This is a genomic window from Paenibacillus sp. FSL H8-0034, from assembly GCF_038000305.1.
Taxonomy (GTDB): domain Bacteria; phylum Bacillota; class Bacilli; order Paenibacillales; family NBRC-103111; genus Paenibacillus_S.
Window position 1 is genome coordinate 8,095,343 of sequence record NZ_JBBOBS010000001.1, and the last position, 115,343, is coordinate 8,210,685.

The 115,343-nt window shown below is 47.5% G+C and carries 95 protein-coding genes and 1 pseudogene (2 of these 96 running past the window's edge); 22 read left to right on the forward strand and 74 right to left on the reverse strand.

Features of this window, described 5'->3' with window-relative positions; all coding sequences use genetic code 11:
• A protein-coding gene (locus NST47_RS36130; RefSeq protein ID WP_262686918.1) for an amino acid ABC transporter ATP-binding protein crosses the window boundary here: on the reverse strand, positions 1–469 show its 5' portion. The gene continues 263 nt to the left of window position 1, outside the view; the window shows 469 of its 732 coding nt (coding positions 1–469); its start codon is at positions 467–469; its stop codon lies off the left edge, out of view.
• 809 nt (positions 470–1,278) lie between these two features.
• Positions 1,279–1,896: a nitroreductase family protein gene (locus NST47_RS36135; protein ID WP_341159413.1), complete on the reverse strand. Its 618-nt coding sequence runs from the start codon at positions 1,894–1,896 to the stop codon at positions 1,279–1,281.
• Positions 1,897–2,119: 223 nt separating this feature from the next.
• Here NST47_RS36135 and NST47_RS36140 point away from each other — a divergent pair, with 223 nt between their 5' ends.
• Positions 2,120–2,458: a hypothetical protein gene (locus NST47_RS36140; protein WP_341159414.1), complete on the forward strand. Its 339-nt coding sequence runs from the start codon at positions 2,120–2,122 to the stop codon at positions 2,456–2,458.
• A 168-nt stretch (positions 2,459–2,626) separates the two neighbouring features.
• Here the strand turns inward: NST47_RS36140 and NST47_RS36145 are convergent, their stop codons facing one another.
• The 8 genes from NST47_RS36145 to NST47_RS36180 all read right to left on the reverse strand — a co-directional run bounded on the left by NST47_RS36145 (position 2,627) and on the right by NST47_RS36180 (position 16,017).
• Entirely contained in the window at positions 2,627–3,649 is a 1,023-nt protein-coding gene (locus NST47_RS36145) for an eCIS core domain-containing protein (RefSeq protein WP_341159415.1), read from the reverse strand.
• A 148-nt stretch (positions 3,650–3,797) separates the two neighbouring features.
• Positions 3,798–5,246: a GAF domain-containing SpoIIE family protein phosphatase gene (locus tag NST47_RS36150; protein WP_341159416.1), complete on the reverse strand. Its 1,449-nt coding sequence runs from the start codon at positions 5,244–5,246 to the stop codon at positions 3,798–3,800.
• Between the two features lie 35 nt (positions 5,247–5,281).
• The gene (locus NST47_RS36155; RefSeq protein WP_341159417.1) at positions 5,282–5,620 is read right to left on the reverse strand and encodes an STAS domain-containing protein; all 339 of its coding nucleotides are present in this window, start codon (positions 5,618–5,620) and stop codon (positions 5,282–5,284) included.
• Positions 5,621–5,701: 81 nt separating this feature from the next.
• A complete protein-coding gene (locus tag NST47_RS36160) occupies positions 5,702–6,130 on the reverse strand; it encodes an ATP-binding protein (protein ID WP_341159418.1) in 429 nt (142 codons plus the stop codon).
• A gap of 23 nt (positions 6,131–6,153) precedes the next feature.
• The gene (locus NST47_RS36165) at positions 6,154–9,210 is read right to left on the reverse strand and encodes a HEAT repeat domain-containing protein (RefSeq protein WP_341159419.1); all 3,057 of its coding nucleotides are present in this window, start codon (positions 9,208–9,210) and stop codon (positions 6,154–6,156) included.
• A 72-nt stretch (positions 9,211–9,282) separates the two neighbouring features.
• Positions 9,283–9,795 (reverse strand): GNAT family N-acetyltransferase, encoded by a 513-nt coding sequence (locus NST47_RS36170; RefSeq protein WP_341159420.1) that lies wholly within the window; start codon positions 9,793–9,795, stop codon positions 9,283–9,285.
• Positions 9,796–9,804: 9 nt separating this feature from the next.
• On the reverse strand, positions 9,805–12,573 hold the full coding sequence (locus tag NST47_RS36175) for an adenylate/guanylate cyclase domain-containing protein (protein ID WP_341159421.1): 2,769 nt from the start codon (positions 12,571–12,573) through the stop codon (positions 9,805–9,807).
• Between the two features lie 39 nt (positions 12,574–12,612).
• The gene (locus NST47_RS36180) at positions 12,613–16,017 is read right to left on the reverse strand and encodes a stalk domain-containing protein (RefSeq protein WP_341159422.1); all 3,405 of its coding nucleotides are present in this window, start codon (positions 16,015–16,017) and stop codon (positions 12,613–12,615) included.
• Between the two features lie 204 nt (positions 16,018–16,221).
• On the opposite strand from NST47_RS36180, the gene NST47_RS36185 reads away from it, so the two are divergent.
• The 4 genes from NST47_RS36185 to NST47_RS36200 all read left to right on the forward strand — a co-directional run bounded on the left by NST47_RS36185 (position 16,222) and on the right by NST47_RS36200 (position 20,407).
• Positions 16,222–16,608 carry a DUF4280 domain-containing protein gene (locus NST47_RS36185; RefSeq protein WP_076230390.1) on the forward strand — a complete coding sequence of 129 codons (387 nt, stop codon included), beginning with the start codon at positions 16,222–16,224 and terminating at the stop codon, positions 16,606–16,608.
• 78 nt (positions 16,609–16,686) lie between these two features.
• Positions 16,687–18,462, forward strand: a complete 1,776-nt coding sequence (locus tag NST47_RS36190) for an MORN repeat-containing protein (protein WP_341159423.1) — start codon at positions 16,687–16,689, stop codon at positions 18,460–18,462.
• A gap of 93 nt (positions 18,463–18,555) precedes the next feature.
• Positions 18,556–19,458, forward strand: a complete 903-nt coding sequence (locus tag NST47_RS36195) for a sugar phosphate isomerase/epimerase (RefSeq protein ID WP_341159424.1) — start codon at positions 18,556–18,558, stop codon at positions 19,456–19,458.
• A gap of 163 nt (positions 19,459–19,621) precedes the next feature.
• Entirely contained in the window at positions 19,622–20,407 is a 786-nt protein-coding gene (locus tag NST47_RS36200; RefSeq protein WP_341159425.1) for a DUF3891 family protein, read from the forward strand.
• Here NST47_RS36200 and NST47_RS36205 read toward each other — a convergent pair whose 3' ends face one another.
• Positions 20,408–22,426 carry a LuxR C-terminal-related transcriptional regulator gene (locus tag NST47_RS36205; protein ID WP_341159426.1) on the reverse strand — a complete coding sequence of 673 codons (2,019 nt, stop codon included), beginning with the start codon at positions 22,424–22,426 and terminating at the stop codon, positions 20,408–20,410. It abuts the gene before it with no gap.
• A gap of 307 nt (positions 22,427–22,733) precedes the next feature.
• Between NST47_RS36205 and NST47_RS36210 the strand changes: the two genes are divergently transcribed.
• The gene (locus tag NST47_RS36210) at positions 22,734–23,156 is read left to right on the forward strand and encodes a GNAT family N-acetyltransferase (RefSeq protein ID WP_341159427.1); all 423 of its coding nucleotides are present in this window, start codon (positions 22,734–22,736) and stop codon (positions 23,154–23,156) included.
• Between the two features lie 138 nt (positions 23,157–23,294).
• Here NST47_RS36210 and NST47_RS36215 read toward each other — a convergent pair whose 3' ends face one another.
• From NST47_RS36215 to NST47_RS36295, 17 genes are all read right to left on the reverse strand, one after another.
• The gene (locus NST47_RS36215) at positions 23,295–24,962 is read right to left on the reverse strand and encodes a hypothetical protein (protein ID WP_341159428.1); all 1,668 of its coding nucleotides are present in this window, start codon (positions 24,960–24,962) and stop codon (positions 23,295–23,297) included.
• A 53-nt stretch (positions 24,963–25,015) separates the two neighbouring features.
• A complete protein-coding gene (locus NST47_RS36220) occupies positions 25,016–27,124 on the reverse strand; it encodes a phage tail protein (protein ID WP_341159429.1) in 2,109 nt (702 codons plus the stop codon).
• A 78-nt stretch (positions 27,125–27,202) separates the two neighbouring features.
• The gene (locus NST47_RS36225; RefSeq protein ID WP_341159430.1) at positions 27,203–29,443 is read right to left on the reverse strand and encodes a putative baseplate assembly protein; all 2,241 of its coding nucleotides are present in this window, start codon (positions 29,441–29,443) and stop codon (positions 27,203–27,205) included.
• A gap of 66 nt (positions 29,444–29,509) precedes the next feature.
• A complete protein-coding gene (locus tag NST47_RS36230) occupies positions 29,510–32,587 on the reverse strand; it encodes a putative baseplate assembly protein (protein ID WP_341159431.1) in 3,078 nt (1,025 codons plus the stop codon).
• A gap of 60 nt (positions 32,588–32,647) precedes the next feature.
• Positions 32,648–33,049: a GPW/gp25 family protein gene (locus tag NST47_RS36235; RefSeq protein WP_076230398.1), complete on the reverse strand. Its 402-nt coding sequence runs from the start codon at positions 33,047–33,049 to the stop codon at positions 32,648–32,650.
• Between the two features lie 29 nt (positions 33,050–33,078).
• Positions 33,079–33,801 carry a phage baseplate assembly protein V gene (locus NST47_RS36240; RefSeq protein ID WP_341159827.1) on the reverse strand — a complete coding sequence of 241 codons (723 nt, stop codon included), beginning with the start codon at positions 33,799–33,801 and terminating at the stop codon, positions 33,079–33,081.
• On the reverse strand, positions 33,801–34,895 hold the full coding sequence (locus NST47_RS36245; protein ID WP_341159432.1) for a phage late control D family protein: 1,095 nt from the start codon (positions 34,893–34,895) through the stop codon (positions 33,801–33,803). The genes NST47_RS36240 and NST47_RS36245 overlap by 1 nt, the downstream gene beginning before the upstream one ends.
• 6 nt (positions 34,896–34,901) lie before the next feature.
• Positions 34,902–35,528: a CIS tube protein gene (locus NST47_RS36250; protein ID WP_341159433.1), complete on the reverse strand. Its 627-nt coding sequence runs from the start codon at positions 35,526–35,528 to the stop codon at positions 34,902–34,904.
• Between the two features lie 103 nt (positions 35,529–35,631).
• Positions 35,632–41,661, reverse strand: a complete 6,030-nt coding sequence (locus NST47_RS36255; RefSeq protein WP_341159434.1) for a hypothetical protein — start codon at positions 41,659–41,661, stop codon at positions 35,632–35,634.
• A gap of 18 nt (positions 41,662–41,679) precedes the next feature.
• The gene (locus NST47_RS36260) at positions 41,680–42,129 is read right to left on the reverse strand and encodes a phage tail protein (RefSeq protein WP_341159435.1); all 450 of its coding nucleotides are present in this window, start codon (positions 42,127–42,129) and stop codon (positions 41,680–41,682) included.
• Between the two features lie 7 nt (positions 42,130–42,136).
• Positions 42,137–42,334, reverse strand: a complete 198-nt coding sequence (locus NST47_RS36265) for a DUF6760 family protein (protein ID WP_076230403.1) — start codon at positions 42,332–42,334, stop codon at positions 42,137–42,139.
• Entirely contained in the window at positions 42,331–42,708 is a 378-nt protein-coding gene (locus NST47_RS36270) for a phage tail assembly protein (protein ID WP_240418012.1), read from the reverse strand. The genes NST47_RS36265 and NST47_RS36270 overlap by 4 nt, the downstream gene beginning before the upstream one ends.
• A gap of 161 nt (positions 42,709–42,869) precedes the next feature.
• The gene (locus tag NST47_RS36275; protein ID WP_076230405.1) at positions 42,870–43,304 is read right to left on the reverse strand and encodes a phage tail protein; all 435 of its coding nucleotides are present in this window, start codon (positions 43,302–43,304) and stop codon (positions 42,870–42,872) included.
• A 62-nt stretch (positions 43,305–43,366) separates the two neighbouring features.
• Positions 43,367–45,121 carry a phage tail sheath family protein gene (locus NST47_RS36280; protein ID WP_341159436.1) on the reverse strand — a complete coding sequence of 585 codons (1,755 nt, stop codon included), beginning with the start codon at positions 45,119–45,121 and terminating at the stop codon, positions 43,367–43,369.
• 133 nt (positions 45,122–45,254) lie between these two features.
• The gene (locus NST47_RS36285; protein ID WP_341159437.1) at positions 45,255–46,070 is read right to left on the reverse strand and encodes a hypothetical protein; all 816 of its coding nucleotides are present in this window, start codon (positions 46,068–46,070) and stop codon (positions 45,255–45,257) included.
• A gap of 30 nt (positions 46,071–46,100) precedes the next feature.
• Positions 46,101–46,655 carry a DUF4255 domain-containing protein gene (locus NST47_RS36290; protein WP_341159438.1) on the reverse strand — a complete coding sequence of 185 codons (555 nt, stop codon included), beginning with the start codon at positions 46,653–46,655 and terminating at the stop codon, positions 46,101–46,103.
• 338 nt (positions 46,656–46,993) lie between these two features.
• A complete protein-coding gene (locus NST47_RS36295; RefSeq protein ID WP_341159439.1) occupies positions 46,994–49,270 on the reverse strand; it encodes an ATP-binding protein in 2,277 nt (758 codons plus the stop codon).
• 340 nt (positions 49,271–49,610) lie between these two features.
• Between NST47_RS36295 and NST47_RS36300 the strand changes: the two genes are divergently transcribed.
• The 4 genes from NST47_RS36300 (at position 49,611) to NST47_RS36315 (ending at position 51,809) form a co-directional block, all read left to right on the forward strand.
• On the forward strand, positions 49,611–50,072 hold the full coding sequence (locus NST47_RS36300; protein WP_262683179.1) for a MarR family winged helix-turn-helix transcriptional regulator: 462 nt from the start codon (positions 49,611–49,613) through the stop codon (positions 50,070–50,072).
• A gap of 280 nt (positions 50,073–50,352) precedes the next feature.
• Positions 50,353–50,553, forward strand: a complete 201-nt coding sequence (locus NST47_RS36305; RefSeq protein ID WP_028549128.1) for a cold-shock protein — start codon at positions 50,353–50,355, stop codon at positions 50,551–50,553.
• 113 nt (positions 50,554–50,666) lie between these two features.
• On the forward strand, positions 50,667–50,867 hold the full coding sequence (locus NST47_RS36310) for a cold-shock protein (RefSeq protein ID WP_076230409.1): 201 nt from the start codon (positions 50,667–50,669) through the stop codon (positions 50,865–50,867).
• Positions 50,868–51,038: 171 nt separating this feature from the next.
• On the forward strand, positions 51,039–51,809 hold the full coding sequence (locus NST47_RS36315; RefSeq protein ID WP_341159440.1) for a YwmB family TATA-box binding protein: 771 nt from the start codon (positions 51,039–51,041) through the stop codon (positions 51,807–51,809).
• A gap of 45 nt (positions 51,810–51,854) precedes the next feature.
• Here the strand turns inward: NST47_RS36315 and NST47_RS36320 are convergent, their stop codons facing one another.
• Entirely contained in the window at positions 51,855–52,271 is a 417-nt protein-coding gene (locus NST47_RS36320; RefSeq protein ID WP_341159441.1) for an HIT family protein, read from the reverse strand.
• Positions 52,272–52,507: 236 nt separating this feature from the next.
• Between NST47_RS36320 and NST47_RS36325 the strand changes: the two genes are divergently transcribed.
• Complete coding sequence (locus NST47_RS36325) at positions 52,508–53,086, forward strand: guanylate kinase (RefSeq protein ID WP_341159442.1); 579 nt, start codon at positions 52,508–52,510, stop codon at positions 53,084–53,086.
• A gap of 78 nt (positions 53,087–53,164) precedes the next feature.
• On the opposite strand, the gene NST47_RS36330 is transcribed toward NST47_RS36325, so the two are convergent.
• Positions 53,165–53,368, reverse strand: coding sequence for a cold-shock protein (locus NST47_RS36330; RefSeq protein WP_076230413.1), 204 nt, complete (start codon positions 53,366–53,368; stop codon positions 53,165–53,167).
• Positions 53,369–53,728: 360 nt separating this feature from the next.
• Here NST47_RS36330 and NST47_RS36335 point away from each other — a divergent pair, with 360 nt between their 5' ends.
• A complete protein-coding gene (locus NST47_RS36335; RefSeq protein WP_341159443.1) occupies positions 53,729–55,186 on the forward strand; it encodes a glycosyl hydrolase in 1,458 nt (485 codons plus the stop codon).
• Positions 55,187–55,215: 29 nt separating this feature from the next.
• Here the strand turns inward: NST47_RS36335 and NST47_RS36340 are convergent, their stop codons facing one another.
• Complete coding sequence (locus tag NST47_RS36340; protein WP_341159444.1) at positions 55,216–56,388, reverse strand: ROK family transcriptional regulator; 1,173 nt, start codon at positions 56,386–56,388, stop codon at positions 55,216–55,218.
• Positions 56,389–56,623: 235 nt separating this feature from the next.
• Between NST47_RS36340 and xylA the strand changes: the two genes are divergently transcribed.
• Complete coding sequence (xylA, locus tag NST47_RS36345; protein WP_341159445.1) at positions 56,624–57,940, forward strand: xylose isomerase; 1,317 nt, start codon at positions 56,624–56,626, stop codon at positions 57,938–57,940.
• A 119-nt stretch (positions 57,941–58,059) separates the two neighbouring features.
• Here xylA and NST47_RS36350 read toward each other — a convergent pair whose 3' ends face one another.
• The 3 genes from NST47_RS36350 to corA all read right to left on the reverse strand — a co-directional run bounded on the left by NST47_RS36350 (position 58,060) and on the right by corA (position 61,291).
• Positions 58,060–58,866, reverse strand: a complete 807-nt coding sequence (locus NST47_RS36350; RefSeq protein ID WP_341159446.1) for an NAD-dependent epimerase/dehydratase family protein — start codon at positions 58,864–58,866, stop codon at positions 58,060–58,062.
• Positions 58,867–59,080: 214 nt separating this feature from the next.
• On the reverse strand, positions 59,081–60,304 hold the full coding sequence (locus NST47_RS36355) for a GIY-YIG nuclease family protein (RefSeq protein WP_341159447.1): 1,224 nt from the start codon (positions 60,302–60,304) through the stop codon (positions 59,081–59,083).
• A gap of 36 nt (positions 60,305–60,340) precedes the next feature.
• On the reverse strand, positions 60,341–61,291 hold the full coding sequence (corA, locus tag NST47_RS36360) for a magnesium/cobalt transporter CorA (RefSeq protein ID WP_341159448.1): 951 nt from the start codon (positions 61,289–61,291) through the stop codon (positions 60,341–60,343).
• A gap of 270 nt (positions 61,292–61,561) precedes the next feature.
• Between corA and NST47_RS36365 the strand changes: the two genes are divergently transcribed.
• A complete protein-coding gene (locus NST47_RS36365; protein ID WP_341159449.1) occupies positions 61,562–62,428 on the forward strand; it encodes an ABC transporter ATP-binding protein in 867 nt (288 codons plus the stop codon).
• A gap of 131 nt (positions 62,429–62,559) precedes the next feature.
• Here the strand turns inward: NST47_RS36365 and NST47_RS36370 are convergent, their stop codons facing one another.
• The 3 genes from NST47_RS36370 to NST47_RS36380 form a co-directional block, all read right to left on the reverse strand.
• On the reverse strand, positions 62,560–64,014 hold the full coding sequence (locus NST47_RS36370; RefSeq protein ID WP_341159450.1) for an HD-GYP domain-containing protein: 1,455 nt from the start codon (positions 64,012–64,014) through the stop codon (positions 62,560–62,562).
• A gap of 198 nt (positions 64,015–64,212) precedes the next feature.
• Positions 64,213–64,635, reverse strand: a complete 423-nt coding sequence (locus NST47_RS36375; RefSeq protein ID WP_341159451.1) for a YkvA family protein — start codon at positions 64,633–64,635, stop codon at positions 64,213–64,215.
• Positions 64,636–64,708: 73 nt separating this feature from the next.
• The gene (locus NST47_RS36380) at positions 64,709–65,554 is read right to left on the reverse strand and encodes an SDR family oxidoreductase (RefSeq protein ID WP_341159452.1); all 846 of its coding nucleotides are present in this window, start codon (positions 65,552–65,554) and stop codon (positions 64,709–64,711) included.
• Between the two features lie 201 nt (positions 65,555–65,755).
• Here NST47_RS36380 and NST47_RS36385 point away from each other — a divergent pair, with 201 nt between their 5' ends.
• From NST47_RS36385 to NST47_RS36395, 3 genes are read left to right on the forward strand one after another with little or no spacing between them, the layout of a single operon-like run.
• On the forward strand, positions 65,756–66,175 hold the full coding sequence (locus tag NST47_RS36385; protein WP_076230423.1) for a BlaI/MecI/CopY family transcriptional regulator: 420 nt from the start codon (positions 65,756–65,758) through the stop codon (positions 66,173–66,175).
• A gap of 2 nt (positions 66,176–66,177) precedes the next feature.
• A complete protein-coding gene (locus NST47_RS36390; protein WP_341159453.1) occupies positions 66,178–67,029 on the forward strand; it encodes a M56 family metallopeptidase in 852 nt (283 codons plus the stop codon).
• 55 nt (positions 67,030–67,084) lie between these two features.
• The gene (locus NST47_RS36395; RefSeq protein ID WP_076230425.1) at positions 67,085–67,492 is read left to right on the forward strand and encodes a DoxX family protein; all 408 of its coding nucleotides are present in this window, start codon (positions 67,085–67,087) and stop codon (positions 67,490–67,492) included.
• A 110-nt stretch (positions 67,493–67,602) separates the two neighbouring features.
• Here NST47_RS36395 and NST47_RS36400 read toward each other — a convergent pair whose 3' ends face one another.
• The 15 genes from NST47_RS36400 to NST47_RS36470 form a co-directional block, all read right to left on the reverse strand.
• A complete protein-coding gene (locus NST47_RS36400) occupies positions 67,603–68,457 on the reverse strand; it encodes a carbohydrate ABC transporter permease (protein WP_341159454.1) in 855 nt (284 codons plus the stop codon).
• 3 nt (positions 68,458–68,460) lie between these two features.
• On the reverse strand, positions 68,461–69,318 hold the full coding sequence (locus NST47_RS36405) for a carbohydrate ABC transporter permease (protein ID WP_341159455.1): 858 nt from the start codon (positions 69,316–69,318) through the stop codon (positions 68,461–68,463).
• Positions 69,319–69,502: 184 nt separating this feature from the next.
• Positions 69,503–70,852, reverse strand: a complete 1,350-nt coding sequence (locus NST47_RS36410) for an ABC transporter substrate-binding protein (protein WP_341159456.1) — start codon at positions 70,850–70,852, stop codon at positions 69,503–69,505.
• Between the two features lie 38 nt (positions 70,853–70,890).
• Positions 70,891–72,075 carry an acyl-CoA dehydrogenase family protein gene (locus tag NST47_RS36415; protein WP_341159457.1) on the reverse strand — a complete coding sequence of 395 codons (1,185 nt, stop codon included), beginning with the start codon at positions 72,073–72,075 and terminating at the stop codon, positions 70,891–70,893.
• A 169-nt stretch (positions 72,076–72,244) separates the two neighbouring features.
• On the reverse strand, positions 72,245–73,804 hold the full coding sequence (locus tag NST47_RS36420) for a response regulator (protein WP_341159458.1): 1,560 nt from the start codon (positions 73,802–73,804) through the stop codon (positions 72,245–72,247).
• A 19-nt stretch (positions 73,805–73,823) separates the two neighbouring features.
• Positions 73,824–75,551, reverse strand: a complete 1,728-nt coding sequence (locus NST47_RS36425; protein ID WP_341159459.1) for a sensor histidine kinase — start codon at positions 75,549–75,551, stop codon at positions 73,824–73,826.
• 13 nt (positions 75,552–75,564) lie between these two features.
• Positions 75,565–76,137, reverse strand: coding sequence for a xanthine phosphoribosyltransferase (locus tag NST47_RS36430; protein WP_341159460.1), 573 nt, complete (start codon positions 76,135–76,137; stop codon positions 75,565–75,567).
• Positions 76,138–76,484: 347 nt separating this feature from the next.
• Positions 76,485–77,573 (reverse strand): sialidase family protein, encoded by a 1,089-nt coding sequence (locus NST47_RS36435; protein ID WP_341159461.1) that lies wholly within the window; start codon positions 77,571–77,573, stop codon positions 76,485–76,487.
• A 72-nt stretch (positions 77,574–77,645) separates the two neighbouring features.
• Positions 77,646–79,286: an extracellular solute-binding protein gene (locus NST47_RS36440; RefSeq protein ID WP_341159462.1), complete on the reverse strand. Its 1,641-nt coding sequence runs from the start codon at positions 79,284–79,286 to the stop codon at positions 77,646–77,648.
• 52 nt (positions 79,287–79,338) lie between these two features.
• Positions 79,339–80,214 carry a carbohydrate ABC transporter permease gene (locus tag NST47_RS36445; protein WP_076230435.1) on the reverse strand — a complete coding sequence of 292 codons (876 nt, stop codon included), beginning with the start codon at positions 80,212–80,214 and terminating at the stop codon, positions 79,339–79,341.
• A 21-nt stretch (positions 80,215–80,235) separates the two neighbouring features.
• On the reverse strand, positions 80,236–81,183 hold the full coding sequence (locus NST47_RS36450; RefSeq protein ID WP_341159463.1) for an ABC transporter permease: 948 nt from the start codon (positions 81,181–81,183) through the stop codon (positions 80,236–80,238).
• A gap of 30 nt (positions 81,184–81,213) precedes the next feature.
• The gene (locus NST47_RS36455; RefSeq protein WP_341159464.1) at positions 81,214–82,011 is read right to left on the reverse strand and encodes a polysaccharide deacetylase family protein; all 798 of its coding nucleotides are present in this window, start codon (positions 82,009–82,011) and stop codon (positions 81,214–81,216) included.
• A gap of 249 nt (positions 82,012–82,260) precedes the next feature.
• Complete coding sequence (locus NST47_RS36460; RefSeq protein ID WP_341159465.1) at positions 82,261–84,549, reverse strand: helix-turn-helix domain-containing protein; 2,289 nt, start codon at positions 84,547–84,549, stop codon at positions 82,261–82,263.
• Between the two features lie 173 nt (positions 84,550–84,722).
• On the reverse strand, positions 84,723–85,211 hold the full coding sequence (locus NST47_RS36465; RefSeq protein ID WP_341159466.1) for a YhcH/YjgK/YiaL family protein: 489 nt from the start codon (positions 85,209–85,211) through the stop codon (positions 84,723–84,725).
• A 75-nt stretch (positions 85,212–85,286) separates the two neighbouring features.
• On the reverse strand, positions 85,287–86,033 hold the full coding sequence (locus NST47_RS36470; RefSeq protein ID WP_076230440.1) for an RraA family protein: 747 nt from the start codon (positions 86,031–86,033) through the stop codon (positions 85,287–85,289).
• A gap of 148 nt (positions 86,034–86,181) precedes the next feature.
• On the opposite strand from NST47_RS36470, the gene NST47_RS36475 reads away from it, so the two are divergent.
• Positions 86,182–87,075, forward strand: a complete 894-nt coding sequence (locus tag NST47_RS36475; protein WP_341159467.1) for a helix-turn-helix transcriptional regulator — start codon at positions 86,182–86,184, stop codon at positions 87,073–87,075.
• A gap of 235 nt (positions 87,076–87,310) precedes the next feature.
• Here NST47_RS36475 and NST47_RS36480 read toward each other — a convergent pair whose 3' ends face one another.
• Entirely contained in the window at positions 87,311–90,325 is a 3,015-nt protein-coding gene (locus tag NST47_RS36480; RefSeq protein ID WP_341159468.1) for a glycoside hydrolase family 2 TIM barrel-domain containing protein, read from the reverse strand.
• 306 nt (positions 90,326–90,631) lie between these two features.
• On the opposite strand from NST47_RS36480, the gene NST47_RS36485 reads away from it, so the two are divergent.
• Positions 90,632–91,294: a hypothetical protein gene (locus tag NST47_RS36485; protein WP_341159469.1), complete on the forward strand. Its 663-nt coding sequence runs from the start codon at positions 90,632–90,634 to the stop codon at positions 91,292–91,294.
• Between the two features lie 90 nt (positions 91,295–91,384).
• Here NST47_RS36485 and NST47_RS36490 read toward each other — a convergent pair whose 3' ends face one another.
• From NST47_RS36490 to NST47_RS37275, 10 genes and pseudogenes are all read right to left on the reverse strand, one after another.
• The gene (locus tag NST47_RS36490) at positions 91,385–94,984 is read right to left on the reverse strand and encodes an Npt1/Npt2 family nucleotide transporter (protein WP_341159470.1); all 3,600 of its coding nucleotides are present in this window, start codon (positions 94,982–94,984) and stop codon (positions 91,385–91,387) included.
• A 120-nt stretch (positions 94,985–95,104) separates the two neighbouring features.
• Positions 95,105–96,352 (reverse strand): sn-glycerol-1-phosphate dehydrogenase, encoded by a 1,248-nt coding sequence (locus tag NST47_RS36495; protein WP_341159471.1) that lies wholly within the window; start codon positions 96,350–96,352, stop codon positions 95,105–95,107.
• 246 nt (positions 96,353–96,598) lie between these two features.
• Positions 96,599–97,336 carry a GGDEF domain-containing protein gene (locus tag NST47_RS36500; RefSeq protein WP_341159472.1) on the reverse strand — a complete coding sequence of 246 codons (738 nt, stop codon included), beginning with the start codon at positions 97,334–97,336 and terminating at the stop codon, positions 96,599–96,601.
• A 112-nt stretch (positions 97,337–97,448) separates the two neighbouring features.
• Positions 97,449–98,309, reverse strand: coding sequence for a polysaccharide deacetylase family protein (locus NST47_RS36505; protein WP_341159473.1), 861 nt, complete (start codon positions 98,307–98,309; stop codon positions 97,449–97,451).
• A complete protein-coding gene (locus tag NST47_RS36510) occupies positions 98,302–98,967 on the reverse strand; it encodes a class I SAM-dependent methyltransferase (RefSeq protein ID WP_076230447.1) in 666 nt (221 codons plus the stop codon). Before NST47_RS36510 ends, NST47_RS36505 begins: the two co-directional genes overlap by 8 nt.
• A 92-nt stretch (positions 98,968–99,059) precedes the next feature.
• Positions 99,060–100,073 (reverse strand): GNAT family N-acetyltransferase, encoded by a 1,014-nt coding sequence (locus NST47_RS36515; RefSeq protein ID WP_341159474.1) that lies wholly within the window; start codon positions 100,071–100,073, stop codon positions 99,060–99,062.
• 36 nt (positions 100,074–100,109) lie between these two features.
• Positions 100,110–100,427 (reverse strand): hypothetical protein, encoded by a 318-nt coding sequence (locus NST47_RS36520; protein ID WP_076230449.1) that lies wholly within the window; start codon positions 100,425–100,427, stop codon positions 100,110–100,112.
• 20 nt (positions 100,428–100,447) lie between these two features.
• Complete coding sequence (locus tag NST47_RS36525; protein WP_341159475.1) at positions 100,448–100,825, reverse strand: DUF2304 domain-containing protein; 378 nt, start codon at positions 100,823–100,825, stop codon at positions 100,448–100,450.
• A 22-nt stretch (positions 100,826–100,847) separates the two neighbouring features.
• Entirely contained in the window at positions 100,848–101,555 is a 708-nt protein-coding gene (locus tag NST47_RS36530; protein WP_341159476.1) for a glycosyltransferase family 2 protein, read from the reverse strand.
• Between the two features lie 578 nt (positions 101,556–102,133).
• Positions 102,134–102,808, reverse strand: a pseudogene (locus NST47_RS37275) (glycosyltransferase family 39 protein); the annotation flags it as partial.
• Positions 102,809–103,115: 307 nt separating this feature from the next.
• Between NST47_RS37275 and NST47_RS36540 the strand changes: the two are divergent.
• Positions 103,116–103,397 (forward strand): hypothetical protein, encoded by a 282-nt coding sequence (locus NST47_RS36540; RefSeq protein ID WP_341159478.1) that lies wholly within the window; start codon positions 103,116–103,118, stop codon positions 103,395–103,397.
• 55 nt (positions 103,398–103,452) lie between these two features.
• Here NST47_RS36540 and NST47_RS36545 read toward each other — a convergent pair whose 3' ends face one another.
• From NST47_RS36545 to NST47_RS36560, 4 genes are all read right to left on the reverse strand, one after another.
• Entirely contained in the window at positions 103,453–104,193 is a 741-nt protein-coding gene (locus NST47_RS36545) for a hypothetical protein (RefSeq protein WP_341159479.1), read from the reverse strand.
• Positions 104,194–104,220: 27 nt separating this feature from the next.
• Positions 104,221–104,898, reverse strand: coding sequence for a polymer-forming cytoskeletal protein (locus tag NST47_RS36550; protein ID WP_341159480.1), 678 nt, complete (start codon positions 104,896–104,898; stop codon positions 104,221–104,223).
• A 15-nt stretch (positions 104,899–104,913) separates the two neighbouring features.
• Positions 104,914–105,543, reverse strand: a complete 630-nt coding sequence (locus NST47_RS36555) for a YhbD family protein (RefSeq protein WP_341159481.1) — start codon at positions 105,541–105,543, stop codon at positions 104,914–104,916.
• Between the two features lie 278 nt (positions 105,544–105,821).
• A complete protein-coding gene (locus NST47_RS36560) occupies positions 105,822–106,271 on the reverse strand; it encodes an SRPBCC domain-containing protein (protein ID WP_341159482.1) in 450 nt (149 codons plus the stop codon).
• A 213-nt stretch (positions 106,272–106,484) separates the two neighbouring features.
• On the opposite strand from NST47_RS36560, the gene NST47_RS36565 reads away from it, so the two are divergent.
• Positions 106,485–107,282, forward strand: coding sequence for a helix-turn-helix domain-containing protein (locus tag NST47_RS36565; protein WP_341159483.1), 798 nt, complete (start codon positions 106,485–106,487; stop codon positions 107,280–107,282).
• Between the two features lie 13 nt (positions 107,283–107,295).
• Here NST47_RS36565 and msrA read toward each other — a convergent pair whose 3' ends face one another.
• The 4 genes from msrA to NST47_RS36585 all read right to left on the reverse strand — a co-directional run bounded on the left by msrA (position 107,296) and on the right by NST47_RS36585 (position 111,045).
• A complete protein-coding gene (gene msrA / locus NST47_RS36570) occupies positions 107,296–107,976 on the reverse strand; it encodes a peptide-methionine (S)-S-oxide reductase MsrA (protein WP_341159484.1) in 681 nt (226 codons plus the stop codon).
• 147 nt (positions 107,977–108,123) lie between these two features.
• Entirely contained in the window at positions 108,124–109,599 is a 1,476-nt protein-coding gene (locus NST47_RS36575) for a glycoside hydrolase family 88 protein (protein WP_341159485.1), read from the reverse strand.
• A 17-nt stretch (positions 109,600–109,616) separates the two neighbouring features.
• A complete protein-coding gene (locus NST47_RS36580; RefSeq protein ID WP_341159486.1) occupies positions 109,617–109,967 on the reverse strand; it encodes a Rieske (2Fe-2S) protein in 351 nt (116 codons plus the stop codon).
• Positions 109,968–109,986: 19 nt separating this feature from the next.
• Positions 109,987–111,045, reverse strand: coding sequence for an amidohydrolase family protein (locus NST47_RS36585; protein WP_341159487.1), 1,059 nt, complete (start codon positions 111,043–111,045; stop codon positions 109,987–109,989).
• Positions 111,046–111,191: 146 nt separating this feature from the next.
• Between NST47_RS36585 and NST47_RS36590 the strand changes: the two genes are divergently transcribed.
• Entirely contained in the window at positions 111,192–111,974 is a 783-nt protein-coding gene (locus NST47_RS36590; protein ID WP_341159488.1) for an AraC family transcriptional regulator, read from the forward strand.
• A 192-nt stretch (positions 111,975–112,166) separates the two neighbouring features.
• Here the strand turns inward: NST47_RS36590 and NST47_RS36595 are convergent, their stop codons facing one another.
• From NST47_RS36595 to NST47_RS36605, 3 genes are all read right to left on the reverse strand, one after another.
• Positions 112,167–113,192, reverse strand: coding sequence for a phage baseplate protein (locus NST47_RS36595; RefSeq protein WP_341159489.1), 1,026 nt, complete (start codon positions 113,190–113,192; stop codon positions 112,167–112,169).
• Between the two features lie 71 nt (positions 113,193–113,263).
• On the reverse strand, positions 113,264–114,610 hold the full coding sequence (locus NST47_RS36600; RefSeq protein ID WP_341159490.1) for an ABC transporter substrate-binding protein: 1,347 nt from the start codon (positions 114,608–114,610) through the stop codon (positions 113,264–113,266).
• 325 nt (positions 114,611–114,935) lie between these two features.
• A protein-coding gene (locus NST47_RS36605; RefSeq protein WP_341159491.1) for a sugar phosphate isomerase/epimerase family protein crosses the window boundary here: on the reverse strand, positions 114,936–115,343 show its 3' portion. The gene runs 372 nt beyond the window's last position; the window shows 408 of its 780 coding nt (coding positions 373–780); its start codon lies beyond the right edge, outside the window; its stop codon occupies positions 114,936–114,938.

Below are 115,343 nucleotides of genomic sequence, written 5' to 3' on the forward strand. Positions count from 1 at the left end.
TTTGCGGCTTCATCGCAAGTCCTCTGGCTATCGCTACTCGCTGCTGCTGCCCACCGGACAGCTGGGATGGAAAAGAATTAGCCTTCTCGGGAATCCCCACTTTGTCCAAGTAATGCATAGCCGTTTGAAGCGCTTCTTGCTTGCTGACTCCTGCCACCTTGATCGGTGCCAAAGTAATATTATCAATAACTGTCATATGAGGGTACAAATTAAAATGCTGAAATACCATGCCGATATGACGACGCAGCTTATTAACATCTGCATGTTTGTCATGGAGTTGGGTGCCATTTACGATTAATTGTCCGTCAGTGATCGTTTCCAGACGATTGATACAGCGAAGCAGCGTGCTTTTACCTGAACCTGACGGTCCGATAACCACGACTACTTCACCCGCTTCAATCGTTAAATCAATCTGCGTCAAAACCTGAAACTTCCCATAATGCTTGTTGACCCCACGAAATTCAATCATTTTACACCCCCCAACCTTTTCTTTATGGAGCAGCTGTGTAAATCGCTTCGATACGTCCTACCTGCTTGTGATATCCACGTTGTTTTTACTATAGCTAACAACTTATTACCACTCCATGCAATTTATGACTCACTATCCAGTTAAATTGATGCTTTCGACATCATAAACTTCCTATATTTCAGCCTAATTCATTGATGTGATTTCATTATCGCCTTGAGCATTCAAATTTGCAATAACTTTATGTCACTTTTCATAACTTTAATTGTTATATTAATTAACTTTAATATGCCGCTATATTTTGGACACTATTTCCCTGTTGATCGTCCACGCCTCTCCTCTATGATTTACATAATTTATAGAGAGAGGAGTGATAGCCATGAATTACACAACAAGACGTGCTGGAACATCCAGAAGTAGAAGATGCGATAACTTCTGTGCGAATGTATGCAACCAATTTAGCAGCGGCCGCAGCCGCTGTGTAAGAGATTGTCTGGCTTGTCGGCGACGCGCAGTGAAAAAACGTCATCCCCGTGTTTCACCTATCAGACAAGTTCCATGCGGCTGTAGATAACTAGAAACCAGCCCGCAGCCTTTGGTAAGAATAGCAGCAGATTATTTGAACTAAATATAGTAATAAGAAAACCTCTGTCGAGGCCTCTCAAAGATGAGCGACCGCAGTTCAGAGGTAGGTTTTCTTGAAGCATAAGAATCCTTCAGCTCCACTGAAAACTGATAAATTCTTATGTTATAAGCAAAGGAGCCTATCCGTAATTCGGATAAGCTCCTTTTATTCATGAATATATCTTAACTTAGAAACTTTCTTGAATGACTTGATGTTCAATCGGCAGACGACCGCTAGTACGTCCAGGAGATGCGGCTTTTCCAATGGATATAATCATTACCGGAATGTAGCGCTCAGGAATGTTGAATTCTTTAATTAACGCTTGCGGATTATAGCCGCCCATCGGGACACTGTCATACCCTTTGGCTTTGGCGGCCAGCATCAGCTGCATAGCGGCAAGGGAAGCATTGCGGATCGCCTCGTCTTTACCAAGGGATGGATTGTTAGCATAGGCACCATTGATTTGTCCCAACATCATCTCACGAATTTCCGGAGTTGCCTTTTCAAACACGGCAGGTGCAACCAGATTAGCCTCCAAATCACCTAATACAACCACGTTTACTGACGCATCTGATACTTGCTGCTGGTTATAAGCGATGGGCAGCAAACGATCCTTATTAGCTTGCTCCTGAATCGTCAAAAAACGCCAATGCTGCAAATTCCATGACGATGGAGCATTGAGAGCCAGCTCTAGAATTTCATTCCATTCTGCTTCTGGAATAATAACGTCACGTTGATATTTACGCACTGAATGGCGCGAACGAATAACTTCTTCTGTAGATAATTGTTGATCTGTTGTAGTCATGTTGAAATCACTCCTATATTTAATTATTTGAGTATAGCACTTCAGCTTACATAATGTAAGTATGTTTTTAAAAGTTAACTACTCCATATTTATGCATATGAACAATCTTAGGATGCTCAGGTTGTATAAAGTACATCCTTTTATCACAACCTATTAGAGCAAATTGGAAAAAGAAGCAAAATCAGGCTTACAAACAATAACCATTACAGGGAGGTTGCCATTCATGGCTCCAATGAATCCATCTTATCAGCAATTTCTGCAAGATCAGCAAATGCAGCAGATGCAGCAGGCGCAGCAAGCCCAGCAAGCGTTAACCTCATCAGGTCTGAGTAACTTTACTCAACAAATCAGACAAACCCAACAGCAGCTGATGCAAGTTCAGGACGATCTGCAAAAAGCTCAATCCCAAATCGATATCCAGCTTGATGCCCAAAAAAGACGCCTGTTTGAAACCCAGCAGCGAATTGAACAAACGATTCAGCAAATGAATGGATTAATTCAAGCTTCGCAAACGAATACACAAGTACAATCGTCGTCGATGAATTCGTTTCCACAGCAATAGAGATAACCCTTAAAGAGGTTGTTCAAAAAGTCACCTTTTGATCACGCACTTAAAGCAACGTTAAACCGCAAATCAAAAGGCGCTTTGGAGCTAAAGGCTGTCGTTAACTCCAAAGCGCCTTTTATATAGCAATCAATCTGGTTAATTTTCAATCTTCACGCTCGTTCATTACGATCTGGAGCCACCTGTTTGCTGAACGACATGAGTCAGCTCGTGGGCTAACAATTCCTGTCCGCCTTGACTGCCGGGATCGTACTTTCCGTTGCCAAAAAATACGTCCTTACCCTGTGTAAAAGCTTGAGCACCAATCGATCTGCTAATGTCTCCCGCTTCTGAGTCATGATGGATCGAAACATCTCCAAAGTCAGCCCCGAAAGCCTGCTCCATCCCTGATAAGGTATTCCCATCCATCTTGGAGCCACTGCCACTTTTCGATTGAATTCGCTGCTCAATGGAAGGTGTCACATCAAAGCCTTCGCCTGCCGACTTCATCTGCAGCTCTTCCCCTTCCAGCTCGCCGCCTTCCGATTCGCGCTGGATCGCTCCGATCTCCGGCTTCATCTGCAGCTCTTCCTCTTCCAGCTCGCCGCCTTCCGATTCGCGCTGGATCGCTCCAATCTCCGGTTTCATCTGCAGCTCCTCCTCTTCCAGCTCGCCGCCTTCCGATTCGCGCTGAATCGCTCCGATCTCCGGCTTCATCTGCAGCTCTTCCTCTTCCAGCTCGCCGCCTTCCGATTCGCGCTGGATCGCTCCGATCTCCGGCTTCATCTGCAGCTCTTCCTCTTCCAGCTCCCCGCCTTCCGATTCGCGCTGGATCGCTCCGATCTCAGGTTTCATCTGCAGCTCTTCCTCTTCCAGCTCGCCGCCTTCCGATTCGCGCTGGATCGCTCCAGCAGCAGACCGCATTTGAAGTTGTTGTACAACTTGTCCAGCAACCTGATCCGCTTCCTGCTCATACTTATCACCAACAGGGCCTACGGTCATTTTCGCCTGAATCGGCATTTTACCAGCAGAACCACCGACCAGCATTCTTTGCACATTACGATTTCCAATTACTTCTTGCAAGCTCATCGCCTCGGAAGAACCTGCTGTGGCTGAATGACTTACTTGATCCTTAGCCGCTGCTGTCTTTTTTTGTAATGTGGCTTCCGTGCTGGATTTACTATGATGACGTGGTTGATGGGTATGCATGCTTTACCTCCTTAGAGTTTGCGAAGCAAACTAACTTCGTAAGCACAATCTATCTTATGATGAACACGCTGCTGGTTGAATACGTTAACTCAACTATACCATATTCTTGAGATGGGAGCGTATATTTCTGACTCTATTCAATCATGATTCACTTGCCCACACACTTAATCAGCAGCATCGCAATATCGTCAGATTGCTTTGCACCTGCTGTAAACGAATCAACATCCTGCAATATCCGCAGCATCAATGCATCCATTGCCAGATGGTGCTCCGAACCCACAAGCTCCCGCAAGCGCGTCATCCCGTATTGCTGTAACTGTACATCCTCAGCCTCACTGATTCCATCTGTATACAAAAGAATGCGTTCTCCATGTCGCAGGCAGGCTGTATTGTCGCTATATTCCATATCTTCAAGCACACCCAATGGAAGCCCTTTGACTCCAATCAACGGCTCCAAACCTCCACCCTCACGAATCGTATAGGGGGTGCAATGACCGCCATCGCTGTAGATTAATTCTCCGGTCACCATGTCCAGCACACCGCAAAATATCGTTGCAAACATCGCCGATTCATCCTTGTACAGCTCCCGATTCACTTCCGTTAGCAGCTGTCCGGGTGTCATATTCGCCTTCATCTTACCTTTAATAAGCGTCATGGTGACCGCCATAAACAAAGCGGCAGGAATCCCTTTATCCGATACATCCCCGAGTGTAAAAAACAGCTTCGAATCTCCAACCATAAAATAATCGTAAAAGTCGCCGCCAACTTCTCTCGCCGGACGAATCATCGAACGTACACAATCCGCTACCAGCAGTTCGGAAGCCGTTGGCGCATCCTCGCTATCATCGACCAGGCCAGCATTCGATAGCGCAGGAATTGATCTCAACGATGTCACACGCTGTGGCAGGAAGCCCAATTGAATATCACTCGCAATCCGCAGCTCGCTCTCCATCCGCTCTTTGGCTGCAACCGTATCTTTTAATGCTTGAATCGATTTCTCCAACGCCTCATACAGCATCGCGTTTTCCAAGGATATTGCGGTCGGTGATGCAATCGACTGCAGCAGCTTCAAATCTTTATCACTAAAATGCTTCCCATTACGTTTATTCAACACCTGAAGCACTCCGATAATTTCACCTTTATTCGTCATGGGCACACACATCAGGTTACGTGTCGGATAATCCACCCGATTGGCTACCTTCGAGGACCACCGCGAATCGCTGGCAGCATCATCGATTTTCACGGACTCACCCGACTGGGCCACCCAGCCTGCGATACCTTCACCCATCGCCAGGCGGATTTCGCGAATCTGGCCACCTTTTTCCCCAAGCGCCAGCTCGAAGAACAGCTCCCCTTTTTCTGTGTCGACCAGAATTACCGACGACGCCTCTGCATCCGTAACGCTGGATGTCGTATCCATAATTTTTTGCAATAGATCCTGCTTATAGATCGTTGAATTCATCTCCTGGCTGACTTCAAAAAGCTGCAAAGTGCGCGACAGCTCTCTTTCAGCCGTACGCCGCCTCCATTCAACAGCCCCCAAAGCAAGCAGCAAAACCAGGAACGCTAGCATCCAGCCATATGGTAAATCACCCATGCTTGTGTCACCTGCCTCTAGGCATCCCTCTCTGCTTACTCAGATAAAGCCTGAGTCGCTTCAGCCTCAGTCGCATAAATCGAGAAAATCGCACTAAAACCCGACATATCAAATACTTCACGAACATTGTCAGTCATTTCAATCAGTGCCAGACTGCCTTTAAGCGCCTTCATTTTCTTAGCAGCCACAAGTAATATACGCAGACCTGCGCTGCTCACATAGTCAAGCTTGGAGAGATTGAATATGAATTTCGTCCGTCCCTGATCAACCAGCTGCACAAACGTGACTTCCAGCACCCCCGATGTGTTGGCATCCAATCTTCCTTCAATAGCAACAATCGCAATATCGCCCACCGTTCGTTCCGTTACATTCATGCCCCTATTTCCCTCCTAAAAGTTTTCGTAGAAAACTCGTTTTGTAAGCATTGGCTTTAAGTTTTCATAGAAAATTTGTAACTATCGGGTTTTCCACCCTATTCTCTTCAAGTGCAGTATGTTCAAATTGTCGACTCGTTCATAAGTAGCTTCATCCATGGATTCCCGGACAAAATGAATCCCCAGCCCGCCAATCCTGCGCTCCTCCACAGATGCCCGAACATCCGGGGAAGGCAGCGACAGCGGATCAAATGCCATCCCATCATCCATAATCGTCAGCTCGATATTATTCACACTTACCCATATCGAAATCCTGATCGTATGTGCGACACCTGATTGACAGCCATATAGGATCGTATTCGTAACCAATTCATCACAGACAAGGTTAAGCTGAAACAGCGTCTTTGAATCAACAGACATCTGTTCTGCCCACGAGGCTAGCCAAGCTTCCAGTCGCGCAAGCTCTTCAAGATTATTTGTCAGCTCAATTTGTTGACACTCGCCGCTCACAACATCCCCTGCTTTCCATTGGGTTATGCCATCTTCATCAGCATCGATTCAAGTAGACGGACACGCGCACTTGATGCATGCAGTAAGCCAATGCCTATCTCCGGATACAACCGGATCAGTCTCGCCAAGCCTTCGCCTCCCAGTGTCAGCACGCGAACCTCATCAAATATCGCCTGTGCGGTAACCCCTGATACGGATTGATCCAATGCCGTACTTTCGCCAAATACTTCTTTGGCACCCAAGACACCGATGGTGCCCTCTCCGCCATTGCTCGTTACCAGGCTAAGCTCCACATGACCATCTACAATGAGGTATACGTTAGAATTCGCTTCCCCTTGACGCAGCAGCAGTGCCTGATCAGGAAATACCTGCTCTTGTGTAATGCCGGCAATGAGACCAAGCTCATCGACGGATACATTGGAAAATAAGGAAACCTGCTTCAAAAATAGCACCTTGTCTAGCATCGTTAACAGCTTCTTCTCATTCGGCATAACGACTTGCTCCTCCTCACTTAACGCATGTTGTGCGATATCCCGCAGCCAGTCATCCGATCCCAGACCAGCCTGTTCAATCACAGCTCTCGGATCAGCGATTTCTCCGTGGTCTAACACGTCCATTGAGGTCTTCAGCATATCGAGCAGAGCATAGGCGAGCTTGCGATCCCCGAGTCCTTCGGCCAACACCTCAAGGCCGTTCTCGCGAATTTCTTCGTCCTTATCCTGGACACTTTCCCGGACAACCTGAACAACTCTTTCATCGGCCAGCTTCGCCAGAACAACCCACGCCGCATCACATATAACATCGCGAATTTCATTTAATCGCTGCTCGGCCAGCTCCGCCAAACCTTCCATCTTAAGCTTTGCTATGGCAGCTGACAGCACCCTGTCCTGATTGGAGCCTTGCAGACGCTGAATGCATGAGTCAACCAAGGTTTCACGGATTCGGGCCTCGTCAAGCAGATGGGCGAGTGCGGCGACACAAGCGTCCCATATAAAAGGATTCGGATACTGCAGCCCTTCCATTAGCGCGGCAATACCTTTGTCCCCCATATCGATAAGTGCCTGGATAATCGCTTTACGCATCTCTTGGTCAGCCATCGGGTACATCGGAAGCAATGAGCCGATCGCTTCATCATATTGCAGTCTGCCCAGGCACTGCGCAGCAGCTACCCGAACTGCCGGCCGTTGATCCTCCAATAGCGACATGACCCAATCGCTGTAGCTCGACAAGCCTAAATCAGCAACCGTACGGCAGCCATACACGGCCCAATCCCCACCGTTATCCAGCAGCTTAATAATGGCTTCATCACACGCGGAGAAGCTTTCTTCACTGCCAAGTGCATACAGCGCCTTGACCGCTTCTGCGACGACCCGGGGATGCGTATCCAACAGCTTCAGCCGGATAAAATAATGCGCCTGACTTTGCATGTGCCCGGCTCTGGCTATCAATCGCACACATTCAACCCTCACATCGACTTCTTCATCCTCCAGCAGGGAAGCCACCTGCACCAGCTCCTGGATCGTTGCCCTTTGCAAGCTCATCGCACGCAGAGCAGCCACACGAATACGCGGATTATGGTCGTCAACGAGCTTGACCAGTCTTGGCAGGTAAGAGGAATCTTTCGCTTTGCCGATTAATTCAAGCGCAACCTCGCGCACATAATCATTTGGATTATGGAGATGCTCCAACACCCCCTGCAGCATTTTCGTGCTGCGCATACCTCCCAGAAAGGCAACAGCCATTTCCGAAAAATCGGCTTGAAAGGACTGCACGCTTTTGATTAATTCCTTAATATACAAGCTGCGTCCGAACCAGGCAATTACAATCAATAATAAGGCGACAACCACACCGATTATCGCAACGGAATCCAGACTTAAAATCCCTTTGGAATGCAGGAGCGATAGCAATGCACCCAGCAATATACCGCCGGATGCCGCAATCGCTTGTGATACATACCGAATGCCATCCCTCTGATTAATCGGAAGCATTTTGAAAAACAATTGGTAGCAGGGCTCAGCCGTATAATAAAGTAAAATATAAAACAGTGCATAGGTCGCTGACACGACAGCCAGTGCGTAACCCGTACCCAGAAATAAGGCCGATAGGCCGAAGCCGAACATAAACACAATCGATATAGCCAACAACATGTTGCTGGCGCCCAGCCAATTCATTAACCGTCCCGAGAACGTCTGGAGCAGCAGCGAGGCCGAGAATTGGATCGTAATGATCAATCCATAATAAGCTGTCAAATCACGTTCGATCGGGAACGCCTTTTCAGTGGTCGTGAAATATTGGTACTCCATTAAAAAATAGAGAGCCGGCATTAAGGTCATCAAACCTACAGCACATAGCAGAAACGGACTTTTTATCAACTGTTTATAGTAATGGCCGGATAAAGCCGATGCTTCTCCCTGGACAGCCGGTTCCTGCTTATGCAGCTGCTTGTCATCTTTAAGGGTTAAGGGGACCAGATACCTGGCTATCGCCTTACGGAAATTAAACAAACCAATCAACAGGAACAAGGGTGCCAGCATATAGACAACCTCTGTCCCCGACCATCTTCCGACCTGCTGGGCAATAAAACCGGCGGTTATCCCGCCTACAGTAGCCGCTCCGACGAATATCGGCATTAACCGCTTGGCCTGTTGAGTCGGGCAGAGGTCAAATGCTGTACTCCACAGCAGCAGCGTCAGCTGGCGAACGACAAAGTTCGACGAAATAAACAGGATCGGATAATACCATTGGTAATCCCAGCCTCCTGCTTTAAAGCCAATCAGGATCAGCCCATTGACCAGCAGGACCCCTGTCATCAGGAGGTACATCGTTCGCATCAGCTTGGCCTTCGGCAGCTTTTCCGCCAGCTTGGCCAGCAGCCAGCCCTCAAGCGGCATAATAATCGCTTCTGCAATGTACACAAATGGTAGAAATTGCACACCAAACCTTTGATTAAAAAGTGCCATAAAAGCCGTATAGCTTAATAACTCTGCAATACCGGCAAAATAAAAGACCGGCAGCATAACCCAAAGCTTACGCGAGTCCTCTGTACGCAGCCCAAGTAATCGGAATAAAGTACCAGCCACATCATCAAGTCCAATCCTATATAATCTGTCTTGCCTGCCGTGTGTGATCTGCAGAGTGGTTTCGGTGTATGGCTAAAGCTTTTTCCAATAAGCAAGCCTGGCTTCACCCTCATAATAATAGTTGGGATAATTGCCAATCAATTGAAATCCGAGCTTAGCGAACATGTTTTGCACGGAGGCGTATTGGGGCAGATCACATGTATAAGTCAAGATGTAACGCCCGCTCTGCTGCTCTATAAATTCAAGCATGGTTTCATACAACTGCTTGGCAATCCCAAGGTTGCGGTATTCCCTATGTACAACCAGATAGTCCCACAAATAACCGCCCGTTCTGTGTTCGTTTTCCCGTGTACTGATGACAGCGATAATTTGCTCGTTTTCATTCTCCACATACCAATGCCGATGGTTCGGAATTTGCAAACTTTCTCGCGGCCATTTGCTAAAATGCACAAGCTCCCCTGGCGTATGGTTCTGATCATCAAAAGCATCCTTGGAGAGAAAAAATTGGCTGACTCGCTCCGCGTCCCTCTCATTTTGCATGGCATGCACCTGAAATATGACCTTACTCATGATCGATTGCTCCATTCTAATAGACTAAGAGACGGACAAGGTTCCATTCCAATCCTCGGTTGTACCATTCTGGAAGTATTCATCACATAAATAGAAGTACAGCTTGGCAGCTTTATCTTGGCGATTTGCTTTGATCACCTGGAGGAACGCCTCTCTTGCGTCATAAAAACGTCCGACCTGATACAAGGATATCGCCTGCTCAAACTTTGTCTTTGTTTTTTCCTTCAACGCTCTCAGCGTATCCGGCTCACCTTGATAAACATCATACAGCTGCAGCGGCTCATCCTTCCCCTCAATCCGGATCAGCCCAAGGTTGCGGTATTGAAAGCTGCTTTTGGCCTGAAGCGAGTCGATAATGTAGCTGGAAACGAGAATGCTCGCACCTAACGGCTCGGTGATTTTTTCCAATACGCTGGCCAGATAAACATCATCGGATATGACATTGCCCTCCAGCCGCTGCTCCTCTCCGATAATACCGAGTCGAAGCGGACCCTTGTGCAGCCCTATTCCCATGTCAATCGGTGCGTAATTGCAGCTGGCCCGGTGTGCATTATAAATCTCCAGCTCCTTGATGATTCCAATGCCCGCCAGCAGCGCCTCATCTGATCTCTTGGGGAACAGAGCCATAAAGCCGGCGCCCTGATATTTGTTGATCATCCCATCATTATTGCGGATAAATGGACCAAAACGATTTAAATACGAGTTCACAAAGTTAAAATTTTCCTCGGGTGTCAACCTCTTGGATAACAGATAGAATGAGCGAATATTAACGGTCAAAATGCCCATTTCCTGCTCAACCTGATCGCCCAACTCGACATCCAGAATACTGTCCTTATCCAGAAACCTCAAAAATTGCTGGGGTACGAACCGATAATACGCTTCACTTACCCGAGTGACCTTGGCAATGTAGCTGCGAATATGCGCAGCCATCACATTAAAGCTGTCCCCGAGGTCGGCAACTTCATCCCGTGTGCGAATATCAACGACTGTCTCCCAATTTCCTTTGGAAATGGCGACTGCCGAATTACGCAGCTTGCGAATGGAGGAAAGAATATAATAAGAGGTTAGCAGCACAATCGCCAGCAGCACCACAGTAATAACGGCAATCGTTTGGATAATATTGCGTAAAATCTTTTGGCGATGCTGCAAAATACCCTCCATGTTTTTACTTGTTTCAAACACACCGACAACTTTGCCAGAGCTGTTAAATATAGGACCAATTGCATACATCCAAAATCCGGTATCATCCTGCCATTGATCCGTCTCCACGGTACCGAGCTCCACGACCCTCGTGTTCTTCGGCGTTTTGGGGAACGGATTGAACATATTTACATCGTCCGCATCTTCAATCATCCGGTATATCGTACCGTTCTCGTATTTATACAGCGCTTTATAGAATCCCCCGTCATCATTGTCTCCGGTATCCTCAAAGATCGAATCCATTTTTTGGCGGAACACCTTATAATCGGCGGTTTTGTAATCCAGCGGGGAATTCATCCGTTCCAGCTTGTCGCCATCGATCAGATTACGACCGTTTCGCGCCAGCAAGGACAGCTCGCTCAATGTTTCGTTCTCCATTTTTTCCGTAAAATCGGTGTAAATAAAATAGGATAACAAAATCATCGAACCGACAATGATCGGAATGAACACCATCATCTGCTTCAGCATCAAAGAAATACGACGAAGCATGATATGTATGTAAAACAGTCTGATCGCGAAGCCGAGCAGCAGCACTCCGACCAGCGCAATCGCCCAAATCAACCATTTATAAAATATTTGTGAAGAAGCATAACTTCCTTCCACTATCGGCGGTTGGATCGTTCCATCCGGATTTTGGCGAATAATTTGCTTTTCGTGCATGGTGATCAATCCGTTGTCCGCACCTACACTGATGCTGGTCATATCCTCGAAGGATAAATCGATCCCCTGCTGATTCGCTTTTTCCACTGTTAACAACGCTTCGATCACATAAGGCTGTGCCGGGTCCAGTCTGCTTACCGCTTGAGCATTGTAGTCGATATACACCAGACGCCCTGATTTATCGAGCTGCAGCTGCTCAGGGAAGTTCCTCCGGGTTCGATCGACGCCTGCTAAAGGATAAATCTGCTCGGCCTGCCCCCCATCGTTAATGCGGTATATTTCACCACTGCGTGCTGTGATATAGACCAGATTGGCGCTATTGCCAACAACACCAGCCACAAACTTACCAGCGGGCAGCTGCCAGGAACCGGCAGGTTGAGGTGTAGCTCCCAATTCCCCTCCTGTTGGCATCCGATACATGGTTACCTTGTCACCATTCTCGACAAAGAAGGTCAATACATCATTTTGCACATCCAACGATTTCAAGCTGCCATACCTGAATCGCTTCGCCTCTGCAGGATTGGAATAACTCAGAGGAAAGAAACTGTCCTCCTCCTGACCCGTTGGAGAGAATCGAACGATCCGCTCCGACTTGACGGCAAGCCCATAAGGGTCCAGCGTCATTTTACTCGTATACAGGTTGCCTTCGTTGTCTACTGCAAGTCCGTTGAAGCTGTGAATGTCGCTAAGCGTATCATTCGTCTTGATGGTATAGAGGACAGTCCCTTGCGGGTCCAGCTTAACAATGCTTTTCTTCGAGTTATGAATCACATAGAGGTTGTTCTGCTTATCCGTTATCGCTTTGGAAATACTGCCCAAAGGCACATTACGCTGCCAGGGTGAGCTTGTCATAACGTCGCTTTTTTGGTATACAACATAACCTGAAGCCACAATCAGCACTGTGAGCAGCAGAGCTACTACCCATTTCTTCATCGTTCTTCATCGCCTCGATTTCGCAAGCCTTCGCTTGTCCTAATCGGCAGAAATCCGAATGGTTTTCGTACCGTCATCCCAATCTACCTGCATGCCCAACAGCTCCGCTACAAAGCGCAGCGGCACATAGGTTCTCCCCGCTATCATAACGGGCATGGTCTCCAGAGCAACAGCCTCTCCATCAACATAACCGACCGGATTATCTATGCTGCAAACTATCGTTGTGTTATCCAGACTGATCGTTACGGAATGCTGTTCAGCATCCCACATCACCATAGCTCCGAATGCTTCGGAAACAGGTCTTACTGGTAAAAATACCTTTTCATTCATTATAACAGGAGGAGCGGAAAAAGAGACTACTAAATTGGGCGAAATGACACTTTCTATCGGGAAAATCCGTGCATGTGCTCCCCAGGACTGTTCAATTTCCGCAGTGGCTGACGTAAGCTCCTGCATCTGTTCGGGCGTATATTTGGCAAGCTCAATTTGGCCAATCTGTGCAATCGTCTGTTTGCTTTCTGCTGCCAGCTGCTCCAGCAGAGCTGCCGGCAGCTGCGCCGTTGCCGACAAGTTCCCTTGCGCATCCTTCAGCAGCTCCGCAGATAGCCCGTTAATCGTATCCAGCTTGGCAAAGAGAGCTTCCTTCTGTACGGTCAGAAGCATCAGGTTTAAAGAGTGAATTGAGCCTTCAAGCTGCTCGACTTTGCCTGTGTCCTTCTGTCCTTGAGCCGCTTGCTGCGCTTCCTGCAGCTTGATAAGCGCATCCTGCAGTGCCTGCATAGTATCTGCGCTTCCGCTTTCCAATATGGCCAGCTTGCCAGCTGTATCCATGAGCGAAGTCAGCTGTGCGGCTGCAGCCCGGGCGTCACCCGAGGTTATGGCCTGCTTCACCAGTAGCTCCAGCTCTTCCTGACGGTGCGTTAGTGCAGCCTGCTGAGCCACGCTACCTGCACCCGCAGCAGTGCCTGCTCCTGCTCCGTTTCCGGTACCACCGGGTGCTGCTCCGCTGCTACCACCGGAAGAGCCTCCAGTTGCCCCACTGCCTGCCTCACTTCCCGAATTTCCAGTTGTACCTGCGGTTCCACCAGTGTTTGTACCCCCTGTGGTCCCTGTTCCTCCACTACCGCCATTCTGCAGGGTACCAGCGGCTGCAACGTCAGCTTCCAGCTGCTTGGCTAGCGCCTCCGGATTATTCAACAGCGCAACCTGCTTGAGCGCTTCCAGCTGATTTCCGCTTAACAAAGCCTGTATGAAGGCAGATTTTGCCTCGGATTCCTTCAGCTTTATAGAGAGCTCCAAGGTATCGGCAGCCTTATTCGCTGCAAGCGCCTTTTCCTTGTCCACCTTGAGCTGCTCCTGCTCCTTTTTCAAAGTTTCCAGCTCGACGTTCATCTGTGCTGCTGGAAGCAGTGGGGCCAGCTGTCCGTTAGGACTTACCTCAACCGTCAGCTTAAATGAAGCCAGCTTCTCCGACCCTATGACGGCGTCGCCCTTCGGATTTTCCAAGGCCTGCAAATTAATCATTTGATCGGCTGAAACCCATACGCCGCCTGTCAGCTCTGACTTTATCAATATCCCTTGTCCCGATTCGGCCATCGTCCCCTTGGCAGCCGTGTACAGCTCAGGCGTCAGCGCATCGAGGGCTATCCGAAACGTTCCGATCATCAGCGTAGTGCCCGCATCAGCAGGTGGTTCACCCTTCTTCGGTGCTGCGACAGCTCCGGTAACGGCAGGATTTGCTGCAAACTCACCAGGAGGGTCCAGCTTCAGTGTGCCCGCAGCTCCATAACCGGCGGGAATACTTTCAGCCACAATCTCCTTGTCCCTATATAAGATGACCCTTAAGCCCTCGGGCTCACCGAACAGCAGGCTGAGCTCGCTTACTGGCTTTTGAATCGGTTCTTTTTTGCCAATCTGTTTGCCACCCGCTGTAAATAACGCATAATCCGTCACATCCAGCTTCTTGTCGACTTTAATAGAGAACTCGCTAATCAATGTGCCAATCTTCGGCTGGAGGTTCCAGCTTCCTTCCTGAGCCTTCGATTCAGGGGCAGCGGGATTGATCTTCGCAAGTCCATCATCAATCTCACGGTATGGCAAAATCCCTTCCTTATATGTAGGCTCAACTGCACCACCTGTATCGACATTCAGCTTGCCCAGCGCCTGCTTGTAGCTGATCCAGCTATTCAGCACCGTCAGCTCAGCCTGATCCTTGGCATCCACCACCAATTGCAGCTCCTCTGCCTTCATAAAGCCCAGCTTGAACTTCTGCCCTGCTGCAGCAACATCAGCTGCCGCTTTATCCCGCTCCCTCAGGGTCTGCGCATAAGCCTCCTCCGCACCTTTGGCATCAAGGTAAGATTGACGAATGGATAATATCACATTTTTCAGACTGTCTTTTTCCTTCAGAACCGCTTTATTCTGATCCATCATCGAAATGGGCAGCGATTGGCGAATATCGTCAAAATAACGAATGCCATCATACTCTCCCTGCAGCAGCACCTTCGGAATCGGGAAAATAGCAAGCCACATAAAGCCCTCCCAATCCTGCTGAATACCCGCAAGCGTAGCATCATAGCCAGCCATGAACAGGTCATAATCAATGTCCTTGGCCTTGTACATGCTTTCAATCACCCGCATGCGGGCTTCGCCGAACTTGGAGGCATACAGCTTGCGAGACACATCCACCTTCATGTCCGCGAGTCTGCGGTCCTCACGATCCTGAAGCAAGGGCAGGTTCGTCTTTTGAGCATTGGCGCTGTATTTTTCCAGCATGGCTTGGTTCAGATCACCGTAATCCTGTATGTAGGACAGCTTGACGCCATCCTGCAGATCCATTCCCACCTTGTCCCCAAGTGCCAGCAGACTCGATTTGTACGAAAGCTGTGCCAGCTTCAAGCCTGATGCCGCTTGCTCCAAGCTCTTCTCGGCTTGATCACGGGCCGCCTGATCGGCTAATCCGAATTTCTGCTTGTTTCTCACGCCCTCCAGCTGGCTCTTGGCCGTATCCAGCTTTTTACGTGCCGCATTTTCTGCCAGCAGTCCCTGAAGAGCGTTCCCATACAGCTTTTCCATCTCATATTGCACAGACAAAGTCTTGCTTCGCAGTGCCTCATTAGCAATCAACTGCTGCTTACGTGCTTCTGGAACTTTTAAACGAATTTGCAGGTCCTTGCTCAAATTTCGCGGCTTGGCGAATAAACTCGAATCCTTGGCTTCCTCGCTTTGCACCGCATACTGTGCCTGTACCAGTTCTGCATTCTTTTTGGTTATGTCTGACTTGGCGTCCCGAATTTCCTGACTGTTCTTAATGCCCAGTTGGATGGCCTCTTGTAATGGCAAATCCTTGATCTGATCCCCAGGAGCAGCGAACACTGTTAACATGAGTCCTTGATTCAACAAAAGGAGCAGTACGAGACAAGCTCCAACACGTTGCACAGACACCAATTCAAACCCCTCCGACGTTAAATAACATTACATTCATAGTACATCAACTCCAGCAATCTCGCATCTTATTTATCGACAATTCTTGCTGCAGTTCTTAGCAGGAAAAGGAATTTATTGCTGCTTTCCGCTTTATTTAGTACTATGAAACTATAGATTCACAGCTCGTGTACGCGCTAATATGAGGATAAGGTGGTAGATTCGATGGGTATACTCGTCTGCGGAGGCGCAATGCTGCAATGCAGCTTTGGTGCTGCTCCAGGCACCTTGAACGTGCTCCCTGCCAATCTGGTAATGACCTCCATGCCCATTGCCAATATTATGGATAACAAGCCGATGCTGAACATCATGCCTTTTGGTATGTGCAACTCTCCAGCTAACCCCACAGTCGCCGCTGCAACTGCAGCCGCTTTTGGCGTATTAACCCCTATGCCCTGCGTTCCTGTTACAGCGGCACCTTGGGCGCCAGGCGCTCCAACCGTACTGGTGGCCAACATGCCCGCCCTCAACAACAGCTCCAAATGCATGTGCAATTGGGGTGGCGTCATTCAAGTAGTCAATCCCGGACAAGCAACCATTCAAGTGCCATAAGCAAGCGTCAGACAGGAAAAGATACGGTTTACAGCCTTCGTGATGGCATGTGGGCGATCCTGCAATAGGAGTGAGAACGTGAATGCATTCGTGAAAACCATGGATACGATCTTCAGGCCGGTTGTATCCCCTATATTTACCAAGATGTTGAAGCCCATGTTTAAATTTAGAGCATTCACCATGGCTCTTATCAAAAAATTCCAGGCTTTCCTGAAGACCATGCTGGGAACCAAGGAATCCTCTCTCAGCAACTATGTGCCAATCGGGTACTACTATGTGTCCAAGCGTCTGCTGCTGATCTGTTTTCTCATCATTTTGCTGCTTTCCTACTTTATATTTATTCGTCCCCCCGTTTTTGTAAATAAGTGGTTTAATCGACCGACCGTTTTGCAGGAAAATACGCCTAAAACCTCTGCGTTCTCGGGAAAAGCCAAGGTTGTCGATGAACAGCAGGGTGCTCGATACGAAGGCGAGCTTGTTGACGGGCTGTATGCAGGGACCGGTAAACTCTACGGCAAACAAGGTGTGCTGCTCTACGAGGGAGCTTTTGACAAAGGACAAAGAAGTGGCGCAGGCACCTTGAACGATGATCAGGGCAGACTGCTTTACAAAGGGCTATTTGTCGCTGACGCTTACAATGGACTTGGCACTCTCTATACCCCGGATCAAAAGGTGCGCTACATCGGTGAATTCCAAAATGGTCAATACGGCGGTGCGGGCAAGCTGTTCTATCCAAACGGCGGCATCCAATATGATGGTGCGTTCCACGCAGGGAAATACAGTGGTGCAGGCAAGCTGTTCGATGCAACCGGGATTTTGCTGTACGAGGGAGATTTTGCTGGAAACGAGTTCAACGGCGCAGGGAAGCTATTCAACAGCAAAGGCATTATGCTCTATGATGGAGCCTTCCAAAACGGCAAGTTTTCGGGAGAAGGCAGTGAATTCCATGAAAACGGGATGCTTAAATACAAAGGCGCCTTTACGGCGGGCTCTTATAACGGAGAAGGTGTCGCCACAAGCGATAAAGGCCTCGTTACGTATAAAGGCGGCTTTATCAATAACGTATACCATGGTGTAGGCGAAGTGATGGATGAGGCAGGCAGAACCCTGTACAAGGGTGATTTCAAAAACGGTATGTACGATGGTATCGGGACCTTATTCGATGCGGACGGATCCCCTGTGCTGAAATCATTCTTCGTAAGCGGTAACGTGAACCTGCAGGGCTATATCGGCCTTTCGAGTAAAAAGCTTGAGGATATACTCGGTAAGCCAGCTGAGGTCACCCTGCTCGGTATGCCTGATCCGCTGGCCGCCTTAAACGATGCCAATGCAGGAGCCGCTGGAGGTACTGCAGGGGCAGGTGGAACAGCAGTAACTGGCGGGGCTAACCAAGGTGCAACTGGGGCGGCTGGTAATACCGCAAGAACAACCTTGCCTGGTATAGGCACAGATGGCACAGCGGGTGTGAACGGAATTACTGCCGACAATGCGACTAACGGCGGTACTGCCGCCGCAGCGAGCGATACTATCGAGCTGAAGCTGGGCTATCCGAATTATCAGATGACCTTTATTGTCAGTGCATCTCCTGCCAACCCCAAGGAGGCTACTGTTACCTCGTTCACCTTATGGGGAAGCAAGCCGCTGGCTCTTATCGTTCCTGCTGTAGAAACCTTTACCGACCCCAAGCAGCCGAATGCGCTGGGCTACCGGATTCTGGAGCTCAAGCGGGCTGACCAACCGGGAAGCTATACCAATAGCTATTATAAGGATGATTATCTGCTTACTTTCACTCACCGCGCAACTGGCAATACCGCTACCCAGCTTGAAATTATACCGACAAAGCCGGCGAATTAACTCGTATCCAGCAGCTAGAGGATGTCCCCTAAGGTCAACAAGACCTTACGTGACATCCCTTTTTTTCTTAAATTGCCAAGAAGGAGCTCTCCGATGAACACATTTATGATAGGCCAATATGGCGGCTTTGATTTCACCAAATTTCATCGCGACTTTCGCAATAATTTTTACGGCATTGAGGCTTGCCTGTTTGAGCAGGAGCAGGATATGTTAAATCTGATTCACGAGTCCAGACGAGGAGGCTTCCAGGTTGGTATTCATTTCCCGCTGCGCGCCGGTGCGTATCCGTTAAGGGATGCTTTATTTTTATCGCAGGATGATGCCGCCCGCCAACAAGCCTTTGCATCGGTAGAAGAAGAATTGGAGTATGCAACTGCTGTCCACCCAGACTATATCTTGTTTCATTATCCCAAGCCTGTAATTTTGGACGATCGTGTAGATTGGACGCTTTGGTATTTTGAGGATAGACGGGAATATGTGTATGAGAGTGAGTTGTCATTCGAAGAATTTCAGGAAAAGAGTGACTATTTATTTGAATGGCTGTCTGCAAAAGGCAAAGCTTATGCGTTCATTCCTGTACTGGAATTGGACGCTTTGAATCCCTATATTTACGAAACGGATTTTCTGGAATCCTTATTGCGGCGTTACCCGAACATTCGATTATGCCTGGATACGAGCAGGCTGTATCTGCAGGAGTGCATTGATCCAAACTTCAACTCAAGAGCCATTATTCGCAGGTATGCCCCATACGCACATCTCCTGCATTTATCCAATATTAAAGTAACGGATCGTATCGAGCACAAGAAATTCCCGGTATTGCCTGATCTAAGCCCGGATGACGGCTGGGCACCGATCGAGGACTATTTACTTATCATCAAAGAAAAGAACCCGACCATCAAAATCATGTTCGAGCATCGCTCCCAACTCATTAGTGATGAACAATTGGAAGCTTGCTATCAATGGGTAGCTCAGATTTTAACAACCGATTCCTTATAGACTCCCAGTATGGTCAGATCCAAAGTCATTCAATAGGCGACATTAGGGTTCATCTATGCCAGCATCTGCAGCCATAATCATATACGTTCGTATACTACAGCCACTCTACCCTGCGTGCTATAGTTTGAATAACGTAAGGCATAAAGAAGAGAGGATGTACAGGATGATTGTATACAGTACAGAACATCATTTTGTCATGGTGAAGCAGTACGACCATAGCAGACTGGCCGGGGAGCTTGCAAAGCTTCTTCATATGAATGTGATTGGCAGCCGTACAAGGCTTGAGGATTTTCAGCTTGCAGTCATGGAGCATGATCGTGGATGGATCGATCTTGATGAAGTGCCATTATGGAATGATATTCGCCACAAGCCATACGGAGTCGAGGATTTGCCGTTGCTGCTGCGGCTTCCCTTTTATCACCGTGGTCTACAGGAGATTGGGGAATTGAGTGAATATGCAGCTTTGCTCGTCGGCTTACATTACACGAGCTTTCAATCCGGGGCTCTTGCCTATATGGTAGGCGGTTTTCATGAACGGGCGATGCCGCACATGGAACGTCTTAAGCAAGAGCAGCTGCAAATGACAAAAAAGCTCGGGCTACTCAACCATGATGGCGCCCAGCTTCTGGAGCATCACTTGAATCTGCTCCAGCTATGCGACGAGCTTTCACTATATTTATGCGCGCAGGACCCTGGAACCTCCAAGAACAAGGAATTGCTGCCGTACAAAGAAGGCTTTCATCTTAAATCATCTTTTCTGGATGGCTCTGCTCTTGTTCCCGAATGGATCAGCCCAGATCAACTGCAGCTTACACCCTTTCCACTCCAGAAGCAGCAGACCTTGTCTTATCCCGCAAAGATCATCGCAAAAACCCGGATACACGAAATCGGCCTGGTCCCTGCTTATACGGAAACAGCAGCTACGGTTAGAACGTTCACGATCTGCTGATCAAAATGCGGCTTGTTCCATCAACAGCTTGATGAGCTGTCCCCGTCTATTCACCCCAACCTTCTCATAAATGTGGGAGACGTGCTTCTTGACCGTAATTTCACTGACATATAAGCGTTGGGAGATTTCTTTGTTCGTAAGCCCTTCAATAATGTAACGGGCGATCTCCCGCTCCCGGTCAGTTAATACAAATTCCGATGCAGCTATTGAAATGCCTGCCATTTTGGCCATTCCGAGCAAATACGATTGAAAATGCTCCTCACGCAGGTCAAGCATATAGGTGAGAGCAGGCGTATCCTCGCCATAATCATAATGAACAGCAGCTTCAACTTCACGAAATCCGAGTCCCAGCAGCAGCTTCTGATAAAAAGGCAGGGAAGTGGACGTCAACAGCAAATTACCGTACTGCAGGTAGCCAAGGAAATGGTCCATCAGCTCTGAACGCGCAGCACTGTCGTCAGCCTGCTCCACATCCAGCACACGAAGAAACCAGCCTGCCTGTGTATGGCCCGGAACGGCCAGCGCCATTTTCTCAGACTCGGATAGTGCATTGAAATAGGAACGAGAGACAGGCTGCTCTGCCATATAGGTTAGCGTCAATCGGTTGATCGGTATCGCTGCAGCCAAACCGATCATCGAGCCGGAACGATTTTTCAACAGCTTGATAGAATCCAGCCCCATTGCCAGCCAATCCTCCGGTCGTACAAGCTCAGCACGCTTTTCGTCCTGTTGAGCTGGCAAGTGCAGGCTGTAGGTGTGCTCATTCTGAACATCTGGGTAGTGTGCCTGCTTCATCTTCGCGTTCAGCCTCCGCTTTTCCACATAACGTTCAACCTCGGCAAAATTATGTCTATCCATCGTTTCCAGCCGATTATCCGACCTCTCGTCGGTATAGGGCAGAACAGATCTGACCATTGAATTTGCTACACAGCCAATGAAGTCACGGGTAGCCGCTGCTGCTTGCAAGGGCCCTGCACCTTTTTGAAGTAGGTTTACCCAATAATTGGCGCACCTCGCTAAGCTGAGCCGATACTCATTGGGCTTGTTCCTTTTGAACTGGCAATGAATAGCCTCCCTCACTTGTGCCTGCATCGCCCAGCCCCGTACATTAGCTTTGACAAAAGAAATTCGGGTAATAGCAGCAAATTCGTCATCCGAAATCGTAGAACCTCGCAATACACCCAACAGCTCCTGATTAAAGCTTCTTGGAATCGATCCGTACTCTAACAAACTGCGAATTTCGGCTCCGACCGTCTCTTTGAACCAACGATCCACCAATTCAGAGATCAGATTAGCGACAGGCCATTGAAACGGAGTCTGGCTGTACAGCAGAGGAATCATTAATGATACATACAGTGGATGTCCATCCGTTGCCATCCAAACACGCTCGATGTCGGAGGTATCACCAATACCATGCTTCTCGAGATAGTTCAGGGCCTCAAGCTTATTAAAGTTGCGAAGCGGGATCTGTACCAAGCACTGTCTCCACGCTGGAGAAGACACCCAGGAGCCATCAAGTGGAGCACGACCAGCGATAACTACCTGGACATTACGATGCAAACCGCGAAAGAACGTATCACGCAGCCACGTATCCAGTCCATGAATACACTCGTACTCATCAAGGAACAGAATCATGCGCTGCTTTTCCGCAAGTTTGTTCACTACGCCAAAACAAGCCTGCAGGGATGGTATGGCAGCATGCATGTCCGCTGCAGCAGATGTATTCCCTACCTGCAGTTGGATTGCTTCCATAATGCTTGTCATAAAAGCTTCTGGTGTATGCTGAATCGCCTGCGTATCCAGCCAGCAGACCCTATGTCCGGCAGTTTGGGCACAGCGTCTCAGCTCACGCAGCAGGTAGCTTTTGCCGACGCCGCCAGTACCGTACACATTGAAAATAAACTTTGGGCGATCCTTTTCCTTCATGAACAAGTCAAAACGGTCTAGTTCCTCCATACGTCCAACAAAAAATTGCCGCTCAACCCGCTCCAGCGTATCGCCAACAGCATGCTTTTCCATGAAGCACCTCCTTAACATGAAGAAAACGACCCCCAGCATAGGTCGTCAACTAGCTCGGCTTCGTTATTCAAAGCCAAAACATACGCATTATTTTACATATAAGATGGATTTTTGTTAAAAGGAATTTCAAACGTTAGTATGGAATCAGTAATTATGGAATCTATGAGGAGATTCATACGTCTTCCTACTCAATAGATTACCATTTCAACCTTGCTCTTGGTAGTATACGAACGTATATACTTCCATGCCGCTTAGAAAACAGATTCATAGACTCACCATAACATTTATTTACGAGGAGTGTTGCAAATTGGAAGTAACCTTCAACACGTATACAATCAGCGATGACAAAACAAAGCTGGATATCGACATCATCGGTGGATTTTTGTCCAGAAGCTATTGGGCCAACGAACGTCCGATTGAGAAAACACAAAAAGCCATCGAACATTCGCTTTGTTATGGTGTCTATGATCAGAATCGGCAGATTGGCTTTGCAAGAGTCATTACGGACGGAGCTACAATGTATTATTTGTGTGATGTGTTCATTGATGAACAGTATCGCGGTCAAGGAATCGGTAAAAAATTGGTTGAGACGATTATTAACTCCGAAGCCTTGCAAGGAATCAATGGGTTGCTCGGAACCAAAGACGCCCACTCTTTGTATGAATCGTATGGGTTTAATCGTGTTGCTGACCGATTTATGAGACGTGCAGCGGTTGCCGAGCCAAGATAGAAAAGTCGGCCTTTCCCCTTACGGAAGGCCGACCTTTACCTACATAACTTGTCATCTGCTAGAAGTCCGGTGAATAAGTCTCGCTGCGCTCGTTCTTCACCGGACTTCTAGCGGTAAGCACTTTATAGATTTAATTTCTTAAGCTTGCTCTTCCCTTCCGCTAGCCGCTTCCAACGAAGAAATATCGACGGTATCGTCGCTGCCCGCTCCGCTTTCAGTCGCCTTTTTGAAGGCCCACCAACGGATATTGATTTGCGTCGCCTCCGTAGGCTGCTGCAGCCTCACACCGATGCGGAACGTACCCTTTTGCGGATATAACACGGTTCCGATCTTGACGTCTGGACCGCTCGTCTCATGCTCGCTGCCTTTGAATACATCTGTTGAGCCAGAGTACAAGCGTTCACTGCTGCTCAAAATGTCGGAAATATAGTCTTCATTGGTTTCCTCAATCCCTGTATAAATGAACAGGCTGCCTTGGCCAAGACCATGCTCGATCTCGGCGGATACATAGCTTTTGCCCCCACGGCCAAAGGGTGAAGCCGCGAATTTATTCAAGGAAGCTATCGGTATTTCAACGACACCTGTCCGTACCTGATCGCCGGATTGTACTTCAGGAAGCCCCAGATCAAAGTTAAGCTCACCTTTGTCCTTGTTGAAGGTAACGTTAAGCTCAGGCTCCTGGCTGCCCGCTATTTTTCTGAGACTCGATTTGGCTGTTATCGAACTGCTGATCGGCGTTGCCTGTACAGAGCTATCCTTGCCTTTCAGCTTATGCAGGGCAGAGGCGTTGTACACGTATTCGTTGAATGGAACCTGATCGACTTTTTCAATCATATAGGTCGGACCCATTTGCAGTAGACTAATTCGGGCCAGGTAAATGCAGGGGTCGGAAGGTGAGTCCAGGGAGTCCTCCAGCGAACGGTTCACAAAATCATCTACCCACTGCTTATCAACGGCCCCAGCCACTATCATCACTTCATTGGCTCTAGCTGAGGACAGGCTGACCTGCTTATCGCCTATTCGCAGAACTGCATGATCCTGTCTAATCCCGACAGTCGCCTTGCCTCGCGATGAGCTGTCTGCACGCAGCTTTACCGTTACCTCATATTCGGTTTCCTGCCGCTCCTGGGGTTCATTGAACACGACTTTAGCGTCATGCTCAGCCTGCAGCTGATGTCCAATCAATTCGAAATCAAAGGATATTTTGGCTGCCTGCAGCGTCTTTTCGATAACAAAGGTCACATCAAACAGCTGTCCCGGATTCACATAACGTGGTGTTCGCTGCAGTATACGAATGTGTCCATCCTGATACAGTACACGGGTCTGCTCCATGATGCTCTCGATAGGGAATACAGAAGGGTCGGGGGCTTCCTCGCGTATAAACAGCTTATAGCTTTCCAGCATACGATTATATTCGCTAATTTCATCGGATCGAACAGCTGCATTCGCTACCGAATGAACCGGTTCCTTGCCCTTCTCATCGTAGGCCAGACACAGATACACATTTTTGGCGTACTCGTTGTTCGAGAATCCCTGCATCATCGACAGCTTAAGTGTCACCGGAGAAGGAATGATAATTTCCCGGCCGAGCGCATCAATAGCGGCTCCCATTTCCACAGAGACTGATTTATCATCCACGGCGATGACCTGCAAGCCTGTAATCACGCCCGTACCGTGCAGCAGTCGATTCATCAAACGCCGCTTGTCATTAAAATATTTCTGCTCCGATTCAAAGTCACGAACGGTCAACAGCTTCCCATAAAAATAGCGATTGCGCTCAAACGGATAATAACGTGTCTTTTTCATCCCACAATCCCCTCGCCTTCCCCTATTTTGATTCATATTCACAGATGGTTTAATTATTCTAATTCGGAATCCAATCCGAGACGGGTATGAATGTCCATTCGCTTGTCACGTTCAAGATCAATCAGAACCGTATTGTAAGGCATCGATGATTTTTGATCCAGCGTCAGCAGCGTCGGTTCCGATAAAAAGGTGTTAATCCCCATATAGGAATGCATATCCATGTACATCCATGGCTGCAGCAGGGTGAGCTTGCCTTCGGTAAAAGCAGGCTTTTGATCATTGATGATCGATTCGATAATGAGCCGCTGTTTATCGGTTTGCACGCATTCCTGCGGCAGCATCACACAAAAGCAGTACGGATTATCGCCATATAGACGGGACAGCAGCTCACGCAGCTCCGATTTCTCCTGCATTTGCTGCATTTGAAAATATTCAATGATGTACGGCTCTGCCCCCGTGTAAATGTGCAGCATACGCAGCAGGCCCTGTCTGGTACCTCGCAGCTTGTAGAGCTCTGGTGCTTGCTTGATCAGCAGGCGCAGCTTCTCCTCGCCCCACGATTCATCCTCATGAACGGCCAGCCATGTACCCAGCCAGGTTAAATACTGCCCATGAACCGCGTTCGGATCGAAATATTTGGAGATGTGATCAATCTTCTCCTCCATATCCTGAAAGTACGATCCAAACAAGGCGAGAAACCGTTCCAAAAACCGGCTCTCATCCTGCTGCTCCTGATAAATCGAAGGCAAATAGGAAATCAGCGACTTACGTGGAAAATAGACGCGAAGTCTGGTTAAAACCGGCGTACGCCGCTCACTGCCAACGACTTCTAGCTTCAGCCACAAATAGCGCCCCGTGGCATTCATAAGCAACGCATCACGCGGATTTGTAATCGGCTCCGACCACAGATCCTTTGTTGCCTTCAGCTTATCTCTGAGCGGAATGACGGGGTCCTTCAAGTACGTACTGAGGTCGGTAAAATTACCATCCAACCATTCTTCATTGCGATCCGATGTGTAATAGTATAGCCGCACCTGTGTTTCATCGGGAATCAAGGCTTCCAGCTGTACACGGTGCCATTCCGTTTCCGTGGAACGTGTATCAAGTGCATGGGAGAAATAAATCCCTTCGGTTAAAGAGGTTTCCTCAAGCTCCATCGTTCTCGGCTGCAGCTCCAGTAGAGTGATTTCACCCGTGATCCCATCCAGCACATACATCCAGTCCCGTGGACCGAGCAGAAGCTTGTCCGTTCGACCACGAAATCCTGACACCTTGGCTTGAAATTCACCCTGCTGTCCATACTTCAGAATAAAACGCTCGTCCTCTTCATCCGGACTGACATAGCGGCTGTCGCCAATATATATATTATTATTCGTATCAATGGAAAGACCGGCAAATGTGCCCTTAGGAGCAATCGAGAATTGTGCAGACAGCGTCCCCTCCTCGTCAAAGGATACGACCAGCTTTCGCTCCGTATCGAACAAATACACAGCTCCTACAGCATTCACGGCGGTATAGTATCTTTTGAGTAAATCGGCGGCAGCCGTCGCCTGTTCAAGTCGGAGTGAATCGTGCTGATAGACACGAATAACGTCTCCCCCCGAGCTCCACTGCACAATACCCAGTCGCCCTCCCTCCGGCACTTCTTCATTTCCATTCATCCCAATAATCATATCCAGCGGGATCACGGTATACAGCCTTTTTTGTGAGTCGGACACAATAGCCAGCGGATACAATGGTTTACCCTGCCATTCCTGGGCAGCCCAGACCTGCTGGCTGTTCGAAACCGAATAAGCGGCAATACGTCGCTCGCTGTTCGGGTCCGCGACATAAAGCGTGTCTCTGCTTGCAGCCAACATAGCACTGGCCTTAAATAAATCATGCCCTTGGCGAAATAGCTGCTCCGTATATTGATTCTCCGCGTCGTACGACCATACCACTGCTCGCTCATCCATGACGAACAGCTTGCCATTCTGGCCCACAGCAAAATCAAGTGGATTCTGCGGACCATCCATTTCCTCAGGCTGGATCACCTTGTGGATGCCATATTTCTCGGTCTGGTGCAGCCCAAGCCCCCCGCTTACCATATGGAGATTGTAATAACGGCCTTTATCCCAATCCGATTGTTTATTCAATGAGAAAAATTGGTACGGGTCCTGCACGGCTTTCACCTCCTTCGTCAACAGCCTGCTGAATCCATAAAACGATAAGCATTGACATTTCATCAGTTAGACTCAAGGTTATACGTCAGCTTTACTGATCAGCTCTACCTGATGCTCACCAGAGGTTACCAACCCGTACGGAGGAATGAGGATGTCGCCGCTCGCATTTTTACGTGCCCCTGTCCCCTCAAAGTCGATCCACACGTCCTGTACATAAACTACACCCTTCAGACGGCTGATCGCTCCATAAATATCACCTTTATATACGGCCCTTCCAAACGTCCAGCCTGTTGATCCATCCGATCGGTCCAAGGGCTGCAGCAGCCCGTACAGCTCATGAAGAATCCGCCTCGGCTCCTCCTTCAATTGCGGTTCTACGACCACTACCGCATGCACCGTAATCTTAATATATTCGGCTGGTATCACATGCAGCTCAGTTGTCAGCAATCGATGCAATTCCAGATGTTTGCTTACTGTTCGCAGAAAACCAACGCCTGCCTTTGGCTGTGAGTTCTCGCTGTAAGGAACGACAACGACTGTCATTTGTGCTGCCGACTTGGATTGCTCCTGCTCCACCATGCCCGGCTTATAGAGGGGTATGGCTTTCACTCTTGCGACACGAAGCCCAGGTGTTGCCCGGGCAATAGCCTCATAATCCTCGGCTGTCACCGCACGGTACGGCGTATGCAGGTCTCTGCGCACGCGATGCTTGGCTTCCTCTACGGATTCGGCTTCAGTGCCACCCGAGGCGGGAGTGGGATTGGTTACTCTGATTCCCTGAAGCTCAGGATCATCCGTGACAAATTCGGAGATCAGTCCATCCTTGACGTTACCCCTTTCACCACCACCGGTTTGCAGTGATATGAGCCGTAGGTTGTCCTGCTCCGAATCGTGAGGAATCCAGCCTTCCTCATTGTTACCAAAGCGGAATACATAATTGGCTTCATCCCACACATAATGCCGGTCCTCTGAACCGGATTGGTCAAAGTCCTCAACACGTGTCCAATCCTCCCAGATAAAGCCGGATATCCCTGGCTCTCTCCGTCCGACCTGAAGCAGCAGGGAATCCTTCAAACACCGCTGCGCCCGTTTAACCTCAAATTCCTGCTGAGGAAGCCCGTTGCTGCCACCGATCCAACGGTCCAGCTCAAAATCGGGTACATAGGAGATGAGCCGAATCGTTTGTTTGCCCATGGGCGGAATGGCTCCGTGCTGGCCATCGCCAAAACGGATTTCGGTCGTTTTCAGCAGCGGATCACGGGAGAGCTCATAGCTGCAGTCATCGGGCCCACTGTTACGGATATCCGTAACAGCCTGCCAATCGCGCCAATCGCCTCCGGCTTCACGAACCTGTACGAGGTTCAATCCGTAATAGGGAAGATGGGCCACACGGCTGCATGTGATTCCGGCCTCACCTGAGCTATCGAATACTACCGCTTCGCTCCACGTAGTGCGCTGTACAGCTTCCACGGTATTAATATGAATCTGCTCGATCTTCGGCGCCAGCTCAAAGCCATCACTTTCCAGCGTGCAGCACAGCCAATACCGCCGCTTGTCATTAGCAGGATGCACAAGCATCGGTCTCATCGGCTTATCCAGATATAGCACAATCTGTCCTGTCTGTGACAAATGCATCGTAGTGTCGCGAAGCAGTTCAACCGGCAGCCATCCTTCGCCATCCTCAGAGCCTACATATTTCCACGAAACGCCTACCGAGGAAATCATCTCGGACATCCCATTGGCCGCTACCCCCACAGAGACAGGATAACCATCAAACAGCTTGAACGATATCGAAATCGGAATCCCTGTCGGGAGCTCACGGTCAAAACCAAGGTACAGCTTGCTTCCGCTTTTGGCATCCGGTCCGAAGGCATAATAAGAAATGCTTGCATGATCATTGGAAGAGGTATAATCGCTTGCCGCCACAGCCGTACGCACTATAATTTTATCCAGCGTCGAAGGGACCGCCTGCAGGGTTTCGACCGTTTCGAACAGTTGATCCATCGCGGCAAGCCTCGTACCCTTGGGCAGTACCTGACGCTCCTGCATCCCCGTAAAGGCCAGCTGTGCTCTTGCAGAAATCGATTCCTTGAGATGAATACCGAGCAGCTTGAGAAATTTACGCTCATTCTTCTCTGTAATCCGGTTCAAATAATACTGTTGGACCTCCGTCATCCAGGACATCAGCTCGATCAGGGTAATCCCCGGATCATGTGCATTTTCATCTGTCCATTGGGGAAATAGCTTGGGAATCGCCTTTCTGGCGTCCTGTACAATTTGATCGAAATAACGATCGTCCAAATTCGGTATGGGCAGCAATCGTTATACCTCCTTTCGTATCCAGTATTATCGATAAGTCCCTTGTGACTTGAACAACAAACCGTTTTAAAGCGCGGTTACAACTACCTTGTGCATACCGCTGATAATGATTCCATGCAAAAGAGAGGGCAGACTGTTAACGTCCAGTTCGGTACGAATATGATCTTCGATTTTGTATACCGACATATACAGCTTTTCGACATGGTTGATCGAATGAATCGATTTTAAAAGTGCATAAAACATCGAAAGATGGATATCCTGACCGATTTCCCAGCCTTTTCCATCATAGTTGCCCGCGAGCGGGTCCAGAAACTGCTGTAGCTTGGCTATCGCCGCAAGTTCTGTCGGTACAACGGCATCCATACCCTCAACAGCTACATATGCGGTTACGGATACCTCGATGAAGGCCGGCTGGATAACCTGAATGCGTTCAGGCAAAGCTACCATACTCGAAGCGCGCTGCAGCACATAACGTTCAACCTGGCGCTTGAGCTCAGGAAAGGCTGCAAGGCCCCCAACACCCTCTTGAGGCAGGATGACCAAAGTAATACAGCCGATTTCCTTCTCCACCCGCGCATTATAATTCGCCAGACAGGTAACCCGCGCAATGTTCGGATAAGCCTCCCGTGCCAGCCATTCGAAATCCTTGGCTGTTACCGCACGCCCCCGATGCTTGAGCTGCTGTGGTCCACGACGCATGGCTGATTCCTGCTTCTCCGCATCGCAGCCGCCAGCCGCTGCCTCCGGATTCATGGCTCCGCCTACAAAGGCAATCGAGTTTTGCAAGCTGGCAATCTGTCCCGCCCCAACATTGCCTTCTTTGCCGCGAGTCACCTTGTAAGTAACCTTTATTTGTTCCAGACCACCCTTGGGGGGTAATTTACCGTGAATCCCATCACCAAACCGGATTCGGCCAAAGGCCCGATCAATAGCGTAGTGGCGGTCCTCTCCACCAGAGTCACTCAGATGGGCTACTGGAAGCCATTTTACCCATAACCGGTAAATGTACCCGTCCGTATCGCGGATCACATCAAGCTCCAATGTGCCCTGCTCCAAATGCAGCCGCACCTCTTCCTCGGCCATCGAACCTGTCTCATCGACCCAGACCGTTTCCGCGACAACAGGAGTTCTGCTCAGTTGAAACTCGGATGCAAATTCACCTGCTCTTGGATCGGGGTATTCGTTATGTACGGTTTCCTGCTGAACGGCTGCTACCGTATTCACATACATCCCATTTACAACTGGTATCGCCACATTACCCGAGAAATCATCATATTTGTCGTCCCTGTTTACCGCACGAAGCCAATAGCCATCCTTACCAAACAAGGAGGTTCGTTGAAAATCGGCGGGACCTGCAAATTGCAAAGAACCCGTTCTTGTTAATCCGTTCGTATCATCAATCACCTTGAGCACTGACCATCCTGGGCCTTCCCCCGAATAACCAGCCCGCCAATACTCCCATTCGAGCAGTGGAATATCTTTTTCTGTCAGCTTTTGCGGCTGGACGGATACTAATATCGAGATGGGTCCTTTAACCGGAGGTACATCGAACGCAAGATGAAGGGCCGGGTGGTTGACCTCCATATGAAAAAAAGGCTGGAACGGCCCCGAATGTCCCTGGCTTTGCAAGGTTTGATCTATCATAACCGTGTGGTTAAGCGCAAGACAGCGGCGAAGCGGATACAATCGCTCCGGGTATGCGTAAGTTAGCTTAACCCCCTCCAACCACGGAGAAAGGTATATAGGAAGGGCCGAGTACAGATTTTCAATTTGCAAAATTCGCGCCCGAATCCAATGGTTCAGATGGGAATTAACAAAGGTTTCTTCCAGGTCCTGTGGACACCGGAACGATACCTGCTTGCGCTGCAGCTCTTCACCAGGTCGATAAAATAAGCTTTCAGCCTCTCGGCCAGCGTCCAGTCTGACCCAGGCACTCCCATTCCAATATTCCCAGATCACCTGAGCAATCGCAACGATTGGCGGGTTCGGTCTTTCAAAGCTGGATTTTTTCATGACAAGCTTCCAGTCCACAACCTGCTCCTGCTCCGTTTGAAACCGGTTAGGGATAACTTTAAGGGCAAACGTCATCGTAATCATGCCATCACGCTTGCTGAGCACTTCATCGCTGGATACGTAGAAGGTACCGTACGGAATGAACTGATCCCCAAACGGGTAAAAACCATCATCGGCATTCGCCTGAATATCATTATAGAACATCATATCCGGCGCAATCCCGCCCCGGGCCAGACTGTCCACATACTCCGTTTTCACGTGAATACGATCCAGCTCCAGCTGCTGATCGGCAAGCGAGGGTGTCTGACTGCTTCCCCGTTTCATCCGGCATTGAATATAACGTCCACTTCGGCCGGACAGTTCCTGCTGGGTCACTTCACCAAGCTGCATTTTATGTAAAATAACCCGATTTCCTTCTGATTCAACGCGGTCAAAGGATACCCAGCCGTTATCTGTAGGATACAACCATTCAGCTAACGAAGGGTCCGCCAGCCGCTGGCTTAGGCTCAGTTCCTCATGGGGTTTCGTTGAGTGAACGACCTCCAGCTCGATTCGGGCAGTTTCATGAAGTAGAAACATATCGCCATGCTCCAAATAAAGCACATGCTCCTGAAGATTGTTTGCATCCGGCAGCTGGAACAACGGACTTGGTGCCGCTAATCCGGCTTGCGCTGCAGCCACCCATGGCTCTGGTATTTGCAGGATGCTATCGTGCTTCTTGCTGGTCAGAAAAGCGGCGATGAGTACTGCAGGGGTGAGCAGCAGCAGCCGTTCCGTCTCAAATAAAATGTCACCTTCTGCACCAGAGGCTGCTACCTGCGTACCTGCTGGAATCAGCACGGGCTGCTGAACTCCCAAATTCAAGCGAAACGTCAGAAACGTGCTGGCTGGCCGTGCCGGAAGCAAAGACACATCAAACAGGTTCATGAAGGCAACGAGGTTTTTAAACGGCACCCGGTTCATTCGTTTAATATTTTCCTGAAACATATCGGCAAATATAAGAAATAGTGCACTACCCGGGTCCGGGTCCTCAGGCGAAAATCGCCATTCCGGTGTGTAATACGGAACCATTTCCTTCATCTGGGCTATCAGGTCCTGCTTATCACGCTGATCAATTTTGGGAGGCTGCATGCATCCACCCCCTCTCTGTCCGCTTTGTCATGATCGATGCTTCCACCTTTTCCCGCTTGTTTACTTCGAGCCTTCATGGATATAGAAAGGATACACCAGATTAAACAAATTATTAGTCGTACGCACTGTATATCGAATACCTATATTGACTCTACCTATGTCTCCATTATCCACAATAGCCTGAACCTCGATCTCATGCACACGGGGCTCCCAGTTCTGGATGCCTTCCCGAATACTGCTTTCGAGCAGTCGTAAGGTCGTAGCGTCCGTATTCCCAAATGCAAAGTTAATCACATCACAGCCAAAATCAGGTCGCATCGTGCGTTCTCCCAAAGAGGTTCCGAGGATAATCCGGATCGCTTCAGCGATATCCTGTTCATATTCCGACATCATGATACGACCAGTTGCCTTGTCCACCTGAATGGGAAATTTCCAGCCGCGTCCCAGAAATTGTTCGCTCATCGCTCTCACCCCTTTTTCCATCATCACTGCTAGTTGATTTTGACCAGACTGCCTTTAATATTAATGATTCCATCGGATTTGATATCCAGCGAAGCGCCTGCTTTCAAAGCCATCGTAGCGGATGCTTCTATGCTGACCTGCGTTGATTTGATATTAATCGCCTTGGTACTCTCGATTTTCACATCACCCTTCGCATTCAATGTAATGGTCGAGGTGCTGCTTTTAATCGTGATCTCGTTAGCCGAGCCGCCTTTGATCTGAATCGCATTATTGCCGCTTTGCTCCTTAATATCTATCGTGTCTGCCTTATCCGATAATTCGATGGTTTGACCTTTGTTCGTCTTGATCGTCACTTTACCGTCACTGTCATTATCATCAAAGGTCAGCACATGACCTGCACGTGATTTGAATTGACGAATATCGTTCTTATCATTGGCTTTGGGCGAAGGCTGCTTCGTACTCCACAGTACCCCGATCACGAATGGCTGGCGAATTTCGCCCAGATGGAAAGCGACCAATACCTCATCCCCCACTTCGGGAATAAACAGGCTTCCCCTGTCCTTACCTGCCATCAAAGTCGCTATACGAACCCAGTCGGTCTCCGTTTCCGTTTCCCGCAGCGGGAGCTGCAGCTTGACTCTGGCCAAGCCATCGGGATCTTTATTATCCGTCACAATTGCTACCATCACGCCATCAATCTTTGGAAAGACTGGCTCGGACATTCCACGGAAAGAAAAATCCGGGTAATTCATCACACCGCATTCCCCCCAACTTGAAATCGTGTTACATAGCCGGAATCATCAACAATATGCAGCGTTGAAATAATATAATAGGGCTGGCTCAGCTTGCTGCCGATTCCACTAAGCTTGATGTAGCGTCCTGCGCGTATTTCCGGAATACCGATGCATTCCCCGTGACCATTGATCAGCTTCATGGATCTTTTATTTAACAAGGCCTCGGCATGCGTCTTCGCTTCATCCTGGGAATCGATGTTGGTATACACATGCTCTTTATATGTACCCTGTGCTTTCAAAATGTCTTTGCCCGTCTTGGAATTGGAGCCAAGCTTCGTTACAGTTGTAGCTGTCGCTTCCACTACCTCCAGCTTTTTATTATCCCAGCCGCGCACCGTCACTTCCGTAATTTGATCGGCAAGATTCATATCAATCGACAGCGAACGCAGCATCGTGCCCCACTGCAATTCGACAACCGGTGTCATTTCGGTAAGCGGCTTGCGAAAGTACATCGTTTTCCCAACTACAAAAAAATCATAATGCACCAGATCGGCCAAATATTGAATGAAATGATAATCATCAATCTGATTCTGCGACACGGTACTATACATGGTCGTTGTATCGTCCACCTGTGTCTTAATGCCGTACGTACCGGCGATTTCCTTGGCAATATCACTATATTTTTTTTGGGTCCATGACTTCGATTTGGAGCCTTTCATCATCAGATACGACATATCCATACCGCGAACGAGCAGATTCGGTGTCGTGTCATCTGGAAAATCAGCCGTAACCGAGGTGATGTACCCTTGGAAAACCGTCGTGAGCTTATCCACGTATCCAAGCTTGATTTCTACTGCTTTGCCAAGCACAAATACATCGCTAAGCCATAAAAAATCACGTTGTTCCAAATCAAAAGCATTCGTAATCTGAAAAAAAAACGAATCTGCCGTCCCTTCCAGACTGCTTTCTACTTTTAGAATCGATATCGCAATCTCATCGGCTATTTTACTGCCATTTACCAAAATTTCGAAAGCCGGCGAAAAAAAATCGCGATATTTTTTTTCCAGCTGGTCCGTTGTGAACTCCCCATTATCCAGCTTAAGCTCTGCCATTGTTGATCACTCCAGCCTTGGAACAGTTATTCTGCGGCCCGGGTCCAGCTTCAGAGGGTTGTCAATGCCATTGGCCCGAGCAATTTCGCGCCATAGTCCCGGATCTTCATATTCGGAGGCGGCCATCAACCACAGCTGCTCCCCCTGCTTTAATAATTTCTGCTTGGTACGGTCTGCGGATTGACGGGGAATACCTTTGAGCTGTTCTTTTTTCGTCTGCCACGAATGAAAGGTCACTTTCAGCTTGGCACGCACCGGAATTCCCGTATCGAGGAACATTGTAAACTTCTGATTGACTGAGATGACGACTCCTTTAAAATCAATCGAGCCCCACACAAACCGGCATACCGGGGGCGCGTGCAAATCCTTGTCCACATTGAGCAGCTCGGAGATTTTACTGGTATAATTACGAACGTCAGTAGCCGCCTCCGAGGTATCAAAAAAGAATTCCATCGACAGGTTGCTTGTTTCTCCGGATACGAACTGACCGATTGGCATCGAAAGACCTGGAACCACTTGCCAAGAATACTTATTACTTAAATTGTGGTCGTATTCAGTTGGATTGAACATGACATCGATCTCTTCTTTACGTGTTCCTTTATCGACTAGAATCTTTGCTTTCGTAAGTGACAATGGTTTCCATCCCTTTCCTCGCATCCTGGTACCGTTCGCTTGGTTCGTGCAGAGCCTGCTTTATTCTAAACCCCGATGGGATACAGCCAGCATAACCTAGCGGTTACCTGCCACGCCGCTGACGTTCAAACCGCATCCGTTTCTCCAGCTCACGTGTTACCTTATCTACAATATGATTGACATCCAGCTGTGGAAGCTGCTTAATCAGCTCATTAATTTGTTCTTTTGTAAGTTCAAGCGGCTCTATGGACTGGATGGTTTCCGAGGATTCCTCGGATTCAGGCTGTCGTTGTCGTCTTAACAGCTCCAGTATAGGGGTATTCAGATCCTCAGACTGGCTCGATTCGGAAGTCGGCAGCTTATGCTCCAGTAGTGCACTCGGTTTGCCAAGCGCTGCCGATTGCTGCTGTGAATGTGTGAAAATATCCCCTGATGCTGCGCCCGTTCCAGGACTGCTTAATCTTGGCTGCCCTTGATGATCGGCCGTCTCCTCCCACTTATGTGGTCTTACCGAAGTAGGTGCTTGTGCCAAAGATCGCTGCTTGCCTTGGAATTGAATTGTCGCCCTCTGGTTATTGTCCGAAGCAATCCCTAGCTTGCTCTCTGAGCTTATAGGCTGCGAGGACTTGCTAAAGACGGCCTGCGGCCTGAATTGCGAAATGCGCTTCACAGATAGTTGAGGTCCGCTGTTCATATTCAGCATGGGTCTGTGAGCTTCTGTCCCCTGGTCAGGTTGATTTCTAATCCCGACCGTCCCTGACTTCCTTGGATTTGGGTCTGGTGCAGGAGGCGATACAGCTTTACGAAGCAGCCGTACTGCTGAAGGTTGTCCGGAGCCATCTGCGAAGGGGGTACTGCTACCACCTCGTTGTCTGACTAAGACAGGACGCCCCCTCCCCCCCTCGAAAACAGGCTTAACGCGATCCTGCTCTACTGCACCCGTCGGCCGGGCAGCTGCAGGATTGTGCATTCGCTGTTTGGCATGGTCTGCTATGCTTATGTCGCTGCGCACATCCTGCTGCCATTGAATCGTGCCTCTGGGGTTCATTGTGTCAGTTGTTGACACCTGTTCCCAATTGTCACTACGATTCGTGCTATCTGTAATGATCCGACTCTTATTCTGCAATCTACGCTGCACTGCGCTGGATAAACTGCTTGTGCGTTGAAACACTTGTGAGCCATGATCATCAGACTGTTCATTAGGTGCTCTGTGCAAAGCTGTTCTTTGAAAAATTGACCCCATAGAGCCTTTTAAATCAGGTCTAGTTAGGACTGAGCCTTGTAAGGAAGTTCCATGTAAGACAGGTCTGCTTAAGGCGGAACCTTGTATAACAGAGCCTTTTAATACAGGAGCTCCCTGACCTTGTAAGGTAGATCTGATGGGAGACATTTGCAAGCTTGATCCTTGATAGCCCGATGCAATAGCAATATGGTCTTTCTTACGAATACCCACTGGCTCGATCAATATCGGCGCTGCACCCATGCTTGAATGAATAGTGCTGAGGCTGCGAGTCTGGATATGCGTTATTCCCTTTAAAGGCAAAGCTTGCGAACGTCCGCTTATCGCAGATGTTACCCCTGAAACAGAATTGTTGTCTTGATGCGGTGCCATAGAACGTTTCCCTGCAAAATTGTCCAGCGATGGCTGCAAGGATTGCTGAGATGTATATATTGCTCTAGTGTGTTGTATAGGAACCGCGTTTGCTTTTGTTGATGCTGCTCTTAGTGCCAAGCTTGATGTTGTTCGTGCAGCATCTCGTGCTATATATGAACGTACAGCAGACTTATCCGATTTGTTTATATGAAAATCGCTTCTTGCCATACTCAATGCTTTCATGCTTCTGATTTCGTTGTTTGCTCTGCTTGCCAACCCCCGTTCACGTAATGGGGCTTGGTTAAAGGTTGAATTTCCTTTTGCAAACCGATTTCGCTGAATAGATGCTCCCGCTTTGCCGTTTACCAGCTTTGGCTTAATAACAGGAACAGGTAACATTCCCGATTCTGATGAAACAGGTGCTGGAATGGATTGCGTTGTTGGTTTTGTTATTGATTGAGCTAGAAATCGTGAAAGCGATCTTTGAATTAATGTTGATTGTGATGTTAATGTTGATTGTGATGTTAATGTTGATTGTGATGCTGCATGTAATACTTGTTGCAAGCTTGATCCTGATCGTGAACCCCCAGGAATCGCCATAAGCCCCGTCATCGTGCCCGGCATTACCCCAGCGTTCGGTTTAGAGGATCTACTGGCCGCATCTCCAGCTGCTGCAGTTTTTGTCTGCTTAATAATTGCAGGCCCTTCACCAGCAAAATGACCTGTATTTGATCGATCTGATCGATCTGATCGATCTGCAAGCCTCTGCATAAGCAAGCTATTTACTGATCTCTCTGTACGATGCAGTGATAAAGGTTCTTCTTTGGCTCGTGGACCTAGCCCTGATCTTAAAGCATACCCTATTCGCGATTCTAACTTAAACGGCTTAAACGGATCAGACTGGACCGGGCCTGATCCGGATGAAGGCTGCCAAGGCTCGATCCACTTTTTAGGAGCATTAATTCGGATTGCGGCGTCGTTACGCTTACCACGCACCTGATCGGTCTGATTGAACAATTCCGCCCTATCAGCCTTGTCGATTGAAGGGTTTACACTGTTCCTCTGAGCTAGCTTAGCAGTTTGTAAAGGCTCTCTAGACAGGTCATCCAGTTGCCTGAAATGCTGCAACGTAGCCGCAAGAATGAGCGGACTGGATGCCCTGACTTGAGCCGCTGTTCGATTGCGGGCTAATACCTGTGACGCAATATGTCGTTCTGTCACAGGCAGCTCACGCATGGTAGCGTGTCGATTCCCCAAAAGATAGGAAAAGCGTTCAGATAGATTCGGACTCCCGTTCTTCGCATTCCCACCACTTAGAGCATTTGAAGCACGATCTGTCAGTGCGTCCTCTTTATGATTGAATTCGCCCCATCTTGCAGCACTCGAAGCGGATTGAATCTCCGAAACCGAATTGAGCCTATGGTTTAATACTTGTCCTCTTTGACTTCGGTTGCCTGCCTTCATCTGCTCGGTCGTACTTCTGCTTTGTCTCTGTTGAATAAGCGGGTGGTCTACGCCGATCCACTGCCGCTCTCTTAAAGCAGTTATCACAGGAAGCTGTAGGGCTAATATGACATTGCTGGCGTTGAGGCTTGATATTTTACGTCTGGCTGTATCATTGAAGCCCGGCAGCGTATCCGGTCCACCTTCTCGATCTGCTGCTTGAGCCCTGGCCCTAAATGCAGTAGTCCTTGCCAAATTTTGAGAAGATGCAGCGTTATTTGTCAATGTTCCTGAATTCCGTTGTAGGCTGAGCCTATTATCCTGAACTGCGTTTGGTTGTCTCACATTTGTCTGCTTATAGCTTAGAGTATTCATTGGCTTTGCTGCAGTGTTATTTGCCAATGTTCCTGGAGTTCGGCGAATGCTGATTCCATTGTCCAGAGCTGTGTCTGGCTGTCTTACATTTGCTTGCGTATATCTTAAGGCATTTAACCGCTTGGTTACAGCATTATCTGCCAAAGCTCCTGAACTTCGTTGCAGGCTGATCCTGTTATCCTGGGCTGCGTATGGCTGTCTCACATTTGTCTGCTTATAGCTTAGAGCAGTCATTCGCTTTGCTGCAGCATTATCTGCCAATATATCTGAACTTCGTTGCAAGCTGAGCCTATTATCCTGGGCTGCATATGGCTGTCTCACTTTTGTCTGCGTATAGCTTAGAGCAGTCATTGGCTTATTTGTTAAGCGAGTCCTTACGCTCAGCTCAAGCCCATGAGTGTTGTCTAGAACAGTCGGCTTCCACCCCTTAAGCAGCATCAAGGATAGTGGCGGCAAGGGTGAAGCCTGGTAATCGGACCCGCGATTCTCGTTATCGAATTTACGAAAAATCGGTTGACGTTGTCCTGCTGTCCTGTCGAACGCTGATTCTTCATATAGGGTACCTGTCCGGTTATGCAAACCCCGAGTTGTCCGCTCCTGCCTAACGTAATTAGGAGATTGCTGCATGACTCGATTGGCCAAGTTAACCCTACGATAAGCATCACTTTGTTGTTTATGTGCAGGTTCATGCTCCTGTGGAGCTAGTATTTCTTCAGGTGTCTCTTGTCGTCGTTGAATCGATAGTGCTCGGTATGTTGCAATTGTGCCGACAGGAGGTCTGCTTGCACGACCGCCCCCTGCTTCTAACTGTGGAAGATTCCTTCCAGCAGCTTGGGAAGCAGCCAGCATGACCGGATACTGCCTATAGTGACCTGGAAGCCATGGATCTGACTGTTCAAATCGCAATCTACGATTTACGGATACAGGGTACAACGTGTTAGCTGTATGTGCAAGCTGGAAAGAAGATGTCTTCCTTTGGGTGAGTGGGCTGAGGGAATCCACACTTCCCTGATGACGTATGGATTCACCTCTCCATCTCTTCCCAGCATGATTATCATTTTTAATAAAGCTATTGTTACGACCATCACGGCTTAAGCTTTGGCTTTGGCTAGTACCTAAAACCTCCACCATGCGTCTTTGCTGGTTTACACGTGAAGATTGGCGCTGCATGTTCCCACTTTGCCTGGTCCGTGCTGGCAGCATTGCCTGTGGAATCATAGACAAGAGTGATTGTGAAGCATGCCTGCGACCAGGAGGAAGCAATCTTTTATGCTGCCGTTGAATCACGGCTGTTTGGATTTCTTTATCACTGCGTGCTTGATAGACTATCCGTCGACTCATGCTGGCAGAGCTCTGTTGATCAGGTGCTGCCTGCTGCCATTGCAGTTGCTTGTCTTTTGCTATATTGCTAGTCGTACCGTCCGTTTCACCCACATGGGTTCGCCAAACCATAGGATATGTGGCAGTGCTTGAAGAACGACGCTGCAAATAGCCTATTTGCTCATTCTGCGTAAGCATTCGAAGTGGTATTGAGCCTGAGTTCCATTCCTTATTGTGCACAAGCTGCCCAATACGCTGCGAAATTTGCATGCTTCGCTGCTTACTATTATCCGTCCCCCATCTTACAGCAGCCTGTTGTCTTGTGGTCAATTCCAAAGGATCGGCTGGAAGTGAAAGCTCTGAACCGTTCGCTGCTGACTCTTTAATAGGAACGATTGGAGTATGCTGCATCGCTTGCTGATTTTGAAGCTCAATTGTTTCGTTTGTTGCCGCATCAGGCTTTTGATTTACAGTCTGATTCTGTACGGCTTCTGTAATTTGCTGCTGATCCTGAGTAACATGCTCTTCCGGGACGCGTTCTTCCCGCTTATGCTCATACGCTAAAACCGACTTTTCATCCTGCAGTAGTTGCTGTTGTGCGGGTAATTGACCCAGTGATGCCAACTGCTTATTATCCTGAATTTGACCTGAAACCTTGTCCTGACTTGGCGGCAACGTTGGCGATTGTTCTGCAGCTTGAGTAGACTCCAGACGTTTGCCCTTCCTGTTGACCAATTCAGTATTGCTGTTCTTCGTTTGCTTCTCTGCCTGGCGACGAGTTCGAGCGTTCTGTTCAGCCTGTTGGGGCTGTTTTTTGCTGCTTTTTGTCGCTTTTGCATCCCTTGGCGTAAGTTTTTCACTCGTATCAGGCTTCAATCGAGCCGTTGGCATTTTGTCCGTCGCAGCAGTTGAGGTAGTGCTAGCCGCGGTTTGTTTTCTTTGTTCAGCCGGCTTGACACTGCTCTGCATGGCCTTCGGTGCTGCTCCAGAGGGTTTCATCTGGACCAAAGCCTGCTTGTTCCGATTTGTCCCCGCCATACCGCTGTAATAATGAATCAACCGCTCAAGCCGATGGACTGTTTCTGTACGAGTTACGATTTGCTTCGCTCCACTATGCTGGAGTGCCGCCAGTTGGGCCTTCAATTGTTCGACCATGTGCCGCCACTTCGCCGAACCGTCGTCCCTCTCTTCGTCGTCTGCCCCTGCCGTTTCGCGAAATACCAATGACAGACGTCCAAAATAATCCTGTCGCCAAAAACCGTATTTACCTATAATGTTGTCAGCAAAAAGTCGAGTAAGACGTGCCGAGCCGCTGCCGTCGTCCTGCTTACGCTGTGGAACGTTCAACCTGCCGAGCTTACCGGCTGTCGTATGGGGGATATGTGATTTTCGGGATTTCATGCCAGTCCCCCTACCCGATTATTTTTTGCTGAAAACCGTTTTTAAGCCGTTATGCACCAGTTCAATGGATTCAATAGCAACACTTGTACTCGTTGAGTTCATATCAGGACCGCTCCATTTCACAGGATAAGCCTCAAGAAAATTCCACCTGCAAATTTCGCTGCCTGAAATATGATTCAAAATAATCGAGCCGCTTTGGCGGACAATTTTACCTTTTAGAGCATCCGCGTACCAATCCCACAGATCGCTTGATTTCGTAATTCCCCGCTTGAGTACAATCCTCGGATTTTTTACGCCTTTGCGGAAATAATGGACATAATCATTCAAGCCGCCCTCTGAATAAGGAACCAGCTCGATCTCCGAATTGAGCCCTGTGACCTCCGTAAAACCGCCCACAAACAATCCATCCAGCTCGACCTCAAACCGCAGGGGTGCACTAATCTCATTTCTTCTAGAGGCCTCGCTCATCTGTTTTTCACCTCTTATTGAATACATCAAACGGATTATTATCCGGTTTATCATCATTCATATTGCGGTTGATTCTAGAAATTTCGTCACACCACTTCCTGCGCTCTCGATGCTCCATCAACATGATCTCATCGTGAGGCCAGTGGAAATAGTACGCGATGAAACCGGCCTCCTCGTAAATCTTGTCAATGGGGTAACCGACTATGCCTCCTCCATCCCGGCGATAAAAGACACATCCACATCAAATTCATGCTCACATTTCGGACAAATGGTATGAACCTTGGGCACTTCCATTTCATTGATTTCACGGTAAAAGTTTTGCAAAAAAGCCAAATCTGCAGTAAACATCTTCTCTACAACCCGAGTATCAATCGCTCTCAGATCGCCAAGCTTCGTAATAACGCGTGTCAATAAAATAATCGTGAGATAACCAGGGTTTTGTTGTACGCGTTGATCCCGCATCGGCAAAATTTCGTCAGCTGCCGTCGCAAGCCGCATAATTCCTCTTTTGTGCAGGGTACCGCTGTCATCCACATAACCTCGGGGTAGATCGAATTCGTATTCTGTCTTGAATGCCATTTGGGTTCCCTCCTAGGAGTTTTGCTTCGCAAAACTGTCTTCGTAAGCATAAGCTGAGCGTTCCTTTAGGAACGCTAACTTCGTAAGCATTAAGTTAAGAAAACAAGAGATGGGATCGGCGATACACGCCCTATCCCTCCTCTTGTTCCCTCATGTAATTGTTACGCCGTGCGTGTCATGCCTTCATGCGACAATTCCAAAAATTCAATTGCTACTTCAGAGCCTGTACCATTAAAGTTCGGAGCTGTGTACTTGGAAGGCCATGCCTCGATAACCTGCCAGGTTGCTACATCGCCGCCTTCTTCATCGATCGCAATAATCGTAACGGTTTTGCGTGCAACTTTACCTTCAATCGACTCCTGCATCCAATTATACATATCCATGGAGTCGGTAGTGCCCCACTTCAAGCTGATATTGCCGTATTTGGCCAATCCCGGAAGCTTGCGCGCCGTAATCGTTTCATTACCTTCACGATATTCCACTACAGCCAGAGACGCATCAAAACCTGATACTTCGCTAAATCCGGCTTGTTGAATACCTTCAACCTCTACTCTAAATCGAAAATTTCTATATGGATCTCTACGCTCGCCAGTCATAATTCACTTTTCCCCTTTCGTATGGTTCATGACAAGTTCCCTACTCAAAGTTTAGAGAAAAACTATTCTTCTCTTGTTTTCTGAGTTATCCGGAAGATGACGAATTCCGCCGGTTTTACAGGCGCAACTCCAATAATGCAAATCAGACGACCATTATCGATATCATCCTGCGTCATGGTTGAGCGACCAATGTTTACATAAAATGCTTCACTTGGACTGCCTCCCATAAGAGCTCCATCTCTCCATACGCGGGTAAGGAATGCTTCAATCGTACGCTGTACGCGAGCCCATAGCTGCTCATCATTCGGCTCGAACACAACCCAGTTTGTACCATTCTTAATCGACTCTTCGATAAAGATGAACAGCCTTCTTACGTTGACATATTTCCATAGGCCGTTTGACGTAGTTGTACGTGCACCCCATACACGAATACCTTGTCCCGGGAAAGCACGAATCAAGTTCACGCCCTGTGGATTCAAAATATCCTGTTCACCTTTATTATACTGGCAATCCAGACCTACGGCGCCACGCACAACTTCGTTAGCAGGTGCTTTTTGCACACCACGAGTTTGGTCGGAACGCGAGTAAATACCAGCCATCGATCCGGACGGCGGAATATAAATATTGCGTTTATCGAGCGGATCAAACACCTGCAGCCAAGGATTGTACATCGCTGCATAATTGCTGTCAAAAATATTGCGGTGCGTCATAACGTCCGCTACTTTGGTTTTTTCGCGTGGAACATCCAGAATCGCAAAACGGCTGCCGAGGTTTTCACAATGCGCTACAAGTGACAATTGGACATTAGGGTCCGTTACACCCGGGATTGACATAATGCTTACGACATCGTTATCGATGAAGGATTGGATTCCGGTTCTTTTGCCAGGTCCACGATCTTGACCCATGAAATCGGAAGCTGCCAGATTAGCCACAGAGCCATCACTGCCGCCTGCAAGCGAGATCAGGAACTTGCCTGTCTCCTCCAGCTCACCAGATAATGCTTCAAATGGAGCAGTCGCTCCAAGATCACCAAATTCTCTACTGATATCCTTAACGGAAATAATATTGGAGCGAACCAGGATTTTCTCAACATGGTTTGCAGCAGCTACATTCAATGACAACTTCTCGAATGATTCAGCCTCATCGCCATAAAATACATGAAGTGTGAACTCGCTTGTAGTCAGAACTTTCGCTGGCAGCAGGTTAACATCGATAACATCCGCTTCACCATCCAATACGCTTTCCAGTTCAATGATATTGTCGAGGGAGGAGACGACACGATTGTATTGCTTTTCACCTGCGTTCTCGAAAGCAACAACATCACCGACGTTAAAGCCGGCGTTATTCTTTACGCGATACTGCTTGGATTCCCCAGGCTCGCCAATAATGTCAAAGATTTGTGTCTTGGCCTTACTCGATGGTACCACGACAAGACGAATCTGGTTACCCCAAGCGCCCGGGTTTTTCGAGCTAATACTGAGTACCTTCGACTCTTTATTATCCCCGCCCTGATTGGTAGCAAGCTTCGCATCGGAAGGAGCTACCCGCATAACGTATGATCGTGATCCGCCATTGAGAAAAAAGTGCTCCACCGCGTAAGACAAGAAACGGTAGTCGCCAAAAGCATTTTCAGATAAATAACTTCCGAAATTACGGTGAAAATCGGCTACGCTGGTAATAAGCAGAGGGACGCCTTCGATCTCCCCTCTTTGTGCCAACCCAATGAAGCCTGCCGTGCTTGTACTTGCACCTTCCAGCGGCTGTGCGCCACTATCGAATTCTTCTACATAGACTCCCGGTGATAAATACTCAGCCATTATTCCCCGGTTTCATCGATCTGCACCGTCTCGCCCTTACAAGCCGAAATCGGTTCCTTTGCAGAATGAAACCAGTTCTCTCCTCTCTGCTTGTGGATTATAGAAGATGGATAAATCCGATCTGCTAACAATGTTAGGTAATGCCTTTTGAAGCTTTTGAAGGTGTTGCCGATGGATCCAAGCATAAGCTCCCAGCTAATGTCGTTCCGCCCTCCGCAAGGTTCACCTCCTTCAAAAGGGAGAGATCGCCATAGGTAATATTAAGTCTTAGATCGAATTGCTTGGCTCTACAGTTGGAAAAGGCAAGAACAGCCTCGCCTTGCTCGTCCGATCTGGATTTTACGACAGGCAGTAGCAGCGAGCCCCGACTGTAAGAGCCCTTTAATGGCTCGACCAAACGCACTTTACGCTGGTGCTCCAGCACAGCAGCAACGCAGCATAGCTCCTCATCAGCCTTCGCATTGCGTCCGCGAATAAGGAACCGATCGCCGATTCCGATTTTTCCGGTTACAGAACCCAGCATCAGCTCATTCTCTCCTCGTCCTGCATGGTCCTGGGCCAACCTAGCCCTCGACACCTCATCGGTCAGCGGGACAGCCAGCAGTGATGCACCCGAGCAAGGAGCTCCCCCGGCGTTCTTGACATTGACGCGAAGCAAGGTCGCTTTATCATGAAAGGGATAGGATGGACGAGGTGTGAGTGAGATATGAACCAACTGGTCCTTGGGACCTACCCTGATATCAACGTACTCTTCGAAATAATGCTGAACAAGCACCCGCAATCGGTATATACCTTCCTGCAGGTCGGTAAAAATGTAATAACCTTGTGCTTTAACAACAGGCTTAGCTAGCATCTCTTCCAAAGCGATCTTCGTATTGCTGCCAAGAGGGGGACCTAAGGTGAATGAGTCCAAGAGGCATACTGCTAATGAGACACGGGTTTTCATCATTGATATTCGAGTTGGCTCCATTCGGTCCTCCTACCCTTGAATCCGGAAGTCTCGCTCTGTAACCCGTTTCGTTGTTTTGATTCTTGTCGAATCGATATGTACTGGGCCAACTACGTACCCTATGGAAAGACGATAAGGAAGATCTGCAAAATTCCACATTCTCGTCAAAGCTTCACCTGTGAGCGTATCCATAACCACACGCACTTCCTCACCAGCCTCTGCCAAGGTACCTACAGCAGCAGGTCCGCGAAGCACAGAATTATCGTATAGCACCTGCATTGCCCTGCCCAAAATACGATGCTCATCCACGACTCTGGATTGAAGTTCCGCAGAAGAGTGGGCCGTGAGCAAATAATATAAATTGACAGTCATAGGAGGAAATTGGATAGAATCCGTCCCTCGTGCAACCATCCGGGTTTGGCGGTTATCACCGCTTTCAAGGATGTTGTACAAAAATAGTGAAAGGTAGAGATCACCCTTATCCGCAGGGGAAGCCAAGCCAATCAGCTCCGGCTGGGGAATAGGTTCTGGTGTCATATGTTCCCTGAGCAGCTTCAGTAAAGAGGCGCCAACATCGGCAATCACCGTATAATCGCCTATAGGAAATCACTCCTCACATTATATGTCAGCATTCGCCAGATCTCCTTGTAATAATAGAGAATTTCATGTCGGTTTAAGATCCTTTTTCTATTATAATTGTATTTCCATGGCTTGACTACCACTTCTCATGGTTCATTTGAACTATTTAATAACAATAATCCATCTATACCACTTTCAAATAATGGCAGAAATACTCGATAACCGTCATACATGCTTATCGTACCACGTAATGACGAAATTGAATTGTGAGAGATATCACAATTTTATCAAATCAAACAAGGCGCTTATCTCCAAGACCCTGAGATAAACGCCTCTATCGTTAATTAATACATATCAACATCATCTTTATTCCATATTTTTCCTGTCTTTTGCATTTCATATTTGACTGCCTGCAAAATATGTCTCATCCCAATAACAGTCCCCGCATCTGCGGCCATAAAGGCGGAGGATACGGCAATATTTTTAATATAACCGCCCGCTACCTGAAATTTGGAAGCCACATATTTGAAATCGACATCATCACCAATCGGCGCTTCCTTCGGAAACATTGATCGCCATATTTTCTCGCGGTGTTCCTCATCAGGAAAAGGAAACTTAATAATATAGCTGATCCTTCGAATAAAAGCTTCATCAATATTGTTCAACAGATTGGTGGCGAGTACCGTGATCCCTTCATATTCCTCCATCTTTTGCAGCAGATAGGCGGTCTCAATGTTAGCATACTTATCATGGGAATCCTTGACCTCGGAACGTTTGCCAAACAGCGCATCAGTCTCATCAAAGAACAGGATCGCGTTACTAAGACGGGCCTCTTCAAAAATTTCATGCAGATTTTTTTCCGTCTCACCGATATATTTGCTAATGACCTGAGATAAATCAATTTTATAGAGCTCCAGTTGAAGCTCATTGGCGACAACCTGGGCAGACATCGTCTTTCCCGTTCCCGGAGGGCCTGCGAACAGCATGCTTAGTCCCTTCCCATATGCAAGCTTACGCTCAAAGCCCCATCTGCTGTATACGATACTGCGGTATTTCATCTGATTGCAGGCTTGGCGAAGCTGCTCCTTTTGCTCAGTCGGTAAAATAATATCCTCCCACGCGTACTTGGGCTGAATCCGCACCGCTTTCTTGGCCAGGCGATGCTGCACCTGCATGAAGCATGCCTTGTATAATGCAGCCTCAACCACATCAATCCCAGAACGATTGTCCGAATGAGCTGTTTGTTCCGAACGTCCGCTGCCATTCCAGGCTGCAAAGCCTTGCGCCAGCATCAGCGCTCTGTTGATTTGTCCGGGTGTGAAACGGAATTTGCTGCCAAATACTGCCCAATCAACCTTATAATCGAGTCCGCAGTCCAAGGCGAAGCTTTCCCACAACTTATGCCGCTGTTCGTCGTCCGGTATCGGAATCTCGAGATCAATGACCAGCCGATCCTTCAGCGCGGAGGACAATCGTTGGTGCTTGTCTGCCAGTAGAAACAGCAGTCCATTATAGCTGTTCAAGCAGTGGTATACCGCCTCAAGACGCTGCCTTGACAGCAGGTCCGGTTCTTCGGGAAATAACACCTCCATATGGGTCAATCCGAGAATCGCCTGATGCAAGATCGCTTCCCTCAGCACCTCATCCAGCAGCAGATCAAAGGGCTTGTCCTGCAGCAGCATGGCGGACAGGTCCGCGAACAGCACAGGCTTGCCGAAGGACCGGCAGCAATGCTGTACCTGCAGCTTTTTCCCAGCGCCTGAGGGGCCCCATATATAAAAAGCAATCCGCTTGCGTTCCTTTTTGACCGGGGCATACATCTCCCTTACGAATAACTGCAGCTGATCCTGAAGCTCCAATCCGGTACGCAGCTGCGGCAATGGCATGTCCAGGGCATGACGCTGAGTAACACGGAACAGCTCCTCCTCAGAATGAAGCACCGTCTCGTCCAGCAAAAACCGGACCATCCGCCGATCCAGAAAGACGAGCTTCGAGAGCAAGGAACGGGTTGTCTGCTCCCCCGCTTCCTTATACAGCATATACTTGGCCAGTTTGCCGGATGGGGAAAGCGATAAACGGGCGGCACTCATTTCTTCCAGATCACGGCAAGCCAGCTGCAGCAGCAAGCTAATATTCGGGTGCTTGGCAGTCAGATCATCAATCAGGAAGCCAAAGATCCGTTCATACTTACGGTCCAATTCCACCGCTAACGCGATCATGATGCATTGACGCTCCCATGCCTGCATACCAAATATCCGTTCTATATAAGGAAGCGGCAGAAAGACGCCAGTTAATCCACTTTGCGCAAGTCTCCGATCCACCGCCTCTTCGGCCTCATGCAGCCGGTCCAGCAGCAGCTCAGCTTCCTGATCATACTCAGGCAGAGGGGCTGCAGCGTTAATCAAGCCCATAAATTCCTCTTCGGAAACAAACATGCCATTAAAAGGATCAGCCTGCCATTCCGTCATCCTTTTCTTCCTTCGTAAATACAACCACTGCAGCCTCAAATCCAATAATTGCAGCTCGTCAGCATAATGCTCCCAGCAGCTTGCATATCCTCTTTCGTCCCACAGCTTCTCTTGCTCAGTTGAGATAAGCTCCTCAAATCGTCCGTTGATCATAGCACTCCCCTAAATGTAACCATGTGGATTTCAAATCCTCATCTGTGATTGTCGCTTTATGATTTATCTTATCAAACATTGTCAGGGTTGACTACATGAAGACCCAGTCTCATCTAGTTGAAGCCGACGGCACGCCCAGCCCCTATCGTGCAATGATTAGACGCTCTTCGTACAGTTTGACGAAATTTCAATTTAACAGTAACTTGATTAACATATTAACAAAGCGCATGATATAGTAATCGTAAGCAGAGCAATAAACAAATGAACAAATCTTTGAGACGCTATAACAAGCCGCAGCGATAGCCGACATCATTAATAGTTCACGGAGGTGTTACCTACAATGGATTCCGGCCATGAAACCAAGACTAGTCAGACCGAGCGCTTTGAAACCGCCCTTTGGACGATCGTACGCAGGCTCGGACCTGAGCTCACTTCGCATACCAGTCTAAAGCTAACCGGACAGCAGTTCGTCATGCTGCATTTCATTTCCAAAACAGGCCCCTGTAAAGTGACCGATCTCGCCGGCAGAATGGAAGTTAAGCCAAGCGCCATTACCGTTATGATCGACCGATTGATCGCTCAGGGGGTCGTGCAGCGTCGTCATGACGATAAGGATCGCAGGGTCGTATTCATCGATATGACCGATCGTGGACATGAGGTTTTGGAGCAGCTTCAGCAGCTGCGCAGAGAAATTATCGGCAGCTATTTAAACGATCTGGATGCGGATAAGCTGACCGTATTTCTCGATATTTTCGAGCAAATTGCCGGCAAAATTCCGAAATCGGTTAACCCGTCACCCTAGCTAGCAGACGACTAAAAAAAGTGGAATGATTTGGACAAATCTGGATACAATAAAGTATGGACAGCTACCCCCCTGGCATGCTCCAAAACAAGTGAAATAAACAGTATTTGGTTGTGATGGTACTAAAATTATGGTATAATCAGAACATTCACAATATTGTATCTGTTAAATTCACATCTTATAAAGATTATTACAGTAAATTTTGGGGTAATCTTTATAATGTGTGAATTTTCTTATTCATGCAAATAAGAGTAAACATTTATTGGAGGTTTTTAAGAAGATGGAAACAGGAACAGTGAAATGGTTTAATGCTGAAAAAGGCTTCGGTTTTATCGAAGTTGAAGGCGGCAAAGATGTATTCGTACATTTTAGCGCTATTACAGGGGATGGCTATAAATCCCTTGATGAAGGACAACGCGTACAATTTAACGTTGTTCAAGGCAACCGTGGACCTCAAGCAGAAAACGTAGTGAAACTGTAAGGTTTCATGATGAGGGGGGAACTGCTCGGACGTGGGCAGTTCTTTTTCAGTTCACGACCATCCATAGTTCTCATGTTGGAATGCAGCGCACAAACTGAAGGAGGGGTTCTACATTGTATTTCTCCAAGAAAAACATGGAACCGGTTCAAGAAGAGCAGACATCCGTTTGGGTGTGCAGTAAAGAAGGATGCTCGTGCTGGATGCGAGAAAACTTTTCTTTGCAAAAAAGCCCGCTTTGCCCTATATGCAAATCAGAGATGGTCAAAAATTCGAAAATGCTCCCTTTACTCAACAATCACCACAAAGTAAACTAATACGGCGCGAATGAAGATTCGCTCATAACCGAAAGGCACCCCTCCAATGGAGGAGGTGCCTTTTTTGTATGCAACCCTATCTATCATGTATATTTTTGTTCACTATTGCCTATCCTTTTACTAGAATCCCTTTTTCATAGAGTGATAGATTGCAATCGAAAGGACAGAGCCATGAGAGCAACCATCAGTTGGACATTCATAGTATTAATTACCCTCGTACTGACACTTGAAGCAGCAGCTCAAGGCTGGACATTGCGCCCGCACTCGGATGGGGATATGGAGCGCTTGCTCCCAATAGCTGATTCGATTATTGTTTCTAATAAAAAAGCGACCTTGAAGCACACTACTGCCTATCTTCCCTATAAGGAAGAGCGTGATTTTGCCCAAACGGCCCAGAACATAAGCACCACATTTAAGCTTACGGCGCCATTGAACCCGATCCATAAGCAAGACATACTGCTCTATAGATTCACTCTGAAGGATACGGACACGATTCAGGCCAGTCTGCTGTGGATCGGCTTTCCTGATGGAAGCACACAACTGAGCCTGACTGCCGAAACGCTTCAAGCAGACGGAATTAACACCCTGTACGATCTGCAGCAGCAATGGAATACTCAGCTGCAAGACCTCGGAATTCAGTCCAACTGGAACGTGATGATTCAAGGAAATATAGATGCCGATACATACCCATATGCATGTTCCCATCAGCCCGAATTAAGCCCTTCTTTACAGCTGCACGTAACCGATAGCCTTCATGCTCAGGAGCTGGCCCGTTATCAGGATGCCAACAGCTTAAGCATTTCCTACCATTCCACAATGGTTGAGGAATCAGCGGCGGACACCCAACAAAAAATGAACCTCCAAGTGGCGGTTCATCGGGATTCCATTACCGGTCAACAGCGTATCACCATAGCAACTCCTGCCATTTCGATCGCCTATTAGAATGCTTATAGTGCGTGATCAAAAGATGACTTTTTGAACAACCCCTTATAGGGCAGCCTTCAGCTTATGGATAACTTCCTGATATTCATCGTCTGTCAAATACGTTTCCCCAGGGTTCATTTCAAACATTTTGCCCCATGCGGCTCCGTTCTCATATTTCGGTACAACGTGAAAATGCACGTGCGGCATCGTATCCCCGAATGCACCATAATTGATTTTACCCGGTGCAAAAGCCGACTCAATCGCCTTGGCCGCCTGGGCAACATCGCGCATATAAGCATCCTGTTTCTCTTGGGAAAGATGGAAAAACTCCTGCTGATGCTCATTAAGCGCCACGACACAGCGACCCTTATGAGTCTGCTCCTTGAACAAAAATAGCGTAGACACACGCATTTGCCCAATCTCGATCATTAGATTATCAATACGTTCATCGCGGTTACAATAAATACAATTTATGGACATTTGTCATCTCTCCAGCCTCGATTAAATTTTGGGAGCAGTTCATGTTGCAGACCCTATTCACCATACTACGTTTCGTCCCATCATTTGTCCATACCAAGTCTCATAAGCTATGAAAGCGCAAACTATTTATTTAATTTTCTGAATATTTGTACTATAATAGAAATAGAAGGAAGTAGCATCCTGGGCAACTGAAACAAGGCATCCTCTTCGAAAAATGATTTTTGGGAGGTCATTGTATGAGTATCGGAATCGAGCAGGGTACAATATTGGTTTTTGTAGGAACTAGCGGAGCCGGCAGGAAAACCATTGCACATCAATTAGGCAAGGAGCTTGGACTGCAGTACATTATTTCTCATACCACCCGTGAACCACGGCCTCACGAAAGTAATGGTCAGGCGTACTACTTCACCACCCGCAGGGAATTTATCGATGCCGATATTCGCGGTGAATTCATACAGACTGCCGAAATCGATAATCATTTTTATGGGATCAAAAAATCCGACGTGGAAGCTGCATTCGCCAATCATTCTGTCGCCTATGTAATCGTCAATCGGTCAGGAGCCAACAAATTCAAATATGAATTCAAAAATCGGGCCATTCGTCTATTCATTTATGCGAACAAACAATTGATCCTGGAAAGACTTGAGGCCCGTAATGTATCTGATGAGGTTATTAGTCACTATCTGAATCATTATATTGAGGAGGTTTCGTATCGCAAGGAATGTGAGCATGTTTTTGAAAATCTCGAGCTTGCCACCACTATGCAGCAGGTGAAGGACGCCATCTTATCGCATATGCCAGCAACCACAAGTTAAACAACCGACGTCGAAATCATAATAAAATGAGAACGAAAAAAATGCCCTCAACCGAAGTTGAGAGCATTTTTATTTGAATTACAGTTTAACAACGTTTTCCGCTTGTGGTCCACGGTTGCCTTGTACCACGTTGAACTCAACGCGTTGGCCTTCGTCTAAAGATTTGAAGCCGTCGCCAACGATTGCGCTGAAATGTACAAATACGTCGTTTCCGCCTTCAACTTCGATAAAACCGAAACCTTTTTCTGCGTTAAACCATTTTACTGTACCTGTTTGTGCCATGTGTATTACCTCCAAAAAATATTTAACATGATCTTTTTTTATTTCTTTAAAAAAATAAAAATTCACACATTGTGAAAAGTTCCATTATAGAAATGAAAACCCTTTACAATATCTGAATTAAGGTTCCATCTATTTCAATGTTTTTATAATATCATGGCCCGATTTAAAAAGCAAGCGCTTTATGAAATATATGTAATTTTTCAAACGTGATTGACGCCTGTCGAAAATCGCCGGATTTAATTGATTTACTGACTATTTCCAAGTAAACTAAGGGAAAATATGGACAAGCTCACTACACCCGATGTCTCTTCATCCCAAACCACTTCCATTAAGAGACTTTACGAACAGGAGAGACGGACCATGCACATCCTTACATTGACTTCGCTACGTAAGCTCGGGGGGATCACCCTTATTTTACTATGTATAGCCTGGAGTACAGCATACGCCGAGTCCGAAGATCCTGCCTCCTACATGGTATACGAAGCAGAGGATGCGTTACGGATTGGAACTATCGTTTCTCAGGAGCTACCTGACTATTCAGGCAGCGGCTACGTAACCGGCTTTGAAGCTGCAGGCGATTCTCTGCAATTTACCGTACATGTTGATCAAGAAGGCTTCTACCCTCTGGATATCCGATATGCAGCTCCAAGTGGTGATAAAACCAACAATATTGAAATCAATGGCAGCACTGCCGGTGAAAAAATGTTTCCCCAATCCGAGGTATTTACAGATATCGAGTTTGGTCAGATTTATCTCGATGAGGGTGACAATATCGTGGAACTCACTACGTATTGGGGCTACTTTGATGTCGATTATATCCGGATCGGTCCCTTGCAGGAACGCCCTGCCATTGCCCCTGTATCGAACAAACTGGTCAGCCCTCAGCCATCAATTGAAGCTCAAGCCTTAATGTCGTATTTGGCCTCTCAATATGGAAAAAGCATTCTTGCCGGGCAGCAGCGCAGCTCATCGATTGAAGCCAATTACATCTATAAGCAAACAGGCAAGCTGCCTGCGGTCGCAGGTTTTACAGCTACTGATTTTGGGGACAATGCGATAGAATGGGCCAAATACGGTGGCCTCGTATCCGTGGAGTGGCATTGGTCAGCCCCGATGAATGAACGAGAATTTATGACCTCCAACACAAGCTTTGATGCCGCCAAAGCCGTTCAGCCCGGCACTCCTGAGCATAATGCATTATTGAAGGACCTGGATCAAATGGCGCAAACCTTAAAACGCTTTAAAGATGCCAAAATCCCGATCCTGTGGCGTCCGCTGCATGAAGCTGAAGGCGGCTGGTTCTGGTGGGGCTCAAAAGGACCCGAAATAGCCAAACAGCTTTATGCTATCATGTTTGAACGGTTTACCACGTTTCATGGACTTAATAATCTCATCTGGGTCTGGACAACGTCTGACACCAAATATTCCAAGCAATGGTATCCGGGAAATCAATACGTGGATATTTTAGGAATCGATCGTTACATTAAAGCTGGGGATTACAGCACGCTGATGAGTGTGTATGATACCGTTGTCGCAATGGGAGATGGGAAAAAGCTCGTTGCTTATACGGAAAATGGACCGATTCCAGACCCTCGCCAGCTCAAAAGAAACAAGGTCGGATGGATGTACTTTAATACGTGGCACGAAAAGTTTTTGATGGATGGTAAAATCAATTCCGATTATCACCTTCGCATGGTGTACAATCATCCTTATGTCATTACCTTGGACAAGCTGCCTTCGGAAGCGATTTATGGCAAACGTCCTCTACCCTACCCTTTACCGCCTGCTGCTTTAACACTTCCAACCCCACTCAAATAAAGATGAGCTGGGGTTGAACGCTTATCCCGCTATTCCACCGATACTTTCGTCGACGCAAAAAACTTGCTAATCGCAAAGGAGCACGCCCCAAGCACCGCCGACCTGCTCCCAAGCTGGGAAAATTCGATCTGCAGCCGTTCACGCGGATAAGGCAGCGAACGCCCCTCCAGTGATTGCAGCATCGTTGGACGCAGCCACTGGCCCGCCTCCGCGAGGCGTCCCCCGATAATAATCAGCTCCGGATTAAATCCGTTAATTATGTTCACCACACCTACACCAAGAAAGTGACCCACCCGTTCAAACAGCTTGATGACGGAAGACTCACCCTTTTCCGCAAGCAACAGCAAAGTTTCCATATCGATTGATGGAGTATTCAATACATGTCTCGCTGCTTCATATAATGCATTTTCCGATGCATACATTTCCCAACAACCCGCGTTCCCGCAGCGGCATGGCTTGCCATCGTGCTGGATCGACATATGCCCGATCTCCCCGGAAAATCCGGAAGAGCCGCGAAACAGCTCACCTTTGATAATAATACCGGCGCCAATTCCTATACCAACGCTAATGTATACAAGATCGGCTGCATCACGGCCTGCTCCGAATTCCTTTTCTCCGACCGCTCCCGCATTAGCTTCGTTATCGATCACAACGGCGATGCCAAATTCCTCTTCGATGATACGCTGCAGGGGGACATCGGTCCAGCCCAGATTAGGCGCAAATAATACATCACCCTGCCCGTTACTGATTCCCGGAATTCCAATACCTATGCCGACGATTCCATAGACGCTCTGTGGAACACGCCGAAGCATCTCGCGGATGCATGCTTTCAGCTCAACCAAAGCCAGCTCCAACACTGTGTTATCGTGCTGCGCCTTATATTGCTCTACAATCGTGCCCTCCAAATCAGTTAGCACAGCACGTATATAATTCACGCCCAGGTCGATGCCGAGCGCATAACCGGCTGTACGATTAAAGAGCAGCATCATCGGTTTACGTCCGCCGCTCGATTCGCCCGTACCGATTTCATTGGCAAGGCTGCTTTCCAGCAGCTCGTTGACCAGACTGGAAACCGTCGCTTTCGTAAGTCCCGTTTGTTCTGCGATTCGTGCTCGCGATATAGGTGAATAGTTGCGTATATAGTGAAGTACGATAGACTTGTTAATCTTTTTGACCAGGTTCAAATCTCCGGTTTGTTTCATGATAGCCCCCATCTGGATGGTTTGGCATTATTTTAGCATGAAAGGTAACGATGTGCACACACTAAGTTTGTTTAATGGATTTACAAACTATGTGGAGAATGCTATGATGGTTTTGAAAGCGTTCTTGCACAGAGCCATACTCTTGACGGGTATCAGGTTGATATCCATCTATATTTGTCTGTGTATTTGTACGCTGCTGCCGTTCCTTATCAATTCATATCTGGAGGTAAAAACAATGGGCTATTTTGATCATGTAGGTACTGTGAAGTTTGAAGGGAAATCCTCGACAAATCCGCTTGCATTTAAATTTTACAACCCTGAAGAAGTTATTTTGGGTAAAACAATGCGTGAGCATCTGCGCTTTGGTGTGGCTTACTGGCACTCCTTTACAGGCAATGGCTCCGATCCTTTTGGTGCAGGTACTGCACTTCGCGGCTGGAACGAATTATCCGGTATGGAGCTGGCCAAAGCACGCGTTGAGGCTTGCTTCGAGCTGTTGAACATCCTTGATGTCGATTATTTCTGCTTCCATGACCGTGATATCGCACCGGAAGGCGACACGCTGCAGGAAACAAATCGCAATTTGGATGAAATCGTCGCTCTGATTAAACAACACATGCAATCCAGCGGCAAAAAGCTGCTGTGGAATACAGCCAACATGTTCACCAATCCACGCTTCGTGCACGGTGCTGCAACAACTTCCAACGCTGATGTATTTGCTTATGCTGCTGCACAAGTGAAAAAAGCCTTGGATCACGGTAAAGAGCTGGGCGCGGAAAACTACGTATTCTGGGGCGGCCGTGAGGGCTATGAGTCATTGTTGAATACGGACCTTAGCCTGGAGCTTGATAATCTGGCACGCTTCCTGCAATTGGCTGTTGATTACGCGAAGGAAATCGGCTTTGATGCTCAGTTCCTGATCGAACCAAAACCGAAAGAGCCATCCAAGCACCAGTATGATTTTGATGCGGCAACAACGCTGCAATTCCTGCAAAAATATGACCTGGCAAAGCATTTCAAGCTGAACCTGGAAGCTAACCATGCTACATTGGCAGGACACACCTTCGAGCACGAGCTGCGTGTTGCCCGTATTAATGGCGCTCTGGGCTCTATTGACGCTAACCAAGGCGATCTGCTGCTGGGCTGGGATACGGACGAATTCCCAACAGATTTGTACGCCTCGACGCTGGCCATGTATGAAATTTTGCAAAACGAAGGTGGTATCGGCCGCGGTGGTGTGAACTTCGACGCCAAGGTACGTCGTACCTCATTCGAGCCTATCGATGTCGTGTACGCGCACATCAACGGTATGGATGCATTCGCGCGCGGGCTGCAGGTAGCTGCCAAGCTGATTGAAGATCGCGCTTTCGAAAATGCCATTGAAGAGCGTTACGCTTCCTTCACAACTGGCATTGGCGCCGATATCGTATCCGGCAAAGCAAACTTCCATACGCTGGAAGCTTACGCCCTGCAAAACAACCCGATCACGAACAAATCCGGTCGTGTCGAGCTGCTTCGCTCCATTCTTAACCAATACATCATTAACGTATAGTTAATTTTGCTTTTAGCCATGCACAGTATATCTATGCTTAAAGGAACGTATCGAGCTGAGTACAGCCTGATACGTTCCTTTTTTGATGGCTATTTTGAGGTGAACTCAAACAGCTGCTCCTATGATTTAGCAGGCTGTTCCTTCTCCACAAAACCTCCACCTTGAAAAGCAGTTTCATCCTGTGAGATGGTCTCGTGGCTGTGGCGTGACTCAGCAAGCAGCTCGCTGGCATCATCCTGCGGCTTATAACCGATCAGCTTCTCCAAATACCCGATATCGTAATAATTATCGCTATTGTCAGAGGTTCCGTACAGACTGAGAAAATCGATCGAGCTGTCAGCTTCAATGCAGCAGGCGGCCAGCTGAACCATATCCCGGCTCGAAATCCAGATGTGCGCCGAGCGTGCCGAGTGCGGCCTGTCGTCACCCGGGAAATTGCCAATCCGTATATTAAATGAGGAAATACCGTATTTGTCCGCATAGAAGCGCCCCAGCAATTCAATATAGCATTTGCTTAGTCCATAAAAGCTGTCCGGTCGATAAGGCTCATCAGGCTCTACCGTTTCACCTACCTTGTAAAATCCGGTTGCATGGTTCGAGCTCGCAAAGATCACCCGCTTCACTCCATGGGTACGCGCCGCTTCATATACATGATAGGCACCCGTCACATTGATCGGCAGCACCTTGCCAAGAAAGTCTTCCTCATCCTGAGCCCAGGCAAAATGCAGCACGACATCCACACCCTGCATCAGCTCCTGAAGCCTGTTGGCATCGGTGACGTCAAGCTTCACGATCCCTTGATCAGGATCAGGCTGCAAATCCGCAGCCACGATGTCATATTTCCCTTGCTCCCTCAGGCCTTGCAGCAGACTCTCCCCCAGCTTGCCGTTGGCTCCGGTAATCAACAATTTCTTCATCGATATCATCCTCTCCTATTTGATCGATACGTCTTGACCTGTTTGTAGCCCCTAGCATAGTATTACCCAATTCCCGCCAGGTTTGCGTTATGATATCTGCAATTCAGAGATAGCCCCTTCATCCGATAGCAAAAAGGAGCTGCCCCCGGCAGCCCCTCAATTCGTATATAGTAGATGATTGCAGCAGAATGCACTTAACCTTACGAACCTTTATAATTCGATCTTAAGAATGATATTGATCCCGCTGCATCCGATATTCGTAATTGTCCTTACACAGCTTGAGCAGATCGTATTTCAACCCGCGCTTAGGCTGGGTGATGAGCAAGGGCTTGCGCCCTGCTGCCCGCAGCGACGCACGTACCTTGCGCGGATCGACAATCCGGTTCACGATAAGCTCGTCCGGCCGTTCGGCACGATAATGCGTGATCAGAAAGCTATCGCAAGCCGCACCCGTTTCCTGATCGCCCCTAGTCAGCTCCTGCATATAGAAATCGCGAAGCATCCCTTCCTGCACCTTGGCGATCAACACCTGGCCTTCTCCGAAGTAAAGCACATCCTGATTGACGATCACCTCGCGGTCGACAATTTGCTTGATAGGCAATCTTTCGAGAATACGAATATGGCGAAGCATGTTCTCTGCCTTTTCAAATTCAAGACGCTCGGCATAATCGCCCATTTTGCTGTACATCGCCGCTATCAGCGCCTCGCCGTTGTTAACAAGCAGCTCTGCTGCCTGAGATGCCGTATCGCGATAGGCTTGCTCGGAGATCCAGCCTTCGCAAACACCGCTGCATTTGCCAATATGGTACAGCAGACACGCTCGCTTTGGCAAAGTCCGGCAAGTACGAAGACGAAAATGGTCGGTGACAAATTCCAGCACCGCATTCCGAAAGCGGGAGCTCGGATAAGGACCAAAGCGCTGCTGATTCAGGGACACTGCTGGCGGACCTGCAGCCTGTTTCATTACTGTGGGTAGATGTGGCAGTTCACGTGCAGTTGATCCGGCGGATGGGGCGACCATACGCTTCTGCTGTTTCATTGAATGCAGTGGATAACGCTGAGGTGTATCCATATGATCCGGGGTTAACTTGCGGTTTCGGTAAAAGACGTCCAATCGCGGAACAGGCTCTGCTGTCAGCTGCAGGTACGCGTAGCCGCTGTTATCTTTTTTGAGTGCCCTGTTGTAGTAGGGTTTATGAATTTTGATTAAATTATTTTCCAGCAGCAGGCTTTCCGGCTCATTGTTGACCAGCACCACTTCAATCGCGGCAATTTCCTGAACGAGCTGCACAATCTTCTTGCGATGCTTGCGCTGTTGAAAGTAGGAACGCAGACGGCTGCGCAGATTTTTCGATTTGCCGACATAAATGATCCGGCCAGCGGCATTTTTCATCAAATAACACCCTGGAGCCTCCGGATATTCGCCGGCATGGAACACGAATGACATCGATAGAAGTCCTCCTGTTAGTGAACTGGATTAAAGCTATTTGAACCAGCCCTTGCGATAAAACCATAGAAACATGGCAAATCCGATTCCGAACATCACAAGCAGAATCATAAAATAACCCCAGTGCCACGTTAATTCAGGCATATTAGCAAAATTCATCCCGTATATGCCGGCGATAAAGGTCAAAGGCATAAAAATCGTCGTGATGACCGTTAAGGTTTTCATAATCGTGTTCATCCTGTTGGAATTCAGCGATACATAACTGTCCCGCATATCGGCGGTCATATCACGTGTCGCCTCAATAATTTCCGACAGCTTCAACAGATGATCATAAATATCGGTAAAATAAATCTGCTGCTCCTTCATCCCATCTATTTTATCCGAGCTGACCATCCGATACAGTAAGTCCCGCATCGGCACGATCGTTCGGCGCAGCTTCAACAGCTTCGTTCGAATTTCGAATATTTCGTTCATTAGCAGATGATTGGTGGCGCTTCTGACTTTGATCTCGATTTCATTAAGCTGGTCCTCAATTTGATATACGGAAGGAAAATATTCGTCGACCATATTGTCCATTACCAGATAGGCCGCATAAGCATGCCCCTTAAGACGTATGGCCTCCTGCTGCTCGATCCGGCTCCAAGCCTCGTCGATTTCCCAGGATGGCGACAGGTGGAACGTAACAATGAAGTTATCGCCCCAAAATATATCGACCTCTTCCGCAGCCAAGGTCACCGCGTTCACGGCATGAAGCACCAGAAAATTGACGGTCTCGTAATGATCCAGCTTTGGGCGCTGCAAGAGATGATAGCAGTCCTCGATTGCTAACGGGTGAAAATGAAAGTGGGTATCCAGCATGAGTGCCTCTTCATCTGTAGGGATGTCAAAATCCACCCAATACCAACCCACATTCGGACTCGACAGGTCTTTTAAGCCAGCCTGAGGAATCACTTGAAACTGATGATCAACAGCCATTATTCGTATCATAACTACTTGCTCCTCGTCTTTATTGCTGCAGCTGCCTATCTCTTCCACTATACTCCTTGCGTGTTCTGCTTAGCAACAGGCCAACTTAAGAGCCATTAGCTTTACGATATGCTTGCATCAAGCGGCATTCTGGTCGATTCGATGTCTGTACAGGGAAATATCGGGAATGAAATGAATAAATGATGAAATTGAGGGTTGTCATTTATACCCGGAATTAGATATAATCTTATTGATAATGAGAATCGGTATCATCATAAGGAGCGGATACAGATGGGACGCTTATACACGGAACAATTAGATATTGCTTACGGAGACATTAGCATAGTCGAGCATTTAAATATTAGCATTCCTTCGGGACAAATTACGGCGCTTGTCGGGGCGAACGGCTCAGGCAAATCAACAATTCTTAAAGCGATGGCCCGCATGCTGAAGCCAACGGGCGGGACCGTATATCTGGATGGCAAGTCGATTCATCGTCAAGCTACGAAGGAGGTCGCCAAGCAGTTGGCGATATTGCCGCAAAACCCGATTGCGCCAGACGGACTGACGGTATCCGAACTTGTCACCTATGGCCGTTTCCCTCACCAGAAGGGCTTCGGCTCCTTGACCAAGGAAGATAAGGAAGCCGTACGCTGGGCGATTGAAATGACAGGAATGAACGAATTTTATGATCGTCCTGTAGACCAGCTATCCGGTGGACAGCGGCAGCGTGCCTGGATCGCCATGGCATTGGCACAAGGAACCGACATTTTGTTTTTGGATGAGCCAACGACCTTTCTGGATATGGCCCACCAGCTTGAAGTGCTTAAGCTGCTGCAGAAGCTGAACGACGAAGAAGGTCGTACAATTGTAATGGTCGTTCATGATCTCAACCACGCGGCTCGCTACGCCCACCATATGGTCGCTATTCAAAAGGGACGTGTCATCAGCAACGGCACCCCGGCTGAAGTCATGAACCTCGATGTACTCCGTGAGGTGTTTGGCATCGAAGCGGATATTATCCCTGATCCACGTACAGGCGTTCCTCTTTGCCTACCATATGGATTGGCTCATGAGTCTCACCAGCAGCCTTCTAACCCAGCGGGAGCAGCCAGCAGCGCGTCAACCAGTAAAGAGCCCGCATCTGTGGGCAGATAGTCGAATTCTACCAGTAAAACCCCGAGCCGGACGGTTCGAGGTTTTTTTATTGCTTCATCATTCGTATGAATGGCATCATGACTTCGTATCGGATAGACATTACCGAGTAAGCCTGCTTTATGAGCCTTGTATCAGAACGCCCCTTTATGGCTAGAAGGCACACTTGTCGAGAACGGACTGGACAGGCTGGAGGGCAGTCGGTACACTTCAGGGTCTCTGTCGCTTACATTAACCCAGGCATGTACACATAACGGATCAAAATGACTGCCGCTGTGCTCCTTCAAAAAGGCTATGGCCTCCTCATGCGACCAAGCCTTCCGGTAGGACCGGGTTGAGGTCAACGCGTCATACACATCAGCGACTGCAACGATTCTCGCCAATAGCGGAATCTCTTCGCCCAATAGACGATCAGGATATCCGGTCCCGTCCCATTTTTCATGGTGAGATCGGATAATATCAAGCTCCTCTTTCATAAACCCCAGATTCCTGCACATTTCATAGCCCTTCACCGGATGCGTTTCAATAATGAAACGTTCCTCCGGCGTAAGCCGCCCGGGCTTGTTCAATATCGCGTCAGGAATCGTGTTCTTGCCGACATCATGAACAATCGCTCCTTGAGACAGTGCACGAAGCTGCTCCGGCTTTAATTGCATTTCTTCGGCAAGCCTTAAGGCATACATGGTTACCCTGAAATTATGGCCTGCTGTATACATGTCTTTAATCTCCGTAGCCAGCACCAGCTCTTTCACGCTTGGAGACAGGCAGCTCGTTATGCGTTCAACCGGATCATTAGTGAATAAGGAACGGATCACCAGGGTCATCGATTGATTAGCCGCATACTGCTTGAATAATCCGTACAGCATGACCAGCATGGACGCCAACAACAGAAAATGATACAGCCACCAGCTAAGAAGCCAGGTTTCACCTAACACCATAATCAACTGCGCATTAATCATCCAGCAGCAGCTGTAGACAATCGCAGCCTGAAGCGGAAAACGTGAATAGCGATACGATTGATGGTAACGATACATCGTCATTCCATTCAGGACCACGACCGCTCCTGTCGACAGCCACTTGGAGGCAAACCCGTCGAGCGGTATCCACTCTATCAGATGAGAAAAGGAAAGAGCAGCAGCTCCGAGCAAGCCTAAGCCAATGGTCCATACCGGCACTAACCATTGTCTCCATCTGGACAAGCGCACAATGAAACCATTATCAGATGAAACCGAAGACAGCCATAACCAGAAGGAGGCTAGCAGCACACTCCCCTGTGCGGCCACTCCCGGCAAATGAGACATATGAATAAGCATATTGGGTGTGGACAAGCCATGAACGGAAAAAATCTCCGCCAAGGAAATAAAGGCCATCGCCAAAAAGCTGATTTTGATATTGCGCACGCGACTTCCCGAGATGCCTACAGCAATCGCAATAATACTCGCAAGCAAGGCAACAGAGCTGACAATATAAAAATGACCGCGGGGTACCGCAAACTGGATATCAAGCAAAGGATTGAATTTTAACAAGTTGAATACAAGAAAAGGTAAGGTAAGCGCTACCAATGGGCCTGTCAATTCTCGAAATTTCATCCGTTGTTGTCCCCTTTACACTTGCTATCACGCTGTTATTGTACCATAAGACCTACTGTTAATTTAAGGTATTTGCTTCATCAAATTTTTTTTAAAAAAAGCTCATATTGTATTGCTGCCCGCATCGGTCCCTACACCAAAAATCCTGAAACTCAGGCTTTACACTGAATCCCAGGATCTTGGTTTGAAATTATGTCGCTATTCCTTGGAAAGGCTTACGCTAACCTCATCCTTCACCAGTTGAGCATCTACGTCAATAATGTCCTGATTACGAGCCGCATCCGCTCCAAAAAAATCAACCAGCTTGATCCTGGCTTTGTGCTTCACTTCTTTATCGATACTCATCGCCACCGCTCCTACCGCCAGCATGAGCGCACCCAAATCGTCCAAATACCCAACAACCGGAATCATGTCCGGTATAATATCAAATGGAAAAATCAAATAGCCGAGCGCCCCGTATATTTGTATTTTTGCTTTCATCGGTGTCTTCGGACTTTGCAGCGCATAATAAAGGAGTAATCCTGCATAAACCACTTTCAGTCCCGCGTCTTTGGCGGCCTTCTTCAGCTTCCCCCAAAAATCATCCTCCGAATAATGCTTCTCGTATTTGGAATTGTCCATCGGCGCATCTCCTTCAAGATTGGTAGAAAGATTGTCCCTCTACCCCTTATTAACGACAAATACGGGAAACGAATCATGAGCTAACCTGCTGCTCGCTCCATATCCATAATTTGCGGGCCAGCTCAACATCCTTTGCTTTTGCGGAAACTGGCGCTATTCTCTTCTTATAAAAGTACTCACCCGAGATTCCTTGTACATCTTCACTGGTTGCCAAATACAACGCGGTCTGCATCCCTTCCTCAGGTGTGAGAAAAAACAGACTCAACAATGCCAGCACGGATTTGCCAAAGCCTGTATTACGATCAACGCCAAGGCTCGTGCCCACGGCTCCGGGATGTACGCAATTAACGGTTACACGGGTTCCCGGCAACCGTCTGGCAAGCTCTTTGGTAAATAATATATTAGCGAGCTTCGATTGTGCGTAGCCTTTCCAGAAGCTGTAGCCCTTGGTGAAAAAGGGGTCCTCCCAATAGATGGAGCCCACCTTGTGGGCACCTGAGGACACCACCACGATCCGGCCCTGCCGGGCACGAATCAATGAAACCAGCAGCAGCTCTGTCAGCAGAAAGTGTCCCAGATGATTCACACCAAGCTGCATTTCGAAACCATCCTCCGTCATCTGCCGCTTTAAGGCAAATACGCCTGCATTATTGATCAGCGCGTCCAACTGTGTGTATTTTGCTTGAAAGGTCGCTGCAAACTTGTGAATACTCTCCAAGGAAGCCAAGTCACAGCGCATCAGCTCGATATCTTGGGAGCTACTCTGCTTGATTGCCTCCTGCAGTGCTTGTTCGCCGCGCTCTGGACTCCTGCATGCCATAATGACTCTGCAGCCCTGCTTGGCAAGTGCAATTGTAGTGGCCAAACCCATACCCGAGTTGGCACCAGTAACGATCATGATAGGTTGATAACTGGCCATGGGAGTTCTCCTTCACCTGCCGGATTGAAATTCAGATAACCGTGCTTCTAATTCCTTATATTCTCATACCCCAATCATACCCATGTTGAACCTTGTCACATACATGATCACACGTTGTGATGGCATTGTCGCAACAGCACATCAGAGAAGTTGACAGTTGGTTTTCAGGTAACTACAATAAGTAGTGTGAGGTGTTGTAAAGTGAAGATACAAAATTTTAAATATCATGAGAGGGGTTTAAATCGATTTTTTGGACCTTTGGAAGCGAAAATCATGAATATATTGTGGGATAGCTCCGAATTAGCCATTAAAGACGTTCAAGCCAAATTGGATCAGGACCAGACCAAGCCCCTTAATTTTAATACCGTCATGACCGTTATGAATCGTTTGGTCGATAAAGGCTTTCTGACCAAGCGAACAGAAGGCAGAACCGGCTTGTATCAGCCTATGGTAAGCAGAGATCATTTTCTGGAGAACCAATCCAAGGAATTAACCCATGAGCTGATCGAGGAGTTTGGGCCGCTTGTCGTCAATCATATGCTGGATGCACTGGAAGAAGTCGATGCAGATTTAATCGCCAAGCTGGAACAAAAAATTAAGGCGCTCAAAAAGGACAATTAACCATGTGGACAAACCGATCCCGACTTATCTTTGTTTCGTGTCTTCTCATTGCCGGTCTTATCCTTACGCAAATGGGCATGTACGCTCTGCATCTTCTGTTCGGACGAGAACTCAGCTTTAATATCCTTCAGCTATGCAACAGCTGGCTCAGATCATTGGGCTTTTTAAAGACGAGCTATTTTCTTGGTGGGCTGGTCCTCTATACGTTCGCGATGTGCTTATGGCTGCTCGGCAAGCAGTTGTACCTGTCTCAACAGATGTATCGCAAGCTGCTCCGTGATCAAACTAACCTGAGCTCCGTTCAATCGATGTATAAGCTTGACGTTCCAGGAGCTGCCGATATTCATCTGGTCTCCAGCACGAAGCCTATGGCGTTTACGATGGGCTATCTAAAGCCGCGAATTTTCATGACTACGGGTTTATTGCAGCTGCTGGACAAGAATGAGATTCAAGCTGTTATTTATCATGAAAGGCAGCACCAACAAAGCGCAGACCCGTTAAAAACATTGATCCTGTCTTTGTGTGCATCGGTATTCTGGTATATCCCTCTATTGAAATGGATGCTTCACCACTATAAGATTGCCAGAGAGATTGTGGCAGACCAATATGCGATTCAACAGCTGGGTTCTTCTGTAGAGCTGGGCAGTGCTTTGCTTAAATTGGTAAAAAGAGGTACGGTGTTCACAATGCCCTTTACCTATGCATCCTTTGCCGATACATCGGTAAACTATAGAATTAATCAAATTCTTGACCCACAAGCGAAAATTTCCTTTAAACCGCCGATCACCTCGACTCTAATCTCGCTGCAGATTATCGTGTTGATTACTATTTTGTTTGTTTTCAATTTATTTTAATTTTTTTTAACATGCAACACTACGCTATATAGTGCTAATAAGAGGAGGCGTTCATATGAATACCAAAGCAGAAGTAGGAATCCTGATTTCCAGAGTTACTGTCGGCATTATATTTCTTGTCCATGGTCTGATGAAGTATCAGGGAGGCATCGACAACACGATAGGATTTTTCGAGCAGCTTGGCATTCCTGGCTATTTGGCCTATCCTGTGGGAGCGTTCGAAATTATTGGCGGTGTTTGTGCGATTGTTGGTTTGGGAACCCGTATTTTTGCAGCGATTTTTAGCGTAATTATGATTACGGCTATTATCTCGGCCAAGTATGCGATGGGATTTGCCGGCGGCTTTGAATTTGAGCTTGCGTTGCTTGTGATGTCGATCCACTTGATGTTGGCTGGCAGCAGACTTCTGGCGTTGGACCGTATATTCACGAATCAGGCTGCATCTCACATACCTACCGCATAACGACTTCAACCAATTAACTATACCAACCGCATACGGCTTTATTGACCCGGCCTTGCCATATATGACAAAGAACTGCCATCCTCGTCCGGGAATGTGCAGTTCTTTGTTTTTTAGCCTTTTAATCCGGTTGTACTGATACCCTCGACAATATACTTTTGAAAGGCGATGAACACGGCCACAATCGGGAGCAGCGACAGCACAGACATCGCGAACATCGCCCCCCAATCGGTTTGTGCCGTCGGGTCGGACATATTTTTGATAGCGAGCGATACCGTAGCCAGCTTCGGTGAATTGAGATACAGCAGCGGGCTGAAGAAGTCGTCCCAGGTCCAGTAAAATTTGAATATGGATACAGTGATGATCGGCGGGACAAGCAGTGGGATCAGGATCTGCAGGAAGATTCGATACCTTCCGCAGCCATCGATCGTAGCCGATTCGTCCAGCTCCTTCGGAATACCGCGCAGGAATTGAATGATCAGGAATATAAAGAACGCCCCACCAAAAAAAGATGGCACAATAAGCGGTAGAAACGTATTAATCCAGTCGATTTTTTGAAAAAAGATATATTGGGGAATCGTCAATACCTCGGACGGCAGCATCATCGTCAGCATCATGCATGCAAACCAGAAGCGCGAGCCGCGAAACCGGATTCTGGCGAAGCCGTAGGCTACCATCGTTGAGGAAATGACGGTTCCGATCACGGAAAACAAGGTGATAATCAGCGAGTTTTTAAAAAATACGATAAATGAGGTGCCTGCAAAACCTTTGAAGCCATTGATATAGTTATTAAAATTAAAATGTGAGGGAAGCAGTTGATGCGCATTGATGAAGATTTCCGAATTATCCTTAAGCGAGCTGGACAGCATCCACGCCAGCGGATAGATCATGATCAAAGCGAAGCCGAATACGAAGAGGTGCAGGAGTACACTGCGCAGCCTTTGTAGTTGACGCTGTTGGCCCACCATCCTTTAGTCCCCCTTCGATTCGTAATAAACCCATTTTTTGGAGCTGGCAAACAGGATTGCCGTCAGAAAACCAATCGTCAGCAGCAGCACCCACGCCATCGCTGAGCCATAGCCCATTTCATAATAACGGAACGACTTTTCATACAAATACAGCGCATAAAATAACGTCGTATCCAGCGGTCCTCCGCCGGTCACAATCATTCCCTCAGTAAATACCTTGAAGCCGTTGATGACACCCATCACCAAATTGAAAAAAATAACCGGTGTTAAGAGCGGCAGTGTAATACGTTTGAATTTCTGCCAGCCTCCTGCACCGTCCACCGTAGCTGCTTCATACAGCTCCGCTGGAACCTGCTTGAGACCAGCCAGAAAGATAAGCATCGATGATCCGAATTGCCATACGGACAAGAGTACCAGGGTCAGCAGCGCCGTGGACGGCTGGGTGATCCAGGATATTTTGGCCACAATACCGAAACCTGCGGTCAGGAACGAATTGAAAGCTCCCGCAGCTCCGAACAGCTGCCGCCACATAACAGCAACAGCCACACTGCCCCCGATCAGGGTGGGCAAATAGTAGGCAGCTCTGAAAAATCCGAGCAGCTTCAGCTTCGTATTCAGCAGCATCGCGATCACCAAGGCAAAGCACAGGCGTAACGGTACTGCGACAAATACGAAAATCAGCGTTGCCTGAACTGATTTCCAATACCTCGGATCTGCGGTGAACATCTCAGTAAAATTATCGAAGCCCACCCACTCCGGTTCGGACAAAATATCATATTTCGTAAAGGCCAGATATAGCGAGGCCAGAATAGGCAGCAGTGAGAACACAAGAAATCCGAACAGCCACGGAGATATAAACACATACCCCGATATGTTGTCGGAACTCCACCATCGTTTTTTGGGTAGGACCTTCAACTTGTACACACCTCACTTTCCACTAGACATAAAGAGATAAGCTAACCGCGCTTATCTCTTCACATTGTCGTGCATTTGCTCACTTTACCTATTATGCTACGATTCCCATCGCAGGCTTGTGCTTATCTGCTTATTTCTTTTTCGCCAAAATCGCATTCGCTTCTTTTCTGAATTTCTCCGCACCTTGCTTGGGCGTCGTTTTCTCGAAGAAGATTTCATCACTGACGTTTTTAAACACTTTGCCTACTTCTACAGCAGCCGTTGGATCGGGAGGATCAATCAGGCTTGAATGCTTCTCAACGGTTGCGAGATATTCGGCAACTCTCTTCTGTGTATCCGAGAAGGAGCTCTTCATGCCTTCAAGCACAGCCGGGTGATACGGCATTCCAAAATATGCATTTAACGATTTGGCAGCATCGATATTATTCGTGAAAAATTCAATGAACAAGGCCGCCTCTTCAGGATGCTTGGAGCTTTTGGCAATGGAATGGAAGAACGAAGGCTTGATGTACATGCCTTTACCATCTCCAGAGCCCGGATACATCGCCATTCCTACTTTTTTCTTCAGCTGCGTTTCCATGATGTCGACGTGGTTGCTCCAATAGCTCAAGCTGCCGTAGGCCGCCTGTCCTTTAGGGAATGGACCATCCTCCAGGCCTCTCACTTCCAGCTCAACACCCAGTGGTGAGATCAGACCCTCCTTCTGCCAACGGAGCTGCTGCTCGAAGAAATCGACAAACACTTTATCGTCTTCATAGCCAAGTCCATCCTGGGCCGTGTTGTACATTTTCTTGCCTTGCTGTCTGAGCCATACGGCAAAATGGGTTTGGCTCATATGCGTATCGCCGTAAATGCCCAGCTTATCCTTGAACGTTCTCAAATCTTTCTCGTACTGCTCCCATGTGTAGTTAGGAGTAGGTGGTGTCACACCCGCTTTGGCAAAAACATCCGGATCATAAAACGATACCAGTGCATTGTTACCGATGTTAATCCCGTATACTTTATTGTTAAACTTGGCGCCGTCGATATGGATCGGATTAACACCTTCCATGTTGATCATTTTCTTCTGGATGTAATCGTCCAAGGGCAGCAGCAAATTTTTATTCACATAGTTCGTGATCTTGGAGTAATCCATCCGCACTACGTCCGGCATGCTGTTGGAAGCAGCCTGCACGTTCAGCTTATCCCAGTAGGCATCACCTGCGTAATATTCGGACTCGACCTTGATATGCGGATAGGCTTTCTGGAACAGCTCCACTACCGCATTGGTCTTATCAACCGTCAGCTGCGAGCCGGCCCAGTAGGTAATTCTCAAGGTTACAGGGTCTTTCTTGGCTGCTGCCGATGTACTGGCCGCTGCGGGTTCTGCGGCTTTACCGCCAGCCGCCGGTGTGCTGGTTGCTGCTGGCTGCGAGCAGCCCGCAAGAGCCGCCAGGATCAGCAAGGTGGAGGTGAATTTAAGTTTCATCGATTTACGCATACATACACATCCCTTTTTTTATTGGTACGTCTAGGACTCTAGCTTTCTTCGGTTAAGGCGCGCTGCGCCAGGTTGCGCAATACAACATCGTCCATAGGTGGATTGTGCAGACCAGCACGAACATCGCGGTACATTCGTTCCAAGGGCAGTCTGCGCGACAAGCTGGTACCCCCGACAATCCGCATGGCCTGATCGACAATTCGTAAAGCATGGTTCGTTGCGATGTACTTGGCTAATCCCAGATCCGGCTTCAAAGCAATTCGTCCTTCCGGATACCGGTCCCAACGGTCAGCTACCGTATACAGCAGCGTACGCGCCGTAATCAGGTCCGCTTCGATCTGCCCGATTTGCTGCTGAATATTCGGCAGCTCGGAGATCGGCCCCGGCAAGCTGTTCGGTCTGTAGCTGCGAGCAAACTGGATCGCAAAATCACGGGCTGCATGGGCGATGCCTATGTAGCAGGCGGGGATGTGCAGCAGCCAGCCGTTGCCATCGTCAATCCGTTTCTTGTCCGGTATTGAACCCGATCTGCTGATCAGCTTGTCGTCAGGGACGAACACATCCTGCAGAATCAGATCATGGCTGCCCGTTGCTCTCATGCCAAGCGTGTTCCATGTTTCCTCTATGTGGACCCCTGAAGTCTTGCGAACAAAAAACTCCCCGACCTCATCCGTGTCCGCAATACTGGCAGATACGGTGAAGTATTCCAGGATCGGGCTTAAGGTGCTGAACGTTTTCCGGCCAGTAATCAGCCAACCGTCTGGAGTCTTGACTGCAGTCGTTTCGGGCTTTCCGCCTCTGCTTGGGCTGCCAGTCGCACGCTCACTCGCAAAATGGTTGATCATGGTTCCGTTTTCTACGACCTCCCTGCAAAACCATTCATATAAGGCTTCTGGCCAAGGCCGGGTATTCCGGTGTTGAAGCATCGTACCCATATGCCAGCCAACAGCCAACGCGGTTGAACCGTCGCCGCGGGCTAACCGCTCCTGGGCCAGCACCAACTCATACAAGGAAATTTCATCTCCTCCATACTGCTTGGGCACGGCCAGCTTCAAATATCCAGCCTGGCGTAAGTCCGCAAAATTTTCAAATGGAAATGAGCCCTCTTCATCATGCTTGGGTGCTCTTTCGGCCAGCTTCACTGCCAGTTGGTCGGCTCGCTCGGCAATTTCTGCTTCCCGCTCATTGCGGATAAAGCTATCCGATACATTAGGTTTGGTCATCGTCAAATTTGCTCCTCGCTCCTAAATCTTATGGGGATAGTAGGAATTAAATTAAGTTTACTCCCTTTACGCACAAAAAAGTATGTAAAAAACGGATACTTTTTTGTGAAAAACAGTGTTTATACAGGTGAAGACGAATAAGAAGGATGAGAACATTTCTGTCTGCTGCTTAGCGATTAAGCGTTTTTTTGAATTCCAGAGGGGATTGTCCCGTATGTCTTTTGAACACATTGCCAAAATATTGCTGGTCGCTGCCAAATCCGGACTGCTCCGCGACCTCATACATTTTGATATCCGGTTTATCGGCAATTAAGGCTTTGGCCCGCTCGATTCTAAGCCTGGTGATATATGGGGAAAATTTGTCTTTCATTTCTTTGCGAAATAATTTGCCCAAATAATCGGCATTCATAAAAAAGAAGTTTTTGGCCAGCCATTGCAGCGACAACTGCTCGTTAGCCAAATGCTCCTGAATCAGCTGCGTCATCCGTGTCATCAGCATATGCTTTTTATCCGAGTAGGCCTCAAAATGCTCCTTGGCCGTGGCCAGAGAGAGCTTTTCAATATAATGGTGAATGTCATCAAGGGTAGACATGCTTAAGATCGGCACGATCTTTTTGAATGGCTCGTTTATCGGTGATAATAACGTTTCTCTGACAATGACGGTGATCAACTCGATGCATACGCTGATCGCCACATTGATTTCTACGCGAGCTTCATGCAAATGATCGAAGAAAGCCTGCAGCTCCTTGCGAACGTCGTCCGCTTCACCAATTTTTACAGCCAGCACGATAGAGTCGTAGGCATAGCTTACCGTTTCTATAGAAGACAGCGGCGCGTGCATATCGAATTCGCTCGTAATAATCCCGTTTTCTCCGAGATAAAACTTATACTTCACATATTTTTGAACCTCTTTATACAGCTTGGCAATGTCCTCAATACGTCCCGAATCACTGATCGCCAATGTGACATTCAATGGATACAGCTGCCGGAAAACCTGCTGGATACGGCTTGTCAGTGCAACCGCAGCCGACAGCTCCCCGTCCTCTATGAGCACCAGCAGTTGGTTGCCGACGATCGTACTCAGCACAATCTGGCCAACTGTTCCCTGCTCTTCGGAAATGGTCTTGAGCGTGTACAGCTCGATATATTCAAAGCTTCCTTCCAGCTCAAATAAAAGCAACCGAACCTGCTCATGCTCGAGCTGCAGCAGCTGTTTGTACTGCTCCATTTCCTGCTGAATATAGGTCCGGTTCAACAGACAATCCCGCAAAAACTGCTCCCGAACCTTGGGCATCGCTTCTGTTAACTGCCGCTGCATGGATGCAAGCAGATCGCCCTGCTTTTGCTGATCCTCCATTTCCCGAATCACCTCACGCAGTACGTGAATAATCTCCTGTTCATTGCACGGCTTCAGCAGGTAATGCTTAACACCGTACTGCATCGCTTGCGTTGCAAATTCAAATTCACCATACCCCGACAGTACGATAAAAAGAGTTTCCGGCAGCTGTGTCTTCACACGCTTAATAAGCTCGAGTCCGTTCAGCTTGGGCATCTTGATATCGGTAATGACCAGATTCGGCCGCAGGCGAACAATCTCCTCATAAGCTTGGATTCCATCTGGAGCGGATCCAATAAACTTGAGACCCAATTCTGGCCAAGGGATCAGCATCGCGATGCCTTCTCTGATCACCCGCTCATCATCTGCCAAATACACCGTGAATTCACTCATACGTCCACCTCATTAAGGATTAGATTGGGATATCGGTCAGATAAGGTATCGTTATAGAGATGATCGTCCCCTGCTCGGGTCCGGTCTCGATTTCAACACCACTGCCGTCGCCAAACAATATTTTGAGACGCTGGTCAATGCTGTGCAAGCCTATCCCTGTGCCTGCAGCAGTCGTTTCATTGTGCTTTAACTTTTCCAAATATTCCGTATCCATACCGGGTCCCGTATCCTGAATCGTCAGAACGAGACGCTCCGACAGCTCCCGCTTTTCGGCGTGAATCGTAATATCACAGCGGTCCGTCGCAGCCTCGATCCCATATTTGATGCAGTTCTCAACTATGGGCTGCAAAATCAAACTGGGTATATAAAGGGCGTACAGCTGCGGCGAAATTTCAATACGACAGGCTAATCGCTCCTCAAAGCGAAATTGCTGGATGTGGATGTAATTATTTAGATTTGCTATTTCTTCCTGCAGCGTCACAAATTCCTTCTTGCTCACCGCGGCCCGCATCATATCCCCAAGCGCTTTGACCATACCGGATATCTCCTGCTGTCCATTCATTTTGGCCAGCCAATTGATCGATTCCAGCGTGTTATACAAAAAATGCGGATTCACCTGAGCCTTCAAGGTTTCGTATTCCGCTTCCTTCAGCATAATTTGCTTGATATAGTTCTCGTTGATCAGCTTATCCAGCTTCTCGGTCATTTTATCGAAATTATGGTTTAGCAGGCCAACCTCATCTCGGTTTACCGGAAAATCTGCCTTATCAATGGCAAACTGCCCCTTTTCCACATTCACCATTTTCTGGGTCAAAGCTTCAAGCGGCTTCGTAATGCTTTTCGAAAATCGCAGACCGCTCCATAGCAGCAGCAGCAAGGTGACAGCATACAAGACGAGCAGCACCGTTTTCATGATCATGACATTTTTGAAAATCGAGCCGTACGGAATCAAGTGGATAAAGGTCCAGCCGGTATAACCAAGTGTAAACTGCGCGGCCAGATAAGGATGGTTGTCGATCGTGATGACGCTGTAATCTTTTGATTTATCTATCGGCAGGTCAGACAGCTTCAATTGGGTGTTGCCGGGATATATAATGTCGTTGCCCGATACGATCATCAGCGAGGAATCGTAGGTTGTACTTTTTTCCGCGGCTGAGCCATAGATGGCCTTGTCTGCCTGAATACGAATGAACAAGGTACCCAGTGACTGCAAATTCAATTCGGGGATTTCTCTAATATCACGCACCGAAAAAAAAGCATCCTCCTGCAGCTTGCCGCCAACCCATATACTGGCCCCTTCCTGTTCATAAGCCAGCTCCCGAATGTCATCCATATTCGCATAGTTCATACGATCCACGTTGACCCCGACACTGTGTGAATTGGAATTTCTGTCGATGATTACAATGGACGATACCGAATAATCGTACAAATGGAAGGTTAACAGCTTTTTCTTCAATTTGTTGGCCGCATCAAACGCTTCGTACGTATCCGGTTCGGTCTTGATCACCTTCAAATACCGCTGCACGTCGGAATCTGCCATCACAGACAGCGACAGCTTATCAATTTCCTTGAATTTCTCTTCAATCCGCTGCGAAAATAAATGGAACTTATCGACCGTTTCCCGATAAATGAGCTGCTCATACAACGTTTGCGACTGCTGAACAAACAGCCATCCGAGCAGACTTGTCAGGAGTGCCCCGAGCGATATGAATATAAACAGCTTGTGCTTGATTTTTAAATTTCTCATTTATCCACCACGTCTAAGGTAAAAACGTCACTTTCTGTTCACCGAGCGAAGCAATGCGGGCCAACGACTCAACGCGATATCCGGCTTCCTTCAGCCTTCGGGCACCGTCCTGAAAGGATTTCTCGATCACGATACCGACACCCGCAACCGTCGCTCCTGCCGACTCAATGATCCGTGCCATTCCAAAGGTTGCTTCGCCATAGGCCAAAAAATCATCGATGATTAATATGCGCTCGCCTGGCGCCAAAAATTTACGGGAAATCGTAATTTCATTATGCACCTGCTTGGTAAAGGAGTACACCGTCTCCACATAAAGATCGTCCTTAAGTGTTAATGATTTATGCTTGCGCGCGAATACCAAAGGTACCTGCAGCGTCAAGGCAGTCATGACTGCGGGCGCAATACCGGACGATTCCAGCGTAAGCACCTTATCGAACGTAATCCCTTCAAACCGCCGAACAAATTCCTGACCGACCTCCAGCATGAGCTGTGGATCGACCATATGGTTCAGGAATGAATCCACCTTTAATACTTGATCGCTTAGTACGATGCCATCCTGTCTAATCTTATCCTGCAAAGCTTTCATTCATCTGCTGCCTCCTCTTGTTCATGAATTTCGCTAAGCTGAATGCGTCTTGCTACCTCAATAGACAATTTGCTTTTGCAAAAGTCCCGCTTGATCTATTTTCAACATTTCACTCGAATATTCGACATTCATACATATATTCCTGCTACGATCCGCTAAGCTCTATACCGTGACCACTAGGCTTCATCTAAACGAAAAATAGTAAATAGGCGAATAAGAGGGATAGCCGTGTACACGCCATCTCTCTTATTCGCCTTGTCATGTATGCTTTCGCTTCAAGGAGTCCGCTCCGGCTTGGATCTTGTAGCAGCACATCGTATGTTCAGTTTCTATGTGTATCGGTAAGGTTAACTACGATAAAACCATTGCCAGTCGATAGCCGCCAGGCACAGGTCCATATCTGTCCGTTTGAAGGGGAGCGATCTATCCACCTCTAAGATTTGCGGGTCCTCCACTTTCGTGTAGGTTAAGAGTGCTGCACCCGACCTCGTAAACGTACAGTTCAAATTCATGAATTCGTAGGGTCCCGTTTCGATATTCCCCGCCTTGCGCCAGGTGGCTCCTCCGTCCTGCGAGCATGCCGCGGATAAAGGAGTCCGCAGCCCATAATGATGTCTTGTCGGGTCATAGTCGCTATCATTATAGAACAAGACCAAATCGCCAGTAGCAGGGATGACTCTCAGGCAGGTGCACGATTCGGGTGCTTTCAAGCCCGAGGTCTGGGGAAGCGACCAAGTCTCGCCCTGATCGTCCGAATACGATAAGAAGACGGCCCCCAGTTGGGTTCGCAGCGACATGACAAGCTTGCCGGAGCTGAGCTCTGCTACAGACGCCTCCATGGCGCCCCGCATGGGCAGATCCACCGTACCACTTGCCCGCCGCCACCGTTGTCCCCCATCATCACTCAAATAACAGCTAACCGTGTTATGCTGGCTGCCTTGATGTCCCGTGCCATAATGGTAAGGCAGCAGCAAACGACCGGATGCCAGCACATTCAGCTGATTAGCACCTCCCTGCAGCCACTGGCCCTCACTTCTCTCCCAAATACTCGTACCTTCGGTCCATGTCAGACCTTCATCTGCGGACCGGAACACACACAAGGTCGAGCTGATGCCTCCCTGATGTCCACGGAGGCAGTGCAGCAGCAGCTCACCGGAGGTGAGCCGGGATAAACCCGGTGCCTGCACGTTGTTGTCTTCTGGTAAAGTGGGTACAAGCAGAGCTTCATTCTCCCACGTCCTGCCACCATCCTTGGAGTATTTGGCATATATATGGCACAGTCCGAAGTCGCTGCCACCTTCAGGGCCCGCCTCGTATTTGTGCCAGACGGCAAGCAAGCGTCCGTCCGTTAGTTCCAGAATACTCCCTGTATCGTTGCGAGGATTACCGATTCCGGATTCAGCCACCCGACTGTACTCCATGTGTCTTCCCGACATTGCTTAACCTCCAATATTGAATGATTGATGACCCGTAGGGTTGATTATTGTTCTTGTATAATGGGTTGTTCATTAATTAAAACTCAGTACAAATTCATAATAGTCTTTGGTAAGGAACGCCTTTGTTTTATTGTCCTGGTACCATTTGGCGTACCATTCCTCGATTTTTTTGCCATTGTTGGTCTCCCATGCTTTTTTGGCATCGTCCAATGCCTTATCCAGGGAGGAGGAGTTTCCGGAGAGGATATACTTCGTCCAAATATCGCTTAATGTTTTGGTCAGGTTGTTATTCGATATTTGCAGCTCACCCGGTAAGGCTGGCATATGCTCGGGATGCGTAAGATCGGGCATTGGACGCTTAGGGTCCAAATATAGCTCGTATGCTTGTTTAATATGATTATAGCCGTCTTTTTCAATGGGATCATTGATGTTTAAATTGGACTGTACTTGGCCGCAGGAGCCTTCAAGAATCGGTGAAAAGAGCATTGTATAGGATGGCGTGTATTTAATCTTGGGCGCTGTCTTGTCCTTGTCGATAAAGGCCTGGCAGCCGTTGGCGCCTTCCTTCCAGTCCTCACCCTTTAGCCCGTACTTTATTGTCTGGCCGGTTTCCTTCATCGCCATAAAATCAACGTATTTCATGACCGCTTCTGCATTTTTGGATTCGGCGTTAATCATGCCAGTGATTTGTACAGGATTAGCCAATATGGGGCTAAACTGCCCAAATTCGCTTGCCGGCAGCGCAATAACGGTTACTTCCGCCTTGGAGTCAGCCTTCTTTAAAGCCTTATACGTATCAAAATCCGAAGTATTGCCGCTTGTGCTTCCCCACATCCCAATTTTACCGGCAATGATACCTTCTGCATCCAGACCCATATAGCCCGAGCCTTTTTTCGTTAAATAATCCTTGTCGATAAGTCCTTGATCGTACAATTGTTTTTTGAATGCGGCTGCTGCCTTGGCCCGGTCCCAATTGCGAACGAGCTGATCTTTCTCTAATGTCCAACCTACATTCCCGAACATACTGTCAAGGATCGCCTGAGAACGACCGCCCATATCATAAGCAATTGTATCCTTTTTGCCGTTCCCATCCAGGTCATTATCGCGAAATGCTGTTAATACGCGAAGCAGCTCATCAGTTGTTTGCGGCACAGGAAGATTCAGCTTATTTAACCAGTCTGTTCGGATCATGAGAACATTTTGCGGCCTGAGTCCATTGATTCGGCCAAATCCATACATCTTCCCGTCCGGCATCGTAGCCACTTTTTTCAGCGCAGGGTATTTCTGCAAAAGTGCCTTATACGTCGTACTGTACTTCTCAATGAGCTCATCAACAGGCATGATCAGCTTCTGATCATAGATTCGATTGCGAAAGTTCGCGTCGAATTCCTGAATGAGGTCAGGCGCAGAGCCAGAGGCAAACAACGTATTGAATTTCTGGACTGATTCCGTCCGCGGTATAGAGATCACTTTGATCTTGGCCGGACCGTTCTGGGACATCCAGTCGACCCAACGATTTTTCTCAATCGTTCCCTCATCGGGAGGCGTACTTCCATTCTCATATGCGGAAATCGTAATTTCTGGTTTGGCGGCTGCTCCGCCTGATGATGCCTTGTCCGATGGTGAATTCGAGCACCCTCCAATAGCCAGTGCCAAGACGCACCCGCCGACTCCTAGAAGCTTGATCATTTGCTTTCTTTGTATAAATAACATATTTAGACCTCCTGTTTGGTTGGTAGTTTAATGTGAAATCCACGTTCTGGGCTTAACCCTTCACAGCACCGATTAAAACTCCCTTAACAAAATATTTTTGCAGAAAAGGGTACGCAATGATCATAGGCATCAGCATCACCATCATACCTGCCGATTTGATCGACTCGGGAGTCAGCAGTACCATGTCCTGCTCCTGCAAATTTTGCAATTCATTCATCATGTTGGACTGGGCAACCATTTGCTGAATAAGCACAGAGAGATTGTACTTGCTCGAGTCCTGAATATAGATCAAAACATTCATGAAGGAATTCCAATGACTAACCCCATAAAATAAAGCCATGGTCGCCAGGACAGGTGTAGAAAGCGGAAGAATGATTTGGACCGCCAAGCGCCATTCTCCACAGCCATCCATGCGTGCCGCATCCACCAGCTCCTCAGGAATATTTTCAAAAAAAGACTTCATTATCAGCATATTGTAAGCACTAACTAATCCAGGAAGCCAAAGTGACCAATAAGAATTCAAGATGCCCAACGATTTAATTAATAAATAGGAGGGGATAAGACCGCCTGAGAAAAGCATCGTGAAAATAATAAGCAGCGTCATCGGACGGCGGCCGATAAAATTACTTCTCGACAGCGGATAAGCCGCCAGCACCGTGAAGATCATATTGAACGCAACCCCAACGAACGTAATAATCAGACTGTTCATAAAGGCTTCGGGAACACGTGTCCCCTTGAGCAGAGCCGCGTAGGAGCTTAACGTGAACTCTACAGGCAGGAAAGTTACCTTTCCTGCTAGTATCGCATGGTTGCTGCTTAAAGAAAGCGATAAAATATTAAACAATGGTAATAAAGCGCTTAGAGCCGCCAAGCCTAACAGAATCGCGTTGACCTGGTAAAATAATTTCTCGCCCCACGTAGGTTTCATAGCTGCCTCCCCAACCCCTGATCAAAATAATCCACGGTCAAATTTTCGCGCCAAAGCATTTGTAGACAACACCAGGATCAAGCCAATGACGGACTCGAACAAGCCCAGCGCTGCTGTTATACTGAATTGCCCGCCTTGCAGGCCAACCCGATAAATATAAGTTGAAAACACATCCGCCACATCGGAAACAGCAGCATTCGACAGCATATACACCTTGTCAAAACCCACATCGATCAGTTTGCCCATATGCAGGATTAACAGGATGATAATGGTTCCACGTATGCCAGGCAGCGTAATATGCCAAATTTGTTTCCATTTGCTGGCGCCGTCCATGGCAGCCGATTCATACAAATGGGGATCAATAGCCGATAATGCAGCCAAATAAATAATCGCGGAAAAACCGGCTTCCTGCCAAATTGCGGAACCAAAATAGATCATGAGCCAGGAATACACCTGATACAGGAACGGATAAGCTTCCGTTTGCCCAAATACCGTCTTCAATACTTCATTCACGATCCCGTTTGACGCAAAAACCGTAACAATAATACCGGTAACGATCACCATCGATATAAAATGCGGCAAATAGACGAGAGTTTGCACCAGCTTTTTGTACCAAAGCCGACGCAGCTCGTTTAAGAGAACAGCCAGCATAATGGGAAAAGGAAAACCGATTACAAATCCCAGAATACTGAGCAATAGCGTGTTGCGAAAGATTCGAAAAAATTCCGGGCTCCTCCACAGCATCTCAAAATACGTTAAGCCTGCCCATGGACTGTGCAGCATCCCTTGGCGTAAATTGTAGTTCTCAAAAGCGATGATAATGCCGCCCATCGGTGCATATTTAAAAATAATGAAGTAGAGCAGCACGGGTACAAACATGCACCAAAGCGGAATGTTGGATTTCCATAAACGTGTTTTTCTAAATCTGGCTAGTGATTGCAGCTTGGTTATACTGGATTCCGTTCTCACGGGTTTCCCTCCTTCTTACATGATTACACCTTACAGGTGTACCGTCTGACCGCCAGGAATCACGAAAGCCTCCCCTTCTACGCTGGCCCATACTGCAGTTGCTGACGGGTTATGAATGATACGCCCGGATACCGAGCATTGAAGCTGTTGAAGCGCATGCAGATAAGCAATAATTTCAATGTTCGTAGCATACCAGATATCCGCTCGCCCACCTGCGAGCTCCCCGAATTGTTCAACAAGCTCCCAATTATCGTCACGATCGTACTCATAGCTGTGGCCCCATATATAAAGAAGGCTCATTCGGGAATGCCTTGGTTCATACAGGATGAATTTCTCCCCATACTCCAGCATCTGCTTATGGTGGCAGGTCGGATTCCACAGCAGCGGGTTGGAAGGCAGACTGAATCCCCCATTGCCCCCGGTTGTCCGTGCGTAGTCCATGCCAAGGGCGGACAATAGCTGGACCACTTGCTCATTATAGCTGCCGAAGGGATAACTCATCCCTCTAACCGGGTGGCCCACCAGTTCCTCCAATGCAGAGCGGTCCTCCATAATCTCCATAATCAATCGCTCCTGCGGGATCAAATCAAGAAAAGGATGGCTTGCCGTATGGACAGATACCTCGTGTCCCTGATACAAAGATTGAATCTCTTCACTATGAATATAGCCCGGCCTTCCCAGCAAACCGGAGTTCAAATGAAAAGCACCTTTGAGACCATACCGGTTCATAAGCTCAACTAGTCGACGATCCTGTTCTCTTCCATCATCGTAGCTTAAGGTTAATGCCTTCGATTTCCCTCCATAAAATCGGTCGTATTTAATATTCATCCCTATTCCTCCTGGACATCATCCCGTTTGGTGTAATCACCATATAATGATCGGACCCATGAGACAATATCCATCTTTTTTCTCGATAACAGCGATACAAACAGGCTTTGTTCCTGTCTTCCGAAGGCATACATGCAGCCTACTTCCGATGAACAAAGCCTGATTAACATTCCTTTACTGGATAAACCGCATTGGATATATGGACAATGAGAGGCGTCAAGAGAATACTCACAGGATTAATTACACTTTTCAGGCTTCAGCCGATAGCCTTCTATATTCACCGGGGGTGAGCCCCGTTGTTTTTTTGAATACTCGAATAAAAGACATCGTGTATGTGTATCCAACCTGAACCGAAATGTCCTGTACAGCTTCTTGCGTATCCTTCAACAGCTGCTTCGCCTTTTCCATTCTGCTCACGACTATGTAATCGGTCACATTCATTCCGATCTCTTCTTTAAACGTCCGGCTTAAATAACTGGAATTGATTTGAAAAACTTCACTGAGCCTGGCAAGGGTCAAGTCTGGGTCTATATATTCCTTATCTATATGTTCCTTGATTCTATGCATTAAGGCTGTGTGTGACTTCTCATCCTTATGTTGTTTAATATCCTCGTAAGCTTCATTCAATTCACTGCAATAAAACTGCGATAGCTCTATTTCAGTTTCATGCGTATCCAACCCCTCGTTTAACCGCAATAATCGTTTTTTCCAAATGGCTCTAAGCTCTGAAGAGACCTCGCTCATCTCCCGATCCATCGAAAATAACAGGAGCTGCAAAATGTGCTGTACATTCTCTTTGGCAGCATGGGCTTCTGTCGTCTGGTTGACAAAATCGAGCAGCTTCCTGGGCCATTCAGTGTCCCCTTGGCGAAAGGACTGCGCAATCATTTTCAAAACCTTTGGCTGCACAATCAGTTCCTCTTCCGTTTCAGGAAGATCATGGAACCGGATTACCCGGTTTCTGCCGAATTTGAACTTCATTTTGATTGCTGCCAAAGCGCGCTCGTAGGAACCCGAAACCTCGCCCATGCTCTTGGCAGGCGAACCTATGCCAATGGTAACCGTAAAATCCAAATTGTCCTGAACCCATTGGGACAGCTTCCGAGATGTAGCCTCTACCTGCGAGGCCGACTCCCGCGATGGAAATAAAACGGCAAGTTGATGCCCCTCCACCCATTCTGCCCAGACTTGAATGCCATGCTCCTGAGAAACCTCATAACAGACATTTTCGACCACAAATCGTAATAAATACTGATCATGCTTATTATATAGCTCCACAAAATGCTCATAAGCATCAATTTCGACGACGATAACACAGGCTTGGCCCTGCTCCTCCAGCATATTTTTCACAATCTCATCGTTGCGGTCTACAAAACTCCCTTCAAGTAAATCCAGAAGCAGCTTTCGTTGACGCAGCTTCACATGTTCTTCTACGTGCCGTTGTTGATAGTCAAATCGATCAATGAGGTGGTCTAAAGCATGCTCAATATAATCAAACTCGCCCCGCTTGTCGCTGCCGAGCAGCTGCAGGCTTTTTTCGGATTTATATTTCTCCAAGCGGCCCATCAAAGCTTCAACAGGCTTATAATTTCTTCGGGTAATCAAATATATCCAGTAGGCCCCTGCTGCGATGGCAGCAATCCAGAACGCAAAGTAACCATAATAAATCGCAGAGCTAAAACCATAGACCTCGGAATTATTAATGGAGCTGTGCAGGCTCCATCCCGTATAGCTAGATCTGATGGTAAAGGAATGTGTTTGATTCGCCAGTCGATCCTCCTGGGGCAGAGCTGCATCACGAACCGACGCGATCGTAGTATTATTTTTATCTACAAAGTCCAACAAGCTGTAGCTGGAATTAGCCATTTGATCAATCATCGATTGAATAGCATAAGGGCGGACATTCACAACAATCAGTCCAAGCTCACCCGAGATCGTCGGCACCTTGCTGGTCAACGTCAACACCTTACGTGATATGGTTTCATTGGTCACTACATTGGTTTCCGTAACCTCTCGTAAATCCGACCACTTCGATTGCTGTTGGTTTTGCAGCAGCTTCGCCAAAAAATCCTTGTCCTGGAACTGCTCGATGGCTATTCTCTCATCTCTAGTCAGCACAATCTGATCGCGAAATCGATATAAATATAAGGAATCTATCAAGGGTGTGGCATGAATAATGTTACGGATTCGGTCACTCATTTCCAGGGAATCCAGATATTTATCCGTCTCCTTCGACAAGTCAAAAAATTTATCAAAAGCTACATTGTTGAGAATTTCCTTTAATATTAAATGATCGATAGACCGCAATGCATCATCTATGTTTTTCAGCATTTGGGTAGTTGCCACTTCGTTTACCCGCTTCGCTTCATTGCCAATAGTTAAACGAACACCCACAAAAGAAATAATGACGATGATCGAGGTAGCAATAAAAAACACTGGCAAATAGGAAAGAAGCAGCTGATAGTACCACTTCTTTCTAATCCTTTCTTCCTTTCCTTGCATGAACCTGTTCTTATTCGTTGTGCTTCGAATATTCACAATCCAATAACACTTCCTTTCGACGGCAAAAAGGAAGCCTCTTGTGGCTTCCCGCTCCCTATATCCCCATAATGGGGCTCCAAGCTGATGGGCGCTGCTTTATTATATCACGAACGAGACAGCGGTTATTCCTATCGAAAACGGCCCTATAGCACGATAGAATCGAAGCTTCTTCATCCTTGCTGCAAACCGAGTAGGGATTTATTAATTTTAATCACGACCTTTTTCAATTTAATCCCACCCAACCTTCCACAAACCGGACGGTGAAGATCATTCGGGAAATACACGACAAACATGCCAGGGGTCAAAGCAATCTCGTTCTCGCCAGCAACCTCGTCGTATAATTCGTAATCCTTGGATTCCAATTCATTTTCTACGGACCTATTGCCGCGCGATTGTCTGCCTACAACCTGCAGCTCTTCACCACCGCCAATTAAATATTGAACATCTATATATTTGGCGTGATGCTCTGATTTACGCTCCGCTCGTATAACCGTGACGGGTGCTTGCACCATGGCGTACATATCATCCCCCTGGATCGGATAAGTCCCAACCTCAGCATTGTCCAGATCCGTCTCAATTAAATACTGAATCGCCTTTTGTAAAGCTGGATGATATGCGTGCTTTTCTTCTTCCCAATGCTCAAGGTCACCCCAGATCATCTTCTTCACCTCTTTTCTAATTTAGGAGCCACCGAAATGATCTCAATCCTATAATCAGCTGCTCCTTATTTAAGATTACCATTCGCCCTTTCCACCGAACCTTGCTTTCATATTGACGCCAAACTCGCGACCCGCTTCATCGATTGCCAGCAAAAGCTCCTCTGTCGATTTACCAGCAGCATGACGAGCGGCAGGAATAACCGTGTTGCATTCATTACTGTCCATATATAAGGAGGCTTCAAGCAGCCTGGATTCATCCTCCTCAGGAATGGTGAGAAAACCATGTTTGTCCGCGTGAATCAATTGCCCCGGCTTTACCTTCGTACCGAATACCTCCACTTCGATTCCCCAACGTACCGGCGTACTGTAGGCATGGCTTACACACATTTGACGAGCGACGGCTTTAAAACCAGCATTGGCCATTTCATCCACATCCCTGATAGCTCCATCAGTAATCGTACCTATACAACCCAATGACCTGTGAATATTACTGTTCACTTCTCCCCAGAAAGCGCCAATGACATTAGGCTTATCCAGATCCTGCACCACTACGATCTTCGGACCGGGAATACCGGCCACATATTGACGATATTCACTCCATGCATTCGGATTCTGGATCGGATGATCCGGATTGCTTGGTTGAAATTGCACGGTAACGGCATAACCAACCATAGGCCCCATTTGTGGCATAAAATCTCTTGTCGCTTCCATATTGAATCCGCGAGTGATATCGTGTTTCGTAATAGCCTCCCAACCGTTATATATAGTCGGGGTATTCCAGCGCTTCAGCTTCAACAATTCGGAATGTGCTAATCGTACCATTGCTTACACCCTTTCAATCATTGTAAGTACATGTTCATCTTATCGCTTTCTTCAGAGTAAATTGATCATATTTCAAGCTAAAATGATCATTTCTAAAGAAATTCTTTTCATTTATAATAGAGGGTATCATGCAACAAGGGGGCTCTACATGTATCCTCAATACCTGATTGAATATCCCAACATGAACACCAGCTTCCCTTTTTACATCAAAAGAAAAAAGCACACACTTGTTCCGCCACATCGCCACGATTTTATTGAGTTAACCTTAATTATGGACGGAAAAGGAAAGGAACTCATCAATGGGTTAACGCATTCCATGACACCTGGCACGATGGTGCTGCTGCTGCCGTATCAAATTCATCAAATCGAGGCCGATCCTTTAAGTCCTTTGGATATGTACATTTGTAATTTTGACATGAAGCTGCTAACGGAGGGGGCTGAACCAGAGCAGGTATTATGGGACTTGATCTATGGAGGAGACAGCCAACAATCCAGCTTCGTTCAATTCGATTCTTCCATACTTGGGGATATTCAATCGATATTTGCGAAAATGCTGCAAGAATATCAGGTTGATGATTATGGTAAACATATGATCATCAAAGCAAAATTGCTTGAAGCGTTAACCTATTATGCAAGGAATATGAGATCCCACACACATAAATCAGCTCAATTAGTAGGCTCAGCACCTGTTCGAACCAAACCCATTTGGCAAATGATTAGATACCTGCACGAGCATTATCTGGAATCCGTTACGTTATCTGTATTAGCTGATGAATTTCATCTTCATCCGACCTATATTAGTGAGCTATTCTCTGACTATTATGGTATTCGTTTTCTGGAATTCCTTCAGGAACTGCGGATTCGTCATGCTTGCAGTTTGCTGCTCTCATCGGATATGCCGCTTTCCGAGGTAGCGATGGAGTCCGGGTTCGATGCCTATTCGACATTTAACCGAACATTTCGCAAGCTAAAAGGATGTTCTCCCCGGGCGTACAGGAGCAAACAAGCCGGTCATAGTCTCTGTCATTCCCAGATTCCATGAGAAACTAGCACATATTCAAACTTCGGTGCGTTGGTGCTGATTATGCTGCTTCTGGCGACTCCGTGTCAGACATCTTGATTCAAACGGTAGCAATGGACGGGAAAAGCAAACAGGCAGCTCAAGGGTTAAACCCCTGGGCTGCCTGTTTGCTTAAGGAATACAACTTTAATTCGTGTTTATCAGATCACTTATTCACATTTTATCCACAATTTATCCACACATATCCACAATTCGTTTATTCGTCCTCTTTAAACAAGGGCATAATCGTCAGACTAAATTCAAATTCCTTCTCATCCAAACGATACTGCTTCAGAAGCTCGGGTCCGCAGGAATTGGAGCCAACACCACTCATCTTGTAATCCAGATGGACAATCGTTTCTTTACGCTTCTTAAGCTCATGCGCATGTGTGGCAATCGCCAAATCCTCTGGTGTAAAGTGCGCTGCATTCAAGGAAAACTCACCGCCGCGGCTGGAGAATTTCAGACCCATACCCTGCTCATTGGATACAATGGCCCATTCGATTCCATAACGTGAGCCGTTTTCCTGGGGCATCACGTAATTCTGGTGCATCTCGTCGACTGTCAGCAGGTATTTACCCTTCTTCACGCTTTGCCGCTTGTCCGAATAGCTTTCATGCGGACCAAAACCGAAATATTCGACTTCCTCCGTTCCTTGCGGCATCGTCAGCTGCAGACCAAACCGTGGCAGGAAGGGCAAATTTTCTCTTACCTTTACTTTCGTCTGCAATGAGATGGCTCCAGTGCCATCTACAGTCCAATGCGCGGTACCGTGCAGCAGCGGCAGCTTGATATAACCTCCCAGCGAATACTGTACGGAGATCTCTACAGAATTACCCGTCTGCTTAACGACTTCGGAGCTGTATACGTGCATCTTGACCCGATCATAGCCTTCCTTCATCCACTCGTGTTTAATATTCCGGTCATTATCGATCGGAGCCCGCCAGATGTTAAAGGCGAACGGTGCCTGCAGCATCTCTACACCCTGTTTCGTTACACTTACAAAGGTACCATCATACAAATCAAAGCTGTGCCGGAAATCAAAACCGTCTATCACGAGGGTATGACCCTGCTGATCTACACGAATCGCAGGAATTTCCCGTTTGCTGCTCTCTTCAACGACTGCAGCTACCGGAAGCTCAAACTGTTCGAATGTAAGCTCATAGCCTGCTTCTGCCCAACGGTAATCCTGCTTTGACCTGACCGACAATGTCAGGAAATAGCGGCTGGACGAAGCCTTCGGCAGTGTATAAGGAACAACCGCAGTTTGCGTAGTATGAGGAGCCGCTTCGATACTTGCAAGCTCACCCTGCTGCACGGTGTGCCCGTCTTTCTCAACCTTCCAATAGATCGTAACCTGCGACAAGTCGATAAAATCATACAAATTGGTAATCGCGATCGTACCTTTGTGTAAATCCTGCGCCTCGATGCGGACAGGAGCAATAACCTTTTTCAATTCAAGCAGCCCGATGTGCGGCTTCCTGTCCGGACTTACCAGTCCGTCGATGCAGAAGTTCCCGTCATGGGGCTTCTCCCCAAAATCGCCTCCGTATGCATAGAAAGGAACACCGTCCGCCGTTTCGGTTTTGATCCCGTGATCATTCCATTCCCATACGCAGCCACCCATTAACAGCGGATATTTATAGATGACATCCCAGTAATTTTTCAAATCTCCAGGTCCATTACCCATAGCATGGCTGTACTCGCACAGGAACATCGGTTTTGTGCTGGCTGGGTCCAATGCATAAATTTCAATGTCTGTAGTGGACGTATACATCCGGCCTTCCAAATCGATATATTCCTTGTCCTTACTACCGTTGTATCGGGGATCTACACCTTCATAATGAACCGGTCTGGACGTATCCCTCTCCTTGGCCCACTTCCCCATCGCCATATGATTCTTATCGTAGCCAGCCTCGTTGCCCAATGACCAGATGACAACCGCAGGCTGGTTTTTATCCCGTTCGACCAACCGCTCGATCCGATCTACAAATGCTGCTTCCCACTCCGGGTTTTTCGTCAGCATATGGTAATCACCGGCATTATGCACACCGTGACATTCCAGATCCGCTTCATCCACGACATAAAACCCGTATTCGTTGCACAGCTCCAAAAACCGCGGATCGTTAGGATAATGCGAGGTTCGGACGGTATTCACGTTATGCCGTTTCATCAGGTCCAGATCCTTGATCATGTGATTCAGCGGAATCGTCTGGCCAAGCTCTGGATGAGAATCGTGGCGGTTAACGCCTTTAAGCTTAACGGCTGCTCCATTGATCTTGAACACACCGTCGATGATTTCCACCTTGCGGAATCCTACGGAAAACCGCAGCACCTCGTCCCCGCCATGAATATACAGCTGGTACAAATAAGGTGTTTCCGCATTCCACAGCTCTGGAGCGGTAATCTCAATCTCTACACTGCCCTTGCCATCTATAAGCGCTTTGCCTTCGCCTACAAGATATCCCTGGGCGTTCTTTAATTCGGCCTTAACTTCAAGCGGTCCTGTGCTTACCAGCTCACTTCGTAAAACGGCTTTGCCGAAGTCATCCGATAGCTCCTGCTTATTGAACACATCGCGGATATGTGCGCGGTCCCGTGCAAGCAAATACACATCACGGAAAATCCCCGAAAATCTCCACAAATCCTGATCCTCGATATACGTACCATCGCACCATTTTAGTACCATCACGGCGATCCGGTTTTTGCCGCTTGTCAGGTACGGAGCCAGATTAAATTCCGCAGGGATTCTGCTGCCTTGGCTGTAGCCGACAAACTTGCCGTTCACCCACAGGTAAAAACACGAGTTCACCCCTTCGAACACCACATACCCATCTTTATCGTTCCAGGATTCCGATACGTTGAAATCCCGTACATACAGTCCTGCCGGATTTTCATTAGGCACATGAGGTGGATCACAAGGGATTACGTAATTGACATTGCTGTATTGCAGCTGATCGTAACCGTTGGTTTGCCAGCAGGAAGGTACGAGCAGGTCATCCCAGCCGCTAACATCGGCCGAGGTCTCGTAGAATCCATCCTCCACATATTTAACGCTGGTATGATATTTAAATTTCCAGCCGCCATTTAAAGTTTGGTAAAAAGGGGAACGCCCTCTCTTTTGCGACAAAGCTGCTTGCTCATCCTGATATGGAATATAGTAGGCCCGCGAAGGTTCCCTGTTCACCTGCAGAACGTTCAGATCCTCCCAATACTTGTTCAAATGAATCATCACTATCGCTCCTTGTACATAGTAGTCGTATTATTTTCAGTTATAACTTATTCACAGATGGATTTCCATCAGAACATTTGAAGCCCGATATAACGATTTGAAGATACTAGTGATTACACTTCGTATCGAACAATCGCTGATCCTCAGCTGTCCGCAGCCCACCTCATGAAGTAAAACCGCATAAATAAAATGGCTCACGGTGGTGCTGCGCTTACACTACATTTTAAGTTGGCATTCAGACTCCATTAAGTCTCCATTCAGTTTATTGTTCTATAATTTGGTATTAAAGGAGATGGTGGTGTAGAGATGAAAACAACAAAAATGATAGCAGCATGTGCATTAACAGCCCTACTATTAAGCGGATGTGGTACGAATACGGCAGCACCAAGTGCCTCTAGTTCGGTAAGTGCAGCGCCAGCGGCAAGTACAACAAGTCCGGCAGCAGATCAAGCCAAGCCACAAAATGGCGCACCTGGATCAGCAGCCAATTCGAACCAGCGTACGATGATGATGACGTTCCAATCCCTCATTATGATGGATAAATCCACTGGTCTTGCCATTACGAAGGATCAGGCTGCCAAAATGCTGCCGGTTGTTCAGGAAGCCGTGACCAAAAGCGAGCTGAGCACAGATGCGCAAACCAATCTGTTGGCGCCACTAACTGCCGACCAGAAAAAGTTCATTGAAGAAGCTCAAGCCAAGAGCAAGCAAAGAGTTAATGGACAAGGCGGAGCAAATGGCGGACAAGCTGGTCAGCCTCCACAAGGTGATCAAGCCGGTGGACAAGCAGGAGCCGGTCAAGGGCAGGACGGGCAGCGTAAACAGGGGGGACAGCGTCCTCAGGGCGATGCAGCTAATAAAGAGGGAGCCAATCCCTCAGGCAATGCAAATGGGCAAGGCGGGCAGCGTCCTCAAGGCGGCAATATCGGACAACAGCTCGTGGAGCTGCTGCAAGCCAAAACCAAATAAAATGGAGTGGTAAGCAAAAGAACCTTCATGTCCACGGATTGATTGTGTGGAATGAAGGTTTTTTTATCGCATTTTGATCAAAGCTTTAAACTACACCATACCTTTAATTCGTTCTGCCAGCACACGCATCATGCTGCGCAGCACTTCGATATTTTGAAAGCAAAAGGCAAAAACCTGATCCTGCTGCAGCTCCAGCAGCACGGTAGCACCAGTTGATGTACAATCGGCCGAACGCGGACCGCTGTCAATAACCGCCATCTCTCCAAAGCAATCTCCTTGACCGAGCATCGCAAACGTTTCATTTCCATTATGGACGCGGACGTTTCCTTCAATAATCCCGTACATCGTGTCTCCAAATTCCCCGGTTTTGCAGATCACTTCACCGGGGCCATAGGTGACTTCTTCAACGATCTGGGCAAGCCGGATGAAGTCATCTTGATTGAGATGGGCGAATAAATTGATTTTCTGCAAAACCAGAATACGCCGCAATATGATCGCATCCTTGGACTGATCCGCAGTATCGGGAGATGATACTGTGCTCACCGCTGCAATCTCCTGAACAGTGTTCTGATCACTGGCTTCCTGCTCGCCCCGTTCCAGCTTGGTTCGCAGCCTGCGTGAAAGCAGCTTCATCATTTCAATCGCAATACTCGTACGATCGAACATCATTTCATACAATGCTGTAGAATCCAGCTCCCACAGCTCAATATCGGTTTCTGCCCGTATCGTTGCCGTCCGCAGCCCTTGAGTCAGAACAGCCATTTCTCCAAAGCAGTCGCCAGACTTCAAACCGCTTACCTGCTGGCCATTCACATATACACCTGCTTGACCACTGTGAATGATGAATAAAGAATCACCCGGGTCGCCCTCACGAATGATATCCATTCCTTGTACCCGACTAAGCTTCTGTAATCGAGGTGCTATCGCCGAGAGATCGCGAGCTACCAAACCGTGGAATAAGGTGACATTGTGTAAAAGTCGGACACGTTCGATCTGATCGGCAAGGCTTTCAGAGGATAGTTGTTGCTCTTCTGCGTTTGCATGCTCCTCGATAAAAGCATGTGCCCTGCTGGAATGGCTCTGCATGGTCATATAACGAATCCAGTGACGAAGCCACGGATCTCCTTGCTCATACAGCCAAATCAAAGAATCTTCATTTAACTTTTCAGGTGAAGCTGTACCTGTTAACGTACGTGGAGTCGACATCATTCTGGCCAGCTCAGTACGCAGGTTCCCTTGCAGCATCTGATCCATCACTTCGGTCGAATTCGCCTGCTGTCTGCTATCGCCCGACAACCAGCTGGCTAACACCGCTTGTACGGTCTTGGCATCAATGATCAAGGATAATAGTTGGAAAATACGCCTGCATACCGAAAGACGCGTCTGCTCAATGATCAGCGGCATTTCGGAGCGATCCTCTACTCCAAATATACGTGCCCCATGTACGGCAAATTTCCAGTAAAGCTGAATTTCCCCAAGAATAAGCTCTTCAACCTGCTTCTCATCGACCCGCCAATGGTCCTTGTTCATTCTCTGCAGGGCTTCCAGAATTTTGTCACGCAGTTCAAAGCGAGCGGATCCGTAAAGCGACATCAGCCTATCAAATGACTGCTGGGTACCGATTCGTTCGTACACCTGCGGCAAATACAGAGCGGCATGCTCATCCAGGTAAGGCTCAAGCAGCGGCAGTATTTGCTTTTCCTCATAAGCAGCTAATGCAGCAACCGCATAACGCCGGGTCTCACTGCTATCCAGTAGAGGAACAATATAAGGAACCAGCTCCAATACCTGAAGCGCAGCCGCAGACTGCAGAGCACCGATACGTACCTGTGGGGAGGCATCCTGAAGCAAGGCAAGCAGCGGCTTATAGAAGCTGGCAATCCCGATTTGGCCAAACAATGCCGCCATCGCCATCCGTTCTTCCTCATGGATACTTTCCAGCAGCTGCTTCAGTGTACCTACCGCGCGGAACATGCCTTCAACCCCATAATATTTGACAAGTCCTGCAATTGCTGCCGCTCTCATGCGGACTTCCGGTTTCTCCAGATAGCTTGTAATTTCATCGATATATTCATCCTTCGCATATGCAGCCAGCGCTATTAAAGCTCTCGCTCGTACCTGCTGGTCCCCTTCGACTAGCAGCTGCTGCAGCACAGGCTCCAGCCCATCCGGTGCCACTCGCTCTACATAGACCAATGCCTCGGAACAAACCTCGGCAGCAGGATGCTGCAGCAGTGCAGGGAGAAACGGCTTCATGTCAAACGAATCCAGCTCATTTAATAGACGGAGTGCATAAAGCACCTGCTGCTTATCGGGACTCGATAAAGCATTAACCAGCAGCAAGCGGCTTGACGGGTCCATCATATTGAGCTCTGCCTTCTCCAGATCATCATGGCCCGTTTGCAGGGTGGACAGCAGTGTCTTCAAATAAGCACCCTTTACCTTGATCGCAGCCGCGATGCAGATAGCCAGCAGCACCAGAATGATATAGCTAAGCTGCTGTGGGGCAAACAGCCGGGAGACGACAAGCAAACACAAAGCAGCCAGACCCTTCGCTCCATTACGCACAATACCGTCCAGAAAACCTTTTGCCTTCCCGCGCCATTCCGGTGAAATCGGGAACATAATCAGCTGACTGACGGATGAATAAATCGTATCCCCAATGACCTTATCACTACCCTTAACAGCTACAGCCATTGCCAGCACAGGCATCAGCAGCACACCAAAGCTGCCCATAAACAAGGCAATCGGAAACACCAGCAGCGCCGTCATCACACCAAAACGGGTTAACACCCTACCCGATACGAACAACTGAACGAATAAAGCCAACAGTCCCGAATATCCATAAAAGCTGCCCATAAATCCGGCCAAGGCTTCATTTTGCAGCGTCTCTTTCAAAATAACCTTGAATTGATAATCGATTAAGGTAAGCGACAGCACCAGCGCCGCCGACATGATCGCCACGTATTTCAAATGAGGCACGTTCTGAAACAGGCTTGATTTGGCTTCAACCTTTTTCCTTGCTGCTGGTGGCCGTTTCCTCGTAGAGGTGTCGTTTGAAAAGAGCTCTTTGGGCGCAGACAGCATTCGTAGAATTTGCACGACTGCTATCAGACAGAGCAGCTGCAGCCCGGCATAAAAATAAATTAAATTCGCTGTGCCGACAGCCGGTACCAGTGCCTTCAAGCCAAAACCGCTTAAAATTCCACCCATAATACCGCCGCTCCCGACCCAGCCAATCATCCGTTTAACCTTACGCTGATCGAGCACCGAGGTAGCGAACTGCCAGAAGCAGACGATCATCAAAAAGTTAAACACATCATACACGACATAAATAACAGGAAACACCCAACGCATTTCCGTACCTACACCAAGCCTCGAAACAAGCACGAGAAACGAAATCAACGGGATCAACCCGAGAATCAAACGATCCAGTCGAAACCTGCTGCTGTACCGCTGGAATATAAAACCCATCAGGATCATCGCCGCCGCCTGGGGCAAATACATTGTCGACAAGTAAGAAGCATCAAAGCGGCTGAGAAACAAGGTGTCTGCTGCAGTTCGACCCATGGTGGAGGCCGAAACTACGCAGAACAAATAACCGAACAGCCAGAACACCTTGACGTACTCCTCCCGATCTTCTGCAAATCGGTTAATCGTATTTTTAAGGGAAAGGCTCGAAATTTGCATGGCTTTGGGTTACATCTCCATTTCCAAGAATTGTCTTCCTGCGCAGAGTCAGACGCTTGTGAACTCATCAGCTTCAGCATAGCGGCTGACCCCTTTATTTCTTGGATGCCCTGCAACATTTTATTTAGAGATTACCGAATGGTCACGTAAAATTTCATTATACGCTCTGAGTAATGTAAACCGGTTCATTCTTATGTGGTGAGCCTCTTGCAGACTTCTCGCTAACAGCTCCGAGTCTACTCCAAGCTGTTCCGGCGTCGTCGGACCGCCCACCTTGCGAAGCATCTCACGCAGTGCTTGACCCTCCGGAATTCGGCCAATTTCCTCCTGAATTACCGGCCAATGGCTGATTATCGCTGATTGTCTAGCTGTGGTCGATTCATCAGCAGCTTCCTTTAGCTCCATGAATGCGATTTTCGGGGATACGTCACTCTCCGCCAGCTGATGATACAAAGTAGCGATTTGCACACAAGCTACACCTACCTTGGCCCCATGCAGCAGCTGCCGCTTGCCAAGTCGAATATACTCCATTTCCCAATAATGGGATAGATGATGTTCGGCTCCTGAAGCCGGGTGAGATTGACCTAAGATCATCATCGCAATGCCGGATTCAATCAATGCCTCGATTAAAGTTTGGATCCCATCTTCACCACGCTCGGCTATACTGTCCAGATGATCCACACATTTTTGGAGAGCGTTACGGGTGAGATTCGCTACAAGCTGTGAGTAGGGTTCTCCGGCTACAAGGCTGCCAAATTTCCAATCGAATAACGAGGTGTACTTACCGAGCATATCGCCAAATCCGGCAGCTACCATCGCCGCAGGAGCTTTTACCAAAATATCCAGATCGGCAAAAATCGCATCAGGACCGATAGCTGCAATCGTTTTCTTTTCTCCACGAATTATAATTGGCGCACCCTTGGAATTAAATCCGTCGACAGAAGGCGCTGTAGGCACGGATATAAAAGGAATACCTGCCGTGTAAGCGGAATAGCGAGAAATATCGTGTAGGGTCCCTGACCCTGCGGCCACCACGACCTGTGCCGAATACTGCTGCAAATCCATAATTAGTTGAATCAGGGAAACCTCATCAGCGATTACATCGCCTTGTTCATTAGGTTGGATTATTGTCAGCTTTGTGGAGATGCCTTTGTCCGCCAAGGACGCCTCCAATGCTTTCCCGGCGATTTCGTACGTATTGGCATCAGCGACTATTGAAACCCTCTGATAGGATTGTTCGGTTAAGAAGCCTGCTACCTGATTAAGAGCACCTGATTGTACAATAATCGGATATTGATCCTCAGGCTTAACTCCTTCTTCCCCCAATTGTGCTGCAACCTGGTTGACTCTTGTCCATATATCGGTCATATTCTTGTCATCCTCTCATTACCCTGCATGGTTATATTGTCGATCTCTTGATGTTACCTAAAAATATACTCTGCTTTGCTATCGTTTTCAAGACAACACTTCCGGTCACTTTCCACTAAATGGGCTTTATTAAACTTAAATGAGCTTATATGAGCTTAAATTTTTTTAAAAAAGAGCACCAATCGCAGCCGATTCGCGCTCTGTACATGATGAATTTTTTTTGAATAATACATACATCATTTATCGTTACAAATGCCTTTTATCGGAAAGCGGCGGAAACAGACTGACCTTGTTACGACCCAGCTCCTTCGACAAATACAAAGCGTCATCCGCACATACCAGTAAATCCTCGCTGCTCATACCAGGTGCATATTCTACCGCGCCAATGGATACCGTAATGCCTACCGACTCTCCAGCCAGCAGCCAGAAGCGGCTTTCCGCGACCTTTTCACGAATATTTTGTGCAACGCTCTCCGCCTGCAGCAGCCCGATATTATTCAATAAAATGGAAAATTCTTCACCGCCGCTGCGGCAAACAAAATCATCAGGTCCTGTCTGCTCAGTCAAAATGTTGGCAACGGACTTCAGTACCTCGTCCCCTGATAAATGGCCATAGGTATCATTAATGTTTTTAAAATAATCGATATCCAGCAGCAGCAGTACAAAAGGGAGCCCTTTGGACATCCATGCCGGTATGCATTCACCCAGCTTACGCACGTTGTACAGGCCCGTCAAATAATCCGTTTCGGACTGCTGCTTCAGCCTGTGATTTTGATTCGTCAGGCTTTGCCCTTGAATATCGCTAATCCGGGACAGCTTCAATGCCGTTCTGAGCAGCTTGTCATAGTGGTCAATTAACAGTGAGTATCTCTGCATCAAGGCCTCTTGGCTTGCTGGTGGTTCTATTAAATCGTTTCTAGCTTCCTGAAGGATCGTGAACTCACCAGAAAACAATCTCACGTACGAGTGTCGATTTGGCTGCATGTGCTTCTCTCCCTGCATATATCTTGAAGATTCCCATCTCCAAAAATTCGACGATTATCCGGGATATCCTGCACAGCAGAACCTTATCCTCCTACGCCGCCTTGACTCAAGCTTACACATCCAGCTTATAGTTGCTCTTGAGATGCTCGGAAATGGACGTAAAGTTAAAGCTTCTTAATATATCTTCCAGCTTATTCTGGGTCCGGCCTACACTGTAATAGTGGATAAAATTTTCCTTGAACGGCAGGTCCAGCTTCTGTTCATACGCATCAATTTCTCTCGGGTGCAAATATACAATCGAGCTGTGACCTCGACGATTCGCGGAGCGAATTGCATTTTTAATCAGAAGCCTTGGGAAAAATCGGAAATAAAACCCACCCGAGTACCCGATATTTTTACCGCCCAGCTTCATGACTGACATTGGAACCTCATACAAATCAATTTCCCTGCCGTTTACCCGCGGCTTATGAATCTCGGTAGGCGCTGTTGGAATCCCGTAAAGAAAGGTTTTTACAGGAAAAATACTGGCATCGTATTTCATGCCCATTTCTTCGAGCACTTCCAAATAATGCAGATTGTCTTCCACAATAGACCATGAAGGAGCCCGGTAGCCAAGAACCTTGGTACCCGTCAAATTTTCCAGGATATCTACCGACTTTTTCACGTCGTCCCTGAACTCATCAATCGTCTGTTTGTAGGCGAGCTCATGCGCATAACCATGCGAGGCCACATCATGTCCTTCACGCGCTATCGCTTTGACCACATCCGGGTAGTCCTCACCAATGCAGCCTAATACAAAAAAAGTCGCCTTACAGTCCGTTTCGCGGCATATTCGCAGCAGCGTATCCATGTGTGCCCTGAAATTCGAGCCTCTACTGCGGTCAGGCGCTGCAATACTATCGTAGTTGGCATGAAACCATTCCTCAATATCGAAGGTGAGCATATTGGTCGCATGTTGCTTGTCCTTAGTCACTTTTCTTTCTCCCTTTTATCGCAAACGAAGTGCAGAACGTACCTGACAAAGCCCCTTGTCCGCTGCTCTTGGTTACAAATTTGAAAGGATGGTAAATTTTCATAAATTCAATCTGCTCAAAGCCATGCTGCATAAATACGTTCTTCAGCTCGTCCATCGCATACATCCGGTCAAATTTATTGCTGCGTTCAAACAGCTTCAATAGCTTACGCTGTATCGAGCCGCGGTTTAAGGTTTCTATGAGAAGCGTTCCGCCTGGCTTGGTCACTCTGGCCAGCTCTTTAATGACGGACACATATTGTTCGATCAGTTGGATAACGCCAATGCATAAAACTACATCAAACTTGCCCTTTTCAAAAGGAAGTGCCGTCAAATCCTCCGACATCGTGATCAGACCTCTGCCTGCCGCGAATTCAAGACTTTTTACTGAAAAGTCAACACCATACACGGTATTGTTAGCGACCAGTGGCTCACTAAAAGCACCTACGCCGCAGCCCGCATCCAATACGGTCTTACCCTTTAATTCGCCAAGCCAGCGCAAGGTATTGTCTCTCTGCATGAAAAAGCTTTCTTCATTAAAATAGTCGGAAGATTTGACAGAAGCTCCATGTGTTTCGGCTTTCTTGTCAAAGTACTGCTTCCAATTGGAATTGCTCATTGTCTGATATCCTCCGATTAAATAAACAATTAGTATATATAATAGTTTTCCTGCTAAAACTCTAGAAGCCCAATGAATAAGTCACCGGACTTCTAAGGCAACAAATATTTAATCAATTTCCTGCCGACCGTGTCGGTAATAAAAGCAGGCGTTACCTTCCACATTTCTACGAAAAAGCTGAGGCTTTGCTTATCTGGAGGTCCTGCTGCTTTGCCGCCTCCGTCATAAAGCAAGTATTTCAGCTGCTCTGGCTGTGCTCCCCATTGCTGCTTGTACTTGTAGGTTCCCGAGCCTGTCTGGGATCTGCCCAAATCGAGCTGCTGCAGACCGTTCCTGATTCCGAAGCGTACGGCCTCCCAGTACATAAAATTATTGAGGTATTTGTTATTATATTCGGATAAGTTCGCTCCATATGGATAATACAGCTTGGCATTTCCCGGACTCGTTAACAGCAGCATGCCGCCTACAACCTTGCCGGATTCATTATCGAGTACGGTTAACAGATGGGCATGCTCAGGTAAATATTCGAAAAAATATTTGAAAAATCGAATATCCTGAGCCGGAGAACCGAGCTGCTTCATCCTTCTTACATACACCTTATGAAAATCCTCGATATGCTTTTGATCAAACGAAACCGAAAACCAATTATTTTTATACACTTTGCGTACATGGTTGCGATTGCTTGCATTGGAAAGTGAAAGTACCTTGTCCTCATCCTCACACAGCGGCAGCACGAAGGTATGGTTATGCAGATTCAAGCTCCAGCCTGGGCTGTTTATGCTTTGATCCTTTAAGCGCAGATCGACATAGTCAAGCTTGTACTTCGCTTTTAATTCTATAATCGCATTCACAGCATACTGAAATGCCTCTTCGCTATCACAGGCAATGTCGGTGTAATTGACAAAAGGCAGCGATACACCGGCTTTCTTCCAGCCAAGATTACGCCCGATGATCAAGGGGATGATGGCGCAAATCCGGTTGTTCTCATCCAGGATCGCGTGATAGCCGCAGGTATACCCAAAAGATTGGATCAAGACTTGTCTCAATGCAATGGTATGGAAAATCGTACCCTTAGCTAACGCAAATTGGTCCCATTCGTCCTTCATTGCTTCGGTATATGCAACACATCTGAACATCCAAGCTTATCCTTTCACCCAAAAAAATACACCAATCAAAATAAACCCGCAGCCTGTCCATTTCATCATGCTGATCTGTTCGTTGAACACCCATATCGCTACAGCAACAAACAGTATATATTGTACACTCGATACGAAGGTTACATAGCTCAAATCAAATTGATTCAGGCAATAGATCCACAGAAAAGCGCCTATTGCATACAAAGCAAAGCCAGCTACAATCAATGGTGTTGTCATATAACCGAACAAAATCGCCCACAGCGAGCCTTCAAAGTTAACGGATCTGCTGCCGATTTTGAGCAATGTACTGGCCGCTACCGTCATGCTTAAGCTTGCAAAAAGAATTAAATATTTGATTGTGATTCCCCGCCGTTCATTCTCTTCTCAAGCTCCTCGAGCCTGAGCTTGGTTAATCCTAATTCCTGTGTCAGCGTCTTGTTGTGCATCTTCATGCCCGAAATGCTGACACTCATATTCAATAGCAGCAAATAAGCTGAAGCGATCAGGATGGCAAAAAAGGCTGACGGCGCATAGTCTACACCAATCAGCGTAGAGAACCAATCCATCAAGTCTTTAAATACGGACATCACTAACGTAAACAACCCTATAAGAAACCAGACCAGTGAATACTTTTCTCTGATCATCCGAGCTCTTACCATCAAAAACACCGAAATAATCATAATCAGACTGAAAGCAACACCCATCAATTGAACGCTGTACAAATTCCCACCCCCCGTAGCCCTTTCACCACCTTGTCCTGATATAGGAGAAAAAGATCGACACAATGACCTTAGTCATATAATAAGGACTTTTGATCATAGATATGGAGGACACGCCATGCTCCCGCTCCTTCATTTCAACACCGACCTCAGCTATGCGAAGGCCATGCTTTTTGAGCAAAATAATCGCATCCGGCTCGGGATAATCATCAGGATAATATTTGGCCATAAGCGCGATACCATTCCGATTGTACATCCGAAATCCTGACGTACCATCCGTAATTTTGGCGTGTATTAACATTCTGAATATGAGGTAAAACACCTTGATACCCATTCTCCGAAGCCAGGTGGTCCGAAAGGATTGAATATCGAGAAATCGGGAGCCGATCACCATATCGCAGCTGTTCAACACCATGGTATCGAACAGCTTCACTACCTCAGACGGAAGATGCTGCCCATCCCCATCGATTTGCACCATATAATCATAACCATGGGTTAAGGCATACTTAAACCCGGTCTGAACAGCCCCGCCAATACCCAGGTTATAAGGAAGATCCACAACTTTGACACCCTCGGCTTTGCGAGCATTGATAGAGGTGCTATCGAGAGAGCAGTCATTCACGACCAGGATATCAGCAGAAGGAAGCGTCTTTCTGATATCCCAGATCACCCTCAAGATGTTGTTTTGTTCATTATAAGCTGGAACTACAATGAGTATTTTTGCTTGTTCCATAACAACTTCCCCGCATATTTTTTGGTAATCACAATGGCTCCCTTGATGATCCTGTCCCCACCATAAGCAGCCACAATCGCTACAAATGGCAGCCCAGGGGCTCTATATCTATACATGCCGTCAATGAAGAAAATAACACAAAATACGCACGAAGCCAGAATGGTGAGCCACACGATGGATGCCTTTCTGGACAAGCCATTTCGAATGGTGTAAACCAGTCCGGTCAAAAACATGAGGACAGGGAACGCATTCCAGGCAAATTTTACAATCCCCCTGAGATGAGTCAAGTCCACATAAAATACCCATCTGCCCAGCAAAGCCAGTGTTCTTTTTCCATACAAAATCATGATATTGTCCCAGTTGTGGTAAATAAAGCTGATAATGAGGCTATTCCAGATATCTATCGTGTAATTGGGCTTATATTTATGATCGAATGGCGAAGCTCTGTCAAAAAGCCATCCCGTCGCATATATATTGTATAAGACCTTTTTGGCGTTAAACTGCAGCGATGCCACGAGCGGATCCAGTTTATTACTGGCAAACACAATCATAGCTATGAGAATGCCTGCAAGCACAATACTTCCAAGAGTCAATCCGTATTTTCTGACAAAACCCATTATGGTTTGCTTATTCAGGTTGATGAGCACATAGATCATAATAAAGCTTACCGTGATGATCCCTGCCGGTCTGAATATAAGCATATATACGGCTGTCGCGATAAAAATAATTTTGTAAACGTTCTTATTTGATTCATAAAACTTTAATAAGGAATAGATTGAGAGAAGCATGAGGCTGATGAAAAAGCTGTCCGTCAATATATACACAGACCATAAGGTAATATCCCAAGAATATGCATAAAAAATTGAAGCAATGATCGCCGTTGTCCGATTGAATATCATCTGTGAGATCTTATAGACCAGAATGACACTTAATGCGGCAGTGACCACCTGTATGAATATGACGGCAACAGGGTCTCTACATATAGCGAGCATGACCGTTAGCAGGACATTGTATCCTAAATACAAAATGTCGTTCATATCCAGTCCAACTTTAAAATGCTCCATTAAGGAGTAAGCATAATCCAGGTACCATTGGGTGTCGTCCGATTGAGGAAAGCCTTTGCCAGAGGATAAGAGATAAAAGAAATACCGTAATCTTATCCATAAGGACAGGAGGGCGAGTGGGAGGATATAAATGAGATCAATCTGTTTGTACTTGTGATAAATATAGTGTAATTGGCCCACTGTGCACATTGCTCCCAAATATAGCGTATGAATATCATGTAATGGTTCAATTATGACATATTCGCCATATGAATCGCAAGATATAAATATGAAAAAATTGTGCGAGTTATCTACATATTTTAAGCGTCCCAGCCCCTGGTTTCAGCAGGAAGTTCGACAGCCGATGTACCGTTAATCAACTGCTTGTCATTCCAGCGAATGCTAATGTTTATCCAACATTGTCGAATCCGTATGTCTGTAACATTTGTCACTGCTCTCAGCACTTAATCGGTATACAATCTTACATATCACCGTACTAAGAAGGAGCGTGCCCTATATGAAACAAGAGCGTATTATTCATTTTAAAGTGATTCATCATGATGCAACCCGATTGGGCCGAGGCTTGCTATACCTGGATGGCAATCAGGAGCCTACGCTCGAGGATTACGAGCAATGTCTGAAGGCAAGCGGTCATGATGTACATATCGAAAATGCAGACCAGCTCCTGTTCGTTGCCCATAAGCCAGATGAGGACTATCGGATCGAAATCATCCCTAATTATGAACAAATGACCAGAGACATGCAAACGGAAAGTCTGGCCAAAAGCTTTTTGAAGTAATACAAGCTTCATGCCCTAATCCTGTTCGCTCATCGCCGGCCGATATTATCGATCATTATACTTTGCGGTTCTCCTGTACGATTGCACCCTTTTGCTGCTCAAAATGACTCTTGTATTCCACAAGCCCAATCTCGCAGCCCGATTCGATGATCACATGATTTCCACGAACCACCTTGGCTTTTGTATTCATCAAATGAACATGATCGCCTTCAATAACGTCAGCGGTGAGCAGAGCATGGGGTGATGGTTTAAAAAAGAAGCTGAAGGGATTAAATATGCGGGCTCGGGTAACCCGTATTCGCTCGCCACCGATTTCCCGGGCTTTGCAATCCCCGTGCAGCTTGATGTCCAGCGTGCCGGCATTCAGCAAGCCCCCTATATGAAACATCCCGTCGGCATTGAATACTTCGGCTTCGCAATCACCATCCGTTTTCATCTCACCTTTTAGCACCAGCTGTTCACTGAACAGATTTCCCGCTGCTTCAATAGTTCCTGAGCATCGCAGCTCTTTCAATCTAACCGCCCCGCCAATGGCTGCAGTTCCGGACACCTTCATGCTGTCCGCATCGAGGTTGCCCGATAAGGTGCAGGTTCCCACCACATTTACCGCTCGGGATTTCAAGCTGCCTTCGATGTCCATGGTGCCTACACATTTGAGCCGCGAACATTCCAGATCACCGTCAATCGTTCCTTCACCAACGATAGAGACCCTATCGTACAAGCCACCCGTTGTCGAAGAGCTGCCTGTAATCAAAAGATTTTTTTCATTTAACTTATCCTTTGTGGAAGTTGCCATGGGATTGCCTCCATTCTTTAGCATCAATTACAATTGCTCTAATCTTTCTACCTTGGACCCTTTATCCTGTTCAAATTTCCCTTTGTATTCAACCAAGCCAATCTCACAGCCCGGCCCGATAACTACATCCGTCCCTCTAACTGCCTTGGCTGTTGTATACTCGACATATACGGTATCGCCTTCGATAGTTTGAGCCGTCAATTGGCTGCCGATCGGAATCGGTATCCATTTCAGCCACTTACTATAATCGACACCAGGCTGTTTGCGGATCTTGATATGCTCTCCGCCAATTTCCGCGATGTGACTCTGGCCTTGCAGCGTAATTTGAATAGTCCCTGCATTGATCGCACCCACCTGCAGCCTTCCGTTGGCGTCAAATGTTTCCAATTCGCATCCACCGTTAACGGAAAGCATGCCGTTTACATGTAGACGATCACCTATCAGGTTCCCCTGCACAGTCAGCTTGCCTTGAATTCGAATCCTCTCTGAATAAAGGCTGCCCTCAACAAGCGCAGTTCCATTAATTTCAGCCTTGGATGACTGCACACTTCCATGGACATCTGCTTTTCCGTTGACAATAAACTCAGAGCAGTTCATATCCCCATTCACCTTGCCGATTCCATCAATTTTGGCTAAACGGACAGTCCCGCCATTGGAAGAACCTATGCCTGACAGAATCAGGTTACGTTTGCTTGATGTATCCATTGATCCCTGCCTCCTTTACATCATTCCAATTGTGAGCTTTAACTCCTCAATACGTTTGGCTATATTGTCCCGAAGGATGATTTTCACGCCGTTTTCAAAGTAAATATCACTTCCCGCAGCAGCTAGAAAACAAGCGGAAACTCCCATTTTGCGAATAAACATCAAGTCACAATTTTTACCTTCAAATTTTGTATAGTGTTCACCAAAAGTTTGCAGCAAAATCTTCCCCTCATCCAAATTCAGCTCTCCCGATTGCAAGTAACGATCCAGCAAAAAAAGCGACAGGATTTGTTCAAATCTATATACATCCGAGCGGCCCATATACGGTTCAGCATATTCAATTGCAATCAAGGAAACAATGTTTCGTTCTACCAAATCAGTTTTGCTTATAGAAAGATCTGTAGGTACCGTGGAAAACATATTAGCCAGCTCATCTAAAGATAAATCCTCCTTCATATTCAGGATTTTATCCATTCGATCCAACATCTTTTGCTTCGGGAAAAATGTTTCTTGCCCCGTAAACGCCGATTTTCGAATAAACCACTCCTCAGGAACAAGGTTTTTACGTTTCCATCGGTATAATTGACCATAGGATATCCCGGTTAGCTCTAATAGTTCTTTTTTGGATATCAATTCTTCTTCCATGGGAATCCCTCCATTCAAATACAATATAACATAACATTGTTACGTTGTAAATCCACTTCATTTACGATTAGTGAAATCGCCTGTGGATATCCCTATCTGTGGATATGTGCATACGAGTTAGCGAACTTATGTACAATAACTAGATGTTGGCTGTGAGCATTGTGGATAACTTTGTGGATGAATGGCAATACCACTTATGTTTCCGTTTCCGCTGCATGCAAAAAAGAACGTCCCTCAGGACGTTCCTTCTGAAATACATATACAATAACAGGAATTTTTTACCATCCAAAATTTAATGTTTTTCCGGTTTCCGCCAAAGTCTTGACGTTGCATAGGATCATCCACCAATGCTTTTCCGTGTCTGTGTAGGAGGGGTGATTGTCTGACCACTGGTCATTGATCAATGTCAGCTTTGTACAATTGCCTACCGTCTCTAGCGTAAAGGTCACACGCGTTTCAAGCTCTGCATGATTTGCTCTATAGGAAGGCCCCGGATGCTCGGTACAGCTCAGCTCTTTATAAAGCTCATGTTTCAGAATGCTGCCATACACATGAACGGTCTCATCACCATCGTTGCCTGGTCCCACATATTCATAACGATCACCCTCTTGAAAAGTGGATCTGATCACGCATCCATAAAAAATTTTGCGCGTTCCTTCCGGCGACAATAAAGTATTCCAGACTTTTTCAGGCTGTGCATCGATATAAAACTCGTACTTGAGTTCCATGGTTTCACTCCTTCATCAATTTGAATGTCGTTGGCTGGGTCTGCGGGTTCGTCTAACCATGCCTGTCTGTGCTACTATAATTATAATTCATCCCGGAAGCCAAGTATCGTAAAAACGCGACAAGAGAACAAACTCGTACAGCTTGAATGAGCAACTCCCACTCTGTCCGCCCAATTACATATGATGTCCCACGAATAGTTAGGAGTGATTGATATGAATACTAATATCCCTCAGCCCAGTATGGGCATCTTGAACAGAAATGAAAGCGAGGATAAATTTCGGCTTACCCGTTATGCCCCCTCCGAGGAGATTGGTTTATTCGTCAAGCATTATTGGATCGTAAGCTGGGATTTAACGGGGCAGGAGCCCTATTGGCAGGATGTCATTCCGAATCCTTGTGTGAATCTGGTCATTCAAAAAAACCATACAGGCATCTACGGAGCGGCCAAGTATAAATATTCCAAGCTGTTGGAAGGGAAAGGATCTGTGTTTGGTGTAAAGTTCAAGCCGGGGGGATTTTATCCATTCATTAAGAGGTCCGTTTCCGAACTAGCTAGCCAGCCCCTGGATATTTCCAGCGTTTTTGATGTAGAGACCCTTGCTGTAGAGGATGCCATTCTGTCTCAAGAGGGTGCTGGCAGCATGGTAGAACTGGCAGAAAGCTTTATTAAGCCCAAGCTGCCGGAAAAAGACGAAACGGTCGCCCTGATTAATCGGATTATAGACCGAATTGTGGAGGAAAAGGAAATTACGAAGGTAGACGATATTTGTGCAAGCTTCGCCATCAACAAAAGACAGCTTCAGCGTATTTTCGATCAATACGTCGGCATCAGCCCCAAATGGGTGATCAAGCTCTACCGACTGCAAAATGCTGCCGAAACCATCGATCACGATAGAAACTACGACCGATTGAAGCTATCTGCTGATCTCGGCTATCATGACCAATCGCATTTTATTAAAGATTTCAAAGCGATCATCGGCAAAACGCCCGACGCCTATGCCAAGCAGTAACAATGGCATAGGCTTACCAGCGAATTTGCGAGATCAGATCGATCATCAGCTTTTGGCTGCTCGGGCTTGTTGGCCACTGACGAATTTCATTCCTGATGTGTTCCATGTTGGTATATCCTTTAGCCAATCCGTTCAAGCGAGCTGTCAGAGTGGCATTGTTCAGCTCCTCCTGAGTGGTGTACTGAATGCTCAGCTTTTCAATCGCATTCGGAAATCTTTTCAGATAATATTTTTGATGCTTGTCCTCTGCAAGGTAAAATCGGGAATAAGGAGATATCTCTGTTGCCGGCTCCCCCTTTCCAAGCACCTTCCGTGTTCTGATGACGCGCTGTATCGCCTCTTCCTGCAGCTCGTCGGCATACAATAGCAGCGACCTATACTGGTCTCCTTTGTAATCGTTGATATTGAACGGATTGTGGTTGTTCCAGAACACATCAAGGATTTCCTCAAACGTGATCTTCTCCGAATCAAAATCGATTTGGATCGTTTCGGTATGATCACCCATCTGACGGTAAGTAGGAGCTTCAGCAGTACCTCCTGCATATCCCACACGTGTTCGAATAACTCCTGGCAAATGGCCGAACAAGGCTTCAGGACTCCAAAAGCAACCCATTCCGAGCGTAGTTGTCTGGATAGCACGCTCCGAAAAAGACGGCGCGAGAGCACTGCTCTGTAATTTCCCCAGCTTGTCCATAGCTGCCCTCCTTTACCTGAATATAAAACCATGCAGATGATTCTGCTAGCTTAATTATAACATGGTGGCTGTCCAGCCCCAATTCTCCCTAAGAGGAATGCAGCACGTACAAATCCCTTGGGCAAAATAAAAAAAGAACAGTGATAATCACTGTCCTCTTGATGCATCAGAATGAACTGCCGCATACAGCTGCGCCATCAAGCCCATCCCCATTTGCGATAATACGCGGTAGCCGCCGCGCTGCAGTTCCAGGCCTCCGGCGTTATGCTGGGCAACACCCGACAGGATGCCGTCCGGTGTCAAATAAGTTGCCAGTACCTTCAGGCTCTCCGCTGCCACGACCGCATACGACTGTGGCAGCAGATCGTGCTTGGCACAAAGTGCTATTGCTGCGGCAATGCCAGCAGAACCTGATGTCTCAATACCCGTTTCCGGTTCATCCAGAAAGCAGGTCCATAGCCCCTCCGGCTGCCGCCAGGAAATTGCCGCTTGGGCGACGCGTCGGAGCTCTTCTTCGATTTCGCTTACACCCGGCAGAGAGGCATAACGAGACGCCTTCAACTCAATCCATGTTTGGGTCATGCCCAGCATGTACCACGCAAATGCGCGCGACCAGCTGCGGAACGTATGGGTTTGTGATTGCTGAAAATATCTTAAGTAAATGTGATTGCCGTCAGCCAAGCAATCACGACGCAGCAGGAGCTGCTGGATAGCCTGCTCTGCAAGATCCTGTCGGTTCAGCCGTGAGGCAATAGCCGCCAGCGGATAGGCCACTGTATAGGCCCCTTCCGCAGTCACCGCATCACCGTCGATGACGAGCCCTCCGGAAGCTGTATCCGTACCTCTCGAGCTCCAGAATGCCAGCGCCCCTGTGACAATCGAATGATCCGGCCATACCTTAACAATAACGGCCAACGGCAATGTGGCCTCGATCGTTGTAAATGAGCCGTCTGCCTTCCTGCCGTGAAGATCCTCGTAACGCAGATTGCCTTCACTATCCAGATATTGTCCAAGATGAGTCTCAATCACTTGATCAACCCGCTGCACGCCCAGCACGTTGCGCATCGCATAAATGCCATCCAGCACACAGCCTTCAAGCCAGCCGAAGGGCTGTAGGGATGAGAGCGATGCTACACTATCCAAATAATGCCTCATGGGCTGTTGATCATCGCCAATCAACAGATGCGGAGCATACAATTTGCGCGAGATGTCGCCCTCCAGCGCATCAAAAATCCACAACGGCCATTCTCCCTCGTCCACCCTGATACCAATTCCCTGATGCAGTACGGCTTCTGTCTGTTCGGCAGTAAGCTTAAGCTCAAAGGGTTGAAATACATAGGCGTAACGAATATCAATATGGCCCAACACAGAGCCTGTTTCCGGCAAAAACACTTCTATAAGCCTGGCGTCTCTGTAATCCAGCGCAACCGTGATACGAAGCCGGGATGGTGCCGGGAGCCTACGTGCTACATAATCCCTGGTGTCCGGCCATTCCAACTGCAGCGGCTCGTTAACAACAGGGACGGCTGACCATCCGTGAGGCAGCCGTTTGCCTTCAGGCAATAATCTGTCCGGCGCGTTTATGATCCGCGCCGGATAATAATCTGGAGATTCCGAACTCAATGCAATCGCTCCCTGCTTTATATGATAATGCCTATTTTGCCTTCATCGACTTGGACTTTATAGCTTCTTGTGCGTACCTTTTCATCGAAAACGGATTTGCCTGTTTTGATGTCGAACTCCCAGCCGTGCCAAGGACAGCGTACCAGCTCTCCCTTGCGTCCAAATTCATATTCATACACATTCGAGGGCAGTGTAGTCCCACAGACGGGACCTTTACACAGTGGAGCCCCTTCATGCGGGCACCGATTGTGAAGAGCATAATATTCCTCACCAATGCGGTATATCCCAATCGATCGACCTTCGATATCTACAATCTTACTCTTTCCATCTTCAATATCATTTGCTTGAGCCACGTAATGAATCGCCATAAGAGTTGAATCCCTCCTGCTAGATTTTATATAACGTTTTGGCGTTGGAATAAAATATTTTTTCTCTTGCCTCAGGACTTAGTCGTTTCAATATTTCTGTTGGCATATCATTATCCCAATGCGGGTAGTCACTTGAGAACATTAAGATATTCTCGGCATCGATCATATCAAAAATAGAAATTAAATCCTGCGGATCTTTTGGCTCCTCAATCGGCTGGGTTGAAAACATACAGTGATCACGGATATATTCACTCGGCATCCGCTTCAGCCAAGGAACAGATGAACGCAGTCCTTTGTAATTTTTGTCCAAACGCCACATCAGATGCGGCAGCCAAGCAATTCCACCCTCCAGCATGACAAATTTCAAGTTCGGGAATTTCTCAAACACGCCTTCGCAAACCAGGCTGACCAAATGCGCCATGTAATTTTGCGACAAGCAAGTATGCCATTCCAGATAACGTGTAGGATAACCGGCCGGTGTCGGAGGCGGTGTTCCGCCCCCGCCTTCGCCACCTGGATGTATAGCGACTGGGAGTCCATGACGTGAAGCTGCCTCATAAATCGGATGGAACTGGCGCTGACCGAGGGGCGCACGCTGGGCACTGCCCATCAAAACCTGCACCATATCCGGATGTCCGGCAAGACGATCGATCTCCTGGGCAGCGAGGAGCGGATCCTGCGGCGCTATAGTAATCGAGCCTCGAAATTGGTTGCTCTTCGACAACCAGTCTGCAATGATATGATCGTTGTAGGCTGAAGCAATCGCTGCGGCATAATCAGGATCGTGCATCGTTGAAATATTCGTCATATTACCAGTTAAAACTACCTGCTCCATATTAAACTGCTGCATCAAATCTTTGATGAGATAATCGGGATCCGAAGCCGACGGTCCTCCTGAAGGCGGGATACAATCCTTGCGCACGACTCCAACTGGTGAAGTGTAGCCGTGACCCGGCATACCGATTCCCGTTGTTGCTACTCGAGTTCTCCATGGCTCAGGTAAATATTGAGCCAGCTCCTGCGGACTCTTCAGATCATTATGCACGTCGACATCAATAACTTTTAAACCCTTATCCATTTACTAAACACCTCTTCTGCAGTAATTGCCTCTTTCCTATAAGTACTATTGTAAAATCATTCATTTTGAATTACGATTGGTAATCATACATTTTTTTTAATGATTCAACGATTATTGTTAGGATCGCTGCAAAGGAGGATGATTTCGTGAAGATCGAGCATGTCTTTTTTGATCAATCTAACGGAACCAACTGGAAAGTAGGTTTAGCCCCAACCCGACACCATATCCTTTTCCTTGTTGTTAAAGGCAAAGTTCATTACCATATTGATGGCAGCACCATTACGCTGGGGAAAGGAGAGGGATTGTTTATGCCTCAAGGTACTCTGCGCTCAGCAGAGAGTGATGAAGCGGATCCGCAGCAAATGTATTCCATGCATTTTAGCGATTTACCTTCTGAGCAGCTCGCCTATTTCATGGATGAGCCGTACAAAATCATCCGCCCACTTGGTAATGATTACCTCAAGCAACGTATGTCTGTGCTTAACGAATGCTGGATTGGTAAAATGCCCTGCTATGAAATGATTTGCAAAGGCATCCTTTTGGAAATTTTGGGGATGGTTCAGCGTGAATTGGTCTCGGGAGAAATCCCTTCCTCCAAGCGTAATCTGGCGATTCGTGTTCAGCAGTATATTGTTCAAAACTACCGCAGCCAGCTCCGCCTGAAGGAACTCGCCGAGCACGTCGACCGGAGCCCTAATTATATTTCCAATGTATTTAAGGAGGTTACCGGATGGACACCGGTGGAGTATATGCATGAGGTACGAATCACAGCAGCCAGAGAGCTTCTACTTACCACAAATATGACGATTGGAGAAATCTCCGAATCACTCGGCTACTGCGATCAGACCTATTTCAACTATATGTACAAGAAGATCGTGGGGCATCCCCCTTCCCACTTATTAAAAGCAGGAATAAGAGATCAGTTCTAAATGGAAACAAACTCGATCCCCTTGACACTGACGATCTTCTGCCCGCTCTCAGGAATCTCATCCACCTGTGCTACTTAAGGAAAACAACAAAACATCTGCTTAGGAGGGCAGATGTTTTGTTGTTGCCTATTACAGCCTAAGAACAATAATCACATGCTCATAAGCAGACCCAATATCCCCATACCGCATTGCTTACTTTTCGGGAGCCTCCACTGGTACAAAACGATTAAAGGCATATATATTGGCGAGCCTGTAAGGGGAGAGGCTCGATGCAAATCCTATCCCTAGTTCGGCTTTATCGGGTTGGTTCACATCCGGAATTCGAATGCCCAACCCTTCTGGCTCTCTATAGACAAGTGTTTCCCCTACTGAAATAAGCTGTTTGTCCACGACTTCACCCGTTTTTAAATCAACAGCGGTGATATAGGTATTACCATTCGGTTTGACCGATCCGTTCGAACCATAAGCGTTACCTTCCAGTAAGTACAAGGTGTTTCCGTAGGAAGCGAAGCCTTGGAAAGTACCCATAGACGGCTGCGGTACATCCGATATTGGGGTATACTGTTTGCGCTTCACCTCTTCTAACGCGTATACACCGAAACGGAAAACACCGTTTTTGCGATAACGCATGGTCAGAAGGCCGTTGGCCGAATCGATATTTACGGTTGTATGTTCCACATTCTCGATAAGACGGTGTTTCTCTAGTTCTGGCGAACTTGTGGACAGAGTCTTATCATTCTCAAATTTAAATCTGGCGATTTGTGTCCCAAAAGTCGCTACGGAATCCGTTTCCGTCCATAGGTAAGCGGTATTGCCCACGGCCTCCACCCCAATCTGAACCCCGTGTCCGAAGCCCTTAAGAGACATATGGCCAAGCTTATTTCCTGAGAAATCCAGTTTCGTTAAAGTCAAGTCGCCGTTCAATGCACGGTCTGCGTTGCTTACAGGCTTCGTCTCGCCTGGCAGCTGATTTCCACCTGACATGACCTGCACAAAATAAATATGCTGATTCACGTTATCGAAGGCAAAGGATTGCAGGACCGTCCCGTCTTGCAGCGCTTTTTCATGAAGCAGCTCCGTCGCCTGCCCCGACAGCACAAATCTTTCTGATTTTGGTATAGACCTTTCTGTACTATTGCAGGATGATAACACAGCCAATAGACTACATAGAGCGATTCCCGTGATCGCTTGAAATAAAACTTTTACCCTGGTTGTCATGAAACAGCTGACACCTCCCTGGATCATTCACAGAAATCAACATTTGCAGCTATTATACTAGTGGTAACAGCTTATTTCTTTATAATTCTTTCCACTTCTTTCTTTAATATGGCCAGAGTGGACTCAATATCTTTGTTGTCATACATGATCGCCTCGATTGTCTTGAAATACTCCTGTATGATCTCCGGCCAAGCGGAATGCTTATTGGTGTCGACCGCATACTGAAGTTGTTCATAGGCCACCTTATTATTCGGTTGTTTCGCCCATAGATCCTTAATTTCCTTAGACTCGACCATTTTCTTGGTGAATGGAAGATAACCGGAATCCAGAACGTACTGCAAGCCGCCTTTTGGATCTGTCATCATCCAGTGCATAAACTCCCATGCCGCCTCTTTATTTTTTGAACCTGACATCAAGGAAATGTTCCCTCCACCGGTTGGAACCGCATAAGCTTGATCCTTTGGTAAGAAGGCAGTTACGTAATTAAATTTAACGTTATCCATAAGACCGCCGATGGAGCCAGTAGAATTGTACATCATACCTACCTTACCGCTGATAAACATATTATTCACAATATTTCCAGAATCTTTAGCTGGCGGGTAGTACAAAGCCCCGGTATTTTGTTGATCTTTGAGGTATTTAAACATTTTAACGCCTACTCCGTTGTCGAACCCGATAGAGGTGCCTTCATCGTTAAAAAACTTGCCTTTGGCCTGAGTAATGAAAGCCAACATATACCAGGTACTATAAGGCATCGTAAAACCGTAGCGTTTATATTCACCGTTTTCTTTAATGACTAGTGCTTTGGATACTTTTTCCAGTTCCTCCCATGTTTGCGGGATGGCAAGTCCTGCCTCATCCAGCATCGTCTTGTTGACATGTAAAATTGGAGTAGAACGGTTTAACGGCACGGCTATCAGTTGTTTATTATGGAACGAGTCCCCCATTAAGCCGGGTAGGAAGTCATCGACGCTCATTCCAGATTTCTTCATATACGGATTCAGGTCTTCCAAAACGTTGGATTCCGCGAACAATCCAACAAAACTGCGGTCCAACATAGAGATATCCGGTGCGGTTTTGGCGGCAACCCCTTGCTGCAGCTTGGTAACCGTTTCTTCATAACTGCCCTGGTAGGTTGCTTCAACCTTGACCTTCTCTTGGGATTCGTTGAAGCGTTTGACCATTCCATCAATGTAATCTTTATTTTTCCCGCCCATGGAGTGCCAAAACTTCACAGTAGGTTTCTCTCCGCCTCCTGTTGGAGTCGAAGGTGCGGCTGCGGACTGGGTGACCGCTTTGGGATCTGTGCTCTGTGGCTGATTGCCAGCATTTTGTTGTGGTTGACCACTAGAGCAGGCAGCGAGCAAACCAGACAGTATCGTTGTCGCGAGTACAATTCCTGTTGCCTTTTTCTTCATTGAAGCACCTCCATTTGGTATAAAATTACTAAAATGTTTTTGGTAGCGTATTCACAATTGAAGGAAAGTACGTATCTATTGCTGTAGCAATAGATACTACGAACACTAAGGCAGATACCCTTCACTTAGCCGATTTCTGTCAATGGTCCGTGCAGCGGTATACGGTTCATCAGGTTACTGTAACTGGCCAGAACCTATTTACAGAATGGGACTGGCCATGTTCCAGAATTAAAACGAAAGCTGATACGAAAATAGAGCGCAGTATAATCACCAAATCGATGAAACGTATCGATTCAGCTGCAAAAGGCCTTTATAGCACCTCTGACTACTTTAATTCTTGCTCGACCAGCTTAACGTGCTGCAGCAGCACATCCAGCGGGGTGTTGCGCCGATACTCAAGAGTTGCATGGAACGGGTGCTTCGCGCTTCGCAAGGCCTCCCATACTCCAGTCCACTCCATTGTGCCCTCACCGATGGGCAGGTGTAAATCGCCAACGGCATCATTATCGTGCAAATGTACGGCGCTGAGCCGCGAGCCCAGCTCACGTATCAGGGCTGGCGTATCCCAACCATTAATGTGTGCATGCCCTACATCGACAAGTGCCGAAATAGTCGGGATTTCTTCAAACAAGCGAACGAATTCCTCTTGGTCGAACAAGGCAGTCTTACGAAACCCGACATTTTCTACAGCCATATCAATCCCGAGCTTTTGCGCTTCTTCTCCGAGCCGTTT

Excerpts from the sequence above, each read along its gene's own strand:
- NST47_RS36135 (WP_341159413.1), bottom strand. The coding sequence starts at position 1,896 with ATGACTACAACAGATCAACAATTATCTACAGAAGAAGTTATTCGTTCG.
- NST47_RS36140 (WP_341159414.1), top strand. The coding sequence starts at position 2,120 with ATGGCTCCAATGAATCCATCTTATCAGCAATTTCTGCAAGATCAGCAA.
- NST47_RS36145 (WP_341159415.1), bottom strand. The coding sequence starts at position 3,649 with ATGCATACCCATCAACCACGTCATCATAGTAAATCCAGCACGGAAGCC.
- NST47_RS36150 (WP_341159416.1), bottom strand. The coding sequence starts at position 5,246 with ATGGGTGATTTACCATATGGCTGGATGCTAGCGTTCCTGGTTTTGCTG.
- NST47_RS36155 (WP_341159417.1), bottom strand. The coding sequence starts at position 5,620 with ATGAATGTAACGGAACGAACGGTGGGCGATATTGCGATTGTTGCTATT.
- NST47_RS36170 (WP_341159420.1), bottom strand. The coding sequence starts at position 9,795 with ATGGAGCAATCGATCATGAGTAAGGTCATATTTCAGGTGCATGCCATG.
- NST47_RS36175 (WP_341159421.1), bottom strand. The coding sequence starts at position 12,573 with ATGAAGAAATGGGTAGTAGCTCTGCTGCTCACAGTGCTGATTGTGGCT.
- NST47_RS36185 (WP_076230390.1), top strand. The coding sequence starts at position 16,222 with ATGGGTATACTCGTCTGCGGAGGCGCAATGCTGCAATGCAGCTTTGGT.
- NST47_RS36195 (WP_341159424.1), top strand. The coding sequence starts at position 18,556 with ATGAACACATTTATGATAGGCCAATATGGCGGCTTTGATTTCACCAAA.
- NST47_RS36200 (WP_341159425.1), top strand. The coding sequence starts at position 19,622 with ATGATTGTATACAGTACAGAACATCATTTTGTCATGGTGAAGCAGTAC.
- NST47_RS36205 (WP_341159426.1), bottom strand. The coding sequence starts at position 22,426 with ATGGAAAAGCATGCTGTTGGCGATACGCTGGAGCGGGTTGAGCGGCAA.
- NST47_RS36215 (WP_341159428.1), bottom strand. The coding sequence starts at position 24,962 with ATGAAAAAGACACGTTATTATCCGTTTGAGCGCAATCGCTATTTTTAT.
- NST47_RS36230 (WP_341159431.1), bottom strand. The coding sequence starts at position 32,587 with ATGCAGCCTCCCAAAATTGATCAGCGTGATAAGCAGGACCTGATAGCC.
- NST47_RS36235 (WP_076230398.1), bottom strand. The coding sequence starts at position 33,049 with ATGAGCGAACAATTTCTGGGACGCGGCTGGAAATTTCCCATTCAGGTG.
- NST47_RS36240 (WP_341159827.1), bottom strand. The coding sequence starts at position 33,801 with ATGAATTACCCGGATTTTTCTTTCCGTGGAATGTCCGAGCCAGTCTTT.
- NST47_RS36245 (WP_341159432.1), bottom strand. The coding sequence starts at position 34,895 with ATGGCAGAGCTTAAGCTGGATAATGGGGAGTTCACAACGGACCAGCTG.
- NST47_RS36255 (WP_341159434.1), bottom strand. The coding sequence starts at position 41,661 with ATGAAATCCCGAAAATCACATATCCCCCATACGACAGCCGGTAAGCTC.
- NST47_RS36260 (WP_341159435.1), bottom strand. The coding sequence starts at position 42,129 with ATGAGCGAGGCCTCTAGAAGAAATGAGATTAGTGCACCCCTGCGGTTT.
- NST47_RS36270 (WP_240418012.1), bottom strand. The coding sequence starts at position 42,708 with ATGGCATTCAAGACAGAATACGAATTCGATCTACCCCGAGGTTATGTG.
- NST47_RS36275 (WP_076230405.1), bottom strand. The coding sequence starts at position 43,304 with ATGACTGGCGAGCGTAGAGATCCATATAGAAATTTTCGATTTAGAGTA.
- NST47_RS36280 (WP_341159436.1), bottom strand. The coding sequence starts at position 45,121 with ATGGCTGAGTATTTATCACCGGGAGTCTATGTAGAAGAATTCGATAGT.
- NST47_RS36285 (WP_341159437.1), bottom strand. The coding sequence starts at position 46,070 with ATGATGAAAACCCGTGTCTCATTAGCAGTATGCCTCTTGGACTCATTC.
- NST47_RS36295 (WP_341159439.1), bottom strand. The coding sequence starts at position 49,270 with ATGATCAACGGACGATTTGAGGAGCTTATCTCAACTGAGCAAGAGAAG.
- NST47_RS36300 (WP_262683179.1), top strand. The coding sequence starts at position 49,611 with ATGGATTCCGGCCATGAAACCAAGACTAGTCAGACCGAGCGCTTTGAA.
- NST47_RS36305 (WP_028549128.1), top strand. The coding sequence starts at position 50,353 with ATGGAAACAGGAACAGTGAAATGGTTTAATGCTGAAAAAGGCTTCGGT.
- NST47_RS36315 (WP_341159440.1), top strand. The coding sequence starts at position 51,039 with ATGAGAGCAACCATCAGTTGGACATTCATAGTATTAATTACCCTCGTA.
- NST47_RS36320 (WP_341159441.1), bottom strand. The coding sequence starts at position 52,271 with ATGTCCATAAATTGTATTTATTGTAACCGCGATGAACGTATTGATAAT.
- NST47_RS36325 (WP_341159442.1), top strand. The coding sequence starts at position 52,508 with ATGAGTATCGGAATCGAGCAGGGTACAATATTGGTTTTTGTAGGAACT.
- NST47_RS36330 (WP_076230413.1), bottom strand. The coding sequence starts at position 53,368 with ATGGCACAAACAGGTACAGTAAAATGGTTTAACGCAGAAAAAGGTTTC.
- NST47_RS36335 (WP_341159443.1), top strand. The coding sequence starts at position 53,729 with ATGCACATCCTTACATTGACTTCGCTACGTAAGCTCGGGGGGATCACC.
- NST47_RS36340 (WP_341159444.1), bottom strand. The coding sequence starts at position 56,388 with ATGAAACAAACCGGAGATTTGAACCTGGTCAAAAAGATTAACAAGTCT.
- xylA (WP_341159445.1), top strand. The coding sequence starts at position 56,624 with ATGGGCTATTTTGATCATGTAGGTACTGTGAAGTTTGAAGGGAAATCC.
- NST47_RS36350 (WP_341159446.1), bottom strand. The coding sequence starts at position 58,866 with ATGATATCGATGAAGAAATTGTTGATTACCGGAGCCAACGGCAAGCTG.
- NST47_RS36355 (WP_341159447.1), bottom strand. The coding sequence starts at position 60,304 with ATGTCATTCGTGTTCCATGCCGGCGAATATCCGGAGGCTCCAGGGTGT.
- corA (WP_341159448.1), bottom strand. The coding sequence starts at position 61,291 with ATGATACGAATAATGGCTGTTGATCATCAGTTTCAAGTGATTCCTCAG.
- NST47_RS36365 (WP_341159449.1), top strand. The coding sequence starts at position 61,562 with ATGGGACGCTTATACACGGAACAATTAGATATTGCTTACGGAGACATT.
- NST47_RS36370 (WP_341159450.1), bottom strand. The coding sequence starts at position 64,014 with ATGAAATTTCGAGAATTGACAGGCCCATTGGTAGCGCTTACCTTACCT.
- NST47_RS36375 (WP_341159451.1), bottom strand. The coding sequence starts at position 64,635 with ATGGACAATTCCAAATACGAGAAGCATTATTCGGAGGATGATTTTTGG.
- NST47_RS36380 (WP_341159452.1), bottom strand. The coding sequence starts at position 65,554 with ATGGCCAGTTATCAACCTATCATGATCGTTACTGGTGCCAACTCGGGT.
- NST47_RS36390 (WP_341159453.1), top strand. The coding sequence starts at position 66,178 with ATGTGGACAAACCGATCCCGACTTATCTTTGTTTCGTGTCTTCTCATT.
- NST47_RS36395 (WP_076230425.1), top strand. The coding sequence starts at position 67,085 with ATGAATACCAAAGCAGAAGTAGGAATCCTGATTTCCAGAGTTACTGTC.
- NST47_RS36400 (WP_341159454.1), bottom strand. The coding sequence starts at position 68,457 with ATGGTGGGCCAACAGCGTCAACTACAAAGGCTGCGCAGTGTACTCCTG.
- NST47_RS36410 (WP_341159456.1), bottom strand. The coding sequence starts at position 70,852 with ATGCGTAAATCGATGAAACTTAAATTCACCTCCACCTTGCTGATCCTG.
- NST47_RS36415 (WP_341159457.1), bottom strand. The coding sequence starts at position 72,075 with ATGACCAAACCTAATGTATCGGATAGCTTTATCCGCAATGAGCGGGAA.
- NST47_RS36420 (WP_341159458.1), bottom strand. The coding sequence starts at position 73,804 with ATGAGTGAATTCACGGTGTATTTGGCAGATGATGAGCGGGTGATCAGA.
- NST47_RS36425 (WP_341159459.1), bottom strand. The coding sequence starts at position 75,551 with ATGAGAAATTTAAAAATCAAGCACAAGCTGTTTATATTCATATCGCTC.
- NST47_RS36430 (WP_341159460.1), bottom strand. The coding sequence starts at position 76,137 with ATGAAAGCTTTGCAGGATAAGATTAGACAGGATGGCATCGTACTAAGC.
- NST47_RS36435 (WP_341159461.1), bottom strand. The coding sequence starts at position 77,573 with ATGTCGGGAAGACACATGGAGTACAGTCGGGTGGCTGAATCCGGAATC.
- NST47_RS36440 (WP_341159462.1), bottom strand. The coding sequence starts at position 79,286 with ATGTTATTTATACAAAGAAAGCAAATGATCAAGCTTCTAGGAGTCGGC.
- NST47_RS36445 (WP_076230435.1), bottom strand. The coding sequence starts at position 80,214 with ATGAAACCTACGTGGGGCGAGAAATTATTTTACCAGGTCAACGCGATT.
- NST47_RS36455 (WP_341159464.1), bottom strand. The coding sequence starts at position 82,011 with ATGAATATTAAATACGACCGATTTTATGGAGGGAAATCGAAGGCATTA.
- NST47_RS36465 (WP_341159466.1), bottom strand. The coding sequence starts at position 85,211 with ATGATCTGGGGTGACCTTGAGCATTGGGAAGAAGAAAAGCACGCATAT.
- NST47_RS36470 (WP_076230440.1), bottom strand. The coding sequence starts at position 86,033 with ATGGTACGATTAGCACATTCCGAATTGTTGAAGCTGAAGCGCTGGAAT.
- NST47_RS36475 (WP_341159467.1), top strand. The coding sequence starts at position 86,182 with ATGTATCCTCAATACCTGATTGAATATCCCAACATGAACACCAGCTTC.
- NST47_RS36480 (WP_341159468.1), bottom strand. The coding sequence starts at position 90,325 with ATGATTCATTTGAACAAGTATTGGGAGGATCTGAACGTTCTGCAGGTG.
- NST47_RS36485 (WP_341159469.1), top strand. The coding sequence starts at position 90,632 with ATGAAAACAACAAAAATGATAGCAGCATGTGCATTAACAGCCCTACTA.
- NST47_RS36490 (WP_341159470.1), bottom strand. The coding sequence starts at position 94,984 with ATGCAAATTTCGAGCCTTTCCCTTAAAAATACGATTAACCGATTTGCA.
- NST47_RS36495 (WP_341159471.1), bottom strand. The coding sequence starts at position 96,352 with ATGACCGATATATGGACAAGAGTCAACCAGGTTGCAGCACAATTGGGG.
- NST47_RS36500 (WP_341159472.1), bottom strand. The coding sequence starts at position 97,336 with ATGCAGCCAAATCGACACTCGTACGTGAGATTGTTTTCTGGTGAGTTC.
- NST47_RS36510 (WP_076230447.1), bottom strand. The coding sequence starts at position 98,967 with ATGAGCAATTCCAATTGGAAGCAGTACTTTGACAAGAAAGCCGAAACA.
- NST47_RS36515 (WP_341159474.1), bottom strand. The coding sequence starts at position 100,073 with ATGAAGGACGAATGGGACCAATTTGCGTTAGCTAAGGGTACGATTTTC.
- NST47_RS36520 (WP_076230449.1), bottom strand. The coding sequence starts at position 100,427 with ATGACGGTAGCGGCCAGTACATTGCTCAAAATCGGCAGCAGATCCGTT.
- NST47_RS36530 (WP_341159476.1), bottom strand. The coding sequence starts at position 101,555 with ATGGAACAAGCAAAAATACTCATTGTAGTTCCAGCTTATAATGAACAA.
- NST47_RS36540 (WP_341159478.1), top strand. The coding sequence starts at position 103,116 with ATGAAACAAGAGCGTATTATTCATTTTAAAGTGATTCATCATGATGCA.
- NST47_RS36545 (WP_341159479.1), bottom strand. The coding sequence starts at position 104,193 with ATGGCAACTTCCACAAAGGATAAGTTAAATGAAAAAAATCTTTTGATT.
- NST47_RS36550 (WP_341159480.1), bottom strand. The coding sequence starts at position 104,898 with ATGGATACATCAAGCAAACGTAACCTGATTCTGTCAGGCATAGGTTCT.
- NST47_RS36555 (WP_341159481.1), bottom strand. The coding sequence starts at position 105,543 with ATGGAAGAAGAATTGATATCCAAAAAAGAACTATTAGAGCTAACCGGG.
- NST47_RS36560 (WP_341159482.1), bottom strand. The coding sequence starts at position 106,271 with ATGGAACTCAAGTACGAGTTTTATATCGATGCACAGCCTGAAAAAGTC.
- NST47_RS36565 (WP_341159483.1), top strand. The coding sequence starts at position 106,485 with ATGAATACTAATATCCCTCAGCCCAGTATGGGCATCTTGAACAGAAAT.
- msrA (WP_341159484.1), bottom strand. The coding sequence starts at position 107,976 with ATGGACAAGCTGGGGAAATTACAGAGCAGTGCTCTCGCGCCGTCTTTT.
- NST47_RS36580 (WP_341159486.1), bottom strand. The coding sequence starts at position 109,967 with ATGGCGATTCATTACGTGGCTCAAGCAAATGATATTGAAGATGGAAAG.
- NST47_RS36585 (WP_341159487.1), bottom strand. The coding sequence starts at position 111,045 with ATGGATAAGGGTTTAAAAGTTATTGATGTCGACGTGCATAATGATCTG.
- NST47_RS36595 (WP_341159489.1), bottom strand. The coding sequence starts at position 113,192 with ATGACAACCAGGGTAAAAGTTTTATTTCAAGCGATCACGGGAATCGCT.
- NST47_RS36600 (WP_341159490.1), bottom strand. The coding sequence starts at position 114,610 with ATGAAGAAAAAGGCAACAGGAATTGTACTCGCGACAACGATACTGTCT.